General features: G+C 69.5%; 86 protein-coding genes (1 of these 86 only partly in view). 43 read left to right on the top strand and 43 right to left on the bottom strand.

Annotation, left to right across the window (positions count from 1 at the left end):
* Positions 1 to 132: 132 nt before the first annotated feature.
* From QHF83_RS06455 to QHF83_RS06425, 7 genes are all read right to left on the bottom strand, one after another.
* On the bottom strand, positions 133 to 4,062 hold the full coding sequence (locus QHF83_RS06455; RefSeq protein ID WP_282416894.1) for a serine/threonine-protein kinase: 3,930 nt from the start codon (positions 4,060 to 4,062) through the stop codon (positions 133 to 135).
* A 75-nt stretch (positions 4,063 to 4,137) separates the two neighbouring features.
* The gene (locus QHF83_RS06450; protein WP_282416893.1) at positions 4,138 to 4,353 is read right to left on the bottom strand and encodes a hypothetical protein; all 216 of its coding nucleotides are present in this window, start codon (positions 4,351 to 4,353) and stop codon (positions 4,138 to 4,140) included.
* Positions 4,325 to 5,194: an SMI1/KNR4 family protein gene (locus QHF83_RS06445; protein WP_282416892.1), complete on the bottom strand. Its 870-nt coding sequence runs from the start codon at positions 5,192 to 5,194 to the stop codon at positions 4,325 to 4,327. Before QHF83_RS06445 ends, QHF83_RS06450 begins: the two co-directional genes overlap by 29 nt.
* Before the next feature lie 91 nt (positions 5,195 to 5,285).
* Positions 5,286 to 6,869 (bottom strand): HNH endonuclease, encoded by a 1,584-nt coding sequence (locus tag QHF83_RS06440; RefSeq protein ID WP_282416891.1) that lies wholly within the window; start codon positions 6,867 to 6,869, stop codon positions 5,286 to 5,288.
* Positions 6,870 to 7,292: 423 nt separating this feature from the next.
* A complete protein-coding gene (locus tag QHF83_RS06435) occupies positions 7,293 to 8,012 on the bottom strand; it encodes a hypothetical protein (protein WP_282416890.1) in 720 nt (239 codons plus the stop codon).
* Positions 8,009 to 8,815, bottom strand: a complete 807-nt coding sequence (locus QHF83_RS06430) for a hypothetical protein (protein WP_282416889.1) — start codon at positions 8,813 to 8,815, stop codon at positions 8,009 to 8,011. Before QHF83_RS06430 ends, QHF83_RS06435 begins: the two co-directional genes overlap by 4 nt.
* Before the next feature lie 36 nt (positions 8,816 to 8,851).
* Positions 8,852 to 9,871 carry a hypothetical protein gene (locus QHF83_RS06425; RefSeq protein WP_282416888.1) on the bottom strand — a complete coding sequence of 340 codons (1,020 nt, stop codon included), beginning with the start codon at positions 9,869 to 9,871 and terminating at the stop codon, positions 8,852 to 8,854.
* A 226-nt stretch (positions 9,872 to 10,097) separates the two neighbouring features.
* Between QHF83_RS06425 and QHF83_RS06420 the strand changes: the two genes are divergently transcribed.
* Complete coding sequence (locus QHF83_RS06420; RefSeq protein ID WP_282416887.1) at positions 10,098 to 11,666, top strand: PGRS family protein; 1,569 nt, start codon at positions 10,098 to 10,100, stop codon at positions 11,664 to 11,666.
* Positions 11,667 to 11,720: 54 nt separating this feature from the next.
* On the top strand, positions 11,721 to 12,926 hold the full coding sequence (locus QHF83_RS06415) for an MFS transporter (protein WP_282416886.1): 1,206 nt from the start codon (positions 11,721 to 11,723) through the stop codon (positions 12,924 to 12,926).
* 52 nt (positions 12,927 to 12,978) lie between these two features.
* On the opposite strand, the gene QHF83_RS06410 is transcribed toward QHF83_RS06415, so the two are convergent.
* Entirely contained in the window at positions 12,979 to 13,932 is a 954-nt protein-coding gene (locus tag QHF83_RS06410; RefSeq protein WP_282416885.1) for an NADP-dependent oxidoreductase, read from the bottom strand.
* 165 nt (positions 13,933 to 14,097) lie between these two features.
* Here QHF83_RS06410 and QHF83_RS06405 point away from each other — a divergent pair, with 165 nt between their 5' ends.
* Positions 14,098 to 15,009: a hypothetical protein gene (locus QHF83_RS06405; RefSeq protein ID WP_282416884.1), complete on the top strand. Its 912-nt coding sequence runs from the start codon at positions 14,098 to 14,100 to the stop codon at positions 15,007 to 15,009.
* On the opposite strand, the gene QHF83_RS06400 is transcribed toward QHF83_RS06405, so the two are convergent.
* From QHF83_RS06400 to QHF83_RS06380, 5 genes are read right to left on the bottom strand one after another with little or no spacing between them, the layout of a single operon-like run.
* Positions 15,010 to 16,305 carry an acetyl-CoA C-acyltransferase gene (locus QHF83_RS06400; protein ID WP_282416883.1) on the bottom strand — a complete coding sequence of 432 codons (1,296 nt, stop codon included), beginning with the start codon at positions 16,303 to 16,305 and terminating at the stop codon, positions 15,010 to 15,012.
* A gap of 13 nt (positions 16,306 to 16,318) precedes the next feature.
* On the bottom strand, positions 16,319 to 17,740 hold the full coding sequence (locus QHF83_RS06395; protein WP_282416882.1) for a 3-oxoacyl-ACP reductase: 1,422 nt from the start codon (positions 17,738 to 17,740) through the stop codon (positions 16,319 to 16,321).
* Positions 17,737 to 18,627 carry a MaoC/PaaZ C-terminal domain-containing protein gene (locus QHF83_RS06390; protein WP_282416881.1) on the bottom strand — a complete coding sequence of 297 codons (891 nt, stop codon included), beginning with the start codon at positions 18,625 to 18,627 and terminating at the stop codon, positions 17,737 to 17,739. The genes QHF83_RS06395 and QHF83_RS06390 overlap by 4 nt, the downstream gene beginning before the upstream one ends.
* Positions 18,628 to 18,632: 5 nt before the next feature.
* Positions 18,633 to 20,558 carry an acyl-CoA dehydrogenase family protein gene (locus tag QHF83_RS06385; protein ID WP_282416880.1) on the bottom strand — a complete coding sequence of 642 codons (1,926 nt, stop codon included), beginning with the start codon at positions 20,556 to 20,558 and terminating at the stop codon, positions 18,633 to 18,635.
* 4 nt (positions 20,559 to 20,562) lie between these two features.
* A complete protein-coding gene (locus QHF83_RS06380; protein ID WP_282416879.1) occupies positions 20,563 to 21,201 on the bottom strand; it encodes a TetR/AcrR family transcriptional regulator in 639 nt (212 codons plus the stop codon).
* A 164-nt stretch (positions 21,202 to 21,365) separates the two neighbouring features.
* Between QHF83_RS06380 and QHF83_RS06375 the strand changes: the two genes are divergently transcribed.
* The 4 genes from QHF83_RS06375 (at position 21,366) to QHF83_RS06360 (ending at position 26,301) form a co-directional block, all read left to right on the top strand.
* Complete coding sequence (locus QHF83_RS06375) at positions 21,366 to 23,777, top strand: TonB-dependent receptor (RefSeq protein ID WP_282416878.1); 2,412 nt, start codon at positions 21,366 to 21,368, stop codon at positions 23,775 to 23,777.
* Between the two features lie 14 nt (positions 23,778 to 23,791).
* The gene (locus QHF83_RS06370; RefSeq protein WP_282416877.1) at positions 23,792 to 24,637 is read left to right on the top strand and encodes a hypothetical protein; all 846 of its coding nucleotides are present in this window, start codon (positions 23,792 to 23,794) and stop codon (positions 24,635 to 24,637) included.
* Between the two features lie 11 nt (positions 24,638 to 24,648).
* Positions 24,649 to 25,509, top strand: a complete 861-nt coding sequence (locus QHF83_RS06365; protein ID WP_282416876.1) for a hypothetical protein — start codon at positions 24,649 to 24,651, stop codon at positions 25,507 to 25,509.
* A gap of 189 nt (positions 25,510 to 25,698) precedes the next feature.
* Positions 25,699 to 26,301: a prepilin-type N-terminal cleavage/methylation domain-containing protein gene (locus QHF83_RS06360; protein WP_282416875.1), complete on the top strand. Its 603-nt coding sequence runs from the start codon at positions 25,699 to 25,701 to the stop codon at positions 26,299 to 26,301.
* Positions 26,302 to 26,304: 3 nt separating this feature from the next.
* Here QHF83_RS06360 and lon read toward each other — a convergent pair whose 3' ends face one another.
* On the bottom strand, positions 26,305 to 28,716 hold the full coding sequence (lon, locus tag QHF83_RS06355) for an endopeptidase La (RefSeq protein WP_282416874.1): 2,412 nt from the start codon (positions 28,714 to 28,716) through the stop codon (positions 26,305 to 26,307).
* Between the two features lie 170 nt (positions 28,717 to 28,886).
* On the opposite strand from lon, the gene QHF83_RS06350 reads away from it, so the two are divergent.
* The gene (locus QHF83_RS06350; protein ID WP_282416873.1) at positions 28,887 to 30,107 is read left to right on the top strand and encodes a GNAT family N-acetyltransferase; all 1,221 of its coding nucleotides are present in this window, start codon (positions 28,887 to 28,889) and stop codon (positions 30,105 to 30,107) included.
* Here the strand turns inward: QHF83_RS06350 and QHF83_RS06345 are convergent, their stop codons facing one another.
* On the bottom strand, positions 30,108 to 32,183 hold the full coding sequence (locus QHF83_RS06345; RefSeq protein WP_282416872.1) for a glycoside hydrolase family 76 protein: 2,076 nt from the start codon (positions 32,181 to 32,183) through the stop codon (positions 30,108 to 30,110).
* Positions 32,184 to 32,493: 310 nt separating this feature from the next.
* On the opposite strand from QHF83_RS06345, the gene QHF83_RS06340 reads away from it, so the two are divergent.
* The 5 genes from QHF83_RS06340 (at position 32,494) to QHF83_RS06320 (ending at position 40,102) form a co-directional block, all read left to right on the top strand.
* Positions 32,494 to 35,682 carry a beta-propeller domain-containing protein gene (locus QHF83_RS06340; protein ID WP_282416871.1) on the top strand — a complete coding sequence of 1,063 codons (3,189 nt, stop codon included), beginning with the start codon at positions 32,494 to 32,496 and terminating at the stop codon, positions 35,680 to 35,682.
* A 155-nt stretch (positions 35,683 to 35,837) separates the two neighbouring features.
* Complete coding sequence (locus QHF83_RS06335) at positions 35,838 to 36,311, top strand: hypothetical protein (protein WP_282416870.1); 474 nt, start codon at positions 35,838 to 35,840, stop codon at positions 36,309 to 36,311.
* A gap of 103 nt (positions 36,312 to 36,414) precedes the next feature.
* Positions 36,415 to 37,905, top strand: coding sequence for a serine/threonine-protein kinase (locus QHF83_RS06330; RefSeq protein ID WP_282416869.1), 1,491 nt, complete (start codon positions 36,415 to 36,417; stop codon positions 37,903 to 37,905).
* The gene (locus QHF83_RS06325; RefSeq protein ID WP_282416868.1) at positions 37,902 to 38,939 is read left to right on the top strand and encodes a hypothetical protein; all 1,038 of its coding nucleotides are present in this window, start codon (positions 37,902 to 37,904) and stop codon (positions 38,937 to 38,939) included. Before QHF83_RS06330 ends, QHF83_RS06325 begins: the two co-directional genes overlap by 4 nt.
* Positions 38,940 to 38,965: 26 nt before the next feature.
* Positions 38,966 to 40,102, top strand: coding sequence for a putative metal-binding motif-containing protein (locus QHF83_RS06320; protein ID WP_282416867.1), 1,137 nt, complete (start codon positions 38,966 to 38,968; stop codon positions 40,100 to 40,102).
* Here the strand turns inward: QHF83_RS06320 and QHF83_RS06315 are convergent, their stop codons facing one another.
* The 4 genes from QHF83_RS06315 to typA are packed head-to-tail and all read right to left on the bottom strand — an operon-like array spanning position 40,103 to position 48,296.
* The gene (locus tag QHF83_RS06315; RefSeq protein ID WP_282416866.1) at positions 40,103 to 41,590 is read right to left on the bottom strand and encodes an alpha/beta hydrolase; all 1,488 of its coding nucleotides are present in this window, start codon (positions 41,588 to 41,590) and stop codon (positions 40,103 to 40,105) included.
* Between the two features lie 28 nt (positions 41,591 to 41,618).
* On the bottom strand, positions 41,619 to 45,167 hold the full coding sequence (locus QHF83_RS06310; protein WP_282416865.1) for a YhaN family protein: 3,549 nt from the start codon (positions 45,165 to 45,167) through the stop codon (positions 41,619 to 41,621).
* Positions 45,164 to 46,411, bottom strand: coding sequence for a DNA repair exonuclease (locus QHF83_RS06305; protein ID WP_282416864.1), 1,248 nt, complete (start codon positions 46,409 to 46,411; stop codon positions 45,164 to 45,166). Before QHF83_RS06305 ends, QHF83_RS06310 begins: the two co-directional genes overlap by 4 nt.
* Before the next feature lie 46 nt (positions 46,412 to 46,457).
* Entirely contained in the window at positions 46,458 to 48,296 is a 1,839-nt protein-coding gene (gene typA, locus QHF83_RS06300; RefSeq protein ID WP_282416863.1) for a translational GTPase TypA, read from the bottom strand.
* A 117-nt stretch (positions 48,297 to 48,413) separates the two neighbouring features.
* On the opposite strand from typA, the gene QHF83_RS06295 reads away from it, so the two are divergent.
* The 3 genes from QHF83_RS06295 (at position 48,414) to QHF83_RS06285 (ending at position 51,627) form a co-directional block, all read left to right on the top strand.
* The gene (locus QHF83_RS06295; RefSeq protein ID WP_282416862.1) at positions 48,414 to 48,860 is read left to right on the top strand and encodes a hotdog fold thioesterase; all 447 of its coding nucleotides are present in this window, start codon (positions 48,414 to 48,416) and stop codon (positions 48,858 to 48,860) included.
* A gap of 52 nt (positions 48,861 to 48,912) precedes the next feature.
* Positions 48,913 to 49,782 (top strand): 3D domain-containing protein, encoded by an 870-nt coding sequence (locus tag QHF83_RS06290; RefSeq protein ID WP_282416861.1) that lies wholly within the window; start codon positions 48,913 to 48,915, stop codon positions 49,780 to 49,782.
* Positions 49,783 to 49,899: 117 nt separating this feature from the next.
* Positions 49,900 to 51,627: a DnaJ domain-containing protein gene (locus QHF83_RS06285; RefSeq protein ID WP_282416860.1), complete on the top strand. Its 1,728-nt coding sequence runs from the start codon at positions 49,900 to 49,902 to the stop codon at positions 51,625 to 51,627.
* A gap of 27 nt (positions 51,628 to 51,654) precedes the next feature.
* Here the strand turns inward: QHF83_RS06285 and QHF83_RS06280 are convergent, their stop codons facing one another.
* Positions 51,655 to 52,359 (bottom strand): hypothetical protein, encoded by a 705-nt coding sequence (locus QHF83_RS06280; protein WP_282416859.1) that lies wholly within the window; start codon positions 52,357 to 52,359, stop codon positions 51,655 to 51,657.
* Between the two features lie 125 nt (positions 52,360 to 52,484).
* Complete coding sequence (locus QHF83_RS06275) at positions 52,485 to 54,377, bottom strand: S41 family peptidase (RefSeq protein WP_282416858.1); 1,893 nt, start codon at positions 54,375 to 54,377, stop codon at positions 52,485 to 52,487.
* 295 nt (positions 54,378 to 54,672) lie between these two features.
* On the opposite strand from QHF83_RS06275, the gene QHF83_RS06270 reads away from it, so the two are divergent.
* On the top strand, positions 54,673 to 55,482 hold the full coding sequence (locus QHF83_RS06270) for a sigma-70 family RNA polymerase sigma factor (RefSeq protein WP_282416857.1): 810 nt from the start codon (positions 54,673 to 54,675) through the stop codon (positions 55,480 to 55,482).
* Between the two features lie 106 nt (positions 55,483 to 55,588).
* Here the strand turns inward: QHF83_RS06270 and QHF83_RS06265 are convergent, their stop codons facing one another.
* Positions 55,589 to 56,422 (bottom strand): MBL fold metallo-hydrolase, encoded by an 834-nt coding sequence (locus tag QHF83_RS06265; protein ID WP_282416856.1) that lies wholly within the window; start codon positions 56,420 to 56,422, stop codon positions 55,589 to 55,591.
* Between the two features lie 133 nt (positions 56,423 to 56,555).
* Here QHF83_RS06265 and QHF83_RS06260 point away from each other — a divergent pair, with 133 nt between their 5' ends.
* Both QHF83_RS06260 and QHF83_RS06255 read left to right on the top strand, forming a co-directional pair.
* The gene (locus QHF83_RS06260) at positions 56,556 to 57,119 is read left to right on the top strand and encodes a YdcF family protein (RefSeq protein ID WP_282416855.1); all 564 of its coding nucleotides are present in this window, start codon (positions 56,556 to 56,558) and stop codon (positions 57,117 to 57,119) included.
* A complete protein-coding gene (locus QHF83_RS06255; RefSeq protein WP_282416854.1) occupies positions 57,116 to 59,437 on the top strand; it encodes a peptidylprolyl isomerase in 2,322 nt (773 codons plus the stop codon). Before QHF83_RS06260 ends, QHF83_RS06255 begins: the two co-directional genes overlap by 4 nt.
* A gap of 22 nt (positions 59,438 to 59,459) precedes the next feature.
* Here the strand turns inward: QHF83_RS06255 and ppk1 are convergent, their stop codons facing one another.
* Entirely contained in the window at positions 59,460 to 61,706 is a 2,247-nt protein-coding gene (gene ppk1, locus QHF83_RS06250; protein ID WP_282416853.1) for a polyphosphate kinase 1, read from the bottom strand.
* 120 nt (positions 61,707 to 61,826) lie between these two features.
* Between ppk1 and panC the strand changes: the two genes are divergently transcribed.
* From panC to QHF83_RS06235, 3 genes are read left to right on the top strand one after another with little or no spacing between them, the layout of a single operon-like run.
* Positions 61,827 to 62,735, top strand: a complete 909-nt coding sequence (panC, locus tag QHF83_RS06245) for a pantoate--beta-alanine ligase (RefSeq protein ID WP_282416852.1) — start codon at positions 61,827 to 61,829, stop codon at positions 62,733 to 62,735.
* Positions 62,728 to 63,393 carry a dTMP kinase gene (gene tmk / locus QHF83_RS06240; protein WP_282416851.1) on the top strand — a complete coding sequence of 222 codons (666 nt, stop codon included), beginning with the start codon at positions 62,728 to 62,730 and terminating at the stop codon, positions 63,391 to 63,393. The genes panC and tmk overlap by 8 nt, the downstream gene beginning before the upstream one ends.
* 30 nt (positions 63,394 to 63,423) lie before the next feature.
* Entirely contained in the window at positions 63,424 to 64,836 is a 1,413-nt protein-coding gene (locus tag QHF83_RS06235) for an SEC-C domain-containing protein (RefSeq protein WP_282416850.1), read from the top strand.
* A 344-nt stretch (positions 64,837 to 65,180) separates the two neighbouring features.
* On the opposite strand, the gene QHF83_RS06230 is transcribed toward QHF83_RS06235, so the two are convergent.
* The 3 genes from QHF83_RS06230 to QHF83_RS06220 form a co-directional block, all read right to left on the bottom strand.
* Positions 65,181 to 66,413, bottom strand: a complete 1,233-nt coding sequence (locus QHF83_RS06230) for a hypothetical protein (protein WP_282416849.1) — start codon at positions 66,411 to 66,413, stop codon at positions 65,181 to 65,183.
* Positions 66,414 to 66,425: 12 nt separating this feature from the next.
* Positions 66,426 to 66,785 (bottom strand): VOC family protein, encoded by a 360-nt coding sequence (locus QHF83_RS06225; protein ID WP_282416848.1) that lies wholly within the window; start codon positions 66,783 to 66,785, stop codon positions 66,426 to 66,428.
* A gap of 81 nt (positions 66,786 to 66,866) precedes the next feature.
* Positions 66,867 to 68,456 carry a hypothetical protein gene (locus tag QHF83_RS06220; protein ID WP_282416847.1) on the bottom strand — a complete coding sequence of 530 codons (1,590 nt, stop codon included), beginning with the start codon at positions 68,454 to 68,456 and terminating at the stop codon, positions 66,867 to 66,869.
* A gap of 463 nt (positions 68,457 to 68,919) precedes the next feature.
* On the opposite strand from QHF83_RS06220, the gene QHF83_RS06215 reads away from it, so the two are divergent.
* On the top strand, positions 68,920 to 70,077 hold the full coding sequence (locus QHF83_RS06215) for a vWA domain-containing protein (protein ID WP_282416846.1): 1,158 nt from the start codon (positions 68,920 to 68,922) through the stop codon (positions 70,075 to 70,077).
* 149 nt (positions 70,078 to 70,226) lie between these two features.
* Here the strand turns inward: QHF83_RS06215 and QHF83_RS06210 are convergent, their stop codons facing one another.
* Positions 70,227 to 71,384: a hypothetical protein gene (locus tag QHF83_RS06210; RefSeq protein ID WP_282416845.1), complete on the bottom strand. Its 1,158-nt coding sequence runs from the start codon at positions 71,382 to 71,384 to the stop codon at positions 70,227 to 70,229.
* A 290-nt stretch (positions 71,385 to 71,674) separates the two neighbouring features.
* On the opposite strand from QHF83_RS06210, the gene QHF83_RS06205 reads away from it, so the two are divergent.
* Positions 71,675 to 71,881, top strand: a complete 207-nt coding sequence (locus QHF83_RS06205) for a YdcH family protein (RefSeq protein WP_282416844.1) — start codon at positions 71,675 to 71,677, stop codon at positions 71,879 to 71,881.
* A 139-nt stretch (positions 71,882 to 72,020) separates the two neighbouring features.
* On the opposite strand, the gene QHF83_RS06200 is transcribed toward QHF83_RS06205, so the two are convergent.
* Together QHF83_RS06200 and QHF83_RS06195 are read right to left on the bottom strand one after the other, a co-directional pair.
* Complete coding sequence (locus QHF83_RS06200) at positions 72,021 to 72,566, bottom strand: hypothetical protein (protein WP_282416843.1); 546 nt, start codon at positions 72,564 to 72,566, stop codon at positions 72,021 to 72,023.
* 32 nt (positions 72,567 to 72,598) lie between these two features.
* Positions 72,599 to 73,942, bottom strand: coding sequence for a metallophosphoesterase (locus QHF83_RS06195; protein ID WP_282416842.1), 1,344 nt, complete (start codon positions 73,940 to 73,942; stop codon positions 72,599 to 72,601).
* A 115-nt stretch (positions 73,943 to 74,057) separates the two neighbouring features.
* On the opposite strand from QHF83_RS06195, the gene QHF83_RS06190 reads away from it, so the two are divergent.
* The gene (locus QHF83_RS06190; RefSeq protein WP_282416841.1) at positions 74,058 to 76,097 is read left to right on the top strand and encodes a serine/threonine-protein kinase; all 2,040 of its coding nucleotides are present in this window, start codon (positions 74,058 to 74,060) and stop codon (positions 76,095 to 76,097) included.
* A gap of 5 nt (positions 76,098 to 76,102) precedes the next feature.
* Here the strand turns inward: QHF83_RS06190 and QHF83_RS06185 are convergent, their stop codons facing one another.
* A complete protein-coding gene (locus QHF83_RS06185) occupies positions 76,103 to 76,744 on the bottom strand; it encodes a tRNA (guanine-N7)-methyltransferase (RefSeq protein WP_282416840.1) in 642 nt (213 codons plus the stop codon).
* Positions 76,745 to 76,816: 72 nt separating this feature from the next.
* Here QHF83_RS06185 and QHF83_RS06180 point away from each other — a divergent pair, with 72 nt between their 5' ends.
* On the top strand, positions 76,817 to 78,880 hold the full coding sequence (locus QHF83_RS06180; RefSeq protein ID WP_282416839.1) for a hypothetical protein: 2,064 nt from the start codon (positions 76,817 to 76,819) through the stop codon (positions 78,878 to 78,880).
* 18 nt (positions 78,881 to 78,898) lie between these two features.
* Here the strand turns inward: QHF83_RS06180 and QHF83_RS06175 are convergent, their stop codons facing one another.
* Positions 78,899 to 79,528, bottom strand: a complete 630-nt coding sequence (locus QHF83_RS06175) for a hypothetical protein (RefSeq protein WP_282416838.1) — start codon at positions 79,526 to 79,528, stop codon at positions 78,899 to 78,901.
* A gap of 115 nt (positions 79,529 to 79,643) precedes the next feature.
* On the opposite strand from QHF83_RS06175, the gene QHF83_RS06170 reads away from it, so the two are divergent.
* The 8 genes from QHF83_RS06170 (at position 79,644) to QHF83_RS06135 (ending at position 90,281) form a co-directional block, all read left to right on the top strand.
* Positions 79,644 to 80,585, top strand: a complete 942-nt coding sequence (locus QHF83_RS06170; RefSeq protein WP_282416837.1) for an aldo/keto reductase — start codon at positions 79,644 to 79,646, stop codon at positions 80,583 to 80,585.
* A 21-nt stretch (positions 80,586 to 80,606) separates the two neighbouring features.
* The gene (locus tag QHF83_RS06165) at positions 80,607 to 81,446 is read left to right on the top strand and encodes a 3'(2'),5'-bisphosphate nucleotidase CysQ (RefSeq protein ID WP_282416836.1); all 840 of its coding nucleotides are present in this window, start codon (positions 80,607 to 80,609) and stop codon (positions 81,444 to 81,446) included.
* 12 nt (positions 81,447 to 81,458) lie between these two features.
* On the top strand, positions 81,459 to 82,607 hold the full coding sequence (locus tag QHF83_RS06160) for an FAD-binding oxidoreductase (RefSeq protein ID WP_282416835.1): 1,149 nt from the start codon (positions 81,459 to 81,461) through the stop codon (positions 82,605 to 82,607).
* A gap of 11 nt (positions 82,608 to 82,618) precedes the next feature.
* Positions 82,619 to 83,461 (top strand): SDR family NAD(P)-dependent oxidoreductase, encoded by an 843-nt coding sequence (locus QHF83_RS06155; protein WP_282416834.1) that lies wholly within the window; start codon positions 82,619 to 82,621, stop codon positions 83,459 to 83,461.
* Between the two features lie 243 nt (positions 83,462 to 83,704).
* Positions 83,705 to 85,480, top strand: coding sequence for a hypothetical protein (locus QHF83_RS06150; RefSeq protein ID WP_282416833.1), 1,776 nt, complete (start codon positions 83,705 to 83,707; stop codon positions 85,478 to 85,480).
* A gap of 137 nt (positions 85,481 to 85,617) precedes the next feature.
* Entirely contained in the window at positions 85,618 to 87,558 is a 1,941-nt protein-coding gene (locus QHF83_RS06145) for a sigma 54-interacting transcriptional regulator (protein WP_282416832.1), read from the top strand.
* 156 nt (positions 87,559 to 87,714) lie between these two features.
* Positions 87,715 to 88,287, top strand: a complete 573-nt coding sequence (locus QHF83_RS06140; RefSeq protein WP_282416831.1) for a hypothetical protein — start codon at positions 87,715 to 87,717, stop codon at positions 88,285 to 88,287.
* Between the two features lie 17 nt (positions 88,288 to 88,304).
* Complete coding sequence (locus tag QHF83_RS06135; protein ID WP_282416830.1) at positions 88,305 to 90,281, top strand: sulfatase; 1,977 nt, start codon at positions 88,305 to 88,307, stop codon at positions 90,279 to 90,281.
* A gap of 12 nt (positions 90,282 to 90,293) precedes the next feature.
* On the opposite strand, the gene QHF83_RS06130 is transcribed toward QHF83_RS06135, so the two are convergent.
* The gene (locus QHF83_RS06130; protein ID WP_282416829.1) at positions 90,294 to 91,010 is read right to left on the bottom strand and encodes a YsnF/AvaK domain-containing protein; all 717 of its coding nucleotides are present in this window, start codon (positions 91,008 to 91,010) and stop codon (positions 90,294 to 90,296) included.
* A gap of 283 nt (positions 91,011 to 91,293) precedes the next feature.
* Here QHF83_RS06130 and QHF83_RS06125 point away from each other — a divergent pair, with 283 nt between their 5' ends.
* Complete coding sequence (locus QHF83_RS06125) at positions 91,294 to 93,258, top strand: 3-hydroxyacyl-CoA dehydrogenase/enoyl-CoA hydratase family protein (RefSeq protein ID WP_282416828.1); 1,965 nt, start codon at positions 91,294 to 91,296, stop codon at positions 93,256 to 93,258.
* A 14-nt stretch (positions 93,259 to 93,272) separates the two neighbouring features.
* Positions 93,273 to 94,556, top strand: a complete 1,284-nt coding sequence (locus QHF83_RS06120; protein ID WP_282416827.1) for a thiolase family protein — start codon at positions 93,273 to 93,275, stop codon at positions 94,554 to 94,556.
* Between the two features lie 357 nt (positions 94,557 to 94,913).
* Here the strand turns inward: QHF83_RS06120 and QHF83_RS06115 are convergent, their stop codons facing one another.
* Genes QHF83_RS06115 through QHF83_RS06105 form a run of 3 tightly spaced genes read right to left on the bottom strand, consistent with a single transcriptional unit; the run spans position 94,914 to position 98,152 of the window.
* Complete coding sequence (locus tag QHF83_RS06115) at positions 94,914 to 95,741, bottom strand: hypothetical protein (protein WP_282416826.1); 828 nt, start codon at positions 95,739 to 95,741, stop codon at positions 94,914 to 94,916.
* Positions 95,742 to 95,750: 9 nt separating this feature from the next.
* The gene (locus QHF83_RS06110) at positions 95,751 to 96,725 is read right to left on the bottom strand and encodes a hypothetical protein (protein ID WP_282416825.1); all 975 of its coding nucleotides are present in this window, start codon (positions 96,723 to 96,725) and stop codon (positions 95,751 to 95,753) included.
* Positions 96,726 to 96,760: 35 nt separating this feature from the next.
* Positions 96,761 to 98,152 carry a hypothetical protein gene (locus tag QHF83_RS06105; RefSeq protein WP_282416824.1) on the bottom strand — a complete coding sequence of 464 codons (1,392 nt, stop codon included), beginning with the start codon at positions 98,150 to 98,152 and terminating at the stop codon, positions 96,761 to 96,763.
* A 197-nt stretch (positions 98,153 to 98,349) separates the two neighbouring features.
* Between QHF83_RS06105 and QHF83_RS06100 the strand changes: the two genes are divergently transcribed.
* Positions 98,350 to 99,216: a CAP domain-containing protein gene (locus tag QHF83_RS06100; RefSeq protein ID WP_282416823.1), complete on the top strand. Its 867-nt coding sequence runs from the start codon at positions 98,350 to 98,352 to the stop codon at positions 99,214 to 99,216.
* A gap of 10 nt (positions 99,217 to 99,226) precedes the next feature.
* Here QHF83_RS06100 and QHF83_RS06095 read toward each other — a convergent pair whose 3' ends face one another.
* Positions 99,227 to 101,059 carry a radical SAM protein gene (locus QHF83_RS06095; RefSeq protein ID WP_282416822.1) on the bottom strand — a complete coding sequence of 611 codons (1,833 nt, stop codon included), beginning with the start codon at positions 101,057 to 101,059 and terminating at the stop codon, positions 99,227 to 99,229.
* A 226-nt stretch (positions 101,060 to 101,285) separates the two neighbouring features.
* Entirely contained in the window at positions 101,286 to 102,452 is a 1,167-nt protein-coding gene (locus tag QHF83_RS06090; protein ID WP_282416821.1) for a radical SAM protein, read from the bottom strand.
* A 99-nt stretch (positions 102,453 to 102,551) separates the two neighbouring features.
* Here QHF83_RS06090 and QHF83_RS06085 point away from each other — a divergent pair, with 99 nt between their 5' ends.
* Positions 102,552 to 102,986 (top strand): zf-TFIIB domain-containing protein, encoded by a 435-nt coding sequence (locus QHF83_RS06085; RefSeq protein ID WP_282416820.1) that lies wholly within the window; start codon positions 102,552 to 102,554, stop codon positions 102,984 to 102,986.
* Here QHF83_RS06085 and QHF83_RS06080 read toward each other — a convergent pair.
* Together QHF83_RS06080 and QHF83_RS06075 are read right to left on the bottom strand one after the other, a co-directional pair.
* Complete coding sequence (locus tag QHF83_RS06080) at positions 102,983 to 103,507, bottom strand: hypothetical protein (RefSeq protein ID WP_282416819.1); 525 nt, start codon at positions 103,505 to 103,507, stop codon at positions 102,983 to 102,985. The genes QHF83_RS06085 and QHF83_RS06080 overlap by 4 nt on opposite strands.
* Before the next feature lie 106 nt (positions 103,508 to 103,613).
* On the bottom strand, positions 103,614 to 104,690 hold the full coding sequence (locus QHF83_RS06075; protein ID WP_282416818.1) for a vWA domain-containing protein: 1,077 nt from the start codon (positions 104,688 to 104,690) through the stop codon (positions 103,614 to 103,616).
* 339 nt (positions 104,691 to 105,029) lie between these two features.
* On the opposite strand from QHF83_RS06075, the gene QHF83_RS06070 reads away from it, so the two are divergent.
* The 3 genes from QHF83_RS06070 (at position 105,030) to QHF83_RS06060 (ending at position 108,585) form a co-directional block, all read left to right on the top strand.
* Complete coding sequence (locus QHF83_RS06070; RefSeq protein WP_282416817.1) at positions 105,030 to 106,007, top strand: ATP-binding cassette domain-containing protein; 978 nt, start codon at positions 105,030 to 105,032, stop codon at positions 106,005 to 106,007.
* Positions 106,004 to 106,762 (top strand): ABC transporter permease, encoded by a 759-nt coding sequence (locus tag QHF83_RS06065; protein ID WP_282416816.1) that lies wholly within the window; start codon positions 106,004 to 106,006, stop codon positions 106,760 to 106,762. The genes QHF83_RS06070 and QHF83_RS06065 overlap by 4 nt, the downstream gene beginning before the upstream one ends.
* An 86-nt stretch (positions 106,763 to 106,848) precedes the next feature.
* Entirely contained in the window at positions 106,849 to 108,585 is a 1,737-nt protein-coding gene (locus QHF83_RS06060) for a tetratricopeptide repeat protein (protein ID WP_282416815.1), read from the top strand.
* On the opposite strand, the gene QHF83_RS06055 is transcribed toward QHF83_RS06060, so the two are convergent.
* The 4 genes from QHF83_RS06055 to QHF83_RS06040 all read right to left on the bottom strand — a co-directional run bounded on the left by QHF83_RS06055 (position 108,551) and on the right by QHF83_RS06040 (position 112,298).
* A complete protein-coding gene (locus QHF83_RS06055; RefSeq protein WP_282416814.1) occupies positions 108,551 to 109,720 on the bottom strand; it encodes a 5-(carboxyamino)imidazole ribonucleotide synthase in 1,170 nt (389 codons plus the stop codon). The genes QHF83_RS06060 and QHF83_RS06055 overlap by 35 nt on opposite strands.
* 4 nt (positions 109,721 to 109,724) lie before the next feature.
* Positions 109,725 to 110,213, bottom strand: a complete 489-nt coding sequence (purE, locus tag QHF83_RS06050; RefSeq protein ID WP_282416813.1) for a 5-(carboxyamino)imidazole ribonucleotide mutase — start codon at positions 110,211 to 110,213, stop codon at positions 109,725 to 109,727.
* Between the two features lie 180 nt (positions 110,214 to 110,393).
* Entirely contained in the window at positions 110,394 to 111,125 is a 732-nt protein-coding gene (locus QHF83_RS06045; protein ID WP_282416812.1) for a hypothetical protein, read from the bottom strand.
* A 366-nt stretch (positions 111,126 to 111,491) separates the two neighbouring features.
* Entirely contained in the window at positions 111,492 to 112,298 is an 807-nt protein-coding gene (locus tag QHF83_RS06040) for a hypothetical protein (protein ID WP_282416811.1), read from the bottom strand.
* Positions 112,299 to 112,556: 258 nt separating this feature from the next.
* Between QHF83_RS06040 and QHF83_RS06035 the strand changes: the two genes are divergently transcribed.
* Both QHF83_RS06035 and QHF83_RS06030 read left to right on the top strand, forming a co-directional pair.
* Positions 112,557 to 114,797 (top strand): hypothetical protein, encoded by a 2,241-nt coding sequence (locus QHF83_RS06035; RefSeq protein ID WP_282416810.1) that lies wholly within the window; start codon positions 112,557 to 112,559, stop codon positions 114,795 to 114,797.
* A gap of 144 nt (positions 114,798 to 114,941) precedes the next feature.
* On the top strand, positions 114,942 to 115,343 hold the beginning of the coding sequence (locus tag QHF83_RS06030; RefSeq protein WP_282416809.1) for a hypothetical protein. 735 nt of this gene lie beyond the right edge of the window; only the first 402 of its 1,137 coding nucleotides appear in the window; the start codon lies at positions 114,942 to 114,944; its stop codon lies beyond the right edge, outside the window.

Genomic DNA, 115,343 nt, shown 5'->3' with positions numbered 1-115,343 from the left:
GCAAGCCGCATGCCCGAGGCCCGAAGCACCATTTCAGGGTCGAAGTTCGTTTCTCGTTTCGCCGTACCCCTGGCCCACGCTGGCACAAGGCGCGGCTCGCCGACCTACGGCGTCAGGCGGTCACGGCACTTCTCAGGCTCCGGCGCCGAGCTCGCGCCCGAGCTCCATCGTGCGCGCGTTCTCCGGCACCCGCTCGAGAAAGCTCTCCCGCGTCGCGCCGTCCGTCATTCGGTTCGCCCGCGCCAGCAGCCGCGTCCGCGCCTGGAAAATCGCGTGTTTCCCGCTCGCCGCGCTCCCCGACGCGACGAGCGCCTCGGCATACACGAGCCGGAGCAGCGCCTCGCCCTCTTCCATACCCCCGAGCGACGCGAAAAGCCCCATCGCCGCCCCTGCAATACCGAGCCCCGACGGCCAGTTGCCCTGCGCGAGAAGCGCGCGCGCCCACGCCGCGAGCGCGAACGCCCGTAGCGGCCCGATCGCCGCGAGCGCCTCGGCCGCGCCCTCGGCCTCGATCTCCGCCGCCTCCAAATCCCCGCGCGCGAGCAGCAATGCGGACAGGTAAATCCGCGCTCGCCCCTCCTGCCGCCGGTTCGATTGCTGCGCGAAATCGGCCATCGCCTCGCGCAAATGCCGCTCGGCCTCCTCGAGCGCCCCGCGCGCCGCGAGCGCGGGCCCGAGGTTCTGCTTCGCGAGCGCCGCCACGTTGTACAGCCCGAGCCGCCGCGCCTCGCCGAGCAGCTCCACGAGATCCCGCTCCGCCTCGGCGAACAGCCCGAGCTGAATGCGCGCGTGCGCCGCGTTCACCCGCCCCACGCAAGCGTCCCTGCGATTACCAGTCGCGAGAAACGCCGGAATGCTCTTCTCCGTCGCGAGCAGCGACGCCGCCGGATCCCCCGTGCAGAGCGCGCGCGACGCGTGCAGCGCATACAGCCGCGCCGCCACCCCCTGATCTCGCTCCGCAATGGGCCACGCCGCCATTCCAAGCTGCCCGATGAGCACCTCGGCCGCCGCGTGCTCCCCCGCGTGCAGCAGCGACGCCGCCACGTGCGCCACCGCGCTCACCGCCGGCGCCGACGCGCCCATTGCCTCCGCCCCCGGCGCGCGCACCTCCTCCGCGAGCGCTTCCAGCGCGTCCTTTTGCCCCAGCCGGACCAGCATCGACGCCGCCGTCGCCGCCGCCCCGTACCACGCCCCGCTCCCCCGCGGCAGCGCTTGCATCGCGCTCGCCGCGCGCGCCGAAGCCTCGGCCGCCTCCCCGAGCCAGCGATAGGCCTCCGCCTGGATCCACGAAAGCTCCCCGCGCGCCTCGGGCGACGCGCCCCGCGCGCCCTTCTCGGCCCGCTCGATCGCCGCCCGGAAATCGTTCCCTTCGAGCGCCTGCTCCGCCGCCCGCCGGTACCACGCCGCGGCCCGCGCCGTCACCTTCCCGCGCTCGTAATGTTCTGCCAGGACAACCGCGTCCCGCTCCCCTGCCTCCTCCAGCCACGCCCCCGCGAGCTCGTGCCCGAGCGCGCGATCCGCCTCCGTCAGCGCCGCGTATGCCGCCTCGCGCACGAGCGCGTGCCGGAACGCATACTCCTCCTGCGCGGGAAAACGGCTCTGCGACCGCTTCACCACGAGCTCGCGCGCGCACAGATCCGTCAGCATCGGCCCGAGCGCGTCCTCGCGTGTCCCCTCGCCGAGCAGCGCCGCGGCCCCGCCCCGCCAGAACACCTGCCCGAACACGCTCCCGGCGCGGAGCAGCCGCCGCGACTCGGGCGGAAGCGCGATCAGCCGCGCCTCGACCATCGCGAGCACCGTCTCCGGCAGCTCCGCGGCCCGCCCGCTCTCCGCCGCGCGGATCAGCTCCTCCAGGTAAAACGCATTGCCCCCGGCCCGCTCCACGAGCCGCGCCACCATCACGTCCGAGACCCGGTCGCCGAGCACCTCCCGCACGAGCCGCTCGGCCGCCTTCTTCGAAAGCTCCTTCAGCCGGATCTCCTGCAAAGGCCGCCCCTCCCAGAGCCGCGGGAAAATCTCCGGCAAATCGGGCCGCGAGAGCGCCAGCACGAAAATCGGCCGCTCGGGCAGCGCGCGGAGCAGCTCGTCGACCAGTTTTACCGTGGGCCGATCCCCCCAGTGCAGATCTTCGAGGATCAGCATCGCCGGCCGCTCGTCCGTCTCGACGCGCAGCAGATCCTCCCACGCGGCCCGGATCTGATCCCCCATGAGCAAGGGATCGCGCCGCGCCGCGCGCAATTCGATGCTCTCCTCGTCCGCCGGCGGCACGCCCGCGAGCGGACCGAGGAACATCACGGCCCGCTCGAGCGCCTTGCCCGCGAGATGCCGCCCGAGCCGCGCGCGGAGCCTTTGCCGCTGCACGTCGAGCGGCATCCCCCCGGACAACCCCGCCTGCCCGCGCAGCATTTGCCCCACGAGCGCGAAGGGCGAATTCTGGCTCATCGGATCGCCCTGCCCGACCCAGATCCCGACCGGATCCCGCGTTTCGCGCACCTTGCGCAGAAGCTCGTGCCGCAGCCGGCTCTTGCCCATGCCCGGCGCCGCCAGGATCACCGCCGCGCGCGAGAGCGGCTCGTCGAAACATTCGTCGATGAGCGCCATCAAAATGGCCATCTCGCTCTCGCGACCGACACAATGCGTGGGCCGGCCGAGCAGCGTACGCGCCGCCTCCGACACGTCGCGCTCGCCGCGCAGATAGAGGCCCCCCTCGTCGCCGTCGACGTCGAACCGCACGTCGAGCAGCCCCGCCATCACGTCGTCGAGCCGGATCGGCGGCGCCTTCCCGGCTGGCGCCTTCTTCCCGAGCAGCCTCACGCCCCGCTCGATCACCGCGCCCATCGGCAGCCCCTCGGACGACACCTCCGCGCCCGCCACGAGCGCCATTGGCGCCTCCGGCAATGCCGCCCGCAACTCCAGCGCCGATCGCGCCGCCCGCGCCGCCTGATCCGTCGCCGCGCCCGTCGACAAGAGGCTCACCACGAGCGTCCCATCCGAAAGCGCGTCGAGCCGCCCGCCATATCGCTCGACGATCGCCGCGAGCGACCTCGATCGCCCGCCCTCCGTATCCATCGTCGCCTCGGCCCCCGAAAGCTCGATCGTCGGCGCGAAGACCTCGCTGTCCCCGGCCTTCGGCGTCTGCTCGCCCGGCGGCACTTTCGTGAGCACGAGCGACACCACGCGCCGCTCCTTCCCTGTCAGCCCGCTCGGCCGCATGCTCGCCTCGATCGCGTCCGAGCCTTCGATGATCCCGAGCGCCGCGAGCTCCGCCGCCACCGCGGCCCCGTCCCGCGGCCGATCCTTCGGCGCCTTCGCCAGCATCCGCGCCACGAGCTCATCGAGCGCCTCCGGCACCCCGAGCCTTTGCGACGACACCCGCGGCGCCTCTTCCAGCACCACCTTGAGCAGCGCCGCGTGCATCTCCTCCGCCGCGAACGGCGCCCGCCCCGTCAAGCAATGAAACAGCACGCAGCCGAGCGCGAACACATCCGCCCGCGCATCGATCCTCTTCGAACCCCGCGCCTGCTCCGGCGCCATGTACGCGGGGGTCCCGAGCACGTACCCCGAGTGCGTCAGCGCCTCGCCGCCCTCGACCCGCGCGATCCCGAAATCGAGCAGACGCACATCCGTGGCGCTCTGCCCCACGAGGAAGATGTTCCCCGGCTTCAGATCCCGGTGCACGATCCCCGCCGCATGCGCGACCCCGAGCGCCTCGGCCACGCGCCGCGCCACGCCCACGCTCTCGGCGGCGTCGAGCCCTGTGCGCTTGAGCCGATCGCTCAGCGTCTCGCCCTCCAACCACTCGAGCGCGAGCCACGGCTCCCCTTCCGCGCCGAGCCCGTGCGCCACGTGGCGCACGATCCCTGGGTGATCGAGCCCTTCGAGCAGCTCCGCCTCCCGGACGAAACGCGTCTCGGTGTCCGCGTGCGCGTGGGCCCAGAGCACCTTCAGCGCGACGAGCCCGCCCGTCCTGCGGTCCCTCGCGCGAAACACCTTCCCCATGCCGCCCGAGCCCGCCACTTTGTCGAGCTCGAACCGATCCGCGACGACGTCTCCGGGCTTCATCCTGGGAGCCCGATGCGTAGCGGAAAGCGCGGGAAAAGGCCAGCTTTTCGGCCAGCCGGGTGGCCGTGAGCCGTCTCAGACCGGATCCACGATCGAGAAGAGAGCTCGTAGCACAGCATTGGGTATGGCGAGCGAGGCGTACGCGACGAAGAGCTTCAGGGCGAGGCCGTGTTTCTTCGTGGTGAGCCAGTTTGCCCCGATGCGGAGCAGGCACGTGACCAAAGGCCCGTCGATCTCCCGCTTGCCATGGGGCGAGGCATGGTCATTCGAGTACGATGGCTCGTGATTCATAGGGCAACGACGAGAGCGCACGAGTGAAACCTCGCCAAGCCTCCGTGTCGACCTTCGTCGAAATGAAATAATCGCAGTCGGCGTGCTCAGGATAGCGAAGCGCAAACCCGGTCATCCGCGCGGTGAGCTTGGCGTATTCGGGATCCTCCTGCCGCACGAAGCCTCGTTTGACGCGGTTCGGGGTGAGCCACGCCCCCTGTTTGTCATCAGCCACCGGCAGGTCGAAATGGAACGTAGGATAGCCATACCACTGATCCCCCTGATCTTCCAATGGGCATCCGCTCGCGTCCGCCAACGCCGCCGCCACCGCTTCGATCGGCTGGGATGTGCTGATACCGTAAGCAGGCTCCTGCTCAGCCCGTAGCTGGTGCAGGAACGTAAGGAAATCGGGTGCGAGGACCTTGTCGACATCGAAGCACTCCACATCAATGTACGTGATACATGGTTCGCTCTCGCGCCCACGCTTCCGATAGTCGAAGCAAAAATGATAGTGCCCGTCGCCGCAGAACGAAACGAGGTCGTCGAGGCGGCGCGGCTTCTTGATGTTGTTCTCGCGCATGTACGCTTTCACCTCCTCCCAGTCGTGTTCGAGAATCGACGGGAAGCGCGGGCCGATGCCGGCGAGACAGTCGACGGGCGCGAGGTCCGAAGGGTGGTCCGACAGGCGCAAGTAGCCCCCGTTCTGTACGCGGAGCGCCGCGAGGTAGGCGGCCGGCAGCTTCACGCCGAGCTGGGCCTCGGCTCTCTGGATCGCGCGCGGCGTGAGCTTCGGCTGAAGACTGGGCAGATAGACGGGAATCTTGAAGAGACGCTTTGGTACATCGATTAACGGTGTGGTCATTGATCGCCCTCACTATCCCTGCGAGAGTTGTTGAACACATGCGGGTCCGGACTGCTCGCTCAGGGGTTCTCCGCGGTCTTTGGTCCCCATGTCATGGTTTCCCTTGCGTGGCGACCCCGCCGGTGTGGCCCGTGTCCCCATGGATTTTTCGGGGCACGAGCTGCATCGTCTTTCCATCCTGGTGATGGTGCCACGTATAGCCGTCCGGCGTTTCTGTCAATCCCGCCTCCTTGTTGGCGAGCCTGTCATCGGCACGCCTATTCCCCGTCTGGTTGATCTTTACCTCCTTTTTTACGACTCCGGCAGCCTTGAAATCCGGATACCCCTCGGCATCGAAGGGCACGCCGGTCTCGGGATGTTTCTTGCCCGCGAGGTGAGCGTTCCGTATCTTTGGCGCCCCCGCCTGCCCCGCCGCGCCGTTCGGCGCCGTGACCGGCTTCGTCGTCGTCGTGACTGTCGTCGCGCTGGGCGGCGCCACTGCCTTCGGCGTGCTCGCGGCCGGCGGACTCGGCAGCTTCGGCCGCCGCAAGAACCCGCCCGGCCCGCCCGCCGCGCTCGGCAGGAACACCGGCATGCTCCGTAGCCTCTGCTGGGCCGTCCGCAGCGCCCTCGCCCCCGCGGTCTCCAGGGCTGCCGCTCCCGCGGTGGAGATCGTCAACAGGGTGTCAGCCAGGGCGTTTACGATGGCGTACTTGGCCTCGGCATCCGCCCAGCCTTTCCCATACCCCTTGAGGAAGCCCTCCCAGGCGATCTTGGCGAGCCCCTCGTCGTCGTACGTCGGCAGATCGGGGATTGCATTCAGTCGTCGGGCCAGATCGGCCCGCATCGCCTCGGCGCCTGCGGGGTTGTTCCAAAGCGCTACGTCGAAGGGGCGCCCCCCGCCGAGACTGATACCGTTGAGCGAGTTCTTCGCTTCCGCCGCCCCGCCGAGCGTCTCGCCCCATAGACGCCCGAGTCGCTCACCGGTGCGCCTCGCCTCCTCCTCGGCCTCCCGCCGCGCCAGGTTGACTTTCTGCTCTTCGTACGTTTTCCCAGGAGGAGGCGGCGCACACGGCACGCTCATCCCAGGCGTGGGCGCGGGCGTGGGCGCCGTTTGCCCGATGAAGCGCTGATCCGGCGGCCTGTTTCCCGGCCTGTCGCAGGGCCTCATCGCCGACGTCCGCGTCACGGTTCGGACGGTCGTGCTTTGGGCCGGCGCGGCTTCCGGGGCCTTCGCCGCGATCTCCTCCGGTGGAGGCGGAGGCGGCGGCGGCGGTTTATCGCAGGGCAGATCCTGATACGCGAGCCCCAGGAGCCTCCGACTCTCGGACGGCGCGAGGGGGTCATGGATAAAAACGGCCTTGACCGAAGGGTTTTCCAGGAGCTTTTCGAGCGGTTCGAACGCCGGTCGATGCACTCCATCCCCGAGCTCGTACCAGTAGCGCGCATTCGGGCCGACGCGGGGATGCCGCCGGCAGACGCGAAACACGCTCTTGCCGTGGAGCTCCTCCGCCCACCCCTCCGCGCGCACGCCCGCCGCTCCGCACCCGACGAGCCATACCGAGACGCAAACAGCGAAGAGCAGCGGAAACGCAAGCCGAAGAAACCGCAGCGCAGCGCCCACGAGCATCAGCGCGGCACCGGTGACCCAGCGGCGAGGGTGCGACGAGGGTGAGAGCACGCGATGAAAGGTCATGACCAGGGCCACCATGACGGCTCACAGCGGCCCCCCCTGTCAACGGCACCCCTCCGCACCAGACCGAACCGAACCGCGCCCACCCCGGGGACCCCTCCCCCCGAACATTTCCGCGCCGCGCTCCCCCCGGCGACCCCTCCCCGCCAAAAATCCGCCCTGCAATTCTCCGCGGGGACCCCTCCCCGCCCGCCCCTCGGCGACAAAATCCCGCGGGGAGGCCCTCTCCCCCCGACCTCCCCGCCGGGAAATTCCCGCGGAGACCCCTCCCCGCACGGCGGGCCTCGCCCGGAACCTCGCGTCGACCCCTCCCCGCGCGATTCCGCGCGAAGACGCGCTCCTCCCCGAAGCCTCCCGCCCCCGTTTCGCGCTCCCCGGCGCCTCCCTTTCACACCTCCCCCGTCCACCTCGTAAGGTCGCAACCTCTCAAAGCCGGATCCCCGCCAGAATCGTCGCAATCCCCTGCACGACGAGCACGAGCCCACACACCACCGCGAACGCCACCGCCCCGCCCGTCCGCCGGAACAGCTGCGCCTGCCCTCCCACCGTCACGAGGCTGCGCATCTCCTCGGATCCGCCGAGCTCCCAGCGCGCCCGTGCGTCCCTGTAAAACCCGTCCACGCGCTCCTGCTTTCGCGTCACGGCCGTGATCATCACGTCGGCGCCCTCCGGCACCACCGCCTCCTCGACCTCCACGTGCGTCGCGCCGGGCGGCACCAGATCCCGCGCCCACGGCGGCCACGACGACAGCGCCTCCTCCACGCGCACGGCGGGCGACACCCATTCGTCCCCGACCACCTCCGCGTCCGCGAGATCGACCATGCACGTGCCGCTCGCGTCGCGCAGCGCCACCCGCGACGCGCGCAGGACCGAGCGCTCCCCGAGCCGCTCGCGGCGCTTGCCGTCCCCGGAAAAACCTCGGAGCGTGGTGCGCACGACGACGCAGCCTTTCCGCGAGAGCCCGTCGATCGGCTCCTCCGCCGCGGCGATCGTCCCCGCGAGCTCCACCACCCCGGGCTCGATCTCCGCGATCTTCTTCGTCGGGCGCCGCCACACCTCCAGCACCAGCGCCGCCCCCTCTCGCGCCCGAAAGATCAGCGCGCTCCCGGCGACCAGAAGCCCCGCCCCGAGCAATGTGACGATCATCGAAAGCTCCTCCGCGTGCGGCTCGCCAGCGACAGCACCGCGAAGCCGGCCGCCGAGAGCACGACGAGCGAAAAAAGCCCCCCGAGGAAAAGCAGCGGGCTCATCCGGCTCCCGATGCGCTCCCTGGCGCGACCGAGCGGATCCACCGTGATGAAATCCAGCCCGTCCCGGCAGGGCACGATGTCATTCGTCTGCTTGCAACCGAGCACCGTCACCGGCATGCCCTCCGCGAGGACACGCTCCCGATACACGGCCGAATCTCCCAGCGTGGAGAGCTCCTTGCCGCACGCCTCCCGGATCGAGGCCGGGATCTCGAGCCCCGTCGCGTCCCGTTCCTTCATCGAAGCGACCGCGATTCCCACCCGCGGATCGTGGCCGAAGAGCCACGCCGCGCCCTCCTCCTCGTCGATTCGCACCCGCTCGTTCGTCTTGGCGAGCGCGAGCCGGAAGGCGAACCCGTCGTTCCTGCGCACGGCCACGTCGTCGAAGTTGCCCACGGCGCAAAAAACCTCGAATCGGCCCCCGCCGCTCGGGGACGGGCGCCCGACGGCCCCGACCCACCCCGCGGCCGGGACGCCGAGCGGCGAGGACGACGACGCTTTGAGCAGCGAAAGCTCGCCGCGGATCGCCATCGGCCCGTCGTCCGTCCTTCGCTCCGCGTGCGCCGCGAGCCGCGACCCGATCGACGCCGTCCGCAAAGACGCCCACAGAAAAAACAAGGCGCCGAGCGCGAACGGCAAGAACACGAGGCCGACGAGCATCCGGGTCTTACGTTTGGGCTCGAAGGAAAGCATCTGCGTCATCGCAGCCTGCCCGAGGCCCGGCCCCGATGGAAGAGGTTACTGCAAGGAGGCCCAGCTCATCGAATCGACCCGGGTGATGTAGAGCGCCCCGCCGCTGCCGTCGGGCTTGTAGATGGCGGCCTCGCCCCACTGGAGCGCGTCGAGCACGCCGCATTGGTGCCCCGAGTGGCCCACGATGGCCGCGTTCGTGCCCGCCGGAGGCTCCTCCGCCGCGAGCGCCATCGTCGCCGCGCATCGATTCGCCTCGTCGTACGCAAAACCCGTGATGCCCTGATTCTCTTCGACCGTCGGGCCGAGGTCCATGAGCTCGGCGGTCGTCTTGCACCGGCAGAACTCGCTCGCGAGCACGCGCCCGAACGGAAAACCTCGATTCTCGATCGCGATCCCCATCTGCTCGGCCTGGGAGATGCCCGTCGCATTGAGCTGCCGCGCCGTCGCGGTCGCGCAGTTCGAATCGCAGCTCTTCCACCAGCCCGGCGATGACGTCTCGGCCGCCGTCCCGAGCTGGAACGCGTCGTCGCACACATCCGCGGCCGCGTGGCGCCACACGAGGTTGTACCCGCCGCCGACGAGCGCCTGCCCGATCGTCACGGCGAGCTCTGCCGTCGCCGCCCCGCCCCCGCAGCTCCCCGGCGCGTCGCAGCCGTACACGGCGTAGTGGTACGTGCGAGGCACATCCGGCGTCGTGGCCACCAGATTGCGGAGCGGCTCGCTCGCCGTGGCTGCCGCGCCCTCGTAAACGACGGTCGCCATGGGGTCGTCCGGGCCCGTGGGCATCGCATTCTCGACGCGGACGATCCGCGACGCGGGCTTGCTCGATTTCACCCACGAGAGCTCGACATACCCGCCGAGGACCGATGCCTTCAGCTCGCTCGGATCGCTCACGGTCCCGCCGCCGGCGCCGCCGCTCCCGCCCGCGCCGCCGCTCCCGCCCGCGCCGCCGCTCCCGCTCGTGCTACCCGACGTCGTGTCGCCCGCACCGCCCTCGCCCGTGCAGCCGGACGCGGCGCTCCAAAGACCGAGAATCAACGACGTCCCGACGAGAACCTTTTTCATTGATTCCTTATACCTGAAGCACCGTCCCGGGGGCGTCAACATCGTCCCGAACGTGCGCTCCGCGCCTTGCAATCCTTCCGCGATTTCCGCAACCGGGCCCACGCCTCGTCATCCAAATCGTCGGCGCTCGCGATGCGATGCCCGGCGGCCCCCGAGGGCCCCGGACGCGTGCTCGCTGCGAGCGCCGTCCTCTCCATTTCAAAGCCCACTCCGGAAGCGATCGATCATGCCGACGAACCTCGGCGGGGCCGCGCGCCTCGCCCTCTTGCCCCTCGCCCTGCTCGCGCTCGCCGCGAGCTGCGCCCCGGCTCCCGAGGCCGAATGCACCGATGGCCCCATTTGCGAGACGAGGGCCACCGGCGAACGGTACGTGGTCCCACGCTGCGTGCCCGCCTGGAACGCCGGACCCGTCCCCGCCGATTGTGGCGTCTTCGTCTCCGCGAGCCTCGGCGACGACGACGACCCGGGCACCCAGGACAAACCGTTTCGCACCCTCGCCCACGCCGCGCTGATCGCCGGCGCCGATCGCCCCATCTACGCCTGCGCCGAGGACTTCCACGAGCGCCTGGTCCTGCCCGCCGGCGCGAGCGTCTTCGGCGGCCTCGATTGCGAGGAAGGGTACCGCTGGACAGACAACACCCAGAAGACCCGCCTCTACGGCTGGCCCGACGAGATCCCGCTCGTGCTCGCGCCCGGCCCGCGCGTGACTCGCATCGAGGACCTCGCCGTCTTCGCCGCCGACGCGACCCGCCCCGGCGGATCGTCGATCGCCCTGCTCGCCGACCACACCCACGCCGATCTCCGGCGCTGCGACGTGCGCGCCGGCGCGGGCGCCGACGGCGAGAATGGCACGAGCCTCCCGTCCGATCCCGCCCTCGACGGCGCCTCGGGACTCGACGGCCAGGCCGCGTGCGTCGCCGATCCCGACCTCGGGACCCCGGGCGGCACACGCGTCGAGCGCACGTGCGACGACGGCAGCGTCACCATCGGCGGGCAAGGCGGCGACGGCGGCGCGATCCTGCCGGATTCATTGCAATCGACCCCCGGACAAGCGGGCGAGTTCGGCACGCCCGCGGCGATGAGCTTCGGTCTCGGCGGCGCCGGCGACGCGGGGAGCGGCTGGAGCTGCGCGACCGGAAAGGGCACGCCCGGCACGCAGGGATCGCGGGGCACGCCCGGCACGGGCGCCGCGGGCTTCGGGCGGATCGACGCCACGGGGTATTTCGGCATCGCGGGCGGCAAGGGCGGATTCGGTCTGCCCGGACAAGGCGGCGGCGGCGCCGGGGGCGCGCGGGGCGCGGCCTCGATTTGCACCAATGCGACGCCCGGCGCCGGCGCGAGCGGCGGCAGCGGCGGCACCGGCGGCTGCGGCGGACGTGGCGGCATGGGCGGCGGTCCCGGCGGCGCGAGCATCGGCATCGCCAGCATCGAATCCTCGATCGTGCTCTGGGACGGCCGCGTCGCGGTCCATCGAGGCGGGCGCGGCGGCGACGGCGCCGATGGCCAGCTCGGCGGCCTCGGCGGAATGGGCGGCAAGGGCGGCACCGGAAAAAACCTCGCCGCGCCCGACGCTTGTCCGGGCGGCGCGGGCGGCAAGGGCGGCAAGGGCGGCTCCGGCGGCGGCGGCCTCGGCGGGCCTGCCGTCGTGATTGCCCACGTCGGCGCCGAGCCCGAGCTTCGCGGCGCCGTCTCGCTCGCCACGGGCAAACCCGGCTCCGGCGGAAAGGGCGGCGACGGCGACGTCGCGGGCAACCGCGGCGCGCCCGGCCTCAGCGCGGCCATCCGATCCTTTTGATGCTCCGCGCTTGACGTACGCGTGCGTGCGCGGCACCGTCGCGGCAATCGTGAAATGAGCGCCCTCGCCGTCCGCCTCGCCGACATCACCGAGGGTTTGCCCCGGGCGTTCTGGTCGCTCTGGGCCGGCATGCTCGTCAACCGGGCGGGCAGCTTCGTCGTCCCGCTCCTCTTCGTTTACCTCACGCAGCAGCGTGGCCTCGACCTCCCCACCGCGGGCCTCATCGCCTCGCTCTTCGGCGCCGGCTCGCTCGCGGGCACCTTGCTCGGCGGCGCCCTCTCCGATCGCCTCGGCCGCCGCGCCACCATGCTCCTCTCGCTCGTCGCGAGCTCCGCCTTCATGATCGGCCTCGGCCTCGCGCGCGAGATCTGGCAAATCGCTTCGGCCACGGTCTTCCTCGGCTTCTTCGCGGACATGTTCCGCCCCGCGAGCCAGGCCCTCATCGCCGACGTCGTGCCGCCCGAGCACCGCGTGAAGGCGTTCTCCCTGCAATACTGGGCCGTGAACCTCGGGTATGCGTTCGCCGCCGTCCTCGGCGGCTTCATGGCGAAGCGGAGCTTCCTCGCGCTTTTCCTCGGCGACGCGCTCACGACGCTCGTCCTCGCCGCGATCATCTGGCGCTCCGTCCCCGAGAGCCGACCGGCCGAGGCGCACCGCGACAATCGCGGCAGCGTGCTCACGCCCTTCTTCGACGGGAAATACCTCCCGTTTCTCCTCTGCAACCTCGCGCTCACGCTCGTCTTTTTCCAGCACCTCTCGGCCATGCCGGAGGACATGCGCCAGAAGGGCCTCACCACCGAGCATTACGGCATCACGGTCGCCACGAATTGCTTGCTCATCGTCCTGTGCCAGCCGCTCGTCACGCGGTGGGTGAAGGGCGTCCCGCGCGGCGTCCTCCTCGCGAGCGCCGCGACGCTGACGGGCCTCGGATTCGGCGCCATGGCGCTCGCCTCGACGCTCCCGGCGTACATGGCCACGGTCGCCGTGTGGACCTTCGGCGAGATCATCTTCGCGCCCGTGAACGCGAGCATCGTCGCCGACCTCTCGCCGAAGCACCTCCGCGGCCGCTACCAGGGCGCCTTCTCGCTCACCTTCAGCTTCGGCGCGATGGGCGCCCCCTCGATCAGCATGCGCCTCCTGCCGAAGACCGGCCTCCCGGTCTTCTGGCTCATTTGCCTCGTGCTTTGCTTCGCCGTCGCGGCTTGCCAATTCGTCTGGGGCAAGAACCTGCCGCCCCCGGCTCCCAAGGAAAACCCCTGACGCGCGCGGCCACGCGCGGCGGGCCGCGTGGCCGCTTGTGCGGACGACCGTTTTACAGGACGAGCACGGCCTTGCCGCGGGTGCGCCCCTCGCGGCTCTTCTCCTGCGCCAGCACGGCCTCCGCGAACGGCAGGATCGACGAGACGTGCGTGCGGATCTTCCCCGCGTCGAGGAGCTCCCCGAGCTTCGCGAGCTCCTCCGCGTTCGGCTCCACGAAATGGTAATACGCCTCCCGGATCCCGCGCGCCTTCGCCTCGTCCGCGTTCGGCGTGTCCACCACGCTCACGAGCCGCCCGCCGGGCTTCACGAGCTCGTAGCTCGAGGCCTGCGTCGCGCCGCCCACGCAATCGAACACCACGTCCACGCCTTCAGGCGCGATCGCCCGGACGGCCGCGCGCACGTCGCCGGCGCGGTAATCGATCGGGTGATCGACGCCGAGCGAGCGAATGAAATCCTGGTTGTCCGGGCCGGCCGTGCCGATCACCGTCGCCCCCGCGTGCTTGGCGAGCTGCACGCCGAACATCCCGACCCCGCCGGACGCCGCGTGCACGAGCACGGTCCGCCCCGGCCCCACGTCCGTCTGCCGCCGGAACAGCGCCTGATACGCCGTCAGCCCCGCCAAGGGCACGCTCGCCGCCTCGTGGAGCAGCAGCGATTTCGGCTTCGCGGCCACGAACGACTCCGGCACGACCACGAATTCGGCGTACGTCCCGCCCTGCACCTCGGGCTTGCGCGTGTATACGTACACGGCGTCGCCGCGCTGGAAACGCCCCGTTCCCGCGCCCAGCGCGTCGATCGTGCCCGCGCACTCCCAGCCGGGGATCAGCGGGAATCGGTGCGGAAGGGCCTGCGCCAGGTATCCCTCGCGAATTTTCCAGTCGACCGGGTTGATGCCGGACGCGGCGATCCGGATCCTCACCTCGCCCGGGCCGGGCTCGGGCGTCGGCAGATCCATGGCCTTCAGCGTCTCGGGACCTCCGAACTGTTCGATCACAATGGCTCGCATGGGCTCTCTCGTCTCCGGGATACGGCGCGACCTTTCGCGCGGGGACGCGAAATGTAGGCGTCGAAGGGTCCTCGACAAGCGACCCGAAGGCGCGCCCAGAAAAAAGTGACACCGGTGGGCGGCCTCGCTGTACCATGCCGTTTCCCCCCGAACACGAGGTCCCCCGTGCTCCGACGACTCCTCTTCCCCATCGCTGGAATCGGCCTCTCCCTGTTCACGATCGCCTGCGGCGGAGGCGCGCAAACGACCACGCCGCAGACGGCCGCGGACGCGGACGCGGACGCGAGCCCGGACGCAAAGGCAAAACCGACGACGGCGAGGCGGACCCCGACGGACCCGGACCTCGGCCGCGACAAGGAACACCCGGTCCCCCGCTGCGGCCCGGTCGACAGCTACGCCTTCATCTCGGAGTACACGTGCAAGGACGGCTCGCAGCCGCTCGGCGCCGATCCCCAAAAAGGGCGGGAGGCGCGCTCGGGCAACGTCGGCGCGAACCACACGGGGCACATCATCGACAGGTACGTGGTCGAGTGTCCGGACGGCGAGGTCGAGATCTTCGTCGACATGTACGGCTGCCCGGCCGCAGAGCGGAAGCTCGAGGCGATGAAGGACGTGGAAAACCCCTTCGGCCCGCCGGGCGAGCCCTTGCCGCGCCCGCGCCTCCTGGCGATCGCCGCGGTGTTCAAGAAGATGAGCCAGGCGCCGCTCTCGGAGGCGAGCCGCGAGCACATCTCGAACGCGGTCGCGTGGGCCTCCGCGAGCCCCGACATCGAGGTGACACTTTGCCCGTGGTTCCGCGATTACATCGACGGCCCGAACCCGAAGAGCCACTCGCCGGTGGCGACGATCCTCCTCGCCCACACGATCCTCGGCGTCGCGGCGCACCAGATCGAGAACCCGCGCGCCGATCCGATGGCGGGCCAGGTCGAGGGCTTGCGGACGGCTGTCCGTGTCTATCGGGCGTTCCGGGACGAGGGCGCGTTCCGAACCGTGCCCATCCTCGAACAGCTCGACAAGGTCGAGGCCGACGGCAAGCTCGCGGACTGGTTCACCAAGAACGCGAATTGTGGTCCCTGATCAATCGATCCGCTCGAGCAGCGCCGCCGCCCCGAGCCCGCCCGCCGCGCAAATTCCCAGAAGCGCCGTCCGTTTGTCCGCACGAACGAGCTCGTTCGCCATCGTCGTCACCATGCGCGCGCCCGTCGCGCCGAACGGGTGACCGAGCGCGATCGAGCCGCCGTGCACGTTGAGCCGCGCCGGATCCACCTCGCCCACGGCCGCGCTCTTGCCGAGCCGCTCCCGCGCAAACGCCGCGCTGCCGAGCATCTTCAGCACGCAGAGCACCTGCGCCGCGAACGCCTCGTGCAGGTCCACGAGATCAATTTCGGCGAGCGTACGCCCGGCCCGGTCGAGCACCTTCGGAATGGCGAGCGCCGGCCCCATGAGCAATTGATCCGCCGGATCGACGCCCACGTACGCCCACGAAGTCAAAGCCGCGCGCGGCGCGTATCCGAGCGCCCGCGCCTTCTCTTCGCTCATCAAGAGCACCGCCGCCGCGCCGTCCGTGAGAGGACTCGCGTTGCCCGCCGTCACCGTCCCGTCTTTCGCGAACACGGGCCGAAGTTTTGCCAACTTTTCTTCGCTCGTATCCGCGCGCACGAGGCCATCCGCGTGCACCCATTTCCCTTCGGACGCCTCGACCGGCGTGACCTCCTCGTCGAACCGGCCCGACGCCATCGCCGCCGCCGCGCGGTGGTGCGAGCGCGCCGCGAACGCGTCCTGCGCCGCGCGGGAAATCTCATTTCGCCGCGCCATCTTCTCGGCCGCCTCGCCCATCACCTCGCCCGTCGTCCGCTCGGCGATCTTCGGCCGCGTCGGCAGGATGTCCGTGAACGGCGCGAGCTTTCCGACCGCGCCGAGAATGGCCTTCGGATCGGCCTTCCCCAGCGCGACCGGCGCAAGCGCGTGCACCACCTTTTGCGGCAGCTTGATCTCCGCATTGCTCGTCGAATCGCTCCCGCCGGCGATCACGATGTCCGCCTCGCCACGCTCGATCGCCGCCGCCGCGAGCGTCACCGCTTGCAGCCCCGACGCGCACGCCCGCGTCACCGTCATCGCCTCGCAGGCCGGATCGAGCCCGAGATCCAGCGCGATCTCGCGCCCCACGTTCGGCGCCGTCCCGGGCAGGATGACCCCGCCCCACACGATCGACTCGACGTCCCGCCGCCCGAGGTTCGCCTTCTTCAAGAGGCCCCGCGTCGCGGCCACGCCGAGCGCGATCGTGTCGAGCTTCGTGAAATCCGTGAATGCCTTGACGAACGGCGTTCGCAGCCCGTCCACGACCACCGCCCGCCGCCCTGTTTTTCCGGACATCCCCATGTTCCCCTCACGCGCCGATGAGCGCGCCTCCGCAGACCCGCACCGTACGCCCCGTGATCCCCGCGGCCCCCGGGCTCGCGAGGAATGTGATGACCTCGGCCACGTCCTCGGGCAAACCACCCTGCCCGAGCGCGGCGAGGCGCCGCCCTGCTTCACGCACCGCCACCGGGATCGCCGCCGTCAGCCGCGTCTCGATGAACCCCGGCGCGACCGCATTCACCGTGATGCCCCGCTCCGCCACGATGGGCGCGAGCCCCGCGACGAACCCGAGGATCCCCGCCTTCGAGGCCGCATACGCCGATTGCCCGACGTTGCCGGCGATCCCCGCGATCGACGACAGGCACACGACACGCCCGCCCTCGCGCATCAGCGGCTCGAGCGCCTCGTGTGTCCGGACGACCGCGCCGAGGTTCACGCCGATCACCTCGTCCCATTGCTTCTCGCTCATGCGCCCGAGCGTCTTGTCCCGCGTGATCCCCGCGTTGTGCACGACGACATCGAGCCCGCCGAGCCCCCGCACCACCTCCGCGATCCGCGCGGGCGCGTCATCCGCCCCGAGATCCACGAGCAGCGCCGTGCCTTGGATCGATCGCGCGAGCTGGCTCGTCGGCCCATCGTCGCCCGGTCTGTCCAGACAGACCACGTGCGCCCCCTCCTCGGCGAGCCGCCGCGCCGTCGCGGCGCCGATGCCCCGCGCCGCGCCCGTCACGACCGCGACCTTCTTTTCGAGCGGCCGCACGAACGGCGGTTTGTCGTCGGACATCTTCGTCCGCGCGTCGACCACGAACGGCTGCGCCGAGACGAACGCCGATCGCGGCGAAAGCAAGAATCGAAGCACGGGCCCGAGGCGCGCCTCGGCGCCCTTCTCCACGCGCACGAGGTTCGCCGTCGCGCCCCCGCGGCCGATTTCCTTCGCCACGCTCCGGACGAACCCTTCGAGCGCGGCTTGCGCGGCCGCGGCCGCGGGCCCATTCCCGCTCGGCCGCCCGAGCACGAGCACGCGCCCCGACCGCGCGAGGCGGCTGACCAGCGGGTGAAACGTCTCGTAAAGGGCGCGAAGGCCGGCGACGTCCCGGAGCCCCGTCGCATCGAAGACCACGCCCGCGACACGCTCGTTGTCCCCGAGCGCCGAAAACGGCCGCGCAGGCCTGCCGTAGGCTTCGCCCGGCTCCACGAACGCGGAGGCGATCGAATCGGTGCCCGTCAAATACGCATTCGCGCCCGCCGCCGCGAGCGTCTCCGCGATCACGGGCGCGAGCTCGGCGCCCGCCGACGCGCCCACGACGACACTCGCGTCCGCGAGCGGCCTCTCGCGCCACGGTCCGCGCGCGCGCCTGAGCGGCACCGGCAGCGGAATGGGCAAACCAAGCGCGCTCACGACCGCCCGCGCCCGGGCGTTCCTACCAATCTCGAGCAAAACGTCACTCATGGCCTGATCTCCGCGTCGAAGTGACCTTCCAGATAACTTCCGCCCCCATGGGCGTCTCCCACCCAGATCCCGCGATTCTGATCGACGTACACGCCGACCCGCGCGGGCAGGACGAGCGGCCGGGTGAACCGCACGTCGATGGTCGAAAGTCGACCCGGATCCCCCGCGAGCCGCGCTCGATTCAAGGCCTCGATCGCCCGCGCGAGCGTCGAGAACCCGTGCAGGATGCACGACCGGAAACCCGCCGCGCGCGCATACGGCGCGATCCAGTGAATCGGATTGAAATCCCCGGTGAGCTTCGCGAAATCGAGCCCCGCGCTCTCCGGGATGCGGGAAAACGCGATCTCGCGCGCGTCCGCCGGCACCGTCGGCCGCGCCTTCTTCTCCTTGCCCTCGCGCTTTTCGAGCGGGATGAACGTGCGCATCTCGGCCACGAGCGCCATGCCCGCGCTCTCGGTGCCCGTCTCGATGACCTGCGTCACGAGCGCCCGGTGACCGTCGTCGTCCACGCGATCGATCCGCGCCCGCACGCGGAGCGGCTCGTTCGCCGGCAGCATCGCGCGTTGCTCGATCCGACAGCCCGCGTTCACCACGCGGCTGAGCGGATACGGCAGCACCGCGAGCGCCCGCGCCGCGAGCGGAAATCCCCATTGCGGGAACATGTGCGCCGGCAAGCGCCCGCGATACCACGCCGGATCGCCGCCCACGTGCCGCACGTAATCCCGCACGAGGTCCGCGGGCCGCGGCGGAATCTCCTCCTCCAGCCACCCGCCCCGCTCCGGATCGATCCCGCTCGCCGGCCGGCGCACGAGCGCCGCGAGCGCCGCCTGCCCCATTCCTCGCAGCACCGGGAGCTGCGAGAGCACGTGTTTCGTCGAGACACCCATGGGCTTCACTCCGCGGCGACGGCCTGCTTTTCGGCCTCGGGCGACAGCATCGCGAGGATGCGCCCGCCCGTCGTGGTGATTTCCTCGTGAAGCGCGCGCGCCCGGAGCTCGGCCCGATCGAGATACCTCTCGGCGAGCTCCCGCCGCCCCGGATGTTTTTTCGCCTGTGCGACCAGGATCTCCGCGATGGCCTCGTCCGCGAGGAGGCGAATGAGCCGCTCGGCGTGCAGCATCGCGAGCGAAAAATCCCGCTTCGGATCCCAGCCCTTCGTCAAGGCGTCGCGCCAGCCCGCGAACGGCACGACCGAAAGCGTCCGCAGCTTGCCCGCCGCGGTGCGCGTGAGGAGGTGCTGCTGGGCCGAAAGCGAATACCCCTGCACCCGCGCGAGGCGCCGATCGAGCTCGTCTTTCCCGGTGAGCGCGCCGAGCCGCGCGTCCGCGATCCGCCCGAGGAAATCACCCGGCCGCTTGATGGCGCCGATCAGCGTGTCCTTCATGGCCATGAGCGCCTGGATCTGGCTCGTCCCCTCGTAAATGGGCATCACGAGCGCGTCGCGCAAAAGCTTCTCCGCGCCGTAATCCTTCGTGTACCCGACGCCGCCGTGGATCTGGATCGCGCGCCGGGCGATCTCCACGGCCTTCTCCGCGGCCAGGTATTTCAAGAGCGGCGTGAGCCTGCGCGACCGCGCGCGCCACCGCGGCAGCTCACGCGCCACGCGCTCCCGCTCGGCCGGCCCGAGCCCCGCCGAGAATCGCTCGAAGAGCACGAGCTTCTGCGCCATCTCCTCGCTGTACGCCGCGTCCACCGCGAGCGCTCGCAGCCCCTGGATGTCCGTGCGCATCTCGTCGAGGTAATCGGCGATCATCTCGTGCCGCGCGATCGGCTTCCCCATCGAGCGCCGCTCCTCGGCATACTCCTTCGCCAAACGATACGCGCACTCCGCGAGCCCGATGCTCTCGAACCCCACGCCGACGCGCGCGTTGTTCATGAGCACGAGCATGTATTTGAACCCCTCGCCGCGCTTGCCGACGAGCTCCCCCGGCACGTTCTCGAACGAGAGCGCCGCCGTCACCGAGCCGTGGTGCCCGATTTTTTCCTCGACCCGATCGATCGTCACGTACCGCTTGCGCGTCCCGTCCGGCAGATCGTCGTACGCCTTGACGAGGAACATCGAGAGACCACCGAGCCCCGCGAACGGATCGGCCGGGTCCTTCGCGTCCTCGGTCCGCGCGATGACGAAATGGTATTTCCCGTGCCCCGACGTGATGAAAATCTTCTGGCCCGAGAGATACCAGCGCCCGTCGGCCCCGAGCTCCGCGCGCGTGCGCAAGGCGCCCATGTCGCTGCCCGCGTTCGGCTCCGTGATGTCCATGCAGCCCCAGGCGTCGCCGCGGGCGATCTCCTCGATCGCGCTCGCGAAACGCGTGGATTCGATCCGCCCGCGCGCCGGATCGAGCGCCGTCGATCCCTCGTGGATCGAATACACGAGCATGGCCATCGCCATCCCGCCGTGGAACGAGTGATGCGTCATCACCGACACGTCGGCGCGCGCGATCATCTCCCCGGAGAGGAAATACAGAAGCAGCGGCGCATTGAGCCCGCCGAGCTCGCGCGGCAAACACAGCCTGTGCAGCTCCGCCGCCTTGATCGCCTCGAAGATCTGGTTCATCGCCGGCCCGGCGATCGCCTCACCGTCTTCGAGGTGCGTGTCTTCGCGATCGATCGCCGCGGCGCGCGTCGCGATCTGCTCGGCCGCGAGCGCGCCCGTGGATTCGGCCACTTCGCGATAGAAGGCCACGGCTTCCTCCGGCGTCTTGAAGCCCTCCTCGGTTCGATAACCGAGCTCGGTCACCTCCACGAGCGGAGCCCAGTCGACGCCTTCCTCGAAATGGAACCGCAGGTCGTCGTTGTCGGTGAAGAAATTGGCCATGGATTCACCTCGTCGGAAGGGCCCCGCCGCGCGGCCGGGCGGGGGTAAACAAGCTCGCGCGCGCGATCCGGGCGAGCTCCTTGTCGCTGCGGGCGCGCGCGTCGTCGTCGAGCGCCCCTTGCATCACGGACGCCGTCGCGACCGCGGAGATGACGAAAAGCATCACTTGCACCACGTATGCCTCCGGATCGACGTCTGCGTGGTGTTTTCCCGCGGCCTGCCCGGAGCGAATGTACCCCGCGACCGCCTCGAGCCATGGGCGCACCGGCCCTCGCAAGAGCTTCCGCATCTCGGCGGGCCGATCGAGCGCCTCGCGCAAGACGACCCGCGCGCGGTCCGGATCCGCGGCGAAGAACCCGGAAAGCTCGCCGAACACCGCCTCGAAACGATCTTCGCTCGCCGCCGCCGCGAGCAAGAGCCGCGGCAACGTATCGTTCCAGTGGGCGAGGATCGCGCCGAGGACCGCCTGGCGCAGGTGCTCCTTCGACGGGAAATGGTGCAGCACCGCCTGCTTCGTCAACGAGACCTCGTCCGCCACCGCCTGCAGGCTGGTCGCGTCGAAGCCTTGCGCCGCGAAGAGGCGCGTCGCCGCGGCGATGATGGCGCGCGGCACGTCGGGGTCGGGAGATCGAGCCAAAACCATCCGGTCAGGAGTTCCCTACCAGTTGGTAAGCGACGAGTCAAGATGGGTTTGCCGTCCCGCGTCATGGAGCCGCCGCGCCGGGTGAGACGTACGTCTGCCGGCCGATCGAAACGGGTGGCACGCTGCACATTATTCGTGCTACCAGCTCGGGACGGGTTCTTCGTTTGCGTCCGCGCCTCCTTTTCCCTTCGTCCCTCCTTCTTCTGGCATGGCTCGTCGCCTTGCCCGCGCGCGCGCACGACGAGGTCACGCCGCCCGCGCCGAAGAGCCAGCCCGCGCCCACGTGGCCCGAAGGCCGCGCGGAGGCGCACGACGTGATCGTCCCGCTTTTGATCACGGTCGGCCCCGACGGCCGCGCCGTGGCGATCGAAGTCGAGGCGAGCGTCTCGCCGGCCTTCGATGCCGAAGCGATCCGCGCCGCGGCGCAGTGGACATTCGAGCCCGCGCGCCGGGGTGGCACGGCCGTGAAAGCGCGGATCCGGATGATCGCCCGATTCGAGGGCGTGGCGGCGGTTTCCCCGGACAAACCAGCGGACAAACCCGCGCCCGGCCTCGTGGACCCGCCCTCGCATCCCCATCCGCATCCGCCGCCGCCCCCGCGGCCGATTGCCGTGACCGTTCGCGGCGAAGGTCCTCCGCGCAGCGCCTCCGAGGTCGTGCAAAGGCGCGACGTCCTCGCGGCGGCGCCGCATCGCACGGCGAGTGATCTCCTGCGCGTCGTGCCCGGCGTTTTCATCACGCAGCACGGCGGCCAGGGCAAGGCGCACCAGATTTTTTTGCGGGGCTTCGACGCGGCGCACGGCCAGGATCTCGAGCTCCGCGTCGCGGGCGCGCCCGTGAACGAGGTCTCGAACATCCACGGCCAGGGTTATGCCGACCTGCATTTCGTGATGCCCGAGGTCGTGAAGAGCGTCCGCGCGAAGGCCGGGCCCTACGACCCGCGGCAGGGTGATTTCGCGGTCGCGGGCACCATCGAAATGGATCTCGGCCTCGCCGAGACGGGTTTTTCCTCGTCCCCCGGGCTCGGCACCTACGGCGAACGACGCCTCTTCCTCGCCTATCGGCCCGCGGGCACGACCGAAGCGACGTTCGGCGCATTCGAGGCACAAAGCACCGACGGATTCGGCCCCTCGCGCGCCGCGCGCCGCGCCTCGGCGATCGCCCAGCATGTCTTTCCGATCAGCACGAGCCTCTCGGCCCGCGTGATGGCCTCGGCCTATGCGGCGCGCTTCTCCTCGGCGGGCGTCCTCCGCCAGGACGACGTCGAGCGTGGCCTCGTCGATCGATTCGCGACCTACGACGCGCGCCAGGGCGGCGACTCGACCCGCATCCAGGTCGTCCTCTCCCTCGATCACGACGACGAAAACGGCAAGGCGCGCTTCTCCTTCACCCCCTACTTCGTCGCGCGTGGCCTCCGCCTCCGCGCCAACTACACGGGCTTCCTCCTCGACCCGATCGACGGCGACTCGCAGCAGCAGATCAACGAGGCGACGACGTTCGGTTTGTCCACCCATTACCACCGCAAGACGCAGATCTTCTCCCCGGAAGACGCCCTCGAAATCGGCGTCCAGGCCCGCGGCGACTCGATCGAGCAATCGCAGCGCCGGCTCTCGGTCGTCACCGATCGCGTGATGGAAACGCTCGTCGACGCCCACGTCCGCGCCGCCGATGTGGCCGGGTACGTCGACGCTTCGCTCCGGCCTCTCCGCCGTGTGGTGATCCGCGGCGGCGTGCGCGTGGACGGGCTCTTTTATGGCGTCACGGACCTCGCCGCGGGCGAAGGCGCGGGCGCGGCGCGGGCCGCCATGGGCGCGCGCATGGGAGGAAAAGCGACGGTCGACGTCACCTTGCTCCCGGGCCTTCACGCGGTCGCGAGTTATGGCGACGGCTTTCGCTCCCCGCAGGCCCGGACCCTCGGCGACGGCGAACGCACGCCCTTCACCACCGTGCGCTCCTTCGAGGCAGGCCTCCGTTATGCCGACGGCGACCGCATGCGCGCGAACCTCGCCGTCTTTCACACCCGCCTCTCCGACGACCTCGTCTTCGACGAAAAGGCCGTCGCCTACGAGCGCGTCCACGCCACGCAGCGCACCGGCTTTTCGCTCGATTTCGTCCTCCGCCCGCGCGCGTGGATCGTCGAGAGCGGCAGCGTCACGTATACCCGCGCCTCGTTCACCGAAGCGGGTCCCAAGGGAGACATCGGCTCGCTCGTCCCCTACACGCCGCAGCTCGTCGCGCGCACCGACATCGCGCTCACGCCTCGCCTCGCCCGCCTTTTCAGTCGGGATCTCGTCGGCAAGATTGGCGTCGGCCTCGCGTACCTCGGCGTCCGGCCCCTGCGCTTCGCCGAGTTTGGCCGGGACATCTTCCTCGCCGACGCCACGATTGGCGCGCGGCTCCGCGAGGTCGAGATCGAGCTCGACGTCTACAACCTGCTCGACGCGAAATGGTACGACGGCCAGTTCACCTATGCTTCGAGCTTCACGCGCGGCGCGGCGTCTTCGCTCGTGCCGCTCGATCACGTGACGGTGGGCGCGCCGCTCACCCTGATGGGCACCCTCTCCCTCCACCTCTAGAACCCGAGGAACACATGAAGCTCTCTATGGTTCGTCTGGGCCTCTCGTCCGCCGCCGGGTTTTTCCTGGTCGGACTCTCCCTCGCCACGGCCACCCTCGCCTCCGCCTGTGGCCCCGCCGAGACCACGAGCGGCAAGCGCGTCGCCTTGCAGACGCGTATCGTCGCCGACGACGGGATCGACGCGCCGTTCGTCAATGCGTACGGCTGGTCGATCCGCCTCTCGCTCGCCGCCGTCTCCGTCGGCCCGCTTTATTACTTCAATGGCGCGCCGATCTTCTCGGCCTCGGCCGCGCCTCCGCGTCCGCGCGATACGTTCGCGCGATTTCTCGGCCTCGGCCTGGCCCACGCGCACCCCGGCCATTACCAGGCCGGCGACGCGATGGGCCAGGTGCTCGTCTCGTCCTCGGTGGACCTCGCGAAAGGCCCCGCGGACCTCCCGCCCGGCGAGGGCGTGGCCGGACTTTATCGCTCCGCCCGCTTCACGTACGAGCCTGCGCCCACGGGCGACGCGAAAGACACGCTCGCGGGGCACGTCGTCGTGCTCGAAGGCGAGGCGAAAAAAGACACGCTGACACGAATCTTCCGTGTCGAGGCCGACGCCTCCGACGTCCTCGACGCCTACGGCGAGCCGCGCCTCGAAGGATGCGCATTCGAGGGCGAGCCCGACGTGCAAGACGACGGCACGATCACGATCCACGTCGCGCCGAGCGTATGGCTCGATCAAGCCGAATTCGACGCGGTTCCGGAGAGCGCGGACGGTTCGCCCGTGGTCCTGCCGCGGGACGGCCTGGCCTTCCGTGCGATCGCGCGCGGCTTCAAAAAAGGGTCCGCCGTGACCTTCGAATATTCGACACCCTGAGGAGAACACACATGAAACGACTGTTTGGAGTGACGCACCTTTGCCTCGCCGCCGCGCTCCTCGCCGGCTGCGGCGCCGATGAATCCGCGGCCACGGGGGATGTGGTGATCACGACCTGGGGCGAGGGGTACATCGAGGAGGAGATCCCGGCGTCCGACTTCGAGGACGGCTGGAACATCAAATTCTCGAAGTTTCTCGTCGTGGTCGGCGGCGTGCGCATCGCCGACGATACCGGCGCCCTCGTCGAGATAACCACCACGAAGCTCGTCGATCACGTGGCCCCGGGGGTCAAGCCGGTCGCCACGTTCGCCAACCTCGAGGCCAAGCCCTGGACGAAGGTGAGCTTCGAGATTCGCCCCGCGGCGAGCGATACCGAGCTCGGCGACGGCGCGACCTCGGCCGACCTCGACGCGATGAAGCAAGGCAAATACGCCATCTGGGCCGAGGGCGAGGCCACGAAGGGCGCCGTGAAAAAGACGTTCCGCTGGGGCTTCGGCGTGCCCACGGCATACACCGAATGCAAAGGCGAAAAAGACGGCCGCGAGACGGTCGGCGTCCTCGTCACGAACGGCGGCACCGACAACGTGGAGCTCACGATCCACGGCGATCACCTGTTCTACGACGACCTGCAATCGCCGAACGCAAAGCTGCGCTTCAACGCCCTCGCCTCGGCGGACACGGACAACGACGGCGAGGTGACGCTCGCCGAGCTCGCGGCCAAGAAGCTCGTGGACATCGATCCCGCGGACGGCGCCTATGGCACGGGCGCGGCCGGCGACGTGAACGACCTCGGTGCGTTCGTCACGGACCTCTCTCGCACCGTGGGGCATTTCCGCGGCGAGGGCGAGTGCATCGCGACGGATCCGAAATGACCGTCTCTCCTTGACAGAAATGGTCACCCCTCCCCCCTTGAAGTGACGATTTTCGTCACCGGAGCGTGACGCACCGCAGCGCCTGCGGATCGGCGCGCTCCGCTTTCTTGCATCGAAGCGCAGAATCCAGGACGATACGCGGATGGCACGTGGCGTGCTCGACGCGCGCTCTCCAGGGGAACGAGGAACATGAAGCGGCGGAGGGAGGGGCGAGGGTTTACCCTGGTCGAGCTGATGATCGTGGTCGCGATCGTCGGCATCCTGGCAGCGCTCGCCATTTTCGGCGTGCGGCGTTATCTCGCGGCGGCGAGGGTCAGCGAAGCGAAGCAGACCCTCGGCGCCATCGCCCGCGGCATTGCGATGCTCACCGAGCGCGCCGCGAAGAGCGAGGTCCTCGCCCTCGGCAGCCTCTCGGAGGCGAGCACCACGACCTGGTGCCCCGAATGCGGCGGCACCATGCTCTGCGTCGCGCCGCAAAACGTCCCCGCGGCCCGGAAATACCAGCCCGAGAACCTGAGCGGCAAGGACTTCGACCAGTGTTGCTGGCGCTGCGTCCGCTTCGGCCTCGATGACCCGACGTATTACCAATATCGGTATTCCGTGGGTCAAGCGTATCTCGGCCCGCCCCTCGGCGGCCCCGATCCCGGCGCCACGGGCGTCGAGGTCGCCGCCGTGGGCGACCTCGACGGCGACCAATCCGTCAGCACGTTGACCATGACCGCCACACGCGACGCGCCCACCGGCCAGCTCCGCTTCTCCACGCAGGTCTTCGTGTCGAACGAAGACGAGTGAGATTCACGCCGCCCGCGGCGTCTCCACCTCCACCGGCCAGGCGGCCGCAGGCGCCGCGCGCAAGGCGATCGCCAGCACTTCGTCGAGCGTCTCGACGAGGTGGAAATGCAGCGACCGCAGCACCTCCTCGGGCAGATCCTCGAGCTCCGCTTCATTGTCCCGCGGCAGGAGGATCTCCGGAATGCCCGCCCGGTGCGCGCCGAGCACCTTTTCCTTCACGCCGCCGATCGGCAAGACCCGCCCGCGCAGCGTGATTTCTCCGGTCATCGCGACATCGCGCCGGACGCGTTTGCCCGAGAGCGCCGACACGATCGCCGTCGCCATCGTCACGCCCGCGCTCGGCCCGTCCTTCGGAATCGCGCCGGCGGGCACGTGGACGTGGATGTCCCGCCCCTCCAGCCGCTCCCGCGGCACGCCGAGCGCGGCGCTGTGCTCGCGCGCATACGTCAGCGCCGCGCGACCGCTCTCCTTCATGACGTCGCCGAGCTGCCCCGTCAGCACGAGCTCGCCCTTGCCCGGAACGATGCTCGCCTCGACGTGCATGATGTCGCCGCCCTCCTGCGTGTAATACATGCCCGTGGCGACCCCGAGTTCGTCTCGATCGAGCGCGGTCGTGGGCCGCATGCGTGGGCGCCGCAGGAGCGCCCGGACGTCCGCCACCGTCTCGACCAGCACCCGCTGCGCCGCGCCCGTCGCAATGCGATGGGCCGCTTTTCGCGCGAGGGAGCCGATCGCCCGTTCGAGCTGCCGCACGCCCGCCTCGTGCGTGTAGCTCGTGACGACGTCGAGCAGCGCCGCGTCCGATACGACGAGCTGCTCCTCTTCGAGCGCGCACTCGCGCCGCTGCCGCGGGAGCAGATACCGCCGGGCAATCTCGAGCTTTTCGATCTCCGTGTATCCCGGGAACGTGATCGTCTCCATGCGATCGAGCAGCGGCGCCGGGATGCCCTCGCGCAGGTTCGCCGTGCACACGAAGAGGACCTCCGAGAGGTCGAAGGGCAAACCGAGGTAATGGTCGACGAACGTCACGTTCTGCGCCGGATCGAGCACTTCCAGGAGCGCCGCCGCCGGATCGCCCTGATACGAGACGCCGAGTTTGTCGATCTCGTCCAGCGTGAAGACGGGGTTCTTCGAGCCCACGCGCCGCATGCCCTGCAGGATGCGGCCGGGCATCGCGCCGACGTACGTGCGCCGATGCCCGCGGATGTCGGCCTCGTCGCGCGCGCCGCCGAGCGAGACGCGGATGTATTTGCGACCCATCGCCCGCGCGATGCTCTCCGCGATGCTCGTCTTTCCCGTGCCGGGCGGCCCGAGGAAGAGCAGGATCGGCCCGCGCGCCGCCCGCTGCGCCCGCTCGGGCGCCGAGATCTGCCCCTTCAGGCGCAATTTGATCACACTGAGCAGCTCGAGCACCCGGTCCTTCACGTCGCCGAGGCCATAATGGTCCTCGTCGAGGATCCGCCGCGCCATTTCCAGATCGACGTGGTCGTCCGTCCGCCGATTCCACGGCAAATCGCCGACCCACTCGAGCCAGCTCGTCACGACCTGCGCCTCGGGCGAGGTCTCCCGGCTCATCCGCCGCAGCCGACCGAGCTCGCGGCGCACCTCCTCGCGCACCTCGATCGGCAGATCCGCCGCGTCGATCTTCTTCTCCAGCCGATCCGCGATGCCCGCTTCGTCCTCCTCGCCGAGCTCTTTCTGGATCGCCTTCAATTGCTCGCGCAGATAAAGCTCCCGCTGCCTCTCGCCGAGCTCCTCCTGCACCGTCGTCCGGATCTTCTCCTGCGTCTCGGCGATCCCGATTTGCCGATGCAAATGCACCGTGAGCGCGCGCAGCCGCTCCACGGTCCGCAGCGTCTCCAGGAGCCCCTGCTTTTCGGCCACCGGGAGATCGAGGTAAAACGCGACGTGGTTCGCGAGCGCGCTCGGATCCTCGACGCCGCCGAGGAACTGCTCGAGCGCCTCTTTCGGCGCGCCGCGGCGCTTGCCGTACTCGATCGCCCGCTCGCGCACCTCGCGGGCGAGCGCGAGCACGACCGCTTCCTCCCCGGGGCGGCGAGGCAGATCGGCGAGCTCCACGCAAGCCGCGCGCAGGATCCCGTCCTCCGTGACGTATCGCAGCGCCGTGGCGCGGCGCTCGCACTGCAAGACGAGCGAGAGCCCCGTCCCCAGCCGCTGGACCTGGGCGATCCGCCCGATCACGCCGACCGCGAAGAGACTGCTCTCCGTGGGCTCCTCCGAGGTGTCACGTTGCGCGACGGCGAAGACGCGCTTGTCCTCCCCGTCGGCGCGGAGCGCTATCTCCACCGCGCGCAAGGTCTTCAGCCTTCCTGCGGTGATCGGCGTCGCGAGCCCGGGAAACAGCACCGTGTCGCGCAGCGGTAGGACGGGCAAGGTGAACCGTTCGGCCATCATTTCCCCCGGATTTGGCGGTCAGATCGACGTTTGCGAGGGCCGTGCCATCGGGGACGTCACCGATCGTCCACCACGAAGACGCCTATGCGCCCCTCCGCGCGCCCCGGCGACACACGGAGCACGGAGCAAGCGCGCGGGCGGGACGAACCATGTGGTAGGTTCGTCCCGCCATGTCCATCGAGATTCGCCTCCTCGGCCCCGAGCACACGGACGAGTTTGCCCACCCCATCCTCACGGCCTTTGGCCTCCCGCCCTCGCCCGAGCGCGCGGAACGAGCCCGACGTCTTCCCGAGTTCGCCACGCGGATCGGGGCTTATGACGGCAATGAGATCGTCGGCGCCGCCGGAGCATTCGCCTTCGACTTCAGCACGCCCGGCGGCGGCACCGTGCCCACGTCGGGCCTGACGATGGTCGCGGTGCTGCCGACGCACCGGAGGCGCGGCATCCTGCGGAACCTCATCGCGCGACAGCTCGCCGACGCGCGGGACCGCGGGCAGCCCATCGCGGCGCTCTGGGCGACCGAGGCGACGATTTACGGTCGCTTCGGGTACGGCATCGCCGCATTCTCGGGCGACGTGTCGATCGAGCGCAACCGCTCCGCATTCGTGGGTTCGCCCGTCCCCTTCGAGGCGCATTTCGTGAGCGAAGCGGAGGCGCTCGAACGCATGCCACGCCTGTACGAGCGCGCGCGCCGCGCCGCCCCGTGCATGCCGTCGCGCTCGCCCCTCTGGTGGAGCTTTCGGAGGCTGCTCGATCTGGAGTCGGTGCGGGCCGGATCGGGGCCGCAGCAGCGCGTGATCGTGAAGGTCGACGGCCGCGACGAGGGTTATGCGCTTTATCGCGTCCGCCTCGAACACTCGGACCCGCAGATCCCGACCACCGTCGTCACGGTGCAGGAGGCGATGGGCGCGTCGCCCGCGGGCACGCGCGCCGTGTGGCGGTACCTCTGCGACCTCGACCTCGCGACGCGGATCAACGCCACGTGTTTGCCCCCGGATCACCCGCTCTTTCTCCTGCTCGCGGAGCCGCGGCGGATGCATTACCGCACCTACGACTCGGTGTGGGTCCGCATCGTGGACGTGCCTTCGGCGCTCGCGGCGCGGCGTTATGGCGCGGAGGGCTCGATCGTGATCGAGGTCGACGACGAATTCTGCCCGTGGAACACGGGGCGGTATCGGCTCGACGCGGCCACCTCGCGCGTGACGCGGACCGAGGAGCCCTGTGATTTGCGGGTAACGGCCGCGGCGCTCGGATCGGCGTACCTCGGCGGGTTTTCGTTCTCGCGCCTCGCGGAGGTCGGAGGCGTCGCTCCGCGGACCGACGGCGCGCTCGAGCGCGCCGATCGAATGTTCGTCGCGCCGCGCCACCCGTATTGCCCCGAGATTTTCTGATTACTGCGGCATCCCCTGCGGCGGCGGGCCGGGCGGCCTCGGGCCCCGGCCGCCCTGGGGCCTGAAACCCTTGGGCAAACGAGGCCTCGGCGGCCCGTCGTCCGGCCCCCCGCTCATCGGCCCGCGGCGCGGGCCTTTCATCGCGCCCTCCTCGGCCGGATCCTCGGCGCGGGACATCGGCGCGTCGTCCGCGCCCTCGGGGTCGTCGCCGCCGGCCCGATCCTCGGCCTCGGCTTTCTTGTCATCGGCATCGGAATCGAAGGCGAGCCTCTCTGCGAGCGGCATCTCGGGCAGCTCGAGCAGCGCGCCGTCCCCGAGGAACGGCAGGATGTTGATGTACGCGTTCATGGCGTGACAAACGGAGTCTGTCCGGACGTACCGTTCCCGCACGCTCCAGAACACGCCGCCCGCGGCCGCCTTCGGGTTCTTCACCACGAAATCGTTCTCGGGCGCGTAGGTGTATTGCATGATCTGCCGGACGGCCGCGACCACGGCGTCCTTGTAGGCGTCGCAGTTCTCCTTGCCCTTGTCGCGGCAGAACATGAACACCTCGCTCATGACCTCGGCGAGCCATCCCGTGCCGCTGCTCGAAAGCGAGCCCTTCCAGCGCCCATGCCGGTAGGCGTCCTCGGACCGCTTCCATTGCCGCCCGAGGAGCTCGCGCGAGCAGCGGAAGACCAGGTCCTCGATGCGTTTGTCGCCGGTGGACTTCGCGAAATCGAGCAGCGAGAGGACGAGCCACGAGCTCGAGATCGGGTTCGGCTTGCGGTACTCGTCGCCGACGTAGCAGCCGTTCTTTTCGACCTTCTGCGAGAGGAACATTGCCGTCGACGCGGCGGCGTCGAGGTACTTCTTGTCCTTCGTCGCGCGGTGCAAACGCGAGAGCGCCGAGAGGACCTGCCCGGTATACAGCGTCGACTCCTTTGCCTGCACCGTCCAGGGCCCGCCCTCGTGCTGGCTCAACGACGCGCGCACGGCGCCCGTGGGGAGCTGCATCGAAATGAGCCAATCCCCGGCCTTGCGCGCGGCGTCCATGTACTTCGCGTCCTTCGTCAGGGCGTGGAGCTCGAGCAGCGTGAAGATCGTCTTCGACGTCGTGCCGACGACGAGCTTTCGCTCGGGTTTGCCGCGCTTCAGGTCGAGCGTGTAGAAGAACCCGCCCGCGGTGTGGTCACGCTCGTCGCGGCTCTGCATCGAAAGGAGGAATTCGGCCGTGCTCTTCGTCTTGTCGAGCAGGCTCTTGTCCTTCTTCATCGCGTGGAGCTTGAGCAGCGTGAAGCCCGTCGAGGCCGTGTAAATGGTGTGGAGCTCGGGCTCGAACGCATCCGCCGGGGCGTGATAGTACTTGTGCGCCCCCTTGTGCTCGGCGTCGAGGACGCGAAGCAGATACGCTTGCCCCTCGTCGATGCGCTTCGCGAGCAGCGCCTTGTCGAACGATCGAAGCGGGACGAGCCCGTGATCGAGCTCGAGCCCCTTGCCCTCGTGTTCGAGGATCGACATGCCGTGGTCCGGCAGCTCGATGGCGAGCCGCGTCGTCCCGAGCGCCTCCTTCGTCCCGCCCCCGGAGGCGATGGCGCGCCGCGTTGCTTCTTTCAGCGTCACGCATAACGACGCGTCCGAAGCCTCGCCGCGCGCCACCTGCACGCCTTCACGATATCCCCACACGACGGCGCGGAATGGCTTCGCGGAGGTCACGGGGAGCTCGCAGGCGACGCTCTCCCCTTCCTTTTCGATCGCCGCGACCTTTCGGGCGAAGCCGAGGACGCGGTCCCGGAAGACCTGATTGTCGAGCGGCGCGCCCGCATTGTCGGGGCCCGTGATCTTCGGGTCCGGCACCTTCGGCAGGTTCTCGGCGATCTTCGCGTCGAAGCGGTCGTCGTGCAGGTCCGGTCCGCGGACGCGCGCCTTCTTCTTGTCGGGCGAAGGAGCCGCGCTCGCCGCGCCGCTCGGAGCCGGCGCCGCCTCGCCCTCTTTCGCGCCGTCGCGCTGGCAGCCCGCCGCGCCGAAGAAAGACAGCGCCGCCGCGGAGGCGAGCGCCGAAAACCAGGCTATCGAATGAGGGCTTCTCTGCCGCATGGAATCGTCCTGAAGGGAACTCCGACCCTTACCAAGGATCGCCGACCTGCGCAAGGCCGCACGAAATCGTCGCACAGCCCAGGGCGTCCCCCGGGGACGGAGCGTCCGCGACACCGCAGCAGATATTTTGCACCCATACGGACAGCAGGTTTTCGCCATTGACGCAACGCACGGCATCGTTGTCCGACATGTATGCACATAGGCGCTCGTGAGCACGGTGCGGCGGCGCCTTGACGACCCCCGGACGCGTCGGTTAGGTAGGAAGACTTTTATTCCTTCATCTTGTGTGAAGGACGAAGGGAGCGACTCGATGCGCAGCTTCTTGAATCGTGGCCCCGTGGCACGAACGGCGGGTCTCTTGACGGCGCTATTGTTCGTGGCAGGGCAGGGGTGCGCCACGAATACGGGTGATGGAGAGGAGAACACGGGCGAGAGCAAGGAGGCCGCGAAGGGCCCGACCTCGTTCCTGTCGGCCGATCAGCCGAACTACCAGTTCACGTGGGGCGAAGAAGAGGAAGAGGAAGAGGAGGAAGAAGAAGAGGAGGAGGAAGAGGAGCAGGAGCTCGAGGAGGGCGACATCTACCGTGTCATGAACAATGGCACCCTCCTGAACCTCAACTGGTATCGCGGCCTGCAGGTGATCGACGTCAGTGACGTGACCGAGCCCAAGGTCGTCGGCCAGCTCCAGGTGGGCGGCACGCCGGTCGAGATGTACGTCGACGGGACGCGCGCGATCCTCTTGATGAACGACTGGTACGGCTACAAGGGCAAGCCGAACAGCCTCGAGGTCGACAGCACGTCGGGCGGCACCGTGCTCCTCGTCGACATCTCGAACCCGTCGAAGCCCGTGGTGCGCTCGCAGTACGACGTGCCTGGGTACATCCAGACGAGCCGCTACGCGAACGGCGCCACGCAGGACGCGCTGTTCGTCGCCGCGAGCCACTACGACTGGTTCATCAACGATCAAGGCTACTGGGAGTGGATCCTCGGTAGCACCGTGAAGAGCTTCGACGTCGACCAGACGGCGATGACGGAGAAGAGCGAGCTGCCCCTCGGCGGCTACGTCTCGGCCATCCACGCGGAAAACGAGGTGCTCCTCGTCGCGCGCGAGCAGCACTGGTGGTCGTCGGGGCAGAGCGACGTCGCGATCATCGACATCTCCGACAACGCCGGCACGATGGTCCAGCGCGACGAGGTGACGGTCAACGGCTACATCCGGTCGCAATTCCACATGGACTACCGGAACGACCAGCTCCGGATCTTCTCGGGACCGCAATGGAGCACGGGCGATCATAGCTACCTGCAGACGTACGACGCGTCGAACCTCGACAACGTCGTGCCGATCGACACGGTGGCGTTCGGCGAGAACATGTCGCTCTTCGCCGCGGTCTTCCTCGACGATCGGGCGTTCGCCGTGACGTACCGCAACTACGATCCGTTCCACGCGTTCTCGATCGATCCGAACGGCCACGCCGAGGAGAAGAGCGAGTTCATCGTGTCCGGCTGGAACGACTTCTTCCGGCCCGCGTTCGACAACACGCGCCTCGTCGGCATCGGCGTCGACGATCAGAACGGCCGCAAGCTCGCCGTCAGCCTCTACGACATCACGAACCTCGAGAACCCGAACCCGCTGCTCGCCCGCAAAGAGGTGGCCGGCGAGGACCACGGCTGGAACTGGTCCGAGGCGAACTGGGACCACCGCGCGTTCAGCGTGCTCCACAACGCGGTGAACGTGACGGCGCCGACGGGCGAGGCCGAGACGGGCCTCGTGCTCCTGCCCTTCGCCGGCTACAAGTACGTGAACGGCACCTATTCGTACGAGTCCGCCGTCCAGATCTTCACGTTCTCGAACTCGACGATCACGCGGCGCGGCATCATGGACCATACGGACGCGGTCCGTCGCACGTTCAAGCTCGACGCGACGAACGGGGCAAACCTGTCCGAGACAAACCTCCGCATCTGGGATCAATCGAACCTCGACGCGCCCGAGAAGGTCGGCGAGCTCGGCCTCGCCCCGGATTACACGCAGGTTTGGGTCTTCGACGACCACCGCGCGCGCCTGCGCGGACCGGACTTCGACGATTACTGGTACTGGTACGATCCGAACGCGAAGGCCAAGGTCGAGATCATTCCGGACGACGAGCCCGTCGACACCGGCACGCCCGTGGCGACCATCGAGATCCCGGTGAACGCGCAGTACTACCAGGTGGGCGACCTGCTCGTCAGCGTCTCCGGCAAGTGGATCGACTATCCGAACTTCGAGACGACCATCAAGGCGTGGGACCTCTCGGATCCGGCGCACCCGGTCGAGGCCGGCCAGCTCGTCACGACGGAGCTGCCGTACAGCTACTACTACTACGGTTACGGGGCCGGGGGCGTCGTCGGAAAGAAGACGCTCGGGTTCGTCTCGACGACCGACGTCCCGGGCGAGCCGGTCGCGATGGAGTATTGCTACTCGTACACCTACAACTGGTCGTCGTGCCGGGGCCAGGAGGGCTGCACGGTCTTCACGGGCAGGCGCGAATGCCGAAAGATCAACGACGGCGCGCTCGAATACTGCGTCGGCGGGTTCGCGGAGTGCACCGATCACGCAGACGCGGAGTCGACGTGCGTCCCGCTCGACTGGTCGGAAGCGGAATCGCAGGCCTGGTCGTACTGCTACGGGAGCGACTACGAGGCGGCGCGCTACCGGACGAAGGCAAAGCTCACGCTCGTGAATTTCTCGAACCCGTCCCACCCGACGCTCCTCGCGCCGATCGACGTGACGGCCGGGCAGGACGAAGAGTTCGTCCAGGTGAACGCGGACGACGACGACATCTATGTCACCGTCAAGAAGTCGGAGACCAAGCCCGGCGACACGCGCCCCTACGCGCGGTATTTCCTGAAGCAGATCGACCTGAAGCACCCGTCACAGCCGAAGCTCGAGGCCCCGATGAACGTGCCGGGCAGGTTCATCGCGAAGAAGGGCAACACCCTCTTCACGCAGGATCTGGTCTGGGGCGACAGCCAGTACATCGAGACCGCCGTCGCGAAGCTGCAGATCAAGGGCAAGAAGGCCGAGCTCGACAACTATCACCACTTCGTGAACAGGTCCGTCGGCCAGCTCTTCATCGACGGCGACAGGCCGGTCGCCGCGCACAACCTCGTGTGGGAGCCCTACAGCTACTACACGAACAACAATGACCGCTTCAGCGTCCTCAAGCCGAAGAGCGGCAACAACAATACGTTCCAGGTCCTGTCGAACGTGAAGCGCCCGGCCAACGCGACCTTGCTCAGCGTCGACGAGCGCCGCGCCTTCTTCTCGCTGAACGGCGGCGTTCTCATGGCGAACCTGGACGACCCGACGACGCCGACTTCCACGGCATTCTTCCCGGGTTGGAACTGGTACTACAGCGTCACGCCGGTCATCGACGACGACGAGGTGCTGATCGCGGCGGGTCGCTACGGCGTGCACGAGGCCGATCTCGACACGGAAAACCTGCTGTCGAGCGGCAATTAATCTGTCCCTCCCAATACGACGCACGCGAGCCCCGCGGGGTTCGCGTGCGTCCCCCCGCCAGACTCCCCCCTGACGCACCCCGTCGTTGACACCTCCCGCCCCGTGGCCTCATGATGCGCCGCGACGCACTCCCTCATCCACGCGTCGGAAATTGTATGAGCAAACGCAAAGAGCTGTCCTACAAATGGGTCATCATCGGCGGCGGCGTCATCATCTCGCTCTACTTCGTGATGCGCCTGCTCCTGCTCGGCGGGGTCGAGACCTCGATCGTCACGAGCTTTGGCCCCGAGAAGGGCGGCCTCGTCCTCGCCGGCATCGTAGCGTTCGTCTCGTACTTCGTCGGCGGCATCCTCATCGGCATCTTCAGCCCCGGTGAGACGGTCAAGGAGCCAGCCCTCGCGACGTTCATGGCGATCCTGCCGAACGCCATGCACACGATCATCTGGCACCTCCAGTACAGCTACCCCCTCGGCGGCGCCCTGGTCGGCCTCGCGACCACGTTCGTCGTCGGCATCCTCATGGCCGTCGCAGGCGCATGGATCGGCGAAAAGGTCCAGGGCCGGACCGTCGAAAAACTGCGCGAGGAAGGCGAGCTTCCGCCGCCGAAACCCTCGAGCGACAGCAACTGAGCCGCGTCGCCTCGCCCCTCCCTCGCCCTCCCTCCATCTTCTTCACACACCCTCACGACACGCGCGATCCACGAATCAATCTCGTGGTATCCTCGGTCTCATCGTGACCGTCATCGCCGAGGGACAGCTCATCGCCGGAAAGATCCGCCTCGAGCGCCCGCTCGCACGGGGCGGCATGGGCGCGGTCTGGATCGCCCACCACCTCAAGCTCGATCGGGCCGTGGCCGTGAAGTTCATGGAGCCGGGCCTGACCGCCTCCGACACGGCGCGCGCCCGCTTCGAACGCGAAGCGCGCGCCGCCGCGCAAATCCAGAGCGCGCACGTCGTCGAGGTGCACGACTACGGTGTCGAGAGCGAAACGCCCTACATCGTGATGGAGCTGCTCCGCGGCGAAGACCTCGCCGCGCGCCTGGACAAACGCGGCAAGCTCGACCTCGCGGAGGCCCTGCGCATCACGCAGCCGATCTGCAAGGCGCTGCGCCGCGCGCACGAGCTCGGCCTCGTGCACCGCGACCTCAAGCCCGGCAACGTCTTCCTCGCCCGGCAAGACGACGACGAGATCGTGAAGCTGCTCGACTTCGGCATCGCGAAAGCCGTGTCGCCGGGCACGCCGCAGTCGGGTGACGTCACGCGATCGGGCAACCTCGTGGGCTCGCCGCTCTACATGAGCCCCGAGCAGATCCGGAAGTCGAAGGAGGTCGACCACCGCAGCGATCTCTGGTCGCTCGGCGTGATCCTCTACCAGATGCTCACGGGAAGGACGCCGTTCGTCGAGGACGAGGTCGGCGCCGTGCTCGTGGCGATCTGCACCGATCCGATCCCGAAGCCCTCGACCCTCGCGCCGGAGCTCGGCCCCGAGGTCGATCGCTTCTTCGACCGCGCCCTCGCCCGCGATCCCGCCGAGCGCTTCCAGAGCTCGCGCGAGCTCTTCGAAGCCCTCGAAGCGCTGGCGAACAAGCCCGCCGCCGCGGTGAAGGGCACTTCCGTCGCCGCGAGGCACGACACGACCCCCGCGCTCGAGGCGACCGACGAGATCCCGAGCCCGCTGCCGCGCGCGAACGAAAAGAACACCGCAGTCGCGCTCGCCGAGACGATGGCCGTCCCCGAGGGTTCGGGCACGATCACGATGTCGCCCTCCGGCCGGACGCAGGACGACGAAGGCTCCGCGCCGAAGCACAAGCAACGGAGGTTCGCGGCCGCAGGGCTCGGCGCGCTCGCGCTCGGCGCCCTCGGATGGGTGCTGCTCGGCCCGCCCGCGCCGGCCCAGGAAGCGCGCATCGACGGCCCGGGCAGCCCGACGTTGCCGCTGCCGCCGCCCGTGACCGAGCCCGAGGCGCCCGCGCCCACGCAGCCGCCGCCCGCGCCCGAGGCGATCCCGAAGGCGACGCCCGAGGCGCTCGCCGAGGTCGAGACGCAGAAGCGGACGCCCACGGAGGCGCCCGTTCGGAGCGACAAACCGGTCGTTCCTGCCAAACCCGCGACTCCGAAGACGGGCGCGGACGGCAAACCCGAGCCCGCGCCGGCCTCGACGACGAACGAGGACGACGAGCTGCTCGGTCTGTCGAAGCCGGCCACGACGCAGCCCCCGCGATGAATCGTAGCCGCCGCGTCTCCCTCGCCGGAGCCGCGCTCTTGGCGGCGCTGTTCTTCCCCTTCGGATCCCGGGCGGACGAGCCGCCGAAGACCGAGACGGAGACCCCGCCGCCGCCCCCGGAGCCCTCCGAGGAGGAGCTCCGCGAAGAAAACCGCGCCGTCGCCCTCGAAAAAGGCCGCCGCGCGATGCAGCTCTTCCGCGCGGGCCAGTACGCCGAGGCCTATCCGCTCTTCCGCGACGCCGACGAGGCATTCCACACGCCGCAGCTCGTGCTGTACATGGCGCGTTGCCAGGACAAACGCGGCAAGCTCCTCGAAGCGCGCGCGCTGTACGAGCGGACGATCGTCGAGCCGCTGCCGGAGGCGCCATCGAACTCGCTGCTCCGCGCGCGGCAAGCGGCGACCGCGGAGCTCGGCCCGGTGCGCCTGCGTATCCCGACGCTCGCCGTCGACGTACGCGGCCCGCCGCCGACGGAGGTGACGCTGTTCGTGGACGGCGAGCTCTGGCCGATGGGCGAGCCGCGCGAGCTCGATCCCGGCAAACACGAGGTCGAGGCGCTCGCGCGGAGCGGGGCGCGGACGACACGCGAGGTGGAGCTGCCCGAGGGCCGGAGCGTGTCGATCGTCCTGCGCCTCGGCCTCTTCGCGAAGGGCGTGGAGCGGACGATCGAGCCCGCGCCGGCCCCGCCGACGAGGCCGACGTGGAGCATCGTGGCCGCGAGCGGGCTCTTCTCGATCAGCGCGCTCACGCTGGTGACGGGCGTGGTGATGGGCGGGCTCACGCTCAATCGGCGTGAGGTGCTCGAAATGGAGTGCGTGCAAGAGCGGTGCACGCAGGCGGGCTTCGACGCGTACGAGCAGACGAAGACATATGCGTCGGTGTCGAACCTGGGCTTCGGCGCGGCGGCGATCGCCGCGGCGGCGGGGGTCTCGGTGCTGCTCTTCACGCCGAGCACGAAACCCGCGGTCGCGCACGGCGCGCGCGTGGAGCTCGACGTTCGAGGCGGGTTCATGGCCGTGCGAGGCGTGTTTTGAGGCGGGCCGCGCTGCTCTCGATGGGCATGGCGGCGGGGCTCCTCGGCTGCGAGACGTTCATCTCGCTCGGCGAGGATTACACGCAGCAATGCACCACGCTCACGACGGTGTACCGGGACGCGGACAAGGACGGCGAGGGGAACAAGCACGAGCCGCTCACCTGGTGCGGGGATCCGCCGCCCGCATACGTGACGAACACGCTCGACTGCGACGACGAGAACGCCGAGGTGAACACGCGCGGGATCGACGATCAGTGCGACGGGATCGATCAGGACTGCGACGGGAAGACGGACGAGGATTTTCCTCGTCTCGATTGCCCGATTTTTATCGACAGACAAACACCGTGCCAGGGCCGCACGGCCTGCGTGGGCGAAGACGTGCTTTGTTTCGCGCTCTATTATTACGACGCAGACGAGGACGGCGTCGGCAGCACGCCGCGCCTCGTCGAGGAACCCGGGAGCTGCGCGCCGCCGCCCGTGCCCCTGGGCGGAGGCGCGTGGGTGCAGGAAGGAAACGATTGCGACGACGCGAATCCATCCATCCATCCGGGGGCGCGCGAGATCTGCGATGACGGCGTGGATCAGAACTGCAACGGCACCGTCGGGAAGGTGTATCTGCGACAAACGTTTTCGCAGAGCGTGCTGAACACGGGAGCCGCAGCGGAGCGGTGGTCGTCCGGGACGAACAGCGGATTCGTACAGGCGACGCCGGGCGGCGTGGAATGCAATGGCCCGGAGGATGACGTCACGGGCACGGACGACGGCAATGTCGTGGGGGTCGGGCTCGGGGCGTGTGTTCCGGTCGGGACCTCGGGCGAGCTCGAATCGCCGGTCGTGGACACGACGGGCGCGCCGAAGTTGTGGCTTCATTTCCAGCAGTGGATCGATTTCACGCCCGCAGGGACGCTCGGCGCGCCCCCGGCGCTGACGCTGTCGGTGCAACAAGGGCCCCAGCGGACGACGCTGCTCTCGCTGGTGAAACCCGGGCCCACGGAGGCCCAGCCGGTGCCGGGGTGGGACGAGGTGAAGCGCGAGCTCGATGCCTTCACGGGCCCGGCCACGTCGCTCGTCTGGTCCTACGAGAGCGGCGACGCGGCGGGATGGGGCGGATATGCGATCGACGACGTCCTGCTCGTCGACGAAAGTTGCGTCGACGCGCCCTGACTATTTACAGGTCGTCCCTTCGGGCGGGACCTTCCGATCGACGAGGTAATCGGTGACCGCCTGGTCGATGCAGGTGTTTCCCCGAAGAAACGAGATGTGCCCCGGGCCCTCGCGGGTGAGGAGCACCCCCGAGGAGAGCTGCGCCGCGAGCGAGACGGCCCAAGGATACGGCGTGGCGGGATCGCGCGTGGAGCCCACGACGAGGATCGGCGGCGCGCCGGACGCGGAGACGGGCTCGTTCGAGCGCCACGGCTGGAACGCCCAGCGCGCGGAGGGCAGCGCCGTGGCGGGCAAATACGTGCCGATGCGCGGCGCCTTCGCCTGGAGCTCGTTCGTGAGGTCTTGATAGACCTGGGGATCGCTCGGGAACGTGTTGTCGATCGAGGTGACCCCGTAATAAACCTCGAACGATGCGTCATACGTGCCGTCCGCGCTCCGGGCGACATACGCGTCCGCGAATTCGAGCAAACCCGAACCGTCCCCCGCGGCCGCGAGCGCGAGCGCCTCTGCGAGGTATTTCCATTGGTGCTTCTGGTAGAGCGGCTGTGATACGGCGTAGATGAGCTCGCCGGGCCCGATCGTGCGCGTGCTGCCCGGCGGCGCGGGCAGCGGGGAAGCCTCGATCGCGGCCTTCACGGCGTCGTACGCGGCCCACGGGTCGCCCCCCGAGTGGAAGGCGCACGAGGGTTTCGCGGCGCAGTCCGCGAGGAACGCTTCGAGCTCGGCCTCGAAGCCGAGGGCCTGCCCCTCGATGAACGCGTCGCCGGAGACCGTCGGATCGATCGTGCCGTCGAGCACGAGCGCACGGACACGATCCGGGTAGGTCTCGGCGTAGATCGTCCCGAGAAACGTTCCATAGGAAAAACCCACGTACGTGAGCTTCTCGTCGCCGAGGGCCTCGCGGAGGAGGTCCATGTCGCGGGCGACGTTGTTCGTCCCGACGAACGGTAAGAGGTCGCCGCTCCGCTGCTTGCAAGCGGCCGCGAACGCGTCCGCGCCGGCGAGCAGGGCCGCGCGCTCCGCGTCGTCGTCGGGCGTCGGATCGAGCCCGATGAGGGGCGCGAGGTCGTCGACGCAATCGATCGTGGGCGTGCTCCCGGCCTGGCCGCGCGGATCGAAGCTGACGAGATCGAACCGATCCTTGAGGGGCTCTGGCAAAACGATCTGCACCGCGCGCGCCCAGCCCACACCGGATGCGCCGGGTCCGCCGGGATTCATGAGCAAGGAGCCGATGCGCGCGGACGGAACCGCGGCCGGGCGGCGCACGAGCGGAATCGAAAACGTCCGTCCGTCCGGCGCGTCGTGATCGACGGGCACGGAGAACGTGGCGCATTCGAAGCCGCCCCCGCAATCCTCCCAGGAAATGGCGGGAGCAGGGGGCGCTTGCGAGGGATCGGGCTCGCCGCCGCAGCCGAGAAAGAGGGGGGAAACGAGGAACGAAAGGGCCCCGGAGAGGCGCCGCGCGGTGGTGACCATGAGGAGGTTCATGGTACCGCGATGCGAACGCGGGGAGGCTCTAGCTTGCAGGACGCAAACGAGCGCGCCCGCCGAGCGTGTCGAGGTCGTGCAAGCAAAGCCGGGACGGTGGGACGGCCTCGCGGGCGAGATCGGCGACGCGCGCGTGGTGCGTGAAGAAAAGGACCTGCGTCTTCTGCGAGAGCTCGCCGAGGATGGAGAGCGCGGCGCGCGAGCGCGCATCGTCGAAATTGACGAGGATGTCGTCGAGGACGAACGGAATGGGTTCGTTGTGCTCGAAATGGCGCCAAAGGCTCGCCATGCGGAGCGCAAAAAAGAGCTGATCCCGCGTGCCGTCGCTGAGACCCTCGACGCCGACGAGGCCTCCCGCGGGCCGCACGCATTTCAGGATCGGCCGGCCCTCCTCGCCTTCGTCGTCGCCGCGAATCCCCACGAACGACCCGAGCGTGAGACGCTCGAAGAGCTCGGAGGCGCGGCGCACGATCGGCCCCTGGTGTTTCTCCCGGTATTGCTTGATTTCGTCCTCGAGCAGCCGGTACGCGAGCCGCGCGCGGGCATACTCCTCGACGAGGGTCGCCATGGCCGCGAGGTGCTGCTCCGCCTCCTCCGCCGCCTCGGCCGCCTTGCCGCTGCCGTCGAGCAGGGCGAGCCGCTCTTCGAGCTTGCCGATCTCCTTGTCGATGTTGGCGCGCGCCTCGCTCGCCGCCGTGATCTTCTCCTCGACCGCGCGGAGGGCGGTGGCGATGTCGTCGCCCGTGAGCCCCTGGCACTCGGCGACGAGCGCGTCGAGGCCGAGCCCCTCGCCGAAATCGAGGAGCTGTCGTTCGAGCGGGTCGAGCCGCGCCCGGAGATCACGCACCTCCTTCGAGCGCTCCTCGGCGACGACGAGCTCGGAGACGCTCGTCGCGCGAGCCTCGTCGAAGAGCTGGGCGAGCTTGCGTTCGGCGGCCTTGCGCTTGTGCGTCACGTCCTCGAGCTCGCGTCGCTTCTCGTCGAGCTTGTCCGTGACCTCGCGCTTCTTGATGTCGTCCTTCTCGGCGAGGGAGAAGCGTTCGACGAGCATGTCTGCCGCTTGCTCCGTGGGCTCGCCGGCGAGGTCGGGCGCGGCGACGCGCACCACGTCGAGCACGTTCGCGGAAAACCGCTTGGAGTCCTGCTCGATGCCCGCGATGCGATGCCGGATCGCGCCTGCTTTTTCGCATCGCTTCGTGAGCTCGGCCCAGAGCCGCAGGACCTCTTCGGCCTCATCCGGGCGCGTGGCCCGGGCGAGATCCATGCTCTGCATCGCTTCGGCCCACGAGGACGACCACGCGTCGAGCTCGGCCTGCTTCTTCGTGAGATCCGCCTCGAGCTGCGCGGACTCGGCCGAGCGTCGCGCAAGCTCCTTGTCATGGGACTCGCGCTCCGTACGCGCTCGCGCGGCACGCTCGCAGACCGAACGCGCGCGCTCCATCAGCGCCGAGAGAGAGGCTTCTCCCGGCAGGGGAGACCCGAGGAGCCGCGTGAGCGCCTCCTCGTGATCCGCGCGGAGCGTGCGCATCGACGCGAGCTCGGCCTCGGCGGCCATCCAGCGCGCGCGGTCCTCGGCGAGCTTCTCGTAATGCACGAGAAACCCCTTCATCTCCGCAGGCGAGAGCGGCGCGATGCCGGAGCGCGACCACTCCTGCTGCCACTTCGCGCTCTCCGCCTCGCGCGCGCTCGCGAGCGCCGAGAGCGAAGCCGAGAGATCGTCGATCTCCTGGAGGAGGTTCGCGCGCTCGAAGGACAACGTCGAGACCTTCGCGACGCGATCCGCCTCGTGGAACAGGCGTTTCGCGAGATCGTCGGCGTGCCGCACGCGCGCCTCGTAGTCGAGCACCGTCTCGACGCCGACGCGCGCGGGGGCGGCGCGGAACATCGCGACGTCTCCTTGCTCGCTCGCCGGATCCGCGAGGATCGAGCGACGCATCGCGACCCAGAGCGCATCTCGATGCTCACGCGCCGCCGCGACCTCGTCCTCCGTCGGCACGGCCCCGCCGCGCCGCGTGCGCTCGAGCTCCCGATCCACGTCCGCGAGCTTTTTGCGGCGATCCACGAGCGTCTGCGAGAGCCCGCGGGCCTTCGCCTCGTCGTCGGCGAAGGCCCGCTCGAAGCGCTCGATGGTCTCGCGCGACGGCAAGGGCAAGGCGCCGATGCGGTCGAACGGCAACTCGAAGAGCGCGAGCGCCGCGTGCTCCCTGCGCACGCGCGCCCCGAGGTCCTCGGCGACGCGCTCGCGCTCCCGGATGAGTTTGTCGAGATCGCCCTCCCGCTGCGCGCGCTCGACCGCGCGCCCGAGATCCGCGACGTCGGCGAGCGGAGGCAAGCCCGCGCCGCGCTGTCGCTCCTCGGCGAGCCTCGCCTCGACGGTCGCGAGCGCGCTCTCCGCGGCGCGGACCTGGGCGTCGAGCGCCACGTGCTGCTTGACGAGCCCGCGGACGCGCAGCTCCAGCGCCGCGGGCAAACGCCACGCCTCGGCTTGCTCCGCCGTCATCGAGCGACCGAGCCGCGCGCAGATCGCGCGCACCTCGTCCTCGATTTGCCGGAGCTCGCCGCGAAGCCGCGCCCCGTCGCCGCTGGCCTTCCGATGGCTGCCGAGGTCCTCCTGGATCTTCCGGACCGCTTGCGCCTTGTCGAGGAGCTGCGCGGGGACGTCGAGCGATGCGAGCTTTCCTTCGAGCTCGGCGATCTCGGCGCGGAGCCGATCTTCCCACGGACCCGCGTCGGCGATCACGGCCTGCGCGCGCCGCCGATCCTCGGCCGCGGTCTCGGGCAAGAGGACGACGTCGCGGCGCGCTTCGAGCGAGAGGAGGATCTCGGTGCGCTCGGCGATGGGCCTGAGCGCGCGCTTGATCCGCGAGAGGCGCCGGTGCTCGCGCAGCAAGCTCTCCCGCTCGGCCTGGGCCGCGGCGGCGCGCTCGCGCAACACGTCGAGCTCCTTCTTGTGCTCCTCCCAAGCGCGCACGGGCTGCGAGAACGTCTTCTGATCGTCCTTCGCCTTCTTGAACTTCTCGATGACGTGGTTGAGCTTCTTCGTGCGGCCGCGCGGGACGAAGATCTCCTCGGCGCGTTGCTCGAGCTTGCGCAGGAGCGAAGAGAGCCCGGTTTGCCCGAGGCCCGCGCCGAAGAGGCTCTCGCCGAGATCGCCGCGCCCCTCGACGAGCGCGCGTCCGCCCTCGACGAGGCGATCGTGCGAGAGGCCGAACATGGTCTCGAACTGCCCCTGCTCGAGGTTGCCGAGCAGGCGCCGGAGGTGCTCTTCCTCGATCGGCGCGTCCGTACGATCTCGTAAGGTGTTCTTGCGGCCCTTCGTGCGGACGATCGCGAGCTCCTCGTCGTCCTCGCCGCCGATGCGTCCGCCGATGCGGAGGTCGGGCTTCTTGTGACGATGATCGTCCGCAGTGCGCTCGGGGATGCCGAAGAAGAGGCCCGTGACGGCGCGCAGTGTGGTGCTCTTGCCAGCCTCGTTCGAACCCACGACGACGTGCAGCGCACGCGCGGGCGAGGAGAAGTCGAGCTGCAGGTCGGAAAATGGTCCCCAGCGGAGGAGCTCGAGCGCGAGGATCTTCAAGGCGCCTCCCCCTCCGGGAACAGCTCGGGCAGGAGGTAATCCGGTAGGTCCGAGACGAGGCGCCGGACGACGTCGATCTCCTTGATCCGGGGGCCCACCTCGGCCTGGAAATACTCGGGCGGAAGCTTCGCCGCGATGTCGTCGAGCTCCCGCCCGAGCTTTCCGAGCTCGACGTCGTCCTCGGTGATCCATCGGAGCTTGCCGAGGAGCGCGCCCACGGGATCGTCGCGCTCGGCGAGCGCGTCGAGATCGGCGAGGGTGCGCGTGCGGACCTGGACCTTCTCGACCCAGACCTCGCCGAGGTCGTTCGCGAGCGTGCAGAGCTCGGTGCGGAACTTGTCGGGGTCGCGCGAGAGCGCGGCGTGCGCGCGGCTCGGACCGGTGACGGCGACACGCGCGCAGAGGCCACGGCCCATCGCCGCGTCGACCTCGCGCGAGAGCGCAGCGCGGCAGAGCTCGAGGACGTCGTCGGGCGAACGCGCGGGCGAGGCGTCGACCTGGCAGGCGGCCCAGCGCGCGACGTCGAGGACGCGATGCTCGACCGATTTCACGCGCCCGTCCTCGACCGTGACGAGGCTCGCGCCCTTGGGCCCGGTCTCGCGGGCGTGGCGGCCTTGCAGATTGCCGGGAAAAACGATCCAGGGTTTTTCGTGGAGGACCTCGCGCGCGTGCACGTGCCCGAGGGCCCAGTAGTCGTAGCCCTTCTGGACGAGCGACTCGACGCGGCAAGGCGCGTACGGCGCGTGCCCGTCGCGGCCCTCGGCGGCGGTGTGGAGCAGGCCGATGTTGAAGTAGCCCGCCCGCGGCCCGGGGTAGGTCTGGGCGAGGTCCTCGGTCGTCTCGGCGCGGGCGTAGCCGCGGCCGTGCACGGCGACGCCGACGTCGTCGAGAAGGACGGTCTCCGCGCGCGCGGTCGAGAGCTCACGCACGCCCTCGGGCAAACGGAGGATCTTGCTCTTCGCGTCGTGGTTGCCGCGGACGATGAAGACACGGATGCCGGCGTCTCGCAGGCGCGCCATCTGCCGGACGAAGAAGAGGCCCGTGTTGTAGTCGGTCCAGTCGCCGTCGTAGAGGTCGCCGGCGATGAGGAGGAAATCGACGGCCTCGGCGATACACGCCTCGACGAGCGCTTCGAGGGCCCGCCGCGTCGCGCCGCGGAGTTTGTCCGCGGGCGCCCCTTCGTATCGATCCAGCCCGCGCAGAGGACTGTCGAGGTGGATGTCCGCCGCGTGAAAGAACTTCATCGGGGGCCGCGGATACTAGCCGCGGCGCCCCGCACGGTCGATCGATTTACTCGACGGCCTGTGCCTGTTCGATCGCGTCTTCACGCCGATCGCGCAGGTTCACCGCGAGCACCTTCTTGCGCACCCGCACGAACTCCGGCGTGACCTCGACGAGTTCGTCGGCGTCGATCCACTCCATCGCGGTCTCGATGGTGAGAAGCCTCGGGCTCGCGAGCAGGACGTTCTCGTCCTTGCCGTGGTTGCGGATGTTGGAGAGCTTCTTCTCCTTGATGACGTTGCAGTCCGTGTCGTTCGGGCGGTTGTGCTCGCCGCAGATCATGCCCTCGTACACCTCGACGCCCGGCACGATGAAGAACGTGCCGCGCGGCTGCAGGTGGTGGAGCGCGTAGGGCGTCGAGACGCCCGCGCGATCGGCGACGATGGCGCCCGTGGGCCTGCGCATCATGGGCCCGCCCCACGGCGTCCAGCCGTCGAACATGGTGTTGAGCAGGCCCGTGCCGCGCGTCGACGTGAGGAACTCGCCGCGGAAGCCGATGAGCCCGCGCGACGGGACCTGGAACTCCAGGCGCGCCCGGCCAAACCCGGGGTTCGTCATCTTCACCATGCGCCCGCGCCGCGACGAGAGCCGCTCGGTCACGATGCCGACGTACGTCTCCGGCACGTCGATCACCACGAGCTCGACGGGCTCCATGGCCTGCCCATCGATCTCGCGCGTGACGACCTCGGGGTTCGAGAGCTGCATCTCGTAGCCCTCGCGCCGCATCGTCTCGACGAGGATCGCGAGCTGGAGCTCGCCGCGGCCGAGCACGAGGAACGTGTCGGGCGAGTCCGTGGGCTCGACGCGGATCGCCAGGTTCTTCCGGGCCTCGCGCTCCAGCCGATCCTTGAGCTGGCGGCTCGTCAAGAACTTCGACTGCTTGCTCTTGCCCGCGAACGGCGAGGTGTTGACGCCGATCTTCATCTTGATCGTCGGCTCCTCGACGACGATCCGCTCGAGGGCCTCGGGGCGCTGCGGGTCGGCGATCGTGTCGCCGATGTTCACCTCGAGCCCCGCGATGGCCACGACCTCGCCGGCCTGCGCGCTCTCCGCGTTGACGCGCTTGAGGCCCTCGAAGGTGAAGAGCGCCTTCACCGCGCCCTTCGTGACCTTGCCGTTCTCGCCGAGGACCACGACCTCGCCGGCCTGCCGGATGCTGCCGCGCGCGATGCGCCCGACCGCGAGCCTGCCGACGTAGTCGTCGTGCGTCGTGTTGCAGACGATGATCTGCAGCGGCTCCTCGGGGTCACCCTTGGGCTCGGGGACCCGCGCGAGGACGGTCTCGAAGAGCGGCACGAGGTTCGTGAGCTCGTGCTCGAGCTCGCGCTTGCACTGGCCGAGCTTGCCGATCGCGTAGACCGTGGGGAAGTCGGTCTGCGCGTCGCTCGCGCCGAGATCGCAGAAGAGGTCGAAGACCTCGGAGAGGACCTCGTGCGGACGGGCGTCCTGGCGGTCGATCTTGTTGATGACGACGATGAGCGGGAAGCCGCGCTCGAGGCACTTCGAGAGCACGAAGCGCGTCTGCGGCAGGGGCCCCTCGGCCGCGTCGACGAGCAGGAGCGCGCCGTCGGCCATCATGAGGGTGCGCTCGACCTCGCCGCCGAAGTCGGAGTGTCCCGGGGTGTCGACGATGTTGATCTTGACGCCCTTCCAGCGGACGCTCGTGTTCTTCGCAAGGATGGTGATTCCTCGCTCGCGCTCGAGGTCGTTCGAGTCCATCACGCGCTCGGCAACCACCTCGTTGTCGCGGAAAGCGCCCGCCTGGCGGAGCATGTGATCGACGAGCGTGGTCTTACCGTGGTCGACGTGGGCCACGATGGCGATGTTGCGGAGATCCTTGCGGGCCATTTTGAGGCGCCGCTCCTAGCACGCGCTTCGTGACGAGGCGAGCGAGCCCGGCGGACCGCGCGCGCAGGGCGGCCTTCCAGAACAAGGGCTTTTCCGGCATGGTGCGTGCCGAAAAAAATGTTGGATCTGGACGTCTTTCGGCAGCTCGCCGAGGAGCTCATCCCTTTCAACAAGTGGATCGGCGTGAAGGTCGATCACCTCGCGCGGGGCCACGTGACGCTGTCGATCCCGTGGCGCGACGAGCTCATCGGCGACCCCGTGCGCCAGGCGATCCACGGCGGCGTGATCAGCATGCTCGCCGACACGGCAGGCGGGCTCTGCGTGTGGACCGCGATCGAGAACCCGGCGCTCGGACGGGTCTCGACGGTGGATCTGCGCGTCGATTACCTCCGGCCCGGTCGACGCGAGACGCTCGTCGGCGACGCGACCACGGTGCGCGTCGGCGGCAAGCTCGGCTGGGCCGACATCCGGCTCTACCACCCGAGCGCGGCGTCGGAGCTCGTCGCCACGGCCCGCGGCGTCTACGCGCTGAAGAACCCGAAGCAGCCAAGCCGAGACGCCTGACCCCCCGGCGTCCTCTTGGCCATCGGCGGGCGAGCGAGGGTATCCTCGTCGCATGCGACCTTTGACCATGGCGCTCGTCGCCTGCCTCTCGGGCGCCGCGTGCGCGACCGCAGCCGGGCAAGCCTGGGTGCAAGGCGAAGGCGAGCCCGCGCGCGAAGCCGAGCATCGCGGCTGGTCGGACGCGCGGGGCGCGCGGGCGGGGTTTCTCGGAGCCGAGCGCGCGCCCGAACGAACGCCGTTCACGCCGCGCGACACGACGCCCGCGGCCGCTCCCACGCCGAACGCGGAGGAGGTCGTGACGATCACGGCGCAAGGCTCGGGCGCGACGCCCGGGACGGCGTTCCGCAACGGCGAGCGCTTCCGCAACACCTACTACGACTTCCCGAAGGAAGACGCGGGCCCGAAGAACGCGACGATCTACGACGCGAGCTGCAAGCCGATCACGCTCGTCACGCAGGACTTCCACGATCGCGTCTGCGTGCAGGGCAGCGGCCGGCTCTCGACCGGCGAGACCGTGAGCTTCGCCAAGCGCGACTGCGATTGCGCCGCGGTCTGCCCGCGCACGAACCAGAAGATCTGCTTCGAGCGGCTCGACCCCGCCCGCTTCCCCACGGGCCGCGGCGCGCTCGGCAAGCCCATCACGCCGCTGCGCTCGGTGGCCGTGGACTCCTCGGTGATCCCGCTCGGGACCGTGCTCTTCATCCCCGAGTTCAAGGGCGTGAGCTTGCCCGAGGGCGGGCGCCACGACGGCTGTTTCGTCGCCGAGGACCGCGGCATGAAGGTCGTCGGAAGGCAGATCGACGTCTTCACGGGAGATCCCGCCGCGACGATCCGCCTGAACGCGCTCGTGCCCTCGAACCGCGGCGTACGCGTCTACGCAGACGACGCGCGCTGCCGCTCGCTCGTCGCCCGCGGGCCCTGATCCGCGTCTTGCGGCCGCGCCAACCGTTTTCCAGACGCCCGCGAAATCCACACGTTCATCGGAGTGCCCCGTTGCGCCCCCGCGCGCACCCTGGCACCCTTTGGCGAGTCGCCGCGCATGGCTGCTTCGCCCCCTGCCTCCACGACCGGATTGCCCTTCGTCGTCCCTCCGGGGCTCGCACCGACGGCGGAAGCCAACCTGGTGCAGACGCCGCTCCTGCACCTCTACGTGTACCTGCTCGACAAGCTCCTCACGGGGACGCTCGTGCTGACCACGAAGACGGGCGCGCGCGCCGCGGTGTCGTTCGACGAGGGGACGCCGACGCGCGTGATGGATCTCGCGGGCACCCGGTACGCCGAACGAACCCCGCTCGAGCGGGCCATGATCAAGCTCTGCGAGGTCGAGGCCGAGACACGTTACGCGTTCTACGCGGGGCAAGACCTGCTCGCGGAGCGGGGCGCGGCGGTGCCGCGGGTCGAGCCGCTCGCGGTGATCATGGCCGGCGCGCGCGCGTTCGTCGGGGCGCCGCAGGCCGAGGCGACGCTGCTCCGGATCGACGATGTCCCGATGGGGATCGCGAACGGGGCGACGCCGGAGCGGTTCCGGTTGACGCCCGAGGAGCGCGCGCTCGTCGAGCGGCTCCGCAAGCAGCGGACGACGCTCGCCGACCTCGTGAAGACGAGCGGCGTGCCCCCGCGCATCGTGCGTGGCGTGGTCTACGGGATGACGATCACGCGGCACCTGGACTTCGGCGGCTCCACGCGCCCGCCCGTCGGGCTCGAGCGCGCCGCCGCCGCGCGCACCGCGATGACCTCCGACCCGTACGGGTGGCGACCGACGACGGGCACGACGGGCCTGCAGTACGCGGATCAGACCGGGACGCGGCCGCGGGACGAGGTGATCCGCGCGGCCGACCCGACCGGGCCTCTCCAGGCCGTCAAGCGTGAGGGGACCGGGCCTCTCCAGGCCGTCAAGCGCGAGGGGACCGGGCCGCTCCAGGCCGTCAAACGTGCGGCCGACCCGACCGGGCCGATGCCACAGGTCCCATCGCAGGCCGGGCCCCCGAACCACGAGAAGCGCCGCGCCGAGATCGAGGCCAAGCTCGCCTCCGCCCCGAACGAGGACCATTTCCAGATGCTCGGCATCCCGCGCGACGCGACGTCGAGCGACGTCCGAAACGCGTACTTCAAGCTGGCGCTGCTGTACCATCCGGACAAACTTCCGAAGGACCTGCACGACTTGAAGCCCCGGGTGGCGCGGCTCTTCGCGACCGTCAACGGGGCCTACGAGGCGCTGAAAGACGACGCGGGGCGCGCACAGTACCTCGCGTCGCTGAGCGGCGCCGTGCTCGACGAGCAGGCCCAGATCGAACGCGCGGTGAATGCCGCGCTCGAATTCGAGAAGGCCGAGGTCTACCTGCGGAAGAACGACCTCGCCGCCTGCGAGGCCTCCGTGCGGCGCGCCGTGGCCGCCGATCCCGAGCAGCCCGCGTACATTGCCTTGCTGGCGTGGGTCGTGGCGAGCCGGCGGCCGCTCGCGCCGGTGCCCGAGGAGGGCAAGACGAACAACGTCTACGACGACTGCATCACGCAGCTCGACGGCGTCCTCAAGGCGGAGCCCGATTACGAGAAGGCGCTGATCTACCGCGGCCGGCTGCTCAAGCTCGCCGGGCGTGTCCACCAGGCGTACCGGGACTTCAAGCGCGTCACGGTCATCAGCCCGAAGAACATCGAGGCGGCGCGCGAGGTGCGTCTCTACGAAATGAGGCACCCGCCCGAGGACGACGGGCCCGGCTCGAACCCCGGCCGGGGCCTGCTCGGCAAGCTCTTCAACAAGAAGCGCTGAGCATGCCCCGCCGAGATTCGTGGACGTTCAGCCTCCGGGGCAGGTGACGAGAATACCGCCGCCGGACAGGCTGTCGCAGGAGAACTGAAAGCACGGGTCGTTCAAGCACGCGCAATTCGGCGTGCTGCCGCACGCGGCGGGGATCGGCGCGCACTGGTAGGAATCGGGGTAGCCTCCGACGTCCGACGTGGTCTTCTGGCAATACTCCGTGGCCTTGTCGCAGAAGTTGTGGCCGCAGGAGAACAGCTCCTCCCCCGGGGGCTCGCAATTGCCGATGTCGGAGACGTCGTGGCCCGCCTGTGCGGCGTCGCAGGGATTGCCATACACCTTGCCGTCGCAAGCGCAGGTCGGAAAATAAGCGTCCGGGCAACCGGACGGCCGCGGTTTGCAAATGCCCGTGAGGTCGGTATCGCCGCACCGATCATTCGGGAAGTCGCACCACTCGTCGGGTCCACACACGAGCCCGGCGAAACCACCACACGCCGCGCCGCTGGACCCGCCGCCGCCGCCCATACCGCCGCCGCCGGAGGACGACGACGAACCACCGCCGCCGCCCTGACCGCAGGAATCAGCGCCGCAACCGCCACCGCCGCCCTGACCGCCGCCCATACCGCCCGAACCGCCCGCGCCCCCCGAGCCATTGTTCGAATCGACGAACGACACGCTGCAGCCGCCGAGCAGCAAAACACAAAGCGAAGCTGCGCCCAACCATCCATGCAAAGCCAATCGCATCACGGCCTCCAGACACGCCCTTCAGCAAGCGTAATGCCACAGCGTATCACGTTCTTTCGAGGCCCACCGCGAATGCAAAGGCAGGCCGCGATGTCGCGGCGTTGGCCCAGCCTGCGCCAAAAGGATCAGCGCGCCGCGGCCACGGATGTCCCGAGCGCCCGGAGCGCGCGGCAGACCGTCTCGTCCCGACAAGGACCGACACGCCCGCCATGCAGCGCCCACGGCACCTCGCGCACGAGCGCAGAATCCCGCACGTCCGGCCCACGCCAGGGCTCGAGCGCGCGCGAAAGCCGCGCCTCCCGCTCCGTCGCCGCCGGGAGCGAGAGCGTGATCTGCGGCGATATGCCGACTTTCTGGACCGGCGCGCCATCCGGCAAAGAAAAGAGCAATGTCGTCAAACGAAGGACGCCCGCGTGCGCCTCGTCGTCGAGGTATTCCTGCGCGCAGCCTTTGCCATACGTACGGTCTCCAATGACTACACCGCGTCGATAACTCGCGATCGCCCCCGCGATCATCTCCGCCGCGCTCGCGGAGTCGCCGTCCACGAGCACCGCGAGCGGACCCGAATACGACTCTTCCGCGGGGACCTCGGGCGCCCGCTCGACCTCGACGCCGCCATCCCGCCGGCGCATCGGAAAGAGCGCCGCGCCGGGGAGGAAATGGCCGAGCGCCGCCATCGCGCCATCCGTCGAGCCGCCGCCATTCGCCCGCAGGTCGAGCAGCACGCCGCGAACGTCGTGCGCTTCGCGGACGCGCGCGAGCGCCGCGCCGATCCGATCGCCCAGATCATCGGGGACGTCCGGAACCGTGACGACGGCGACGCGACCATCCGCGTACCGGACGACGTCGAAGGGCAGCTCCGGGGGTTCGGCCGGAGGCGCGGGACCTTCCCGCGCGGGCGCAGGCGCGACGACGAGCTCCAAGGGCTCAGCGACATGCGGCCGGAGGATCGTCACGGAAGCCGGTGGGCCGTGCGGCGCACCTTCGACGAGGGCGCTCTGCTCGGCCTGCTCCACGCTCATGCCCGCGAGCGGCACACCACGCACGGAGAGCACGACGTCGCCGTCGAGGAGCGGCGCGAGCGCGCTTCGATCGATGCGGACGCCGAGCGCCGTCCGCGTCATCTCCGACCAGAGGCGAAGCGGCGGGCTCGTCTCGAGGTCGAGGTCGTAGATCGAGATCTCCTCGTCGAGCGGCGCCCACGCGCCATGCGCGTCGAGCTGGGGCACGTACGCGCGCACCGCGGCCGCGATGACCACGCGGCCCCAGGCCTCGGCCGTGAGCTCGGGGAAGAGCCGCTGGCCCGCCGCAGTGACGTACGGGTCGAGCGCCGCGCCGTACGCGGCCCGCGCCGCGCCGACCTCGCGTCCGAGCTCCCGCGCGAGCTCGCGACCCTTGCGCGTGATCGGTCCGTCCTCGAAGGGCGCGGCGGTCACCGTGCGCCAGACCTCGGCGGGCGAGCGCGCTGGGGGGCGGCCTTCGGGGCGACCTTCACGCAGGCCCTCGTCGAAGGACACGCGCAGCGTCTTCATCCAGGTCGCGAGCGAGGCGCCGACCACGTCCGCCGCGGCGCAAGGGCCGCCGTTCGGCGCGGTTTGGAGCTCCCGCAGGAGCCGCTCGCCTTCGCGGCGCACGAGCGGCGCGACGGGCGCGTCGGGCGCGACGGACCAGAGCCCGTGCGGGTCGAGCCAGTCGACGACCCCATCGGCAAACTTTGCGGCTTCGACGTCGGTGACCGGCGCCGCGAGGTTCGCGCGGACCTGCGCGATGATGGTGCGCGCCGCGTCGCAGGAGAGCGCCGCGGGCGCCCCCGTCGGAAGGACGAGGCCGCCGCCCGAGGGCGCGCCGCACTCCGCGCCGAGGGCCTCTTCGTCCGTGACGTCGAGGGTGCGCAGCGACCACAGCGCGATGCCGCGTTGCGCGGGCTTCGGAGGCTCGGCCGGCCGCTGCGCCGCGACCGCGAGGATGGCGGTGGCAGCAGCGAAGTACCACCCTCTGGATGCGAGACGCCTGCCCACGTGTGTCTGGAAAGGGTGTACCACGCCCGGGGCGCGGGGGTGAAAACGGCGTACGAACATCTCGAGGAGCGAGGGGCGCGCGTGGCCCCCGCGACGCCGGGGCGCCCCTCACGGATTCACGCAACCGTTTCGCGCCCCCGGGGCGCCCCGTGACGTTTGCGCGAAACGAGATCGCCCGGTTTCGAGAAAGAGCCTGATTTGCGTACGGCATCGGCCCTGCATTGGCGGGCCGCGCGCCTTCCCCATCCCGCCGCCGCGGAGGCAGCGGGAACGCCCCGGGGCGCGAGGAGTCCCCATGGCCGAGAGCCGAAGTCCCGCCGTCTTCGCCCACGCTCCGCGCCAGCGCGAGCTCGACAAGCGCGAGCCCTTGACCCCCGAGCTGGAGCGCGACCTCGCCGAGCGCTTCCGGAGCGGCGACCGCGACGCGGGTCGCCGCATCATAGAGGCGTGTCTGCCCTTCGTGATGACCATCGCCCTCGAGTACCGGCGCTGGGGCATCCCGGTGGAGGACCTCGTCCAGGAAGGCAACATCGGCCTGCTCAAGGCGGCCGAGCGCTTCGACCCGTCGCGCGGCTGTCGGCTCGTGACGTACGCCGCGTACTGGATCCGCGCCGAGATCCGCGAGCATGTGGCGCGCGGCTACCGCATCGTGCGGCTCGGCTCCTCGAAGAGCGAGCGGCGCGTCTTGCGCATCTTCCGCCGCACGCACGAGCGCGATCCGGACGTCCTCGCCGCGCAGAGCGGCCTGCCGCGCGAGCGCGTGATGGAGCTCCTGCCGCTGCTCATGGCGCGCGACGTGAGCCTCGACAAGAAGAACCCCGAGGGCGACGCGCCGCTCGACCGTCTCTCCTCGCCTCTCCCCTCGCCCGAGGATCAGGCGTGTCAGGATGAGGAGCAGCGGCAAGTCGCCACGGCGCTGCGGCAGATCGTCACGGAGCTCTCGCCGCGCGAGCAGAAGATCGCGAACGCGCGCTGGCTCAGCGAAGACCCGGCGACGCTCGAAGAGCTCGGCGCCGACTTCGGCGTGAGCAAGGAGCGCGTGCGTCAGATCGAGGAGCGCGCGAAGAAGCGCGTCCGCGCGCGGCTCACCGAGCTGCTCCACTAGGAGCTCGGTCCATCACCGCAGACATCGCCCCCTCTCCCCGCGGGAGAGGGGGATGGGGATGAGGTCGATCGTTCGACTTCCAAGGGAAAACCGCCCCCGACCCCCCTCAGATATCGATCACCAAACCTTCTTTCGCCGCGATCGTGTTCGGGAAGAGCTCCCGCGCGCGGCGCTCCTTCTCGCGGACCATCGCGTCGGTCTGCAGCGGATCGTGGTGGTGCAGGATGAGCTGCTTGACGCCCGCGGCATTCGCGAGCTCGCAGCCTGCTACGAACGTCGCGTGACCCCAGCCCGTCTTCGGGCCGCCGCCGACCTCGCCCGCGTACTCCTCGGGCGTGTACATCGCGTCGAAGATCAGGACGTCCGCGCCTTGCGCGAGCTTGCGGAGCTTCGGATCCACGATCGCGTAGTGCTCCGAGTCCGTGATGTACACGAGCGACTTGCCTTCGTGGTCGATGCGGTACGCGTAGACGCCGTTCGGATGGTTGCCGCGCGCGTTCGAGACGCGCACGTCTTGCTTGCGACCGATCGTCACGACCTCGCCCTCGTAGAGGTCGCGGAAGGTCATGTTCGCGCCCATCTCCGAGAGGTGGACGGGGAAGCTCGGGTAGTCCATCTGGCCCGCGAGCGTCTCTTCGAGCGTGCGCGAGACGTTGAGGCCGCCGAAAAGGTGGACCGTGTTCTTGCGGACGAAGGCGGGCGTGAAGAACGGGAAGCCCTGGATGTGATCCCAGTGGACGTGGCTGAAGAACATCCACGCCTCGAACGGCATCTCCCGGAGAAGGCTCTGCCCGAGGAGGCGCAGACCCGTGCCCCCGTCCAGGATGATCAACGTCTCGCCGGCCCGCACTTCGTAGCAGCTCGTGTTGCCGCCGAACTCGACCGTGTCGGGTCCGGGCGTGGGGATGCTTCCGCGGACACCCCACATCTTGAGTCGCATCCTGATCGCCCTTCCGGCCCCCGCCCTTGGTCCGATTCCCCGTGATAAATGCCTACCGGGCGCAACGTCAAGCGAGAGGTGGCCCTTACGTGACTTTCTGGCGAGCGGCGTCGGTTCGGCTATCGTCGGCCCGATGCCGGATCGCGCAGATGCCATCGTGGTCCTCGGATGCCGCGTGCTGCCGTCGGGTCGGCTCACGACCGCCGCAGCGCGCCGCGCAGCCAAGGCCGCCGAAGCGTATCAGGCGGGTGTCGCTCCCCACATCGTGACCAGCGGCGGGCGTCGCTGGGGCGCGCAGATCGAAGCGGAAGCCTTGCGCCGAGCGCTGGTCCGTGCGGGGGTGCCGGAAGAGGCCGTGACGACCGAGCTCTGGTCGCTCACGACGCACGAAAACGCGGCGTTTTCGGCGGAGATCCTGCGTCGAAGAGAAGCGCGGCGTGTGCTCGTGGTGACGTGCGCGTGGCACGTGGAGCGCGCGATCCAGAACTTTCGCCGCGTGGGCGTCGATGCGTGGCCGCTGCCGTCCGAAGGCGTGCGCGTCGGGGCCCTGCGGCGCGCGTATCGACACGGGCACGAGCTCGTCTGCGCGTGGCTCGATCGACGCGCCCTCCGGCGCGCGCACGCGCTCGTTCGCGCCGTGCCGAGGCCCGGTCCCCGTGTGTCCGGCGCGGAGAACGCCGAGGAGAACGCTCGATGAAGCGCGAGGGAACGAGGCGAGGTCCGAGAGGCCTCGTGCTCGGCGTCGTCGCCGCGCTCGGCGCGTGCAGCCGAGGCGAGCCCACGACGTCGAGCACGGACGCAGGATCCGACGCGGCGGCCGTGGTGGTCGATGAAGCGAAGCAGCGGCAAGAAGCGCTGCTCGTCGCGGAACATCGGCGTGCGGCCGCGGAGATCACGAGCTCGGACCAGCAGAACCGTGATGTCTCGGTGCGGCGCGCGGCCGCTCGTGCCCTCGCGCGGATCGGCGGCGCGGACGCGCAGCCGGGGCTCCTGCGCGCGCTCGCCGACGAGGATCCGGAGGTCGTCACGTGGGCGGCCTACGGGCTCGGTTCGTCGTGCACGACGGGCGACAAGGCGACCGTCACGGCGCTCGTGGCGCGCTCGTTGTCGATCGGCGATGCGAAGGAGGCTCCACCTCCGAAAAGCGCGCCGGTCGATGGACGAGAGAGCGGAACGTTCGAGCCGCGCATGGCGATCGCGCGCGCCATCGGCCGCTGCGGGGCCGAGCAGAGCGAGCCGACGCTGGTCGCGTGGCTCTCGGGCACGGAGGCGCAAGCGTCGGCCGCGGCGTTCGCGCTGGGAGATCTCGCCGCGGTGAAGGAGCGGCTCCGCGAGGAGACGCTCGCGGCGCTGCTCAACCTCGCGGCGGGGAGCGCGTCGTCGCCGCCCGCGCCCGAGGGGCTCTTCCCCATCGGTCGGCTCGAAAACGTGCCGAACACGGTAACGGCGCGCCTGCGCGAGGTCGCGGGCGCGCGCCTCGCGGAGCCCGGTCCGTACCGGATCTTCGCCGTCCGCGCGCTCGGTCGTGCAGGCCCGGAAGCCGCGGCGGATCTCGGACGCGTGCTCGGCGGGGCGACGCTCTTCACGGCGGCCGAACGCGCGGAGGCCGCGCGCGCGCTCCGTCGCCTCGGTACGGCCGGACAAGCCATGCTCGCGTCCACGTTGCCCGCGCTCATTCCGCCGGGCGGGGCCGTCGCGCTCACCGCGCTCGGGGAGGACATCGGCGTGCTCCTCGCCACGCTCGACGCGCTCGAACCGACGACCAAGGCGAAGAAGTGGCTCAAGGATCTGGCCACGATGGAGCCGCCGCCCTCGGCGCCGGTCACGGTGCTGCGGCGAATGGCCTGGATCCGGTGCAGCGCCGCGACGGCGCTCGCGGGCGCCGACGTGCGGGATCCGCTGCTCGCGCGGTGCGACGTGACGGCCGCGCTCGCGGGCGGCGACGGCGCGGACGCGGGCGCGAAGGTACCGGGGCAGCCGGGATCGATCGGCGCGCGGGCGATGGTGAAGGTGCTGGATCGAGCGCCGATCGAGGGCTCACGGCGCGCGGTGTTCCTCACGCACGCAAAGGGCGGCGATCTGCGGGCGCGCGAGGCCGCGATCGAGCTGCTCCCGACGCACGAAGAGCTCGCGGAGGAGGCAGGGCCGCTGCTCGAAGCCGCGCTCGCAGCGCCGGAGCCGGGCCTCGTGTCGACGGCGGCAGGCGTGATCGCGCGGAAGCCGAACCTCGCGACCGAGCCCGAGAAACGAAAGAAGAAGGGCAAGAAGAAGAAGGGCGACGAGGAGCAGGCCGCGGAGGAGACGGTCACGCGCGCGCCTTCGCCCGCGATCGTGAAGGCCATCGTGGCGGCGCTCGGTCGCGCCGACGTGGAGAACGATCCCGAGCACGTGAGCTCGATGATCGAGGCCGCAGGCGCGCTCGGCTTGAAGGAGACGCAGCCGCGGCTCGAAGAGCTCTGCCGATCCTCGTGGCCCGAGCTCCGCAAGCGTGCGGAGAAGGCGATCGAGCTCGTCTCGGGCAAACCGGTGACGTCCTGCAAGGCGCCGCCGGGCGGCGGGCCGAAGCCGCCGGAGCTCGACGCGCGCGCGGCGGGCACCGTGACGCTCACCCTGGAGACGGACGTCGGCGAGGCATCACTCGTGCTCGACGCCAACGTCGCGCCGGTGGCCGTCACGCGGATCGTGGATCTCGCGCGCGCCGGTTACTACGACGGGATGGTCGTGCACCGCGTGGTGCCGGGCTTCGTGACGCAGCTCGGCGCGCCCTTCGGCGACGGCTACGGCGGACCGCCGGGCAAGGCGCCGCTGCGCTGCGAGACGTCGCCGATCGCGTTCGCTCCGCTCACGGTGGGCGTCGCGCTCGCGGGCCGCGACACCGGGTCGAGCCAGATCTTCGTGATGCACGCGAGGCACCCGCACCTCGACGGTCAGTACGCGTGGATCGGCCGCGCGACGGGGGCGTGGAGCGCGTTCGTCGACGGAGACCTCGTGCACAAGGTCTCCGTCAAACCCTGACGAGCCCCGCTCCGGGCCCTTCTCAGGACGGGGGATGGTGCTTCTTTTTCTTGCCGTTCTTGCGGCGTAGCTCGTCGCCGCCCTCGCCGTGGCCCACCTGGAAGATGTGGAACCGGCCGCCCCGCGCGAGCACGTCGGCCGGCTTCGGCCGCTCGCGCGCGAGCTCCATGAACCGCTGCTGCGAGCGCACCGGGGTCGCGCCCGGGGGCGTCGCGACGCGCGTGTAACTGCCGTCCGCGTTGAGCGCCCACGTCTTCGCCGTGTCCGCCTCGAGCGTCGCGAGCATGTCCTCGGCGCGGGTGCGCGCGGCCGGATCGAGCAGCGGCACGAGCACCTCCACGCGTCGGTGGAAGTTCCGCGGCATCCAGTCCGCGCTCGAGAAGTAAAGCTCCTCGCTGCCGCCGTTCGCGAAGCGGAAGACGCGCTTGTGCTCGAGGAAGCGGTCGATGAGTGCGCGCACCTGGATCCGCTCCGAGAGCCCCGGGATCCCGGGACGCAAGCAGCAGATGCCGCGGACGAAGAGCCGGATGTCGACGCCGTGCTGGCTCGCCGAATAGAGCGCGTCGATCACGTCCACGTCCACGAGCGCGTTCATCTGCGCCACGATCTCGGCCTTCCGGCCCGCGCGCGCGTGCTCGGTCTCGCGCGCGATGAGCCCGAGGATCGCCTCGTGCAGCCCGAGCGGCGCCACCACGAGCCGGTTCCACTTCGGCGGCGCGCTGTAGCCCGTGAGCAGGTTGAAGAGCGAGGTCACGTCCTCGCCGAGCTCGCGGTTCGCCGTGAAGACGCCGAAGTCCGTGTAGAGGCGCGCCGTGTGCGGGTTGTAGTTGCCCGTCGAGAGGTGCACGTAGCGCCGGAGTTTGTCCTTCTCCCGCCGCACCACGAGCAGCGCCTTCACGTGCGTCTTCAGGCCGAGCAGGCCGTAGATCACCTGCGCGCCGCTCTGCTCGAGCGTGCGCGCCCACTGGATGTTCGAGGCCTCGTCGAAGCGCGCCTTGAGCTCGACGATCGCCGTCACCTGCTTGCCGTTCTCCGCGGCCCGCGCGAGCGCCTTCACGATCGGCGAGTCGCCGCCGGTGCGGTAGAGCGTCTGCTTGATCGCGAGCACGTTCGGATCGTCGGCCGCGCGCGAGACGAACTCGACCACCGGCTCGAACGAGTCGTACGGGTGGTGGAGCAAGACGTCCCGCTCGCGGATCACGGCGAACGGATCCTCGACGTCGCGCAGCGCGACCGGCACCTGCGGCGTGAAGACCTCGTCGCGCAGATCCCGCCGATCCTCCTCGCCCACCACGGAGACGAGATCCGCGATGCTGAGCGGGCCCGAGACGCGGTAGACGTCGAGGTTCGGATCGATGCCGAGCGCGCGGCAGAGGCGCTGCACGCTCGCGCCCACGCCGCCGCCGACGCCGATCTCCACGCGCACGGCGTTGCCGCGATCACGGCGCCGGAGCTCGGCCTGGATCGTCTCGAGGAGGTCCTCGCCTTCTTCCTCGTCGATCTCGAGGTCCCAGTTGCGCGTGACGCGGAACGGGTACGTCCCGCGGAGACGCGAGACCGGGAAGAACTCCTTTACGTGGCGCGCGATCACGTCTTCCAGCAGCACGAACGCTCGTCCGCAGCCGTCGACGCGCACGCGCATGAGGCGGCTCAGCATCGGCGGCACCTGGATCACGCCGAAGCCGGGCTCCTCGCCCTCGTGCTCGCGGCTGAACATGATGCCGAGGTTGATGCTCTTGTTGCGCAGGTGCGGGAACGGATGGCCGGGGTCGATCGCGAGCGGCGTGAGGATCGGGAAAATGTCCGTGCGGAACCGCTCGTCGAGCACCGCGAGCTCGGCCGCGTCGAGCTCCTCGGGCCGCACGATCCGCACGCCCACGCGGTGCAGCGCCGGCAGCATCTCCGTGTTCCAGAGCCGGTACGCGCTGTCGACAAGCGCGTGCGCACGCGCGCTGATGGCGAGGAGCTGCTCCTGCGGCTTCATGCCGTCCGGCGGGACCTCGGTGATCGTGCGGTGCGTCTGGGCCTGCAGGCCCGCCACGCGCACCATGAAGAACTCGTCGAGGTTCGAGAAGAAGATCCCGAGGAACTTGAGGCGTTCGAAGAGCGGCACCTCCATCGAGCCGGCCTCGGAGAGGACGCGGGCGTTGAACTCGAGCCACGAGAGCTCGCGATTCAGGTACTGCGTGGGATCCGAGTCGCCCGCGGCCGGGACCAGGGACGAATGGCGAGCTGCGACATCGGGCGTGGAAGGTGTCTCGAACGTCACGATGGGCTCAGTCTAGCCTACCCGATCGCTCGGGTCAGTCGATCGGCCCCGAGAGAAGCGATCGCCGTGGAGGTCGGCCGCCTCCTTGTGGCGTGCGCTTTCTGCTAGCGTGGGCGCGCCATGGAGATCTGGCGCGCACCTCTCGACTTCCGGCGTGCGTGTGACGAGGCCCGGCAGCGCGGCGCGCGCGTCGGCCTCGTTCCCACGATGGGCGCCTTGCACCGCGGGCATCAGACGCTCATCGAGGAGGCCCGGAAGCACGCTGATTTCATCGTCGTCTCGATCTTCGTGAACCCCACGCAGTTCGGGCCGAACGAAGACTTCGCCCGGTATCCGCGGGACCTCGAAGGCGACGCGAAGAAGTGCGCCGAGGCGGGCGCGCACGGCATCTTCGCGCCGGCCCCCGCAGACATGTACCCGCCCGGCGACGAGACCCGCGTGCACGTCGGCGCCACGGCCGCGGGCCTCTGCGGCGCGCATCGGCCCGGTCACTTCGAAGGCGTGGCCACGGTGGTCACGAAATTGTTTGCGCTCGTAGGACCTGCCATCGCGCTCTTCGGCCGCAAGGACTACCAGCAGCTCAAGGTCATCGAGCGCTTCACGCGGGACCTCTTCCTGCCCGTGGAGGTCGTCGGCGTGCGGACCGTGCGCGAGCCGGACGGGCTCGCGATGTCGTCGCGCAACGCGTACCTCTCCGCGGAAGCACGCGCGCAGGCGCTCGCCATCCCGCAGGGTCTCTCGGCCGCGGCGCGCGCGTTCGCCGCGGGGGAGCGCCGCGCGGGCATGCTGACGGCGCTCGCGCGCGGACACGTCGCGCCCGTCGCGAGCTCGATCGACTACGTGGACGTGGCCGACGCCGACACGCTCACCGTGCTCGGCCCCGAGGAGCACACGCCGGATCGCGTGCTGCTCGCGCTCGCCGTCCGCATCGGCGGCGCGCGGCTCATCGACAACATGGTGCTCGGCGAGGATCCCATACCGCTCGACACGACCGCCGCGAAGGAAGGAGACGAGGAACGCCATGCGTGAAGCCGAGGACGGAAACGACGGGCTGTTCGTCGTCTTCGAGGGCATCGACGGCGCGGGGACCACGACGCAAGCCGCGCGGTACGGCTCGTTCTTGCGAGGACGGCGCAGGCTCGCGCACGTCACGCGCGAGCCGAGCGGCGGGCCGATGGGCTCGCTCCTCCGGCTCGTGCTCACCCAGCGCGTGAACCTGCCTTCGAGGCACCGCGACAGCACGATGGCGCTGCTCTTCGCGGCGGACAGGCTCGATCACATCGAGACCGAGGTCGCCCCGCACCTGCGCGACGGCTACGTGGTCATCTCGGATCGCTACGAGCTCTCGAGCATCATCTACCAGTCGATCGGCATCGAAGACGAGGGCGCGCGCGCCGACATGATCGCCTGGATCCGCCACTGCAACCGCCACGCGCTCAAGCCCGACGTCACGGTCGTCGTGGACGTCGATCCGGAGGTCGCCGCGCAACGCAGGCGCGCGCGCGGCGGCGCGAGCGAGCTCTTCGAGGAGCCCGAGCTCCAGGCCCGCCTCGCCCGCGCCTACCTCGAAGCCGACACGATCATCGGCGGCGATCGGCTCGTGCACGTCGACGGCAACGGCGACGTCGACTCCGTCACCGCGGCGATCATCCGCGCGCTCGAGCCGTACGTGAAAGAAGGCCCCTGATCGAGTCACGAGCTTGACCGCGAGCTTCGCATGACGCTCACCGGACACGCACATCACTTCCTTTCGCGGCTCGACCGGCTCTCGGTGCCGCACCTCGACATCGCCCTCTCGCTCTACCGCGACGATCCTCTCCTGCGGCACATCCTGAACACCGCGCGTGTCCCGGAGGGCATGGAGCGCGTGGCCATCTCACTCGCGGATCCCGAGAAGGGCCCGTTCCTCATCGTCACGCGGAGCGGCAAGTTCGTCACGTGCCTCGGCGCGGGCATGAGCGCCAAGAACCTCCACGTCATCACGCGGGAGAAGCTCGACGCGATCACGGAGAAGGTCATCACGTGGCGCGAGCGCACCGACCGCTTCCTCAACTCGACGGGCAACGCGACCGAGCTCATGCGCGCGCTCTACGAGCGAGCGCAGTGGCTCACGCGCGAGCAATTCGAGGGCATCGCCGTGTGGCAACCGTTCCTCGCGCACGAGCTCTTGAGGTGGATGCTCGAGGAGGCCAAGGCGGTCGACCACATGCGCGAGCTCCTGCTCCGCGAGGTGCCGAAGAACGGCAAGCTGCACCGACGCTGGGACGAGACGCTGCACGGGCTCTGGTGCCGGATGTGGACGCTCGGGCACCTGTCGGTGCTCGCCGCGATGGACGGCAAGGCGCCCTATGAGGAGCTGCCGGAGTCCGCGCGCAAGGCCATATCGGGGCTCGCGTACGCGCGCGTCGCCGTCTCGCAGGGGCTCGTCGGCAACGCGCTCCGCGGCCTGTGGGGTGCCGCGCGCCTCGGCGAGGATCTGTTCTCGTACTACGAGAAGGCGCATGAAGAGGCCGACAACGTCATCGAAGTCGCCGACAGCGCGCTCACGTTCGCGGCGATCGGCCTTCGCTACCCGGCGCTGCGCGAGGAGGTGAGACGAGCGCTGTCGCCGAGCGCCCCCGTGCCGGAGGGCAGGAGCCATCTCGCGTCCGTGCGCAAAGCGCTCACGAACGTCTTCCTCAGCGACGACGAGGACCCGACGGATCTCCCTACCCGGCTCGCGAGGATCGGGGCTGACCTCGCGGTCGTCCTCGGAAAGCGCGCCCCTCCCTCGTCGCCCTACCATTTCAAGGCCGCCGAGGATGCGCCGCGGGACCTCGCGCGCAGCGTCCTGCTCCTCATCGATGGGTGCTACCTGGCAGACCAGAAGCTCCTGACCGTGATGATCATGGCGCTCCCGTGGCTCGCGCGCGTGAAGCCCGAGGAGCTCTACCTGCCCGCCGACTACCTCGCCGCCATCCGCGCCCCCTACGACCCGGACCACGCGCTCACGCTCCTGCGCCAGGACCGCCGCAGGCTGAAGAACGTCCGCGCGGCGGAGGCCAAAGCAGAGCAGGCGGGCCCCGCCCGGAGCGCGCCGTGCCCGTGCGGGAGCGGGAAGAAGTACAAGCGCTGCTGCGGCGATCGCTGAGTGGCCGACCGCGTCGTCACCGGTCGCCCCACCCTCGCCGGATCCTGCCCGACACGCCCGAACGCTCCTCCGAGCGCGCCCGCCTCATGGACGGAGACGCCGAAGGCGCCTTTCGGCACGCCCCGCCATGTGGCAGGACTGCGCAAAACCCTCGCGAGCGCGTCCCGCCACATGGACGGAGACGCCGAAGGCGCCTTCGGCACGCCCCGCCATGTGGCAGGACTGCGCAGAACCCTCGCGAGTGCGTCCCGCCACATGGACGGAGACGCCGAAGGCGCCTTCGTGACGCGCCGCCTTCGGGCAGGGCCGCACGAAGGCGCCTCGCGCGGCGCCCGCCATGGGGATCAGCGCGAGCCTCCGTCCACATCCGCTTGCCACCATCGGTCCGGCTTGCGTACCTCCCAGACCCCCTCGTCGTCGAGCGACAGCCGCACGAGGCGGCGCCTGTCTCTCCGGTCGTGATCACACGCGATGAGCGTATCGTCGTCGATCCACACGGTCGTCGTGGGCCCAGACGAATGGCCGCGACGTTCGCGAACGATACCGGTGCGTACATCGACGACGGTCGCCCCTCCGTTCGAGTGGCTGTGGGATATCGCGACGCGACCGGCGTGGTTGACGGCGAGGCCGAGGCGGGCATCCAGAGCGATACCGTCGAGGAACCCATTCCCGAGCTTCCGCGCGCTCCGCTGGTCGACCAGCGAGAAAAAGAGGGCCGCGGCGCCGTGGACGAAGAGACCGCAGACGCCGTGGTCACAGAAGACGCTCGGAGCCGAGATCCCGTCGAAACAGGTCAACTTGCGGCGGGCGGCGGGCGGCGCCTCCCAGAAAAAGCACACGTCTCCTATCCCTTCGGACAAATGAGCCGTCCGCCGGTCGTCGTAGTCGTAGGAGATGACCGGCAGACCAGCGGGCGCGCTCCGCGGCGTCTTGGAATCCCGCGGCCGCCGAACGAACTCAGGAGATCCGGCCCTTCGGACCCAGCTCCAGTCTGTCTTGTTCGCATCGATCTCCGCGCCGCCATCCTCGTCGAATCGAACGTTCCAGCTTTCGGCGTCGGGGAACGCGAGAAACGGTAGCCACACGCCCATGCGGCGGAACCGCCGTGCAAGCCCCTCCAGCCGGCCGAGGATCGCCCGCGATTCGGGCGTATTCAGCGCGCTCGGATCCTCCGTCTCGCGATCGTATCCTTCCGACGGGAGGACGAGCTCGTCTTCGGTTCGGCCATCCAGATGCACGACGAAGTACGCATGCTGGGCACGCCTCTTCCACGAACCATCCCGCACCACGAGGATCGTCTGCTCGTCCCGGTTGGCCCCGATCACATCCGAGAAATTGCCGACGAAGAAGACGTTGCTCCCCGCGTCGCGGGCATCGGCGGTGGAGCCGAAAGCGGCGCTTCCGAGCGGCGCTGACGCGGATTCGTCGCCAGCGTCGCTCGTGTCGTTCGGCCCATCCTGCGCGGCGCCGCCAGGCCAGAACGAGAACACGCCGAGGGAAACGATGAGCACACCCGAGACGGCGCCGGCGATGGCGAGCCACCTACGACGAGGTTGCCGGGCGTTCGCATCGCTCATGCGCCCGTCCCGTCACGGCGTGTGACAGACCGCCTCGATGTTGTGCCCGTCCGGATCCAGGACGAACGCGCCGTAATAATTCGGATGGTACTGCGGCCGGAGCCCCGGCGCGCCGTTGTCCTTGGCTCCGGCGCGGATCGCGGCCTCGTAAAACGCGTCGACCGTCTTGCGATCCGCGGCGACGAACGCGACGTGCTGGCCCTTCCCCACCTCCCCCGCGCCGAGCCAGAAATCGGGTTTGCCCTTTTCCCCGAGCCCGGCCACGCCGGGGAACTCCATCATCACCGCATAACCGAGCGGCGCGAGGGCGGCCGCGTAAAACGCCTTGCTCTTCTCCAGGTCACGAACGCCGATCGAGATGTGGTCAATCATGGGCGGCATCCTACCCGAGCGAAGGAACCGTGTCGCCACGAATTCCTTCGCCCGAGGCGTCCCCCCCCGACAAACGCCCCGTCAGTACGTGGCGGAGGTGGGCCCAGGCTCCGGCGCGGGCGGGTCCGCCACCTCGCAGACGGCATTCGCGATCGTCACGTCGTCGAGGTTCCACCCCGAGACCGTGAACACGCCGCCGTTGCCCACCTCGAAGCCGAAACGCACGCGCAGCGCCGGGTTTCGGTACGCCGTGAGGTCGTACGTCATGAGCGTCCACGCCGCGTCCTTGATCGCCGGCGGCGCGCCCGAGTTCCACACGTTGACCCACCCGCTGCCGTCGAAGACGTCGACGGTGTTCGTCATGTACGGCCCGTAATCGCTGTTGAGCCAGCGGTAGAAGGAGAGCCACAAAGAGCCCGTGCCGCTCGTGTCGATCGGCGGGCTCACGAGGTACTCCGGCGGGTGAACGGCCTCAGCCGCATACCCTCCGATGCTCACGCCCGCGATGCCGTTGTCGGCCGTCGAGGTGCGGTCCGTGGCCGGGTCCTCGGCGCCGTGGGAGGCGTTGCCCGGTGAGGCCTTCGCGGGGCCGATCTGCCACTCGCCCTCGAGCGTCCAGCCCGCGGAGTTGTCCGCGAACGTCTCGTGCAGGTAGACGACGTACCCCTCGGCCTTGCCGCCCGTGCACGACCCCGCCGAGCACGTCTCGCCCAGCGTGCACGCGTTGCCATCCTCGCAGGCTCCGCCCTCGTTGACCGGCACGGCCACGCAGGCGCCCGACGCGTCGCAGACGCCGTCGTTGCAGTCGTTCTTGGCGGACGCGCAGGCCACGCCCGGCGTGGGCACCCTCTGACAAACACCCGACGCGTCGCACATCCCCGTGTTGCACGCATCGACGACTTCGCTGCACGAGAGGCCCGCGCCGCGCGGCGCGCCCACGCACGCGCCCGTGGCCGCGTCGCAAACGCCCGTGTTGCAGTCGTCCGCGGCGCTCGCGCAGTCTTTCGGGCCTCCTCCCTGGCAGGCGCCGGCGGCGCAGGTCTTGCCCGTCAGGCACGGGTCGCCGCCTTGCTCGCACGCGAGGCCCTCGTTGCCGGGGACGGGCTCGCAGGCGCCCGTCTGGGGGTTGCAGACCGCGACGTGACAATCGTCGGGCACGGGCGCGAAGTGGCAGCTCTTCGGCGACCCGACGCAGGCGCCGCCCTTGCAGGTCGCGGAGACCGTGCACGCGTCGCTCGACACGCAAGGCGCTCCGTCGAGCGCGGGCCCCTCGTCGCAGGAGGCCGTGTCCTCGTGGCAGGTCACGACCGAGCAGGTCGCGGCTTTGATGCCGCAGTCGTTTTGCCCGCCCCCGACGCAAACGCCGTCCTGGCAGCTGTCGCCCACGGTGCAGAAGAGGCCATCCTCGCAGGAGGTCCCGGCGGGGCGCGGGACGACGGCGCAGCGCTTTTTCTCCGCGTCGCAGACGGACGCGAGGCAGGGCGGCGTGTCGATGAGCGAGCAATCCAAGGGGCAGTCGGTGGCCCCGAGGGAGGCGCCGTCTTGGCCCCCCGCGCCGCCTTCGCCGTTTTCGCCGCGACCGCCCTCTCCACGCACGGCATCAGACGCCTGCTCCGCGCAGCCCGCGGCGACGACGCTCACGGACACGGCGAGAATGCGCCCCCAATTCATCCATTCCCTCATCGTCGACCCACCTCTCTGCCGCGGCGAGGCACGAATCCTCGCCCATGCCGCGCGACGGCGCACCGTTCTCCGGAACGGCGCGTATGGCCGCGACGCACCGGTTTTTCCAAATTGCACGTTCGAGATCGCAATCAGACGTCCCCCGATTGCGATCCATCCTTCGTAAGGCCATCATTTCGACGAATGCCGCGCCTTCGATGCCCTCGTCGAAACCCATCTCCAATTCGCGGGTGCTTGCCGCGCACGTCCTTGCCGTATACATCGATCTTGCTCCGTCGTCGCCCCCCGAGCGCCTCGAATGATTCGAGATCACGGCCCTCCGGCGACGCAAAGCTCCCCGATCGGTGATGGATACGAGGCACCGAGCGGATGGTCGTCTTTCTCCAGATTCCCAGGAGTAAACATGTTTTTCCGCGCATCCCGCATCACGAGCACAACGCAGGTCGGACATTTGGGGCGCTCCCTCGCATTCGGCGGCCAAAGCCCCAAGACCCTCTGCGCCCTCGCGGCGCTCTGCGTCTCCTCGCTCGGCCTCGCGTGCAGCGCCTCCGGGGGCCATGAGGGTCAAGCGACGAACGGCGTGGAGGAGACGAGCGGCACGGGTGGCGGCGGAGGCGCGGATCCGGGCAGCGCCGCCGGCACGGGCGGCGACATGTTCGATTTCGACGGCGGCATGATGGGCGGAGGCGGGGAGGAGGCCTGCGCCCAGACCGGTGGAAAAGCCGAGCCCGTCGAGCTCGATCTCGTCATCCTGCTCGACCGCTCCGGCAGCATGTACGGCCAGAACTGGAACGGCGCGACGGCCGCGATCAAGCAATTCGTGGAGGATCCGGCCTCGGCAGGGATCAACGTTGGGATCCTGTATTTCCCCGTGGATACCCCGCCCGACGGGCTCGTTTGCAACTACCACCATTACGACGACCTGTCCGTCCCCGTCGGGACCCTGCCCGGAAACGCGCCGGCCCTCGTCCAGTCGATCAACAGCGAAAGCCCGAACGGCGGCTCGACGCCGATGTACGGCGCGCTCGAAGGCGCGCTCTTCAATGCGACGGCCTACAAGGACGCGCACCCGAACCACAAGGTCATCCTGGTCTTCGCGAGCGACGGCGATCCCAATAGCTGCCCCGGCAACCAGAACGACATCCCCAGCATCGCGAGTCTGGCGAAGGCCGCCCTCGATTACAACGGCGTCGAGACGTACGTCGTCGCCATCAACGGCGCGAGCGTCTTGAACCTCGACCAGATCGCCGCCGCCGGCGGGACCATGAAATCATACGACGTCACCGCGAACGTGTCGCAGTTCGCGCAGAAGATGACGGAGATCCGCTCGAAGGCCGTCGCCTGCGAGTACGTCGTCCCCGAGCCGTCCGGGGGCACGCCGCTCGAGCTCGACAAGGCCACGGTCAAGCACACGAACGGCGGGGGCATCGAAAAAGAGATCCCGCAGGCCACGAGCGCGGCCGACTGCGGCGTGGGCCCGGGCTGGTATTACGACGATCCGAAGAATCCGCAGAAGATCATGCTTTGCCCCGCCTCGTGCCAGATCGTCCAGGCCGACTCCGACGGCAAACTCGATATCTTCTTCGGCTGCAAGCCCGACATCCATTGAAGGCTCGCCGGGCGCTCGAGCCCGGATGCACCTCTCGTCCCGAGGGGGACGCCTCGCGTCCCCCTCTCGTCCGGGCAAAGCCCGGACGATTCACCCCCCGAGGCGAGCTCGCTTCGCGATCTCGCAAAGCGCCGAACAAGTTCGTCGCTTCACGGCTTCTTCTTCAGCGCCTCGAGCGCCTCCCGGAGCTCGTCCTCGGTGAACGGGAGCCGATCGAGCGCCGCCTTCTCGTCGGCAAGCGAAAGCTCGAGCGCACGCTCGGCCTCCCGCGCCCGCCCGATCCACGCCGACGCCTCCCCCGTGCGATCCCCGAGCCGCACCGTCCCCTCCATCATCTTGAGCCCCTTCTCCAGGAGCACGCGGTAGCGCAGCCGCATCGCCCCCTCGAAGAGCTGCCGCTTGCGCACCGTGTCCGCCGCCGCGGGCGGAGGCACCCGCATCACGTCGCGGTGTAGCTCCTGGTAGAGCTGACCCACGCGGTAGCCCGCCATCGCCGACCAGTGCGCGTCGAGGCTCCGCATCGCCTCGGTGTACGCCCCCTGCGCGTCGAGCAGGCCCTGGCAGCGCTTCTCGAGTGTGTCGGCGAAGTTCGGGGGTACGGGCTCGAACTTGATCGCCTCGCTCCGCTTCCGTCGCACCTCGCCTACCGCGAACCAGAGCTGCGCGAGCTCGATCGGGGGCTTGCCCGCCTCGCCCAGACGCTCGCGCTCGACGAGGTCCCGCGCCACCGAGACCTCGCGCGCCGCCTCCTCCACGAGGTCCTGCTCCACGAGCCCCAGCGCCCGCGCCCCGCGTGCCTCGATCACCTCCAGCACCGCGAGGTCCTGCCGCGCGAGGAGCTTCTCCGAGACGGCGACGAGCTCGGCCCAGCGCTCCAGGTACGCGAGCGCTCGACCAAGACGAAACAGCGCGCTGCGCTCGAGGACGTGGCCCGGAAAGCGCCGCAAATGCTCCCGCAGCCGCGCGGCCGACGCCTCCCGCTCCCCGAGCGCCTCGTACGCGACGGCCGCGTTGTAGAGGCTCGCCGCCCCGACCTCCCCGTCGGGCGCATGCCGCGTGAGCTTGTCGAAGACCTCGGCGGCTTCGCGAGACTTCCCGCCGAGGAGCAGCGCCTTCGCCCGCTCGAACTCCTGCACGAGCTCGGCCTCGGAATACGGCGAGACCACGACGGGCGAGACCTCGATCACGGGTCCGCCCTCGGCCTTCGGCGCGGGCGTTCGAACCTCGGGCCGAGGTGCGGACGAACCACACCCCGCGAGCAAGCCGGCGAGAGCGAGAGCGAGGCACGTGCGCGTGAAAAAAAACATCCCTACCCCAACCACTCGGGCCCTGGTTTCTCGTGTCTCCATCGCGGGAGACCACCTCTCCGGCGCGTCGCGTGGGGCGGCCGGAGGCGACAAGGACGAACCCGACCCGAGTGGAAAACGTCGACCGAAGAAGCACATGAGCCACGCGGAAAGGGGATCCGAGGCTGCTCGTCCTAGGGTACCTTGAAATCATCGCGGCGGCTCCCCGTCCTCGGGGGCCGGCTCGATGATGGACCAGCGAACGGGGCTCTTCGCAGCAGTGAGACGGGAGCCCTCACCAGGAGGTGGGCATGATGAAGCGGGTGACCGAGACCGATTCCGATGCCGAGCGGCTGAACCATGCGGAGATGCGCCATCGGGAGCTCGACGAGCGCCTCGCCGAGCTCGGGCGACACGCGTATCTGACGCCCTCCGAGCAGCTCGAGATGGCCGAGCTGAAGAAGCAAAAACTCAAGGCGAAGGACGAGATTCACGCCCTCCGCCGGGGAACGTCCTGACCTACGGGCGACCGGACACGAGAGAGAAGTCCGGAGCGAGCCTCGGCCCCCCATCATGAGAGAGGGCCCTTCGAACGAACGAGAGCGCCGATCGGCAAGGCCGATGCGGCGCTCTCGGCGTTTCAGGCCTCGGCGAGCTCTACTTCGGCGCCGGCGTCGGAGCCGGGGCCGCGGGAGCCGCGCTGGGATCTTCCTTCTTCTCGGCGGCGTCTTCGGGCTTCTTCGTGCCTTCTGCCTTGTCCTCGACGCTCTCGACGCCGCCGTACACGTCCTTGTTGAGATCCGACAGCGCGTCTTCGAGCCGCTTCTTCTCGTCGGCCGTGAGCCCGCCCGGCGTGTTCTTCTCGGTGGCGGCGGCGACGGCGAGCCAGTGGCGCGCGTTGTCGCGGTAGCCGCGCTTCGGATCGGCCACGCCGCCCGGCACGTTCGCGGCGAGCGAGAGCCCCGCGAGCCGGTAGTCCGTCATGCCGCGGAGGTACGCGTACTTCGCCTGCTCGGCGTCGGAGAGCGAGTCGATGTCGGGCTCGAGCACGCGGAAGAGCGCGAGCGCCTTCTCGTACTGGTTCTCCTCGTAGTGCTTCTGCGCCCGCTCCAGATCCTGACGGTACGTGGCGCAGCCGAGCAGCACGCTGCCGAGAAGAGCCAGCGCGGACGCGGTCGAGACGAGCGAGGCCAAACGAGGCATGGCGGGACGATATCCCCGGGCTCGGCCGGTGATCAAGTATCTCCCGCGGACGAAACGCGGCGCCTGGCCCCGAGGGCCCCGAGCGCGGCGAGGGCGACGAGCGCCGTGGCCCCGCCCGCGTTCCCGGACGCGCTCCCCGGGACCGCGCAGGCGCAGGCGGTGCTCGCTCGTGTCGTCGCGGGCGTGGCGGCGGTGGCGGGCTTCTTCTCGTCGGATTTGCAGGACCAGCTCTCCGTCCCCCGGTAACTGCACTGCTCGATCACGCTCCCGCTCGCGCGGCGGGCGAGGACGTTGACCTCGGGGCCGTCGACCGCGAATTCGAGGAAGTGATGCACCGACTCGAAGTACCGCTGCTCCGGCGCGCGGCTGCGCTGCTGGTAGAGCGGCGCGCCCGCGCCTCCCGACACGATGTACTTGAGCCCCTGCCCTTCGCCGCGCTCGTAGATGTGGTCGTGCCCCGCGATCACGAGCTCGACCTTGTTGTCCCGCAGCATCGGGATGATCCCTTGCGAGGCGAGGCGCGCGTTGCCGCCGTGGTAGCCGCTCGAGAACGGTCCGTGGTGCATCACGGCGATCCGATGCACGAGCCCCGGCTCGTCGCGCGCGCTCGCGAGCTCCGCGCGTAGCCACTCCTTCTCGTCGCCGGTCCACGTATCCATCGCGTTCAGCAGGAAGAACCGCGTGTTCGACCAGCGGAACGAGCCGTAGAGGTGCGGGCGCTCCCGGCCGTCCGTCTCGGTCGCCGCGAAGTACCGGAGGAAGTTCACCTGCCCCGTGGGATCGGGCGCCGTGAGCTCGTGGTTGCCGACGGCGACGAAGATGCACCGGCTGCCGAGCAGCTTGCCCTCGATGCCGAAGAACTCCTGCCACTGCGCCTCGTTGTCGCCGTCCTGGACCATGTCGCCCGTGTGCACGAAGAAGTCGCCGGGCGCGACTTCGATGACCCGCGCGACGGCCGCGTGCGCCGCGGGGTCCGAGCGGCTGTCGCCGTAGGCGATGAACTTGAAGGGGCGGTCATCCGCGGGCGCGGTGGTGAAATCCACGGGCCGGCTCTCCACGTCGCCGACCTTCACGCGATACGCGTACGTCGTCGCGGGCGAGAGCCCATCGACCCGGATCGCGTGGAAGCGCTTCTCCGACGCCGACGCCTTCGACGTGCTGAACCCCGAAGGCCCGGTCACGAGGATCGTCGCCGGCTCCGGCGTCGAGAGCTCCAGCTTGATCGTGACGGCCGACGGGCCGAGCGCTTGCAGGTACGGGCCCTTGCGGATCGATGCCGCATCGGCGGCGGTCGAGGTCCCGAGCAGCGCCGCCGTGATGGAAAGCGCGACGGTGATGCGAGGGAGGACGCGCAGGGTCGAAGGAGACGGGGACACGACGCTGCCTAGCATGGATCTTGCGCTCATTTCTAGCCGGAGGGCGTGCCACCGGGAGGGAGGGCGAGACGGCGCGCGGGTGGAAGAATCCGTCGACACCACGAGCTACCATGTCATGATGCTGCGCCGTAACCTTACGGACAGACGGGATTACGGGATGGTGCAGCGCGCGGGCGGAGAGCCACAGGACGACGCGGGGATCAACCTGGCCTCGCTCCCTGAAGAGAACCTGCCGCGCCAGTTCGGCAAGTACACGCTTCTGCGTCGGCTGGCGGCCGGCGGGATGGCGGAGATCTTCCTCGCCTTGCACCGCTCGGTCGCGGGCTTCGAGAAGCTCATCGTCATCAAGCGGATCTTGCCCTCGATGAACAACGACCAGGCGTTCATCGAGATGCTCCTGCACGAGGCGCGCGTCGCCGCGACGATGTCGCACCCGAACATCGTGCAGACCTTCGACGTCGGGCAGGTCGACGGGACGTACTTCATCGCCATGGAGCACATCCACGGCGAGGACATCCGCTCCATCGTCCGCGCGATGCGCAAGAAGGGCCTCACCGAGTTCCCGCTGGAGCACGCCGTCGCGATCGGCCTCGGCACCTGCGCGGGCCTCGCCTACGCGCACGAGAAGCGCGACCTCGAGGGCAACCTCCTGCACATCGTGCATCGCGACATCTCGCCGCAGAACATCGTGTGCACGTTCTCGGGCGACGTGAAGATCGTCGACTTCGGCGTGGCCAAGTCGAGCTCGCAGGTCGGCGAGGACACGAAGGACGGTCAGCTCAAGGGCAAAGTCCCGTACATGTCGCCCGAGCAGGCGTCGGGCGGCGACGTCGACTGGCGCAGCGACATCTTCGCGGTCGGCGTGCTGATCTTCGAGCTCACCACGGGCAAACGCCTCTTCAAGGGATCGAGCGAGTTCGAGACGCTGAAGCTCATCTGCGAGAAGGAGTATCCGCGCCCGAGCCAGGTCAAACCCGGCTACCCGCCCGCGCTCGAGCGCATCGTGATGAAGTCGCTCGAGAAGAAGCGCGAGGATCGCTACCAGAGCGCGCGCGAGATGCAGAGCGACCTCGAGGCGTTCGTGCGCGAGGAGCGCATCCCCGTCTCGCAGATCAGCCTCACGCAGTGGATGCAGTCCCTGTTCCAGGACAAACTGGAGCAGCAGAAGGAGGCGCTGCAGGACGTCAAGCAGCTCGCCGACATCATCGCCCTGCAGCACAGCCCCTCGATGTACGAAGGCATCGTGACGGCGGGCGGGGGCATGTCGGCGACGGGCGCGTCGACGCCGCTGCCGAAGCGCTCGAGCGTGGGGCTCTGGATCGCGCTCGCCGCCGTGGTGGCCGCCGGCGTGAGCGGCTTCTTCTACATGCGCAAGCAAGCCGCGGAGCGCGAGGCGAAGCTCATCGCCGACGCGAGCAGCCAGGCGACAGCCCGCGCGCGAGAGACGAAGGGCGCGCTCGACGTCAAGTGCGGCGCGGACGAGGGTTGCTCGATCTGGATCAACGGCGAGCTGCAGAAGCAGGTCACGCCCGCGAAGATCGAGGGGCTGCCGCTCGACAGCGAGATCAAGGTCAAGCTGACGAAGGAAGGCTTCGAGGCGCACCGCGAGTCGATCACGCTGACGGAGCAGGCGCCCCTGCGCGCCGTCCAGGCCGTGATGAAGACCGGATCGGTCACGGTGGTGCTCAAGATCGATCCCCCCGCGACGGTCTGGCTCGACAACAAGCAGCTGAAGGGCGTGGTCGACAAACTCGAAGGCCTCTCCGCGGGCGAGGAGCACAAGCTCGTGCTCCAGCTCTCGGGCTACGTGCCGAAGACGATCACGTTCACCGCCGAGCAAGGCGAGACGAAGGTCATCCAGGAGCGGCTCGTGAAGGCCGATCCGAACAGCGCCGCGGCCGCGAGCACGAGCAGCCCGCCCGCCGCGGGCGCCGGTGGCGGCGGCGGCAGCGGCAAGGTGCGCGTCACGTCGAAGGGCGGCTTCTGCAACGTGACGATCAACGGCGTCGGCTACGGGTCCACGCCCGTCGAGGCCGTGGTCAACGCAGGGACCGCGCGCGTCTCGTGCAAGCCCGAAGGCGGCGGCGCCTCGCAGTCGCAGGCCGTGCAGGTGAAGGCCGGCGAGGTCGCGCGCGCGGCCTTCAAGCTGAACTGAGCGCGTTACGAGCGCGAGCGGCGGCGATACCGCAAGCGCGTCACGGGCAGCCCGTCCGCGATGGCGTGGTGCTCGCGCGGGCTCCGCGCGTTGTACGGGTTCTCGGCCATCCGCGCCGAACCCGGCTCGTCGCCGCTCGGCTCGAACGCCTCGTGCGCGCCGATCTGCGCCTCGTACATCTCCGCCCGCTCCGCGACGTCCGTCTGCACGTAAAACGCGCCGCCGTCACGCAAGAGCCGCGCGATCGAGTCGAGCAGACCGGGCCCCATGACGAGGCGCTTCGCGTGCTTCTTCTTCCACCAGGGATCGGGGAAGTGCATGAAAAACGTGTCGATCGAGGCGTCCGGGCCGAGCCGGGAGAGCGCCTCGCGCGCGTCCGCGTTGAGCACACGCGCGCGCGCGCCGAGGCCCTGCTTCTTGAGCCGTTCGTCCACGATCGACGACCATTTCAGCCGGATCTCGAGCCCGAGCAGCCGGCGATCCGGCGCGGCCGCCGCGCGCTCGAAGACGAAGCCTCCGCGGCCGGGGCCGATCTCGATCTCGATGGGACCGTCACCGGGCAGGATCGAGCCGATGTCGACCGGGCCCTCGTCCGGGAAGCGAGCGGCGTGAGCGTAGGGATGGTTGGGGCGCGGCCGGAACACCATGGCGGGCGCAAACAAGCACAACGTCGGCCGGATGGGTAGCGGGCCTTTGACGAGGTCGGTATGGTCGCGCCCGTGACGCCTCGGGACGTGGGCAAACGCCTGGCCCCTTACGCCTTTCCCCTCGTGGTGAGCTTCGCCCTCGGCGCCCTCGCCGTCCGCGGGATCCTGAACCGCGCCGGCCGCCCCGCGCTCCCGCTCGACGACGCCTTCATCCATCTGCAATACGCGCGTCGCCTCGCCGAGGGTCACTTCTTCTCGTACGTGCCCGGCGAGGGCTACACGACGGGCGCGACGAGCCTGCTCTGGCCGATCGTCCTCGCGCCGCTCTACCTCCTCGGCCTGCGCGGGCTCTCGTTCGTCTGGGCCACGTGGCTGCTCGGCACGCTCGCGCACGCCGCGCTCGCAGTCGAGACCGGCCGCCTCGCGCATCGCCTCGCCGGCCGCGCCGCGGGCGCGGGCGCGATGATCATGTGCCTCGGCTTCGGCGCGTTCGCGTGGTTCGCCTGGAGCGGCATGGAGACCATCCCCTTCGCGTGGATGCTCATGCGCACGGCGCGCGTCGCGGCCGCGTACTGCGAGCCCGATCCCGCATCCCCCGCGCCGGGTCGTCGCCAGGCGATCGAGGTCGCCGCGCTCGGCTTGCTCACGCCCCTCGTTCGTCCCGAAGGCGCCGTCGCCTCGGCGCTCGCCGTGGCCGCGCTCGCGCTCCGCCCGAGCGGCGATGGCAAGCCGCGGCGCCTCGTCGCGCTCGTCCCCGCGATCGGTCCGCTGCTCGTGCCGCTGCTCCATCTCGTGATCGCGGGGCACGCGGCCTCGTCGACGACGATGGTCAAGTGGCTGCCGGCAAACCCCGCGTACGACCGCGCCGGCATGATCGGCTTCATCCAGTCGAATCTGCGTGTCCTCTGGCAGAGCGTGCTCGACGGCGGCGAGTGGTCCGCGGTCTTCGTCCCCGAGAACTTCCTCGTGCCGACGATCATCGGCGCCTTCGCGGTCGTCACCCGCGCGCACCGCGCCGCGCTCCCGGTCCACGGCACGTTCGTCCTCGCGATCGTCCTCGCGACGGCGCTGCCGTGCACGTACCTGAGCTTCCTCTGGAACCGCGTCCGCTACGTCTGGCCCTTCTACGCCGCGCACTTCGTCCTCCTCGCTTGCCTCGCCCGCGAGATCGGCGACGTCGCGCGTCGCTTCGTCCGCGCGCGCGCGCCGGTCACGCCGCTCGTCCTTGGCCTCTTCACCGGCGCGCTCGTCACGAAGCTCCCCTGGACGCTCTCCGACCTCGCCACGAGCGCGCGCGCGATCGATCACCAGCAGGTCACGCTCGGCTTCTGGGCGCGCGAGAACCTGCCCGCGGACGCGCGCATCGGCGTGAACGACACGGGCGCGATCGCCTACGTCTCCGACCGGCGCACCTTCGACGTCGTCGGCCTGACGACCGAGGGCGAGTCGCGCTACTGGACGTTCGGCGCGGGCTCACGCTTCGAGCACTACGAAAAACTCCCCGCCGAGCGAAGGCCCTCGCACTTCATCGTGTACCCGCAGTGGATGGCCTGCCCGCCCGTGCTCGGCGAGGAGCTGCACCGCGAGACCGTGGTCGATCAGTCGATCCTTGGAGGACCCACGATGATCGCCCACGAGGCGCGTTGGGAGCTCCTCGGCACGGGGGCGCTGCCGCGCGCGGTGACGCCGAAGGGCGCGCTCGCCGACGAGCTCGACGTCTCCGACCTCGAGTCCGAGGACACGCACGGCTACGCGCGGCTCGGCGCGTCGGATCAGGACAACGTGGCGGTGATGGCGGAGTCGCCGCGGCGGGAGGACGCAGGATCGGACGAGGGTACGACCGCCGCGGAGATCGCCGACGGCGGCCGCATGCGCCGCGCGGTCGATCGCTTCACCACGAACCTCGCCCAGGGCCGCACCGCGTCGCTCGTCCTGCGCGCCTCGGCCGACACCGACGTCGAGCTCGTCGTGCGCGCGGGCGGCATCGAGATCGGCTCGGCGCGGCTCCCCGCCGGCCCGTGGGTCGAGCGTGTCTTGGAAATCCCGCCGGATCGCGTCTGGTCCCGGACCGAGATCGAGGTCACGCCACGCGAGGCGGGCACGTTCCATTCGTTTCACTACTGGCTTTACCAGTGACGCGCCTGCCTCCGCGGATCACGGGCGCGGGAACTCTTGCGTCGTGTTCACGCTCGCCACGCTCTCCGTCACCGTCGCGATCGCCCGCCGGATCGACCCGTTCGCGAGCCGCTCGGGCCGCGCGGGCGCGATCGCCGCGCAGAGCGCGAGCGCCGTCACGTAGAGCGCGCCCATCACGGTGAGCAGGCGACGCGTCTCGTTCGGGATCCGCACCCGCTCCTTGCCCGACGCCTCGATCGCCACGAGCCGCGCGCGGATCTGCACCGGCCCGAGCACGATCACCGCCCGATCGCCCTCCTCCACTTCGAGCGACACGGGCCCCGTCACGAGGCGGCCGAGCCCATCTTTTCCATGCGTTCGTCCTCTCGCGCGCGGGGGCACGTGGAGCATGAACTGCCCCTCCTTGACCTCGGCCACGACGGCGGCGTGACCTCCGTATTCGACCATCGGGATCCTCGCGATCGACTCCGGGGCCTGCCCGATCCAGCACGCGCCGCCATCGAGCACGTGGCGCACGCCGAGCACCTCGGTGCCACGCAGCGCGACGAGCTCGAGCGCTTTGTGTGCGCCCTCCGCCGCCTCCACATCCCGACCTCCGGAGGTTTTCTCCCCCTCCGTCCTCGACGCGAAAAACGGCTCCTTCGCCATGGTTCCCTCGTAAACCTCCCTGGTTCCGGGGCGGCTCGATCGGGAGCCCGGCGCAGGCGCGCCCTCGCGCCATGCACGATGGACGGACACCGCCGTACGTTGTAAATGCAGGCCCGTGCGAAAGCGGCCTCTCGGCAAAACCTCCCTCGAAGTCTCCGAGCTCGGGCTCGGTACGTGGGGGCTCTCCGGCGACGGCTACGGGCCGGTCGTCTTGCCCGAGGTCGATCGTGTCCTCGATCGCGCCGTCGCCTCCGGCGTGAACCTCTTCGACACCGCCGACGTCTACGGCCGCGGCGCGATGGAGAAGAAGCTCGGCGCGCGCCTGCCGAAGGACAAGACCTACGTCGTCACGAAGATCGGCACCGACCTCGAAGCCTCGCCCGCGCAGAAGCGCTTCGATCCGAGCTACCTGCGCGTCGCCTTCGAGCGCTCGCGCGAGCGGCTCGATCGCAGCCCGCTCGACGTCGTGCTCCTGCACAACCCTACCGAGCACGCGCTCGGGCGCTCCGAGACGGTCGCGTTCATGAAGGAGCTCGAAGAGCGCGGGCTCGTACGCGCCTGGGGCGTGAGTGCCGGCTCGGTGGAGGTCGGCCGCGCCGCGATCCGCGCCGGCGCCAAGGTCCTCGAGCTCGCCTACAACGTTTTCATCGCCAAGGATCTCCACGCGCTCTCCGCAGACGTGAAGGAGCACGGCGTCGGCGTCCTCGCGCGGAGCGTCCTCGCTCACGGCCTGCTCACCGGCCACTGGAGCCCCGAGCGTGAGTTCTACGCAGGCGACCATCGCGCCGATCGTTGGAGCCAGAAGGAACTCGCCAAGCGCATCGAGCAGCTCGGCGCGCTGCGCCCCTTCTCCAAGGCCGAGGACGTCGGCACGCTCCGCTCGGTGGCGCTCCGGTTCGTCCTGGCGAACCAGCTCGTCTCCTCGGCGATCCTCGGCCCTCGCTCGGTCGCGCAGTTCGATCAGCTCGAGCGCGAGGCGGGCGAACCGCCGTACCTCAAGGACACGGTCATGGTCGAGCTCGCCGCGCGGCTCAAGGCCGTGGGCGTCGAGATCTGACGGAGCCCGCGCGGAGACACCATGGAAAGCGCCAGCATGGACACGGAGCTTTTGACCGTTCTGGCCATCGCCCGCGAAGCAGCGGAGATCGTCCGCGCGGTCTACCGGACGGCATTCGCCGTCGAGATGAAGGGCCCGAACGATCCGGTCACGCGCGCCGATCGAGAGGCGAACACGCTCATCTGCGCGCGCCTCACCGAGAAGTTCCCCGGCGTCCCGATCATCGCCGAGGAGACCCCGCCGGAGACCGCGGCCGAGGCGCGGAGGATGGTCCAGAACGACCGCGTCTTCTTCGTCGATCCCCTCGACGGCACGCGCGAGTTCGCCGATCGGAACCCCGAGTTCGCCGTGATGATCGGCCTCGCCGTCAGCGGCCGCGCGACCCTCGGCGTGGTCGTCATGCCCGAGTCGGGCGAGGCGCTCTGCGGCCGCGTCGGCACCTCATCCGTCGCCTTCGTCGAAGGCCCGGACGGCGCGCGCCGCCCGCTTCGTGTCTCCGATCAGGGGGATCCCTCGAAGGCCACGATGATGGTCTCGCGCTCGCACCGCCCGCGCCTGGTCGAGCCGTTCGCCCAGCGGCTCGGCGTGCGGCGAATCGTCCCGTGCGGATCCGTGGGGGTGAAGGTCGCGCGCGTCAGCACCGGAGAAGCCGAGATTTACGTACACGGCGGCACCGGCGCGAAGCTCTGGGACACGTGCGGCCCCGAGGCGATCCTCGTCGCCGCAGGCGGCCGCTTCTCGGACCTCGACGGCGCGCCGATCGACTACGCCTACGGCGGGCTGCAGCTCGAAAACGGCCTCGTCGCGACGAACGCGGCGCTCTACGACACCGTGATCGAAGCCATCTCGGCTTTGAGCTAAGCTCCGCGTACCATGCGCGACCGAGCCAGCGTGGTGATCGTGGGGGGCGGGATCATGGGCCTGTCCGTCGCCTGGCACCTCGCGAAGAACCACGGCATCACGGACACGGTCGTCGTCGAGAAGGGCTACCTCTGCGGCGGCGCGAGCGGCCGCAACGGCGGCGGCGTGCGGGCCCAGTTCGGCAGCGAAGAGAACATCCGGCTCATGCAGGAGAGCATCCGCATGTGCCGCGATTTCGCGGCCGAGATGAAGATCAACGTCTGGTTCCGCCAGGGCGGCTACCTCTTCCTCGTCCGGAACGAGCGCGCGCAGAAGAACCTCGAGAAGAGCGTGCGCGTGCAGAACGAGTGTGGCCTCGCGACGCGCCTGCTCGAACCCAAAGAGGCCAAGCGCATCGTGCCCGAGCTCGACGTCGAGGGCGTCCTGCTCGCGAGCTACAACCCCGACGACGCCGTCGTCTTCCCGTGGCCGTTCGTCTGGGGCTACGCCGAGTGCGCGCAGAAGCTCGGCGTCGACATCGAGACCTTCACCGAGGTCACGGGCTTCGAGACGCGCGGCTCGCGCATCGAGGGCGTCGTGACGAACAAGGGCGTCATCCGGACGAACCGCGTCGTCAACGCCTGCGGCGCGTGGAGCCCGATCCTCGCGGCGATGCTCGACGTGAAGCTCCCGAACCGCCCGCACCGCCACGAGATCTGCTCGACCGAGCCGCTCAAGCCCTGGCTCAAGCCGCTCGTCGCGGACCTCTCGAACGGCCTGTACTTCTCGCAGTCGATGCGCGGCGAGATCGTCGGAGGCATCTCCAACGAGGACGTCCCCGAGGGCCTCGACATGGGCTCGTCCCACCGCTTCCTCGCGCTCTACGCGCGCGCCCTCACGGCTACGGTCCCTCTGCTCGGCCGGGTCAAGGTCCTGCGCCAGTGGGCGGGCTGTTACGACCTCACGCCCGACGCGAACCCCATCGTCGGCGAGGTCGATGCGATCGAAAACTTCTACCAGGCCTCGGGCTTCATGGGCCACGGCTTCATGATGGCGCCCGTGATGGGCAAGCTCCTCGCGCAGCACATCGCCGAGGGCACGAAGCTGCCGCTCTTCGACCGCTGGAACCTGCGCAGGTTCGCCGAGGGCAAGTTGCTCTCCGAATCGATGATCATCGGCTAAACTCAACGGCCGTGAGCAAGCTTGTCCTGATCACGGGGACGTCGAGCGGCATTGGGTTGTCCGCGGCCGTCGAGTGCGCGGCGGCGGGGCACAAGGTCGTGGCGACGATGCGCGATCTCGACCGGCGCGAAGCCCTCGAGAGGGCCGCCAAGGCACGCGGCGTGACGGTCGACGTCGAGCAGCTCGACGTGACCTCGCCCGGCGCGGGCGACAAGATCCGCGAGCTCGTCCTGAAGTACGGGCCCTTCTTCGCGCTCGTCAACAACGCGGGGATCGCGATCGGCGGCCCCTTCGAGGAGCAATCCGAAGACGACGTGCGCCTCCAGCTCGAGACCAACGTCCTCGGGCTCATGGCGACCACGCGCGCGATCCTCCCGTCGATGCGCGGCGCCGGCCGCGGCCGCATCCTCAACGTGTCGAGCACCTCGGGCCGCGTGGCCATGCCGTGCCTCTCGATCTACGCGGCGACGAAGCACGCCGTGGAGGGCTTCAGCGAGGCGCTGCGCTGGGAGCTCGAGCCCTTCGGCATCGATGTCCTCGTCGTCGCGCCCGGCACGTTCCGCACGCCGATCTTCTTCGAGAACCTGAAGCGCGGCGCGCACGTCGCCGACGAGGGCCCTTACGGCGCGCTCATCCGCAGGATCGAGGATCTCGCGATCGGCGGCGCTCGGCGCGCGCCGCCTCCGGACGAGGTGGGTCGCACCATCATGCGCCTCGTCGGCGAGCCCTATCCCCCGTTCCGGACGATCGTGGGTCGCGATGGTTTCGCGATGACGACCCTACGCGGTGTGATGCCTGACCGTTTGTTTGCGCTGGGGCTGCGCCGAGCGCTCGCGCTTTCGCGGGTTCGTTGACACGTCGAGCGACCACGAATAGCGTGCGGACCCGAGATCGCAGGCGAGCTGGGTCGCTTTCTTCAGTCATCCGGGGGACTTGGCCCTCCGGGGAACGCGGCCCGCTGGTCTTCGGCATCGCGTTGTCATTCGTTTCCGCTCGCTAGTGGCACCGTGGTCGTCGTGATGCGGGGGGCATCTGGGACCCATCCAGCGCACGCCCGCCGTGCCAAGGCCGCTTCTGAGGGAACGCCGGAGGAAGACATGTTCCGCACTGCACGCCGAATTTACCCCACCCTTCGCTCGCTCCTCTTGGGGGCCGTCGTCGCCTCGGGGGTGACCGTCGCCACGAGCGCCGTCGTTGGCTGTGGGGGGGACGAGAACGACCCCGCAACGCACGTCAAGAAGCTCCAGGATCCGGCCACGCGCGTGCCTGCCGTGAGCCGCCTCGTCCAGTTCTTCGAAGACGCGATGACGAAGGACAACAAGGACAGGAACGGTCCGAACGTCAAGCCGCTGCTCGACAAGATCGTCGAGCCGATGTCGCAGATCTGCGCGGGCGGCGATCTCGACGAGAAGACGCAGTCGAAGGTCGTCAAGTTCCTCTCCGACGCGCGTGATCCCCGCGGCGCGCCGTGCCTCATCAAGACGCTCAAGGACTACAAGCCCGACAGCACGGAAGAAGACGTGCGCGCCGCGGCGCGCGGCGTCGGCCCGATGAAGGCGAAGGAGGCGGCGGGCCCGCTCTTCGAGGCGTTCTCGAAGCTGCGCCACTCGAAGCCCAAGGCCTCGCTCATCACGCGCGACGTGCACGACGCGCTGCTCGAGCTCGCCGAGCCCTCGTGGGAAGGCGACTGCATCAAGAAGATCGAGGTTCCGATCGCCGACCGCAAGGACATCAACGTCCTCAAGGACCAGTTCTACTGGCAGATCACCTGCGCCGAAATCCTCGGCCAGCTGAAGAGCGCGAAGGCGGTGCAGCCGCTCGTCAAGATCGTCCTGTCGCCCACGAAGGCGGACGCGCAGGCGACGGCGATCTACGCGCTCATCAAGATCGGCAAGCCCTCGATCGAGCCGACGGTGAAGCTGCTCCAGGGCGCCGACGCGGATCTCGTGAAGTACGCGAAGGAGGAGTACCTCCTCGCGAACAAGGGCGAGGACGGCAAGGTGCCCGAGGCCGCGACGAAGCAGGCCGATACGGCGCACGTCGCGCCCGCCGCGCTCATCCTCGGCAGCATCGGCCGCGAGGAGGCCGTGCAGCCGATGATCGACACGATCGGCAAGGCCGACGACACGGGCAAGGTCGTCATCGCCCGCGAGCTGCTCAAGCTGCCGACCTCGGAGCCGGCGCTCAAGGCGGTGCAGGGCGTCTACGAGAAGACCTCGATCACGATGACGATCCCGCCCGGCGTCGGCGCGCGTGATCAGCTCCTCGAGACGATGGGTTACCTCTTCGACGCGAGCCTCGTGCCCTGGATGGTGAAGAACGCGCTCGACGCGAAGGGCGAGGACGCCGATCTCGAGCCGATGCGCGCCGCGACGCTGCTCACGGCGATGAAGCTCATGAAGGCCGACCAGATCCCCGAGGTCGACAAGCTCTTCAACTCGAAGATCAACGGCCCCGATGGCAAGCCTTCGACGCTCGGCAAGGGCTACGAGAAGGAATACAAGATGGCCACGGAGCTGCTGAAGGAGTGCGGCGACAAGCTCGACTGCTACTACGGCAAGCTCGCGGATCCGAACTCGCACGTCGGTGACAAGCAGTTCATCGGCATGAAGAGCGCGTACATGGTCGGCGTGCTCGGCGGCGACGCCGCGCGGCCGAAGCTCGTCGAGCTCCTGCCGAAGATCACGAACGCGGCCGGGAAGTACATCTCGGTGCAGGTGATCGACCGCCGCTCGGCGAAGGGCGACGCGACGATCGCGGGCCAGCTCCAGAAGATGGTCGACGAGGCCGAGGCGACGAAGGACAGCAACAAGATCGCCGCGGTCAACCCCTTCAAGACGGTCATCTACCGCTTGAACGCGCGCGGCCAGTAGGCCGAGCGCCCACACCCCCCAACCCCCTTCTCCCGCCGGGAGAGGGGGGTTTTGTTTTTCGAAGCCCGTGGGGCTTTGTTTTTCGAAGGGTTTTGTTCTTCGGCCAGGCGAATCCAGGCGTAGTATCCCGCCGCTTTATGCTCGTGCTGGAGATAACGCAGGGGATCGCTGCGGGTCGAACCTTCGAGGTCGGCGAGGAGGTCGTTCGCATCGGGCGCGCTCCCTCGAACGACGTCGTGCTCGATGACCAGCACGTCTCCGGGGAGCACGCGCGCATCGTCGTCGGCGCCGATCGCGCCGCCCTGCACGACCTGCGCTCGACGAACGGCACGACCCTCGTGCGTCGCGAAGAACGCAAGCGCGTGACGCCCGAGACCGGGCCCGTCGAGCTCGAGTCCGGCGACATCGTCGAGCTCGGCTCCGGCGACAACGTGGCCGCGCTGCGCGTCACCCTCTCCGACGACGGCGACAAAGCCCGCGTCGTGCAGCTCAAGCCCATCGAAGAGATCGTCCCCGCCGCGGCGGCGATCGAGCGCGACCCGGGCCTGCTCTCGAAGCTCTACGCCGCGCAGAAGCGCATCGGCGCGGGCAGCGATCTCGATCAAGTGCTCATCGAGGTCGCCGACGCATCGCTCTTCCTCGTGCCGAGCGCGACGCACGCCACCGTCATCCTGCGCGACGACGAAGACGGCCGTGATCCCGGCGCCGCCGCCTACGTGCCCGTCATGACCCGCGTGCGCCTCGCGAACGGCGCGGCCGGCCCGCCGCGTGGCCCCGTGCCCGTCGCGCGCAGCGTCTACCGCAAGGTCGTCAAGGAGCGCGCCGCCGTCCTCGCGGCCGACGCGCCCACCGACGTCGGCCGCACCGAGTCCATCATGGGCGCCTCCATCCGCAGCACCATCGGCGTCCCTCTCTTCCGCGGCGAGGACATCATCGGCGTCCTCCAGATCGACAACCGCAGCGCGCCCGGCATGCTCCACGCGCATGACGTCGAGCTCCTCGGCGTCCTCGCGTACAACGCCTCGCTCGCCGTCGCCAACGCGCGCCTCATCAAGCGCCTCGTCTCGGCCGAAGAGCGCCTGCAGAAGGAGAACACCTTCCTGAAGGGCCGCGAGGAGAAGCGCCGCGGCGGCAAGGACGTCGTCATCATCGGCCAGAGCGAGCCGATGCAGCGTGTCCTCGCGCAGATCCAGAAGGTCGTGAACACGCGCGTCACCGTCCTGCTCGAAGGCGAGACCGGCACGGGCAAGGAGGTCATGGCGGCGCGCATTCATTACGGCTCGAACCGCCGCGACAAGCTCTTCGTCGCGCAGAACTGCGCCGCGCTCGCCGAGACGCTCCTCGAGAGCGAGCTCTTCGGCCACAAGAAGGGCTCGTTCACCGGCGCGACCGAGGACAAGAAGGGCCTCTTCGAGATCGCCGACGGCGGCACCCTCTTCCTCGACGAGATCACCGAGACGCCCCTCTCCTTGCAATCGAAGCTCTTGCGCGCCTTGCAGGAGGGCGAGATCCGCCCCGTCGGCGCCACGAGCCCGAAGCACGTCAACGTGCGAATCGTGACCGCGACGAACCGAAACCTCGAAGAAGAGGTCAAGAAGGGCCGGTTCCGCGAGGATCTCTACTATCGCCTGAGCCAGTTCCCGCTCCGCTTGCCGCCGCTCCGCGAGCGCCGCGAGGACATCCCGCTGCTCGCCTCGCATTTCCTCCAGCGCTACGCCGAGGAACTCGGCAAGCACGTGGGCGGCTTCAGCCAGCAGGCGATGGAGCTCATGGTGGCCTACGACTGGCCGGGCAACGTGCGCGAGCTCCAGAACGAGGTCCAGCGCATCGTGATCCAGCTCGATCCCGGCGCCTTCGCCACGCCCGACCTCCTCTCCCCGCGAATCCGCCAGGTCGAGGGCCTCGTCAACCGCGCCGGCGTCGCGCGCGGCACGCTCAAGGACATGATGGACGTCGTGGAGAAATACCTGCTCCTCGAGGCCCTCCGCGAGCACAACAACAACAAGACGAACGCCGCCAAGACCCTCGGCATCACGCGCGAGGGCCTGCACAAGAAGCTCCGCCAATACGGCATCTGATCCAGCGTATTGCCCCGACAACCCCAAATCGCCCCTCGGGGATCCGTCCTGGGCCGAGCCTCGGGCCGCCCCCGCCGCGCCGTTCGTCGGGGCCCGTCACGCCGCGCACGCCGGCCTTGAGGGGAAAGCGCAACTCGGTTACGCTACCCTCGAACGATGTACAGCATCGAGAGCCACGTCGGCAGGCTGATCGAGGTCCGGTTCTGGTCGCCGGTCGGTGAGGGCGAGGCCATTGGTTGGCGGCGTGACCACGACGCGATGCTCCAGTCGGTGGTGGGCAACTACATCGTCTACGTCGATATGAGCGACGCGAACGTCTTCCCGCCCGACATGGTCGAGGCGTACGTCGCGACGATGCGGAACGAGCCGCGCCTGCTCCGCGCGGCCCTCGTCCTCAGCGCGAGCCCCACGCTCTCGCTCCAGATCCAGCGAATCCTCCGCGACGCCTTCCACCCGCATCGCCGCGCGTTCCGCGAGGTGCGCGAGGCCGAGAATTTTCTCGGTGATGTCGTGACCCTGCCCGAGCGGGCGCGCCTGCGCGAGGTCATCGAGCGTCGCGCCGAGCAGGGCGGCCCGATCAGCGCGCAGCCGGCGAGCGTCGCGGTCCCGCAAAGCACGGGCACGCCGCCGAGCCTGCGGGGTCCGGTCAGCGCGCGCGCGCCGACGCCGGCCACCGTGCGCATCCCGATCACCCCCCGTTCGCCCTCGGGCGGGCACGGCGAGGGGTGACTTCACCGCACGCTCCCTTGCGGACGCTCCTCGGGGCGCTCTCCGCGGGGATCGCGGGGGGGCTCGGCGCCACGCTCGCCGACGCGGTCTTGCTCGTCCTCCGCTCCCGACCGCCGCCGGCCGCGCCATTGCGTGAGGTCGCGGGCGCGATCGCCGCCGCGGGCGCCGTCTATCTCGGCGCGGGCCTCGTCGGCGGCGCCGCGTTCGCCCTCGCGGCCGTCGTCCAGCGAAAGCTCGCGCCTGCGGAGCTCGACTTCGATTCCCCCGAAGCGCGGAGCCGCCGTGTCGATCGGCTCACTGCGCTCCTCCTCGTCGGTGGTTTGTCCCTCACGGTCATAGCCTTGACGAACCACGCCACCACGCTGCCGGCCACGCTCAAGCGGCATGCGTTCGTCGCGGCGGGGGTCCTCGTCGCGACCGCGGCCTTCCTCCTCGCGTTTGGCCTCGCGCGGCGCGGCGTGGCCTTCGCCCTCGCCTTCCTCGCCCCCCGGCGCTGGGCCCTCCCCGCGCTCTGCGCCGGGGCTGAGCTCGCCGCGATCCTCGCCTTTTTGCGTTCACCCCACGCGCAGCAAACGTACGTCGCGCTCCTCGTCGCCTCGTTCGCGTCCGCTTGCCTCGCCTGCATCTCCCTCCTCCGCCGCATTCCGCGCCGCGTGCAGGCCACCTTGTCCGTGGGCGCAATCGCCTGGGTCGCCACGATTTCCATCACCGGCACCTCGGCGCGCGCCTACCACCTGCTCCGCATGGGCCGCACCTTGCCCTCGGCCCTCCTGCGCGAACTCCCGAGCCTGCGCCCCGAGCCTTTCGCCGACGATATCGCGCACGCGGTCACGCTCGCCATGACCCCGCCGCCCACGACCGGGGCCGCCGTGACAACCTCGACGTCCCTGCCGAGCCCGTCCGCGCCCAACCGCGGCGATATCGTCCTCGTCACCATCGACACCCTCCGCGCCGATCGCCTGTATGGCCCGGCCGGGGTCATCGATACCCACATGCCCGCCTTGGCCGCGCTCGCGGCCGAGAGCGTCGTCTTCCGCCACGCCTACGCCTCCGCCCCGGCCACGATTGGCGCCGTCACGCAAATCATGACGGGCAAACCCGAGCGCGACCTCGTCCACCTGGCCGTCCGCAGCAGCGTCGCCGCGCCGCTCTCCCCTGATACCAATACGATCGCGCGCCGCCTCGGCGCACGCGGGTACGAGACCGTCGCCCTCGTCGGCGGCCGCCTCATCTCGTATTACCCCTCCCTCGCGCTCGGTTTTTCCCGGGTCCACGAGGAGAACGCCCGCGCCCCGCTCCGTGCCCCGGACCTCGTCGACACGTTCACTCGTATTGCCTCACGCCCCGACCGCCGCGCGCCCCTCTTTGCCTGGATCCATTTCATGGAGCCGCACGATCACGCGCTGTTCCCGCAGCCGATCCCCGCTGGATATGCCGAGGCCGTCCGCCTCGTCGACGCCGAGATCGGCCGCCTCGTCGCCGTTCTGCGCGCCTCGCCGCGCTGGAGTTCGACCACGCTCCTCGTGCTCGCGGATCACGGCGAAGGGCTCGGCGAGCGTGGCCTCGTCCACCACGGCCTCGCGCATCCCCTTCACATCCGCATTCCTTTCGTCGCGCGTCTCCCCGGGGTCGAGCCGGGGGCCCCGGCGTCCGCCGTCGGTCACCTCGACGTGGCCCCCACGATCCTCGCCGCTGCGGGCGTCCTCGACAGCGATCTCCCAGGCCGTGTCTTGCAGACTCCGCCCGGAGGCTCCGAGGGCTCATCTCGTCCGATACTTTTCGAGAACGTGGGATATGCCGAGACGGCAATTCCCATGGAAGTCGGTCTCGTCAGCTACCCGTGGTTTTATTCGTTCGACGTCCGCGCGCGGCGGAGCGTGCTCGTCGATCTCGAAGCCGATCCCGAGGGGCTCTTCAATCTCGCGGGCGAGCGAGGCACGGAGGCGGCGCGCCTCGCCGAGAGCCTCGCCGGATGGCTCCGCCCGCGCGAATGACGCCGCCTGCCTTCATGTGCCCGTCTTGCGCAGCGGCACCTCGGTCGCCTCCAGATCGCCTTCCGACACGACCTCGGCCACCTCGCGCCGCACCGTCGTGCTCACCGGCGCCTCCGTCTCCTCGGTCGCCCGCATGACGACGATTTCCTCCGTCACCACGGGCCGCTTCTGAATATCGACCACCTCCTCGCGGATCGGTATGATGATCGATTCTTCCTGAAATGCCTTCCCTTGCGCGACGTCGCGGCTCGCGCCTCGCGCGGCGACGGGCACGCGCTCGACCGTCACCACCTCGCGCTTCACGGGCACCGTGATCTGCCGCTCCTCCGTCACCACGTCCTTGCGAATGCGCACCTCGCCCACCTGCTCGGTGTGCGTCGACGTCTGCACCTCCTCCTCGTGCAAGGACAAACGGGCGGCCTCCTCCGCCCGCTCGGCTTCTTCCAGCCGCAGCGCGGCCTGGAGCGGCTCTTGATGCGTCAAGCCGAGCGATTCCAGGACTCCGCCGCTCTCGATGCCGAGCTCCTCCCGGCGCTTCGAGAGCACGAGCGTCCCTTCGCGGACGTCCTCGATGGCTTCGCAGGAAATGGTGTAATCTTTCGGGAAGAAGAACCCTTTCTCCACCACGAAGCTGTCCACCTGGACCGACACCACCTTGCCTAGCTTGTGCCCGTCCACGGTGCGGACCTCCATGCCTTCCCGGACCAGATCGACGAACGGGTTCGCCATGATGCGCGCCTCCTCCGCAAAAGGTTGGGACCGCTCGATCGCGCGCGAAGACCGTGGTCCGCGGCGACCGTTCCCGTTGTAAATTGCAATGCACGTGCCGCATTCGACGCGGATGAGCACGCGTGGCGGCGTGGGCGCTCACGTCGACGAGGCGAGCGAGCGCGCGGGCACGGCCGGCGCGCTCGGGGCCCTTGGCGCCGCGGCCCTCCGGTGATAAGGGCCCGCCCTGCTTCGGAGGCACCCGGCCGCGGGCCGCCCCGACGCGCCGGAGGTGGTCTCACACATGATCGTTGGCGTGATCGGCTCGGGATCGATCGGCCCGGATCTGGCGTACGGCTTCGTATCCGCCATCGCCAGAGAAGGTGGCCGCGTCTATTTGCACGACATCAAGCAAGAGGCGCTCGACGCGGGCATGGCCCGCATCGGGACCTACGTGACGAAGGCCCTGGCCCGCGGAAAGCTCTCCGAGAGCGCCGCGCGCGCCGTGAAAGAGGCCCTCGTCCCCACCCTCTCCCTCTCGGACCTCGCCGCGTGTGATTACGTGCTCGAAGCCGCGACCGAGGATCTGCCCATCAAGCGCAAGATCATCGCCGCGCTCGAAGCCACGGTCCGGCCCGACTGCCTGATCGGCTTCGCCACGAGTGGCATCCCGCGCGCCGAGATCGCGAAGGACGCGAAGCACCCCGAGCGCTGCTTCGTGAACCACCCCTTCTATCCCGCGTGGCGCAGCCTCCCGGTCGAGGTCGTCCTCTCGGGCGACGACGCGCTCGGCGAGCGCATGATCCGCACGCTGGAGAAGCTCGGCAAGGTCCCCATCATCACGGCTGACGTCGCGTGTTTCGCGGCCGACGACATTTTCTGCAATTACGTCTCCGAGGCCGCGCGCATCGTGGCCGAGGGCGTGGCCACGCCGGCGCAGGTCGACGCGATCGTGAACGACGCGATCGGCGGCGGCGGCCCGCTCAACGTGATGGACTTGACCCGGGGCAACCTGCTCACGGTCCATTGCCAGGAGCTCATGCGCGATGCGCCCACGGGCAGCCCCTGGTTCGAACCGCCGGCCATTCTGCGCGAAGTGGGCAATCGCCCCTGGCACGACCCGAAGAACCGCGGCGACGGCCGGTACGACGAGGCGCTCGGCAAGAAGGTGCTCGATCGGATCCTCGCCGTGCTCTTCGCGCGCACCTATTTCGTGGCCGACGAGAACATCTGCGCCCCCTCGGACCTCGACTGGCTCACGCGCATGTCGCTCGGCTTCCGCAAGGGCCTGCTCTCGCTCGCCGAGGAGTACGGCATCGAGCGCGTGCACGCCGTGTGCACCGCCTACGCGGCCGAGCACCCGGGATTCCACGTCCCGAAGAGCATCGTGGAGAAAAACCTGCCGCGCTTCCGCAAGAACGTCGTCGTCACGCGTGACGGCGAGCTCGCGATCGTCGCGGTGCGAAGGCCCGAGGTCCGCAATGCGTTGAACCGCGAGACGCTCACGGAGATCGAGGCGTCGATGAAGGAGCTTTCCGGTGATGACGCGGTCAAGGGCGTGATTCTCACGAGCCAGGACGGCGCGCTCGCGGGCGCGGACATCGGCGAGCTCGCCTCGCTGAAGACGCCGGCCGATTGCGAGGGCATCTGCCATTTCGGCCACGCAGTGCTCGATACCATCGCCTCGATGAAGAAGCCCGTCGTCGCGGCCTTGAACGGCCCCGTCCTCGGCGGCGGCGCCGAGATCTCGATGGCTTGCCACGGCCGCGTCGTCGGCCCGGAGCTCGTGCTCGGCCAGCCCGAGGTGAACCTCGGCATCATCCCCGGGTATGGCGGAACGCAGCGATTGCCGCGGCTCATCGGCTTCGAGCGCGCCATCGACCTCCTCCGCACGGGCCGCTCGGTCGGCGCGAAGGAAGCGCACGCCTGGGGCTGGGCCACGATCGCGCCGGCGAAGGATTTCCTCGGCGAAGCGAAGGCCCTCGTGAAGAAGCATCTCACCGGCGAGATCAAGCTGGCGCCCGTCGATCCGGCCCCGATCGCGGTCCCCGACAAACTCCCCGCCACGGACCTCGGCCATCATTCGCGGGCCATCGACGCGATCCTGGTCTCCGTCGTCCGCCGCGGCAATGCACTCTCGCTCGCCGAGGGCCTCGCGCTCGAGGCGAAGGGCTTCGGGCAGTGCAAGGAGACGGTCGACCTCGACATCGGCATGAAGAACTTCATCCAGAACGGCCCGCGTGTACCGGCGGCGTTCCTCCACGAATGAGATCGGAGCGTTCGATGAGCAAGGAGACCAGCATCGTCATCCTCGACGGCGGGCGTCGCACCCCGCGCGCCGATATCCTCGTGGACAACAAGGCCCCGGGCCTTTTCTCGCGTTTCTCCACGACCCAGCTCGGCGGCATGGCCATCAAGGCGACGCTCGGGCACACGAAGATCGATCCCGGCCTCGTGGGTCACGTGGTGATGGGCATGGCCCAGCACAGCCACCGTGACTCGATCTACGGCGCGCAGGGCATGCGCTGGCGCGGCGGCCTCGGCAAGGACGTCCCCGCCCTCACCGTGGCGCGCATCTGCGGCAGCGGCGCGGAGGCAATCTGCGTCGGCGCGGAGATCCTGCTCGCGGGGCTGCGCAATGACGAGGAGCGCCCGTTCACCGTGGTCGGCGGCGCCGAGAGCATGCAATATCCCTTCTGCCTCTACGATTACCGCGGCAAGAAGGTCGGCGCGGCGACGCAAAAATACGGCCCCATCGAGGCAAAGTCCCTGCCCGCGGGCACGCACCTGCAGGACATGCTCCTCATGAGCCTCTACGACCCGAGCGCGAAGATGGCCATGGCGAACACGGCCGAGGAGCTCGGTCGTCGATATGGCATCAAGCGCGAGGAAGCCGACGTCTTCGCCTACCGCTCCCACAAGAACGCGAAAGCCGCCCGCGACGCAGGCCATTTCGACGAGGAGATCGAGCCGGTCGCGCTCCCCGCGGACGACGGCGGCGCGCCCACGGTCCTCAAATACGACACGCACATCCTCGAAGACCCGAGCCCGGCGAAGATGGCGCGTCTCCCGCCCGCATTCGAGCAAGGCGGCATCATCACGGCGGGCAACGCGAGCGCAGTCGTCGACGGCGCAGCAGCCATGCTCATCGGCAAGGAGTCGGACGCCGAGCGCCACGGCGCGCGCCCGCTCGCGCGCATCGCGGGCATGGGCGTGGCCGCCTGCGACCCGCAAATCATGGGCTGGGGCCCCGTCCCCGCCGTGAAAAAGGCGCTCGCGAAGGCCGGCATCACGGGCAAGGACGTCGACATCGTCGAAATCAACGAGGCCTTCGCCCCCCAAGCGCTCGCCTGCGTCCGCGATTTCGAAAAAATGGGGATCGACCCGGAGCGCGTGAACCCGATGGGCAACGCAATCGCACTCGGCCACCCGCTCGGCGCGACAGGCGCAATCCTGACACTCACGTGCGCCTACGCGCTGCGCCGGACGAAGAAGCGCTACGGCATCGTCACGATGTGCATCGGCGGCGGGCAGGGCATCGCGCTCGTGCTCGAGTCGATGGGCTGACCCGCCGCGCCGGGGCGCTGCCCCGGACCCCGCGGGGGCTGTCCGCCCCTCGACCCGGACCAGGGCAAGCCCTGGACCTCAGGGGGAAGAACTGCGCGATGCGCAGTTCTTCCCACACGCCGGTGGCAAGACCAGGGACGGCGTTGCCGGTCACGGCGGTCTTGGTTGGCAGGGTCGTCGCCGGTCTTGCCCTGGCCGTTCGATGAACTGCGCATCGCGCAGTTCATCGACCCCGGGTCCAGCGCTTGCGCTGGTCCGGGTCCAGGGGCGGATAGCCCCGGTGGGGCCTGGGGCAACGCCCCAGCGCAGCGGTTTCAAGATGAGACCAGCTCTCCACGCGGTGGAGAGCGCGGGCGTCTACAGCTCGTCCTTGCCGCCCGTCAGCATCGCTTCCAGCCGATCCGCCTGCTCGGCGATGGCCATCGCGATTGCCACGAACCGCGCCCGATCCAGCACCCGCAGCGGATACCTCGCCACGATCGTGTAATGCTCGGCCCGCTCGCAGAGCGCGCCCACGTCGAGCGAGCGGCTCCGGCGTAGCGCTTCCTCCGGCGTCAGACGATTCTTTGGACAAACGGGGCTCTCCAGCGTCACCCACGTCGCCTCGCCTCCGTTTTCCTCCTCGAAGCGCGGCGTGTGTGCATGCGCGAGCAACCCCTGCGTCCGGCCTACTGGCTTTTGCCAGGCGATTGTCACGCCAAATGCTGTCTCGCCGCGCCCGTCCAGCGAGAACAGGTGCCTCGCCCGCTGCGCGAGATCGTCGAACGACGCCGGCTTGCTCCATGGATCGGCGTCCACCTCGACGTCTTCCTCTTCCTCGGCGTCCTGACCTGCCGCGACGGCGGCGAGATCACGCACGCTTGCGAGCATCGTCTCGGCGATCGCGAAGATTGCGGGCAGCACCGCGCTCGCGTCGCGTGGATCGATGACGAGTGACACCGCCTGACCGTCGAAGCGCACCGACAAGGTCCCGGTGCGTATCTCCTCGCCCGCGGATTCGGGCAGGAGCGAGGGACCGACCTCGATATCGATGTCGAGCCCTTGCGGGCTCTCCTGCTCCATGTCGACGATGGCCCGCGCGATGCGTGCGTCCGGAAAATTGGCCATGGCCTCCTCCAGGCTCGCGAGCGCGTGGGCCGGGGAGAACCGAGCGTAGGGCAGCGTGAAGCAAAACGGACGGGGCATGGTTTTCTCTCAGGAACGGGCGAGCTTGCCTTCTTCGATGGCCAGACCGAGGATGTCCGCCTGCTCGGCGAGCGCGAGCGTGATCTCCAGGAAGAGCGACGCGTCGAGCGCGCGCACGGGATAACTCGTCGAAAGGAGGTACGTCTCGCCGTCGAGCGACATCTGGAAATCGGCCGCCGTGTTGATCCCGACCGCCTCGGCGGGCGGGAGTGCCGACAGCGGACAAACCTCGCATTCGAGCGCCACCCACGACGCGCCTTCGCCCTCGCCCGCGGCGAACGCGGGTTCGAAGGCGCGCACGCGGACGCCCTTCTTGCGCGGCGGCTCCTCCCAGGAGACCGTGAGCGAAAACGACGTTTCGTCGCCTTCGATGGCCCCGAACGTACGCGCGGCGACGACACGGAGCGATTCGAAGGCCTCTCCGACCTCGTCCTCGATTTCCTCTTCGTCCTCCTCGTCCTCGTCGACGTCCTCCTCGTCCTCCTCGTCCTCCTCGTCCTCGTCCTCGTCTTCCTCGTCTTCGTCCTCGTCGTCCAGTTCTTCGTCGTCCTCGAATTCCTCGTCCTCGTCTTCCTCGTCTTCTTCGTCTTCCTCGTCTTCGCTTTCGTCCTCGTCGATCACGTCGAGCCGACGGAGGACATCCTCGACGATCTTGACGAGCACGGGCATCACGTAGGCGTTTCGCTCGAGATCCACGGCGAGCGTCGTCTCTTCGCCTTCGGCGGAGAGCGTGATCTCGGCGCTCGGGGCGTCCTCGCCTTCCGGCAATTCGGGATCTTCGGGCGCGCGGTGATGCTCGACGAGCGCGCGCGGCAGCGAGATCTCGATGCCGCAGAGGGGTTCGTCGGGGTCGTCGGCTGCGTCGAGCTCGACGAACGTGACGCGGGCGCCGGGGAACGCGGTGAGCGACTGCTCCAGCGTCAGGAGGAATCGCGGCAGTTCCAGGCCCTCGAAGGGCAGGGTGAAGGTCGACCAGTTCGACATGAGCGGCGCGGAGGATACACCTTCGCGGCCCGACGTCACGCGCGAACGGCCCGCGCCGCGCGGCGAAGCGCGCCCGCGATGGTGAGGCGCGCATCCGAATCCCGAACCAGGTGGAGAAGCAAACCGACCTGGCCCCCGGGCCGCAATGTTATGTTCCCCTCTGGAACGTGCCACGCTCGCAAGAGCTCGCGCCCGAGCGTAGCCGGGAGAAACGGGTCCGAAAGGCCGAGCACGGCGTGAATGCGCTCCGGCGGAATGCCGGGCTCGCTCGGGGGATCGAAGACCTCCCGCAGGCAAGCGAGGGCCTCGCGGGTCCACCCGGCCTCCAGGATCGCCCGAGACAGACCCATTCGCTCGGCGAGCGGCGCGTCGAGCATCGCCTCGTCGAGCCGCAGGGCCGCGCCGGCGAGGAAGGCGATGTCCGGGCGCATCCCCCGCGGAAAACTCCGCGCGCGCCCGCAGACCGCCTGCGCCACGAGCGCTCCGGTGCTCGTGCCCCCGATGCCCACCACGGACGAACCGAGCTCGCGGGCCCATGCAATGAGCACCGCCATTTCCTGCGCGCCGGCCGCGCAGAGATGAAAAAGCCCCTCGGGCCCCGCCGAGAGAATCGCCTCGCCGCTCGCCTTTCCGGCCGGCGCGCGCCTCCCGTGCCACGGCGGCGCGAGCAGGATCACGCGATACCCCTGCGCGGCGAGCCCTCGCCCCATGGCCTCCTCCTCGGGCCAGTACACGACGTCGTCGCAGGCCGTGAAGAGACCGCCGGCGTAAATGAACGTCGCCGCGACCTCCTCGCGCCGCTCCGGCTCGAAGACCCGGGCGTGGACGACGTCGCCGATGCGCGAGGGAGAACGAAATCGAATCAAGTATTCGGGACCGGCGGGACCCGGGAGCGCGCGGGAGCGCTCGATCGCGGGCAGCTCCGCGGGCAAACCATACAGCAGCTCCGGGCGCGCGATCTCCAGCGCCCACCGCGCCGCGACCTCGCCGGGCGACGGGACGTGGAAGGCGATCGGATCAAATGAGACATCAGCCGCGAAAAACCCGAGCGTCCGCTGGGGGACGAGGCACCGCCGCGTGCGCACGCGCCGCTCGATTTCCAGGTGAACGAGCTCCTCGCGCCCGGGCGGCGGCCAGGGTTCGCCCCAGAATGCGCGCTCCCAGCGGCGCGAGATCTCCTCGCGCGCCGCGCGCGCCCGCGCGAAGTGCACGAGCCCTCGGGCGAGGCGGCGCCGCATCTTCATCGGCACCTCGCTTTTCACCCCGAGGCGCGCGATCAATTCGTCCGCGTCGGACGAGCCGAGGGCCGAGGCCATCGCGCCGAGGCGCAGGAGGCGCAGCTCGAACGGCAGACGTTCGAGCTTGAAACGTTCGTACGTGGGCGTATCGAGCAGGGCCCCGAGCGGGGAGCTGATCAGCCGGTGCACGGTCGGAGTCGGGAGCCGCGCTCGCATGAGACAGGTCTCCCCACCATGCACGCGGCTTGCCGCCGCATGTTCCCCCCCGCGAGAGCGCTCCGTTGTCGGAAAAATGCGCCGCCGGCAAACCGACGCCGCCCGCGAAGCACGCAATCGTTCCTTTTCTCGGTGGAGGCGCGCGCCGTACCCGACGTAGGATCGGCGCCATGCAAAATCGCTCGGCTTTCGGCACGGCTTCCCTCGCGCTCATTTCGATTCTCGCGGTCGGCGCCTGCACCGGCGTCATCGGCGGAGCAGGCGGTGGCGAAGGGCCTGCCGAAGGTGATGGCGGTTCGGCGGGCGTGGGAAACGGCCCGGCGAGCAGCGGCGCCGACGGCATGGGCGGCGCGGGCGTGGGCGGCGCGGGCGGCGGAGGCGGCGCGGGGCAAGGCGCCGGGGGCGGAGGAGCCTCGTCCACGGCGAGCTCGGGTGGCGGCGCCGGCTGCGGGGACAAGGTTTGCAGCGGCGGCGAGAGCTGCGAGACGTGCCCGATGGATTGCGGCGCGTGTTGTGGCAATGGCGTTTGCAGCGGCGCCGAGACGTGCATGACCTGCGCCTCCGATTGCGGAGCCTGCGCGACGTGCCTGGGCGCCGGCCCGGCCACGACCGCCCTCGACGCCGAGGAGCAGGGCTTCCTGGGCATCCTGAACGATTACCGCGCGCAGAATGGCCTCTCGCCGCTCGCTGCGTGCACCTCGCTGAACCGCGCGGCGCAGGGGCACAGCGAGGACATGCGCGATCAGAATTACTTCTCGCACGACGGAAAGAATGGTTCGAGCTTCAGCGACCGCGCGTGCGACGCCTGCTACGACCACGCGTGTCCCTTGCAGACCGCGATGGCCGAAAACATCGCCGCGGGCAACGGCGCCGCGGACGCGACGTTCACACAATGGAAGAACTCGGCCGGGCACAACGCGAACATGCTCGGCAGCTCGTACAAGGTGATCGGCATCGGCCGCGCGACCGGCGGCGGCGATTTCGACGTGTACTGGACGACGGTCTTCGGCGGCGACACGGAGGCGAGCTGCAACTGAGCCGCGGCGCTCAGGTGACCACGCGAAGCCGCGTCCTCGGCTGGAACGAGGCGTGGCTGCCCGTCTGCGGGGCGCGCATCTCGGGATTCTGGGCGCGCGGCGCGGGCGCGCTCCAGACCCCGTAATCGGCCGAGAGCGGCCCCGGGAGCATCGGCTGCACGGTCCGTTCGAGGAGCTGGAAATCGTTGTGCGCTTCGAGTTCGAGCGGCGTGCCCCGGAGCGGCCCCGCCTGATCGAGCCACGCCTTCACCTTCTGCACGTTGCGCACGAGCACCCAGTGCTGCGGATCCTTGCGCCAGGCCTCCGTGAAGAGGTCTTGCATGTTCTTCCACGCGGAGCGCCGGGCCGCGATCACCGCGAGCATGTTCAAGCAAAGCCCGGGCAACGGATGCCCGAGCTCGAGCGCCCGCGACGCGTGCCGCTCGGCCGCGTCGAGGTCGTTTTCCCGGTAATGGGCGCTCGCGCAGTCGAGGTGCGCCGGCGCGTGATCGCCGAGCCGCCCGAGGATCGCCTCGCATTCGGCCGCGTTCTCCCGGTAATGCTCGCGCAGGCCGCTGTTCTCGCGGAACCAGTCGCTCATGAGCAACGTGTCCTCCTCGGAGGCGTCGAAGGGCACCTTGAGCTCCTGGAAATCGCCCGTGAAATAGACCTCGGGATCGAGCCAGCCGGTGGCCGTCGCCTCCTCGTAATCACGCGTGCCGGGGTAAATCGAGAGGCACGAGAAAATGTACTGGTGGGGTCGCGCGCGGTCGAGGAACGCGAGGGTCTCGCGGAACGTCTCGGCCGTCTCGCCGCGATTGCCGAGCATCATGTAATAGCGGACCTTGATGCCGTACTTTTTCGCGAGCTCGGTCGAATCGATGATCTTCTGGACCGTGATCTTCTTGTCGACCGCCTTCAAGATCCGCGGCGAGCCGCTCTCCACGCCGAGCGAGAGCCGCTCGCAGCCCGCGAGGCGCATCTCGTAGAGCAGCTCCTCGCCGAGCACGTCGACGCGCGTGTCGCAGCTCCACAAGAATCGAATGTTCCGCTCCCGGATGCCGCGGCAGAGGTCGAGGACGCGTTTTCGGTTCGTGGTGAAGGTGTCGTCCTTGACGAGGATCATCTTCACGGGCAAACGCGCCACCGTCTTTTCGAGCACGTCGAGCACGTACGGCACCGATTGCCCGCGGAACCCGCGCCCCCAGGTGTTCTCGGCCCCGCAGAACGTGCACGCCCACGGGCAGCCGCGCGACGTCATCAGGATGTGCGTGTCGAAAAACGAATGCGGCGAGGCGAGCGTGTCGAGATCCTCGACCGAGGCGCGGCTCGGCCCCATCTCGACGCGGCCCTCGAATCGATACGCCGCGCCCGGGAGCCCCCGCAGGCTGCGGCCCGCCGAGAGGCGATCCACGATCTCGAGGAACGTGACCTCACTCTCGCCGACCGTGGCGACGTCGACCTCGGGCCAATGTTCGAGGATCTCCTTCGCGAACGGACTCGCGTGCGGGCCGCCGACGACGATGGGCGCCTTCGGGCGGCGCGCGCGGATCGCCTTCGCGACCAGGGCGACGCCGCGGCGGTTCGCGGTCCAGCACGACATCGCGTAGACATCGGCGTCGAGCGCGGCGAGCACCTCCTCGACCTTCGCCCACGTCATCGCCGAGAGGTTCAGGACCTTGACCTGATGGCCCGCGCGAATGGCCTGCGCCGCGATCGAGAGCAGGCCGTACGGGATCTGGTGGAAATCCGCGTCGAGATCCCCCTCGCGGTACTCGGCGGGCGGCCCGTCGCCGCGCGGGTCGTATGGCTCGCCGCGAGCCGGGATCTTCCAGGGCGGGGGATACAGGAGCGCAATACGCATCGGTGCCTCTCGACGGACCGATTGTAACGGGTCGAAAGCGCCCGGCGCGTCAAAAATCGCACGTCACCGCTCGGCGCCGCCCGGCGCGGTCGACACTTGGAAGGCGCGCAAAAAAAAAACGCGCCACGCGGACCTCGGGGGGGACAGGTCGACGCGCGGCGCGCGAGGAGGTTGGTAGCAGCGGGGTCCGGGGCGTGCAAGGCGCAGAAGCCGGATCTCCGCGATTTCATTCGATCTTCATGCCCGGCGGCAGCTCCCCGCTCCATACGGGGATCCCGCGCGCCGAAAGCTCACGTGCGAGCTCCTCGGCGCGGGCCGCTTGCCATGCCGGATCGCGTGTCCGGGCAAACCGCGGATCGGAGAACTCCGCCTCTGCCCCGAAGGCTCCGCGCAGCACGTCGATGCTGACCGAACGAACGACGGGCGCGAGCGCGTCCGCGAGCGCGGGGATCGATCCTTCGAGGATCGGCTGGACCACGGCGAAGGTGCGCACGCCATGCCGGGAGAAGGTGGAGAGGATGTCGAGCCGCTCCGTGATGCTCGCCCCGCGAGGCTCGAAGAATCGGCGAACCTCCTCGTCGACCGTCGGAATCGAGACCCCGAGCCAGGCCTCGGGGAGCGCGGCGAAGACCGAAAGATCTTGCTCGACGAGGCGACAGCGCGTGAGCACGAGGACGGGGCGCGCCGAGCGAGCGGCCCCGATCGTCCGGAGGCACGCGCGCGTGAGGCCATAACGGCGCTCGATCGGATGATAGGGATCACTCACGATCGGGCAGAACTTGATCGGCCACGGCGGGAGCCGTTCGAGCTCGTCCGCGAGCACCTCGGGCGCATTGATGCGCACGTCCACGTACGAGCCCCACGGCACCTCGGGCAAACGAGCGAGGCGGCGCGACTCGACGACACGTGTCTGCGCATAACAGAAACGGCAGCCGACGAGGCAGCCGACGTACGGACTCAGGGTATGGTGTCGCTCGCCCGGCGCGCCGGCCGGGGTGAGCAAGCTGCTGACGCGTACCTCCCGCACGCGCGCGCCTGCTTCTTCGAGCTCGCGCGCTTCGAACGCCTCGCGCTCGATCGCGGCGAGCACGTCCCGCTCGCTCGCCGATGCGCGCGCGGCGAGGGCCTTGCAAAGCGCGAGGCCGAGCGCGGGGTCCACGTCGCCGCGGCCCGCGCCGTCGCGGTAGCGGAAGAGCAGGCGCTCGGTCCGCGCGGCGAAACGGCCTCCGTCTTCGACGCGGGCGATCTCGAGGTGCACGTCGCGCCCGCCGACGTCGACGGTGACGCGTAGCCCGAGCTCGGTCGAGAGTGCGGTGATACGCGCGCCTTTCGTGAGCTCGTCCCCGGGCGCGAGGGGCGCGAGGAGGGCGCGGAGGTGGCGATCGAGATCCATGCGCGGCGGCGAACGATAACGTACCGGCGAGGCGAACGAAACAAGCAAGCCTTCCGCCACTTCCGGTAGCGGCGCGAACTCTGGTAGCATCGGGAACCGATGGAATGCCCTCGTTGCAAGATCGAGATGACGAACGACCCCTACCGCGGCGCCGAACAGCGCCATCACCGGCGTGAGCGGCTCGAAGCCGTCGCCCACGCGGCCGGCGTGGAGATCGATCGCTGCAGCGGATGCGACGGCGTGTTCCTCGACCACGGCGAGCTCGCCAAGATCCAGTCCGCCGCGGCCCACGGCGACACGTTGCCGACCCACGCGCCGACGACGGCCGTCCAGCGCGCCTACGCGCGCGCCCGCGAGCGCGGCGCCGCAGGGGAGGCCGAAGCCGCCGCGCTCGTTTGTCCGGCCTGCGGCGGCGAGATGGCCGCGCGCAACTGGGGGTTTGGTTCCGAGGTGATGATCGATACGTGTATCGAGTGCCGCGGCGTGTGGCTCGATTTCGGCGAGCTCGAGGCGCTCGAAGACCTGTTCCGTTAGAATCCGAGCCCGGCGTGCAGGCCGAGCTCGACCCATTCGAGGGGCGTGTAGACCGAAACGACCCCTCGATCGAACGTGCTCTGCACGGCCACGTACCCTGCGTGCACGCCGACCCGGACGATCGACGCGCTGAAATCGACCGCTCCGCCCAGGTCGTACGTGGGTCCGCGGACATCCCGCTGCACGATCGCGATCCCGTAATGGGCGAAGATCGAGGGTTGCACCACGCCGCGCAAGGAAAGGCGCGCCCCCGCGACGCCGCGCATCGGGGTCTCGACCGCATTCAAGCGCAGGTAGGATCCCCCGAGCTCCGGGGTAATCGCGAACGGCCCCAGGTTCGCGCGATATCCGATCCGGCCGCCGATACCACTGCCGACGTCGCCGACGGGGCCTCCGCCGCTCGTCACGACCCCCACGTTCATGTCGGCGTTCAACGAAAGGCCAGCCCGGGCCGTGGAAGGGATGAACCCCACCACGCCAAAACCAGCGATCACGGAAATCAGGAAGAGGTTTCGGCGCATGTTTGCCTCCTGGGACGGTCTTCGGCAGACGTAAGCACGTCCGGCGCCGACCCAGGAGGCATGCAGCCCGAGCCTTGAAATGCGTCCGCGGCGGCGGATGGGCGTTTCAGGCGGCCTCGGCCTTGGCCCAGTCCTCGACCTCGTAAAGGAAGCGCGTGCCGCCGATGAGCTTGCGGTTGTACGAGGTGCTCTGCACGAACACGACGTACTTCTCCAGGCTCGCGGGCTTGATGCGCACGGTCGCGCCGGGCGGCAATCCGAGCATCTCGCGGGCGCGCTCGCCGCTGTAGAGATCGCCGGTCTTGCGATCCATGAGCACCACCTCCTTGTGCCCCTGGATCGTCTCGGTCTTCATGAACTCGTAGAAGCCGCGGCCCGCCTTGAAGGTGAGGCCGTTTTCCAGGACGAACTGCTTGATCGGCATGTCGCGGTCCACCTCGAGCGCCTGGAATCGGCCGGGCGGCACGGCGCGCAGGTCGGTGTCGCCGTATTCGGCGGACGCCTCGCGCTTCATCATCGTGCCGAACATCTTGTCGAGGCCGCGGTTCATGCGGCCCTGCTTCTTCACCTCGCGCTCGTAATCCTGGAGCTTCTCGTCGGACGATTGCTTGTAGCAGACCGCGAGGATCATGTCGGTCACGTAGGCGAACTGGTCGAGGCCGATGTGGAAGCCGCCGCTCTTCCGCGCGAGCTCCGCGTAGAACGGCGTCGCGTGACGGCGACCCAGGCATTGCACGCCGTAGACCGGGATCCCGGCCGCGCCGAGCGCGTCGACCTCGCTGCGCCAATCGAGCTTCTTCGGGTTCTGGTTCGGGCCGTGCGGCACGTCGTCGCCGATGAGGACGAAGACCTTCGTGTACCCCTTGGTCCACGACATCGACCGCGCCTCGTGCAAAACGAGCTCGTAACACTCGGGCGCATCGCCGCCGCCCGTGGGGCCGACCTTTTCCACGAAACGCACGATCGCGTCGCCGTCGTCGGTCAGGTCGAGGGCCTTCGTCACGTACGTCGAGCCGGCGTCGCAATAATCGCCGTGGGCGATGATGCCGATCCGGATGCCCGGGATCTCCTTCATCAATCGCCGCACCGTCTCGCCGACCTTGCGACGAACCTGCGTCAAGCAGGGGTACATGCTGCCGGTGGTGTCGAAAGAGAAGACGACCTCGATCCTGTTGTCGATCATGCCCAAGCCCTCCGATTCGTCGCGACCGCGTCGCGATTGGTTCGTCCAATGTGCGCCCATTCGACGCGATTGTCCATTGACGATTCGGGCTGGTCGGACATTGTTCGACATAGCGTTCCGCAATGGCGAACGGCGTCCCGCGATTACCCCGAAAAAAGCGGCGGAATCGAGGTAGGACATTGTTCGTCATAATCAGGGGACGACCGCGGCGCGCCTCCGCTTTACGAGCGGACGCCCCTCCGGTAACGTCGCGCGCCCCGGGCGTTCCGCGCGCCTTCCCTTGCGGCCCTCGGCTTGCAGGGCGTATGAAGACGGCCCCCCCCGGCCTATCCGCGCACGATGAACCCCTCCCCCGCGATCGAGGTCCGTGACCTCTCGAAGCGCTTCGGCGACGTCGAGGCCGTCCGCGGCGTGAGCTTCTCCGTGAAGGAGGGCGAGATATTCGGGTTTCTCGGGCCGAACGGCGCCGGCAAGACCACGACCATCAAGATGCTCTGCACGCTGCTCGCGCCGACGAGCGGCGCCCTCCGCCTCGCCGGCTTCGACGTCACGAAGAGCCCCGAGGACGTGCGGCGATCGATCGGCGTGATCTTTCAAGATCCGTCCCTCGACGATCGTCTCACGGCAGAGGAGAACCTCGAGCTGCACGCCGTCGTGTACGGCGTGCCCCGCGCCGAGCGCCGCGCGCGCCTCGACGAGGCCCTCGCGTTCGTGGAGCTCTCGGAGCGAAAGAAGGATCTGGTGCGCACGTTCTCGGGCGGCATGAAGCGCAGGCTCGAGATCGCCCGCGGCCTCGTGCATCGCCCGCGCGTGCTCTTCCTGGACGAGCCGACGACCGGGCTCGATCCGCAGACGCGGAAAGCCACCTGGGAGGTGCTGCGGGGCTTGCGCGACCGGAACGGCATGACGTTGTTCCTGACGACGCATTACATGGACGAGGCCGAGAACTGCGATCGCATCGCGGTGATCGATCACGGGCGGATCGTGGCCGAGGACAGCCCCGAGGCGCTGAAGCGCGCCGTGGGAAAGGACGTGGTGTTCGTGCGGACGAACGAGCCCGCGGCGCTCTGCGCGGTGCTCGCCGAGCGCTACGGCCTCACGCCGGACCGGACGGAGGAGGGCCTCTGCTTCCGTGTGGAGGACGGCGAGGCGTTCGTGGTGCGTCTCGTGTCCGACGTGCGCGTCGCCGTCACGGGCATCGCCGTGCGCCGCCCGACGCTCGACGACGTGTTCCTCGCGCTCACGGGTCGTCAGATCCGGAACGGAAACGGCGAAGCCGGGCGCGACACGATGCGCGCCATGGCGCGGCGGAGATGAGCATGCGCGCGGAGGTCGTCTACCACCTCGCCCGCCGCGACGTCGTGAAGTTCTTGCGCGACCGGCAGAGCCTCGTCGCGACGCTCGTGCGGCCGCTGCTCTGGATCCTCGCCGTCGGCTTCGGGCTGCGGCGAGCGGTAGGCACGGGCGCGATCGGCGTCGACTTCGTCTCCTTCCTCGTGCCCGGCGTGGCCACGATGGCCGTGCTGTTCTCCAGCATGTTCTCCGCGGTCTCGATCGTGTGGGATCGCGAGTTCGGTTTCCTGAAGGAGCTGCTCGTCGCGCCCGTCCCGCGCGCCACGCTGGTGTTCGCGAAGATGATCTCCGCGAGCGTGACCGCGCTCCTGGAGGTCTCGGTGGTGCTCCTCGTCTCGCCGCTCTTCGGCGCGCGGATCGATCCGCTCGGCGCGCTCCTCGCGATCCCCGTGCTCGTCGCCTTCGGCATGTCCGTGAGCGCGCTCGGGATCACCGTGGCGTCGCGCATGAAGACGTTCGAGGGCTTCGGCGGGATCGTGAACTTCCTGATCCAGCCGGTGTTCTTCTTCTCCGGCGCGCTCTACCCGCTCGAGGGCCTGCCGCCCGCGCTGGCGGCCGTGGTGCGGCTGAACCCGATGTCGTACGCGGTCGACGCAACGCGGGGCCTCTGCGTCGGCGTGCACCACTTCCCGATCCCGCTCGACGCGGGCGTCGTGCTCGCGGCGCTCGCCCTGCTCGGTACCCTCGCGGTGCGCTCGTTCTCACGGATGCAGGCGTGAATCCCCGCGCCCGCGGCGGTGCCGACGCAAGTTCTTGACGCCCGCGCGGACGAATTCCATACGTCGAGGAGCGTCGTTCCATCGAAATGCGAAGGCTCTCCCGTCGCCCTGCCCTCCCTGCCTTGCTCCTCGCCGTGTCCCTCGCGCTCTCCGCGGCGGGCTGCGGACGCGCCTACAAGCACGCGCTGGAGCGTGGCGACGCCTTCGCCCGCGCCGGCAACTGGGACGCGGCGGCCGCGGAGTACGAGCGCGCGACGCGCATCGATCCGGACGAGCAAGAGGCTCAGCGCAGGCTCGCGAACGCGCGGCGCAAGCAGTCGGAAGCGCGCACGGTCGAGAGCCGCGAGGCGCTCTCGCGCGGGGAGCTCGAGAAGGCGCTGTTCCTCGCGCGCGACGCGGTCGCGTTCGAGCCGGTGAACCAGGACGCGCGCCGCGCCTACGTCGAGGCGCGCGCCGCCGTCTTCAAGCGAGCCGAGGAGCTGCTCGCGAGCGGCCACGACGACGCGGCCCTCGCCCTCGCGCGCGCGGCGCGGCAGTGTGACCCGAACGATCAGGCCGCGGCCGCCCTCGAAGGCCGCGTCCTCGACCGGATCGCGACGCGCGCCTACGACCGCGCCCTCAAGTACGCCGACGCGGGCAAACGCGGCAACGCCCTGCTCGCGTTCCGTGACGTCGAGGGCGCCCGCCCCGGCTTCCGCGACGCGAAGCCGCGTGCCGAGGAGATCCGCCGCGCGCTCGAAGACGAGCTCCGCTTCTACCTCGTGATCGAAAAACCCGCGGACACGAAGGCGAGCGGCGTCTCCACGCTCGTCGAGTCCGAGCTCCTCCGGTGGAAGGGCGACTCGCGCGCGCGGCTCGTCGCCGCGACCGCTCAAGAGCCGCCGCAGAACGCCGCCGGCGTACGCATCCAGGCTGCCTTCGACACCATCAACCGCGGCCACGACGTCGCCACGCAAGCTCGCACCTGCGATTACGTGTGCGGCGCCGATCGCCTCCCGAACCCCGCCTACGACGCCGCCTCGCGCGAGGTCGACGAGGCCGAGCGACGCGCGCGCGCCGCGGAGAGCAACGTCCGCCGCGCGAAGAAGATCGTCGAGGACGCGCGCCGCGCCCTCTCGTTCGCGACGAACGCCCACGACCGCGCCAAGGCCGACGAGAAGCGCCTGGACCGCGAGCTCGATCAGTGCCGCGCGACGCAAAAGCCGCCCGCCGACTGCAAGGCCGAGTCGGATCGGTACGACGACGCGCGCCGCGCCCGGAGGGACGCGGAGAGCCGCGAGGACGAGGCGAAACGGGAGCTCGACCGCCGAGAGCAGGAGCTCACGGACGCGCAGCAGAAGGTCTCGAACGAGCGCGACACCTGGGACCGCGCCGTCGCAGAGCTCCGCAGGACGCCCACGACGATCCTCGTCGATCGCATCTGCACGCACAACTACGGCGTCGAGCAGCACACGTGGAGCGCCGCCACCTCGCTCGCGCTCCGCGCCCACGTCCTCGGCGACGCGAACCCCGTGACCTTGCCGCCCGATCCGATCACGACGCGCGCGACGGACGAGACCTTCCGCGCCGAGTCGGGTCGCTGTCGGGAGGTCGCCGCGGGGGATCCTCTGCGCGTCCCGTCCGACGCGGACATCGAGGCCGCGCTCGCCACGCGCGCGGTCGAGAAGATCCGCGGGCAGGTGTTCGTCTGGTACGCCGGGTACGTCCAGAGCTACGCGGACGACCACGCGCGGGAGAAAGCGGCAGGCAGGACCGAGGAGGCGAACGAGGCCTGGGTCCGCCACCTGCTCACGGGCCCGGGTCTGCCCCCGATCGCCCGCTGACGAGCGCGCTGCGCGCCGCGAGCACGCGCTCTGCGGCCTTCTCCGCGGTCTCGGCCATCGCGACGAGGTGCCCCATCTTCCGACCCGGGCGCGCCTCGGTCTTTCCGTACAGATGAATCTTCACGTCCGGGAACGCCGCGGCCCGCTCCCATTGCGGCTCGCCGTGCGCCCAGAGGTCCCCGAGCAAATTCGCCATGGCCGCGGGCCGGAGCAGCGTGGGCTCGCCGAGGGGCAAACCGCAGACCGCCCGCAATTGTTGCTCGAACTGGCTCGTCACGCAGGCGTCGAACGTGTAATGCCCCGAGTTGTGCGGCCGCGGGGCGAGCTCGTTCACCACGATGTCGCCGTTTGGCAGGTAAAACATCTCCACGCCGAGCACGCCCACGAGGTCGATCGCCTTCGCGATGTCCGAGGCGACTTCCGTTGCGCGCGCGCGCGCCGCCGCGGGCACGCCCGCGGGCGCGAGCGAGACGTCCAGAATGTGCCGCGCATGCCGGTTCTCGGCGACCTCGAAGGGCACGATGTCCCCCTCGCGCGAGCGCGCGACGACCACGGAGAGCTCGCACGCGAACGGGACGAACGCCTCGAGCACGCCGAGCTTCCCGGCGAGCGCCGCGAACGCGCGCCCCGCGTCCTCGGGCGCGTCGATCCGGACCTGGCCTTTGCCGTCGTATCCGAACTCCGCCGTCTTCAGGATCGCCGGTGTGCCGAGACGAACGAGCGATTCTCGCAGCTCGTCCTCCGTCCGGATCTCGGCGAAGCCCGCCACCGGAAAGCCACCTTTCGCGAGGAAACGTTTTTCGCGGAGCCTGTGGCGGCACGTATCGAGCACGGCGGGCGAAGGGTGCACGGGCCTCCGCTCCGCGACGGCGGCGAGCGTCTCGGAGGGGACGTTTTCGAACTCGAACGTCACGACGTCGACCCCTTCGGCGAAGCGACGCGCGGCGTCCACGTCCTCGTACGGCGCGACGACCTCGACGTCCGCGACCTGCCCCGCGGGCCCGTCCTGCGACGGGTCGAGCGCGTGCACGCGGTAGCCCATGCGCCGCGCCGCGATCGCGAACATGCGGCCGAGCTGTCCACCGCCCAGAATGCCCACGGTGCGTCCGGGGAGAATGGGGCCGCGAGAGGTCACGTCGTCAAACCTCGCTTTCGAGCGCGGCCCGGGTCTGCTCCGCGCGGAAGGCCTTGATGCGCTCGCGCAGCGATGCGTCGGTGAGCGCGAGGATGGAAGCGGCGAGGAGCGCGGCGTTCTTCGCGCCCGCGTCCCCGATCGCCAGGGTCCCGACCGGGATGCCGCCCGGCATCTGCACGATGGAAAGCAGCGAGTCGAGCCCATGCAGGGCGTGCGAGAGGATCGGCACGCCGAGCACGGGCAGGACGGTCTTCGCGGCCACCATCCCGGGCAAGTGCGCGGCGCCGCCCGCGCCGGCGACGATCACCTGCAGCCCGCGCGCCTCGGCCTCTTCCGCGTAACGGAAGAGGAGGTCCGGCGTGCGGTGCGCGCTGACCACGCGCATCTCGTACGGCACGTCCAGGCGATCGAGCATCTCGGCCGCCTTTCGCATCGTCGGCGCATCGCTCGTGCTGCCCATGATGATCCCCACGCGGGGGGCGCGCTGCGTCATGGCGCGTGTTCTAGTCGGTTTCGGGGCGCACGTCACCGAACTCGGACGTCGAGTCCGCCCGCTCGGGTGAAACGAGCGGACGGACCCGGGCCGGTGCGCCTTCCCAGGGTCCCCGAGCCCAGCGCGAGCTCGGGGACCACGGGGGGTCTTCGGGTTTGCGGAAGGCCGAGGCGCCTTCGATCAGTCCCAGCCGGCGCCGCAGGGCCCGATGTCGTTGAAGGCGAACTCGCGGCCGGCGATGTAGAGCCTCATGCGGCGGAAATCGAGGCCGCCCGCGTAGGCGCCGGCGCCGTCGCAGAAATCACCGTAGTAGTCATTGAGCCCGATCGCGCCCTGCCAGATGTTGCCCTGGAGCGGGGTGGCGTAGTAGCCGCCGACTTGGACGTCACTGAAGTACGCGTCTCTGCCGTACCACCCGCCGCCGGCGCCGCCGCAGGTCGCGCCGCCCGTGAGGAACGCGTAGAGCTCGATCTCGTCCTCCAGGCACTCGTCGACCGCGAAACGGCAGAAAATCTGCTGGCCGTCGAAGCAGACGTCGACATCACCGAACACGAGATCGCCGCCGGGGCCGGGGCCGGGGCCGGGGCCGGGGCCGGGGCCGGGGAAACCGCAGTCGACGCCGGGGGCGCAGCCGCCGCCGTAAGGCCCGTAGCCGCCGTAGCCGTAGCCGCCGCCCCAGTCGAAGATCCGGCCCTTGCCGCCGTAGTACCCGCCGCGGGGGCCGTACCCGCGGTATCCGTATCCATACGCGCCGCGGTAGCCTCCGGCGTATCCATATCCGCCGTAATATCCAGCACCGAACCTATCGTCGTCGATGCCCCAATCACCCGTCCCCGCGAGTGCCTGCCCGGAAGCGGCGAGGAGCATGGCAGAAGCGAATGCGGCGGAAAGGATCCCGAGCGACTTCTTCATGAAAACCCCCTTTTCGGTTCTCTGCCTCCTCTCGCGCCAAACATCGACGCGAGAAGGGCCGGCGTCTCATTACATCAAGCAGCGGCTCGCCGGCGGGCCGCGCGCCCCGGAGCATTGCAAGGTAGCGGCCGCGAGGGTGACGCGCCGTGGTCGTTCGGGAGCGTGCGATATGGGGTCGCACGCCGGCTACGCACCACGGCCGCGAACGTATTTCGGTCCGCGGACATACGCGCGCCGTGCAATGAGAAACCATACCGCCCCGCGTGCGCCGCGCGCCCGAATCGAGGACGGAGCCGCGCGCCCCGCGCGAACGGGTGCGGCCGGCCCGGACGCCGCGGCGGCGTGGGGATCGTCGGGAACGTCCCCTCAGCCGAATCGCTCGAGCGCCTCTCCCACGGTGGAAAGGCGCGGCGCGCGGAGCAGGCCTCCTTCGAGGAGCTCGGCGCGGACCGGATCGACGAGGTGCGTGTCCGTCGGCCGGCCTTCGAGATCGGCGCAAAGCACGTCGAGCAGGACGCCGTCGGTCTCGGCGACGTGCCAGTGCACGTTGTCGCGCTCGTCGGAGATGCTCGTCGCCTCTCCCGGGCCGAGGATCCGATCGATCGTGGGCCGGAGAACGATACCGCCGGGCTCGTCGCGCACGCGATCGTAATGGCGGACGTGAAATCGACCCCGGAGCACGTAATGCACCGAAACCATGTTGTCGTGCGCGTGCGGCGGGTTCGCGCGGCCGGCGCGCAGGACGAAGAGCTTCGTCACGAGCCGCGGACCTTCGTCCCCGGGGAGCGCCGTCGAGAACGGTACGACCGCGGCGCCGCGGCTCGCCGCGGGCGCGCGCGCGAGGAGCGATTCGATGTCGATGGCGCGGGCGATCTCTTCTTGCGAGACGCCGTGGAAAGCTTGCTCCACGAGTTCCTGCCACGTCGCGGGAGAAAGTCGGCCCTCGGCGAGGGCACGCGAGGCCTCACGGGCGGCATGAAAGACGTTCTCCGCAGCGCGACGCTCGGTGGACGCGGCCGCGCCCGAGAAGAGGGTGTACCGGGCCAGAGCGCCGAGGGCCGCAGTGAGGCACGCGCCCATTGCGACGCGTCGCCCGATGCGACGCTCGGCGCGCAGAGCCCCCACGGCCGTGGGCCGGCCCGGGAGCATGAACGTGCGGGGTTCGCTGGGCATGGTTATGCGCGCATTACGAGACGCAGGGCCGAAAGTCAAGAAAACAGCGCGATCGAGGCGTCGCGTTCGTATCCATTCCCCGCGTTCGCCCTGCCCTGCCGTGCATTCCGCGAAATATCCAGCCTGGAGATACCCCCACGTGTGTCGTGTACGGATCTCACCTGACGTGACGTACTGGACCTGAGACCGGTGAATCCGCCCACGTTCAAGCGTCATAACATTGCCGGTACCGAAAAACCGTGGCAAGAGCGTCACCACGTGGCAAAAGCGCCCCTCATTTTCAGCGACTATCGCGGCCTCGTTCAGCTCAAGCTGGAGACGGCCGAGGACCTCGCGCAGATCCACGCGCTCCCGGCGGCACGCTGGTCCTCGACGAGCGTCCCGATCGACCAGCTCCTCTGCGACGAGGCGCTGCTCCGGTACGTCGACATCGACGGGAACGGGCGCGTTCGCGTGCAGGAGCTGCTCGCCGCGCACGATTGGCTGCGCGCCCGCCTCCGGAACACGAGCCGCATCGCCGAGCGGACCGATACCGTTCACATCGACGACCTCGACCCCTCGCAGCCCGACGCGGCGCGCCTCCGCGCACTCGCGAAAAAACGCATCAAGGCGAGCGGCCAGGCCGCAGGGCCGGGCGCGACGCTCTCGCTCGCCGACATTCGCGCGTTTCGCGACGGATATGCTCGAAAATCCCCGAACGGGGATGGAATCGTGGCGCCCACGCAGATCGAGGACCCGGCCCTCGCGCGCCTCGCGTCGCTGATCGTCGAGGCGACGGGCGGCGTGATGGATCTCTCGGGCGACATGGGCGTGAGCGTGGCGAAGCTCGACGCGTTCCTCGCGCTCGGCCACGCGGAGCTCGCGTGGGAAGCGACAGGCACGCTCCGCGCAGGCGCGGAGACGAGCCTCGTGCTGCCGTTCGGCGAAGCGACCGCGGCGGCGTTCGAAGTCGTGGATGGGCTCGCGGGCAAGCTCGATCAATTCTTCGCGCAATGTGATCTGCTGGGACAAGGCCCGGTCGCGGAGGAGCGGCTCGCCGTCAAGCCGGAGCGGCTCGCGGCGCTCGACGTGAACGATCCCGCGGCCATCCGTGGCTATCTGCGCGAGGCCGCGCTCGGGCCGCCGGACCGCTCGGGTATCCTCGACCTCGAAGCGGGGGTCAATCCGCTCTTCGCGGACGAGGCGCGGCGGCTCTCGGTCGAGGTCTTGCCGCGCGCGCTCGGCGAGCCGGGGCCCGTGCGGAGGCTCGATCGCAAGGGCTGGGAGCGGGTCCGCGCGCTCTTCGAGCCGTACCGGGCGTGGCAATCGAAAAAACCCGCGCCTTTGCCGGGTGGGCTCGCGGGCGCGGAGCTCCGCGCCTTGCTCGAAGGGCCCTTGCCCGCGGCGCTGCGCGCGCTCGTGAACGAAGATGCGAAGGCCTCGGCCGAGCTCGTGGGGCTCTCCGATCTGGAAAAGCTCGCGCTCCTGCAGCGGTGGATCCTGGATCTCGCGAACAACATGGTGAGCTTTCCGGCGCTCTTTTCCGCCGGGGAGCGGTGCCTGTTCGAGGTCGGCACGCTCGTCCTCGACGGCCGTGAGATCAACCTCTGCGTGCGCGTCCTCGACAAGGCCGAGCACCGGCCGATCGCGGAGACGAGCAACATCTTCGTCGCGTACGTCGACCTGACGCGCAAAGAGGGCGACGAACGGAAGACGATGCACGTCGCCGCCGGCGTGACCTCGGGCTCGCGCCGCGGCATCTCCGTGGGCAAGCGCGGCGTGTTTTACGATCGTGAAGGCAAGGAATGGGACGCGAAGGTCACGGACGTGATCGTCAAGCCGATCTCCATTCAAGAAGCCGCGCTCACGCCCTTCGTGAAGCTGCGCGACTTCGTCGGCGACAAGATGGCGAAGCTCTTCGGCACCAAGCTCGACGCCATGGAGAAGAGCGTCTCCGATCGCGTCGACACGCATCTCGCGCCGCCGAAGAGCCCGCCCGCGGCCCCGCCGGCCCCGCCGCCCCCGCCGCCGATCGCGCCCGCCGCGCCGCCCCTCGTGGCACCGGGGACGCAAGGATCGATCGTGGGCGGCGGCATCGCATTCGCGGCCGTCGGCTCGGCCGCGGCGTTCGCGCTGCAGACGCTTTCGAATACGAACCCGCTGAATGCCCTGCTCGCCGTGGCGGGCGTCGCGCTCGGAGTGATGACGGTCTCGGGTTTTCTCGGCTGGCTCAAGCTCCGCAAGCGTGACGTCTCCGCGCTGCTCGAAGCGTCGGGCTGGGCGTTCAACGTCCGCATTTACCTCCGGCGGAATCTGAGCCTCCGCTTCACGCGCGTGCCGCCGTTGCCGCGGGGCAGCGTACGCGAGCTCCGCGTCCTGCCCGTCTTCGTCTCCGGCGAGGACCGGGCGCCCGTGGGCCGCATCGTGCTCGCGCTCGCCCTCCTTGTACTCGGTCTTTCGCTCGCGTGGCATTACCGCATGGTGATCGTGGCATGGTTTCGCCATTTCTTCCCGATCTGAAGCTCTTCGCTGCGTAGTCCTTTACGCCATCGCGGAGGAGCCATATCGATCGCCTGCTCGGGGCTTGACAGTCGTTCGCATTCGCGATTTCCTCTCGATGCTGGCGCGCGAGCGCCGGCATTTCTTAACGAGGGGAACTGCGACATGAAGGCACTTGCGAAGTACGCTGGCATTGCGCTGTCCGTGGGCATCGTCGGCTGCGGCGGCGGCGACGGTGGTGGGGGGGACACGATCGATCAAACGCTGCTCGCGCAATACCGCGCGGCCGTCCCCAGCGAGACGCAGATCATGGCTTCGTCGCCGAAGGCCCAAAGCGGCGCGAAGGTCGGCGATCCGGCGATTTATCCGGTCGGATCGGCGGACATCGCGCTCGGGATCAACGGCTCGGTCGGATACATCATCGAATCGCTCGAGTTCATCGTGAGCATCGAGCCCACGGTATACAACAGCGACACGAAGGAGTTCTTCTGGGGCCCGTACATGGCCCAGGATGGGTTCGGGACGATCGCCGCGTACATCAAAGACGCGGGCGAGGGGGAGGAGTTC

The organism is Polyangium sp. 15x6, from assembly GCF_029960785.1.
Classification (GTDB): Bacteria; Myxococcota_A; Polyangia; order Polyangiales; family Polyangiaceae; genus Polyangium.
Note: the sequence above shows the minus strand (reverse complement) of the source record. Positions and strands in the feature narration are given on the sequence as shown.

Coding starts and splice junctions, on each gene's coding strand:
- QHF83_RS06290 (WP_282416861.1), top strand. CDS start 48,913: ATGCGACCTTTGACCATGGCGCTCGTCGCCTGCCTCTCGGGCGCCGCG.
- QHF83_RS06230 (WP_282416849.1), bottom strand. CDS start 66,413: ATGAGCGATGCGAACGCCCGGCAACCTCGTCGTAGGTGGCTCGCCATC.
- QHF83_RS06125 (WP_282416828.1), top strand. CDS start 91,294: ATGATCGTTGGCGTGATCGGCTCGGGATCGATCGGCCCGGATCTGGCG.
- QHF83_RS06255 (WP_282416854.1), top strand. CDS start 57,116: ATGAAGCGCGAGGGAACGAGGCGAGGTCCGAGAGGCCTCGTGCTCGGC.
- QHF83_RS06335 (WP_282416870.1), top strand. CDS start 35,838: ATGAGCAAACGCAAAGAGCTGTCCTACAAATGGGTCATCATCGGCGGC.
- QHF83_RS06060 (WP_282416815.1), top strand. CDS start 106,849: ATGCGAAGGCTCTCCCGTCGCCCTGCCCTCCCTGCCTTGCTCCTCGCC.
- QHF83_RS06420 (WP_282416887.1), top strand. CDS start 10,098: ATGCCGACGAACCTCGGCGGGGCCGCGCGCCTCGCCCTCTTGCCCCTC.
- QHF83_RS06115 (WP_282416826.1), bottom strand. CDS start 95,741: ATGCCCCGTCCGTTTTGCTTCACGCTGCCCTACGCTCGGTTCTCCCCG.
- QHF83_RS06410 (WP_282416885.1), bottom strand. CDS start 13,932: ATGCGAGCCATTGTGATCGAACAGTTCGGAGGTCCCGAGACGCTGAAG.
- QHF83_RS06210 (WP_282416845.1), bottom strand. CDS start 71,384: ATGTTTTTTTTCACGCGCACGTGCCTCGCTCTCGCTCTCGCCGGCTTG.
- QHF83_RS06190 (WP_282416841.1), top strand. CDS start 74,058: ATGATGCTGCGCCGTAACCTTACGGACAGACGGGATTACGGGATGGTG.
- QHF83_RS06200 (WP_282416843.1), bottom strand. CDS start 72,566: ATGCCTCGTTTGGCCTCGCTCGTCTCGACCGCGTCCGCGCTGGCTCTT.
- QHF83_RS06400 (WP_282416883.1), bottom strand. CDS start 16,305: ATGTCCGGAAAAACAGGGCGGCGGGCGGTGGTCGTGGACGGGCTGCGA.
- QHF83_RS06425 (WP_282416888.1), bottom strand. CDS start 9,871: ATGAAAAAGGTTCTCGTCGGGACGTCGTTGATTCTCGGTCTTTGGAGC.
- QHF83_RS06100 (WP_282416823.1), top strand. CDS start 98,350: ATGCAAAATCGCTCGGCTTTCGGCACGGCTTCCCTCGCGCTCATTTCG.
- QHF83_RS06285 (WP_282416860.1), top strand. CDS start 49,900: ATGGCTGCTTCGCCCCCTGCCTCCACGACCGGATTGCCCTTCGTCGTC.
- QHF83_RS06385 (WP_282416880.1), bottom strand. CDS start 20,558: ATGGCCAATTTCTTCACCGACAACGACGACCTGCGGTTCCATTTCGAG.
- QHF83_RS06130 (WP_282416829.1), bottom strand. CDS start 91,010: ATGGCGAACCCGTTCGTCGATCTGGTCCGGGAAGGCATGGAGGTCCGC.
- QHF83_RS06305 (WP_282416864.1), bottom strand. CDS start 46,411: ATGAAGTTCTTTCACGCGGCGGACATCCACCTCGACAGTCCTCTGCGC.
- lon (WP_282416874.1), bottom strand. CDS start 28,716: ATGATGGCCGAACGGTTCACCTTGCCCGTCCTACCGCTGCGCGACACG.
- QHF83_RS06175 (WP_282416838.1), bottom strand. CDS start 79,528: ATGGCGAAGGAGCCGTTTTTCGCGTCGAGGACGGAGGGGGAGAAAACC.
- QHF83_RS06075 (WP_282416818.1), bottom strand. CDS start 104,690: ATGATCGACAACAGGATCGAGGTCGTCTTCTCTTTCGACACCACCGGC.
- QHF83_RS06065 (WP_282416816.1), top strand. CDS start 106,004: ATGAGCATGCGCGCGGAGGTCGTCTACCACCTCGCCCGCCGCGACGTC.
- tmk (WP_282416851.1), top strand. CDS start 62,728: ATGCGTGAAGCCGAGGACGGAAACGACGGGCTGTTCGTCGTCTTCGAG.
- QHF83_RS06080 (WP_282416819.1), bottom strand. CDS start 103,507: ATGCGCCGAAACCTCTTCCTGATTTCCGTGATCGCTGGTTTTGGCGTG.
- QHF83_RS06345 (WP_282416872.1), bottom strand. CDS start 32,183: ATGCGGCAGAGAAGCCCTCATTCGATAGCCTGGTTTTCGGCGCTCGCC.
- QHF83_RS06150 (WP_282416833.1), top strand. CDS start 83,705: ATGTTCCGCACTGCACGCCGAATTTACCCCACCCTTCGCTCGCTCCTC.
- QHF83_RS06270 (WP_282416857.1), top strand. CDS start 54,673: ATGGCCGAGAGCCGAAGTCCCGCCGTCTTCGCCCACGCTCCGCGCCAG.
- QHF83_RS06110 (WP_282416825.1), bottom strand. CDS start 96,725: ATGTCGAACTGGTCGACCTTCACCCTGCCCTTCGAGGGCCTGGAACTG.
- QHF83_RS06205 (WP_282416844.1), top strand. CDS start 71,675: ATGATGAAGCGGGTGACCGAGACCGATTCCGATGCCGAGCGGCTGAAC.
- QHF83_RS06045 (WP_282416812.1), bottom strand. CDS start 111,125: ATGAAGAAGTCGCTCGGGATCCTTTCCGCCGCATTCGCTTCTGCCATG.
- QHF83_RS06295 (WP_282416862.1), top strand. CDS start 48,414: ATGTTGGATCTGGACGTCTTTCGGCAGCTCGCCGAGGAGCTCATCCCT.
- QHF83_RS06260 (WP_282416855.1), top strand. CDS start 56,556: ATGCCGGATCGCGCAGATGCCATCGTGGTCCTCGGATGCCGCGTGCTG.
- QHF83_RS06350 (WP_282416873.1), top strand. CDS start 28,887: ATGTCCATCGAGATTCGCCTCCTCGGCCCCGAGCACACGGACGAGTTT.
- QHF83_RS06160 (WP_282416835.1), top strand. CDS start 81,459: ATGCGCGACCGAGCCAGCGTGGTGATCGTGGGGGGCGGGATCATGGGC.
- QHF83_RS06455 (WP_282416894.1), bottom strand. CDS start 4,062: ATGAAGCCCGGAGACGTCGTCGCGGATCGGTTCGAGCTCGACAAAGTG.
- QHF83_RS06320 (WP_282416867.1), top strand. CDS start 38,966: ATGGCGGCGGGGCTCCTCGGCTGCGAGACGTTCATCTCGCTCGGCGAG.
- QHF83_RS06415 (WP_282416886.1), top strand. CDS start 11,721: ATGAGCGCCCTCGCCGTCCGCCTCGCCGACATCACCGAGGGTTTGCCC.
- QHF83_RS06440 (WP_282416891.1), bottom strand. CDS start 6,869: ATGACCTTTCATCGCGTGCTCTCACCCTCGTCGCACCCTCGCCGCTGG.
- typA (WP_282416863.1), bottom strand. CDS start 48,296: ATGGCCCGCAAGGATCTCCGCAACATCGCCATCGTGGCCCACGTCGAC.
- QHF83_RS06445 (WP_282416892.1), bottom strand. CDS start 5,194: ATGACCACACCGTTAATCGATGTACCAAAGCGTCTCTTCAAGATTCCC.
- QHF83_RS06390 (WP_282416881.1), bottom strand. CDS start 18,627: ATGGGTGTCTCGACGAAACACGTGCTCTCGCAGCTCCCGGTGCTGCGA.
- QHF83_RS06070 (WP_282416817.1), top strand. CDS start 105,030: ATGAACCCCTCCCCCGCGATCGAGGTCCGTGACCTCTCGAAGCGCTTC.
- QHF83_RS06265 (WP_282416856.1), bottom strand. CDS start 56,422: ATGCGACTCAAGATGTGGGGTGTCCGCGGAAGCATCCCCACGCCCGGA.
- QHF83_RS06185 (WP_282416840.1), bottom strand. CDS start 76,744: ATGGTGTTCCGGCCGCGCCCCAACCATCCCTACGCTCACGCCGCTCGC.
- QHF83_RS06365 (WP_282416876.1), top strand. CDS start 24,649: ATGAAACGACTGTTTGGAGTGACGCACCTTTGCCTCGCCGCCGCGCTC.
- QHF83_RS06120 (WP_282416827.1), top strand. CDS start 93,273: ATGAGCAAGGAGACCAGCATCGTCATCCTCGACGGCGGGCGTCGCACC.
- QHF83_RS06450 (WP_282416893.1), bottom strand. CDS start 4,353: ATGAATCACGAGCCATCGTACTCGAATGACCATGCCTCGCCCCATGGC.
- QHF83_RS06280 (WP_282416859.1), bottom strand. CDS start 52,359: ATGCGATTGGCTTTGCATGGATGGTTGGGCGCAGCTTCGCTTTGTGTT.
- QHF83_RS06040 (WP_282416811.1), bottom strand. CDS start 112,298: ATGCCCAGCGAACCCCGCACGTTCATGCTCCCGGGCCGGCCCACGGCC.
- QHF83_RS06370 (WP_282416877.1), top strand. CDS start 23,792: ATGAAGCTCTCTATGGTTCGTCTGGGCCTCTCGTCCGCCGCCGGGTTT.
- QHF83_RS06315 (WP_282416866.1), bottom strand. CDS start 41,590: ATGAACCTCCTCATGGTCACCACCGCGCGGCGCCTCTCCGGGGCCCTT.
- QHF83_RS06165 (WP_282416836.1), top strand. CDS start 80,607: ATGGAAAGCGCCAGCATGGACACGGAGCTTTTGACCGTTCTGGCCATC.
- QHF83_RS06145 (WP_282416832.1), top strand. CDS start 85,618: ATGCTCGTGCTGGAGATAACGCAGGGGATCGCTGCGGGTCGAACCTTC.
- QHF83_RS06090 (WP_282416821.1), bottom strand. CDS start 102,452: ATGGATCTCGATCGCCACCTCCGCGCCCTCCTCGCGCCCCTCGCGCCC.
- QHF83_RS06325 (WP_282416868.1), top strand. CDS start 37,902: ATGAATCGTAGCCGCCGCGTCTCCCTCGCCGGAGCCGCGCTCTTGGCG.
- QHF83_RS06220 (WP_282416847.1), bottom strand. CDS start 68,456: ATGAATTGGGGGCGCATTCTCGCCGTGTCCGTGAGCGTCGTCGCCGCG.
- QHF83_RS06225 (WP_282416848.1), bottom strand. CDS start 66,785: ATGATTGACCACATCTCGATCGGCGTTCGTGACCTGGAGAAGAGCAAG.
- purE (WP_282416813.1), bottom strand. CDS start 110,213: ATGACGCAGCGCGCCCCCCGCGTGGGGATCATCATGGGCAGCACGAGC.
- QHF83_RS06360 (WP_282416875.1), top strand. CDS start 25,699: ATGAAGCGGCGGAGGGAGGGGCGAGGGTTTACCCTGGTCGAGCTGATG.
- QHF83_RS06235 (WP_282416850.1), top strand. CDS start 63,424: ATGACGCTCACCGGACACGCACATCACTTCCTTTCGCGGCTCGACCGG.
- QHF83_RS06085 (WP_282416820.1), top strand. CDS start 102,552: ATGGAATGCCCTCGTTGCAAGATCGAGATGACGAACGACCCCTACCGC.
- QHF83_RS06380 (WP_282416879.1), bottom strand. CDS start 21,201: ATGGTTTTGGCTCGATCTCCCGACCCCGACGTGCCGCGCGCCATCATC.
- QHF83_RS06435 (WP_282416890.1), bottom strand. CDS start 8,012: ATGATCGTCACATTGCTCGGGGCGGGGCTTCTGGTCGCCGGGAGCGCG.
- QHF83_RS06340 (WP_282416871.1), top strand. CDS start 32,494: ATGCGCAGCTTCTTGAATCGTGGCCCCGTGGCACGAACGGCGGGTCTC.
- panC (WP_282416852.1), top strand. CDS start 61,827: ATGGAGATCTGGCGCGCACCTCTCGACTTCCGGCGTGCGTGTGACGAG.
- QHF83_RS06395 (WP_282416882.1), bottom strand. CDS start 17,740: ATGAGTGACGTTTTGCTCGAGATTGGTAGGAACGCCCGGGCGCGGGCG.
- QHF83_RS06430 (WP_282416889.1), bottom strand. CDS start 8,815: ATGACGCAGATGCTTTCCTTCGAGCCCAAACGTAAGACCCGGATGCTC.
- QHF83_RS06140 (WP_282416831.1), top strand. CDS start 87,715: ATGTACAGCATCGAGAGCCACGTCGGCAGGCTGATCGAGGTCCGGTTC.
- QHF83_RS06095 (WP_282416822.1), bottom strand. CDS start 101,059: ATGCGTATTGCGCTCCTGTATCCCCCGCCCTGGAAGATCCCGGCTCGC.